The 115,343-nt window shown below is 56.1% G+C and carries 105 protein-coding genes, 1 tRNA gene and 2 pseudogenes (2 of these 108 running past the window's edge); 47 read left to right on the plus strand and 61 right to left on the minus strand.

Features of this window, described 5'->3' with window-relative positions; all coding sequences use genetic code 11:
- A protein-coding gene (gene ligB, locus V1572_RS03305; protein ID WP_235403319.1) for an NAD-dependent DNA ligase LigB crosses the window boundary here: on the plus strand, positions 1–110 show its 3' end. 1,561 nt of this gene lie to the left of the window's left edge; only the last 110 of its 1,671 coding nucleotides appear in the window; the start codon falls outside the window, past its left edge; its stop codon occupies positions 108–110.
- Here ligB and V1572_RS03310 read toward each other — a convergent pair.
- The 3 genes from V1572_RS03310 to V1572_RS03320 all read right to left on the minus strand — a co-directional run bounded on the left by V1572_RS03310 (position 107) and on the right by V1572_RS03320 (position 3,559).
- Complete coding sequence (locus tag V1572_RS03310) at positions 107–1,759, minus strand: phosphoethanolamine transferase (protein ID WP_395299697.1); 1,653 nt, start codon at positions 1,757–1,759, stop codon at positions 107–109. The two genes, ligB and V1572_RS03310, sit on opposite strands and share 4 nt — an antisense overlap.
- Before the next feature lie 113 nt (positions 1,760–1,872).
- Positions 1,873–2,490, minus strand: a complete 618-nt coding sequence (locus V1572_RS03315) for a trimeric intracellular cation channel family protein (protein ID WP_395299698.1) — start codon at positions 2,488–2,490, stop codon at positions 1,873–1,875.
- A gap of 205 nt (positions 2,491–2,695) precedes the next feature.
- Positions 2,696–3,559 carry a YicC/YloC family endoribonuclease gene (locus V1572_RS03320; RefSeq protein WP_008502687.1) on the minus strand — a complete coding sequence of 288 codons (864 nt, stop codon included), beginning with the start codon at positions 3,557–3,559 and terminating at the stop codon, positions 2,696–2,698.
- Positions 3,560–3,684: 125 nt separating this feature from the next.
- Here V1572_RS03320 and rph point away from each other — a divergent pair, with 125 nt between their 5' ends.
- Together rph and pyrE are read left to right on the plus strand one after the other, a co-directional pair.
- A complete protein-coding gene (gene rph, locus V1572_RS03325; RefSeq protein ID WP_006812424.1) occupies positions 3,685–4,401 on the plus strand; it encodes a ribonuclease PH in 717 nt (238 codons plus the stop codon).
- A 66-nt stretch (positions 4,402–4,467) separates the two neighbouring features.
- Positions 4,468–5,109: an orotate phosphoribosyltransferase gene (pyrE, locus tag V1572_RS03330; protein WP_048028136.1), complete on the plus strand. Its 642-nt coding sequence runs from the start codon at positions 4,468–4,470 to the stop codon at positions 5,107–5,109.
- Positions 5,110–5,191: 82 nt separating this feature from the next.
- On the opposite strand, the gene slmA is transcribed toward pyrE, so the two are convergent.
- From slmA to coaBC, 3 genes are all read right to left on the minus strand, one after another.
- On the minus strand, positions 5,192–5,788 hold the full coding sequence (gene slmA, locus V1572_RS03335) for a nucleoid occlusion factor SlmA (protein ID WP_008502690.1): 597 nt from the start codon (positions 5,786–5,788) through the stop codon (positions 5,192–5,194).
- Positions 5,789–5,908: 120 nt separating this feature from the next.
- Positions 5,909–6,367 carry a dUTP diphosphatase gene (dut, locus tag V1572_RS03340; RefSeq protein WP_008502691.1) on the minus strand — a complete coding sequence of 153 codons (459 nt, stop codon included), beginning with the start codon at positions 6,365–6,367 and terminating at the stop codon, positions 5,909–5,911.
- Positions 6,345–7,556, minus strand: coding sequence for a bifunctional phosphopantothenoylcysteine decarboxylase/phosphopantothenate--cysteine ligase CoaBC (coaBC, locus tag V1572_RS03345; RefSeq protein ID WP_111967689.1), 1,212 nt, complete (start codon positions 7,554–7,556; stop codon positions 6,345–6,347). The genes dut and coaBC overlap by 23 nt, the downstream gene beginning before the upstream one ends.
- A gap of 171 nt (positions 7,557–7,727) precedes the next feature.
- Between coaBC and radC the strand changes: the two genes are divergently transcribed.
- The 4 genes from radC to mutM all read left to right on the plus strand — a co-directional run bounded on the left by radC (position 7,728) and on the right by mutM (position 9,923).
- A complete protein-coding gene (gene radC, locus V1572_RS03350; RefSeq protein WP_111967652.1) occupies positions 7,728–8,396 on the plus strand; it encodes a RadC family protein in 669 nt (222 codons plus the stop codon).
- A gap of 218 nt (positions 8,397–8,614) precedes the next feature.
- Positions 8,615–8,851, plus strand: a complete 237-nt coding sequence (gene rpmB, locus V1572_RS03355) for a 50S ribosomal protein L28 (RefSeq protein ID WP_002436699.1) — start codon at positions 8,615–8,617, stop codon at positions 8,849–8,851.
- A 22-nt stretch (positions 8,852–8,873) separates the two neighbouring features.
- On the plus strand, positions 8,874–9,041 hold the full coding sequence (gene rpmG, locus V1572_RS03360) for a 50S ribosomal protein L33 (protein WP_003024094.1): 168 nt from the start codon (positions 8,874–8,876) through the stop codon (positions 9,039–9,041).
- Positions 9,042–9,113: 72 nt separating this feature from the next.
- Positions 9,114–9,923, plus strand: coding sequence for a bifunctional DNA-formamidopyrimidine glycosylase/DNA-(apurinic or apyrimidinic site) lyase (mutM, locus tag V1572_RS03365; protein WP_032675725.1), 810 nt, complete (start codon positions 9,114–9,116; stop codon positions 9,921–9,923).
- 2 nt (positions 9,924–9,925) lie between these two features.
- On the opposite strand, the gene coaD is transcribed toward mutM, so the two are convergent.
- From coaD to V1572_RS03400, 7 genes are all read right to left on the minus strand, one after another.
- Positions 9,926–10,405, minus strand: a complete 480-nt coding sequence (gene coaD, locus V1572_RS03370; protein ID WP_008502695.1) for a pantetheine-phosphate adenylyltransferase — start codon at positions 10,403–10,405, stop codon at positions 9,926–9,928.
- 3 nt (positions 10,406–10,408) lie between these two features.
- On the minus strand, positions 10,409–11,179 hold the full coding sequence (locus V1572_RS03375) for a glycosyltransferase family 2 protein (protein ID WP_262805908.1): 771 nt from the start codon (positions 11,177–11,179) through the stop codon (positions 10,409–10,411).
- Positions 11,179–12,453 (minus strand): lipid IV(A) 3-deoxy-D-manno-octulosonic acid transferase, encoded by a 1,275-nt coding sequence (gene waaA / locus V1572_RS03380; RefSeq protein WP_024906625.1) that lies wholly within the window; start codon positions 12,451–12,453, stop codon positions 11,179–11,181. The genes V1572_RS03375 and waaA overlap by 1 nt, the downstream gene beginning before the upstream one ends.
- A gap of 156 nt (positions 12,454–12,609) precedes the next feature.
- Entirely contained in the window at positions 12,610–14,244 is a 1,635-nt protein-coding gene (locus V1572_RS03385; RefSeq protein WP_262805909.1) for a sulfatase-like hydrolase/transferase, read from the minus strand.
- A gap of 18 nt (positions 14,245–14,262) precedes the next feature.
- Entirely contained in the window at positions 14,263–15,234 is a 972-nt protein-coding gene (locus V1572_RS03390; protein ID WP_262766212.1) for a glycosyltransferase family 1 protein, read from the minus strand.
- 8 nt (positions 15,235–15,242) lie between these two features.
- Positions 15,243–16,226 (minus strand): glycosyltransferase, encoded by a 984-nt coding sequence (locus V1572_RS03395; RefSeq protein WP_045907911.1) that lies wholly within the window; start codon positions 16,224–16,226, stop codon positions 15,243–15,245.
- 143 nt (positions 16,227–16,369) lie between these two features.
- Entirely contained in the window at positions 16,370–17,740 is a 1,371-nt protein-coding gene (locus tag V1572_RS03400; protein ID WP_069720513.1) for an O-antigen ligase, read from the minus strand.
- A 230-nt stretch (positions 17,741–17,970) separates the two neighbouring features.
- Here V1572_RS03400 and V1572_RS03405 point away from each other — a divergent pair, with 230 nt between their 5' ends.
- Positions 17,971–19,074 carry a glycosyltransferase family 4 protein gene (locus tag V1572_RS03405; protein WP_395299699.1) on the plus strand — a complete coding sequence of 368 codons (1,104 nt, stop codon included), beginning with the start codon at positions 17,971–17,973 and terminating at the stop codon, positions 19,072–19,074.
- Here V1572_RS03405 and V1572_RS03410 read toward each other — a convergent pair.
- Genes V1572_RS03410 through rfaD form a run of 5 tightly spaced genes read right to left on the minus strand, consistent with a single transcriptional unit; the run spans position 19,053 to position 24,232 of the window.
- Entirely contained in the window at positions 19,053–20,162 is a 1,110-nt protein-coding gene (locus tag V1572_RS03410; RefSeq protein WP_252074044.1) for a glycosyltransferase family 4 protein, read from the minus strand. The two genes, V1572_RS03405 and V1572_RS03410, sit on opposite strands and share 22 nt — an antisense overlap.
- Positions 20,159–21,268 (minus strand): putative lipopolysaccharide heptosyltransferase III, encoded by a 1,110-nt coding sequence (gene rfaQ / locus V1572_RS03415; RefSeq protein ID WP_395299700.1) that lies wholly within the window; start codon positions 21,266–21,268, stop codon positions 20,159–20,161. Before rfaQ ends, V1572_RS03410 begins: the two co-directional genes overlap by 4 nt.
- Entirely contained in the window at positions 21,261–22,247 is a 987-nt protein-coding gene (gene rfaC / locus V1572_RS03420; RefSeq protein ID WP_111967655.1) for a lipopolysaccharide heptosyltransferase RfaC, read from the minus strand. Before rfaC ends, rfaQ begins: the two co-directional genes overlap by 8 nt.
- A gap of 3 nt (positions 22,248–22,250) precedes the next feature.
- Positions 22,251–23,297 carry an ADP-heptose--LPS heptosyltransferase RfaF gene (gene rfaF / locus V1572_RS03425; protein WP_045907906.1) on the minus strand — a complete coding sequence of 349 codons (1,047 nt, stop codon included), beginning with the start codon at positions 23,295–23,297 and terminating at the stop codon, positions 22,251–22,253.
- Positions 23,298–23,299: 2 nt separating this feature from the next.
- Entirely contained in the window at positions 23,300–24,232 is a 933-nt protein-coding gene (rfaD, locus tag V1572_RS03430) for an ADP-glyceromanno-heptose 6-epimerase (protein ID WP_008502707.1), read from the minus strand.
- A gap of 215 nt (positions 24,233–24,447) precedes the next feature.
- On the opposite strand from rfaD, the gene kbl reads away from it, so the two are divergent.
- The 3 genes from kbl to V1572_RS03445 all read left to right on the plus strand — a co-directional run bounded on the left by kbl (position 24,448) and on the right by V1572_RS03445 (position 27,622).
- Positions 24,448–25,644: a glycine C-acetyltransferase gene (kbl, locus tag V1572_RS03435; protein ID WP_048028122.1), complete on the plus strand. Its 1,197-nt coding sequence runs from the start codon at positions 24,448–24,450 to the stop codon at positions 25,642–25,644.
- 9 nt (positions 25,645–25,653) lie between these two features.
- Positions 25,654–26,679, plus strand: a complete 1,026-nt coding sequence (gene tdh, locus V1572_RS03440) for an L-threonine 3-dehydrogenase (protein ID WP_024906616.1) — start codon at positions 25,654–25,656, stop codon at positions 26,677–26,679.
- Between the two features lie 142 nt (positions 26,680–26,821).
- Positions 26,822–27,622, plus strand: coding sequence for a glycosyltransferase family 2 protein (locus V1572_RS03445; RefSeq protein ID WP_045907904.1), 801 nt, complete (start codon positions 26,822–26,824; stop codon positions 27,620–27,622).
- Between the two features lie 11 nt (positions 27,623–27,633).
- On the opposite strand, the gene V1572_RS03450 is transcribed toward V1572_RS03445, so the two are convergent.
- Genes V1572_RS03450 through gpmM form a run of 3 tightly spaced genes read right to left on the minus strand, consistent with a single transcriptional unit; the run spans position 27,634 to position 31,407 of the window.
- Positions 27,634–28,566, minus strand: a complete 933-nt coding sequence (locus tag V1572_RS03450) for a divergent polysaccharide deacetylase family protein (protein ID WP_262821263.1) — start codon at positions 28,564–28,566, stop codon at positions 27,634–27,636.
- A gap of 3 nt (positions 28,567–28,569) precedes the next feature.
- Entirely contained in the window at positions 28,570–29,829 is a 1,260-nt protein-coding gene (gene envC, locus V1572_RS03455) for a murein hydrolase activator EnvC (RefSeq protein ID WP_262822443.1), read from the minus strand.
- A 33-nt stretch (positions 29,830–29,862) separates the two neighbouring features.
- The gene (gpmM, locus tag V1572_RS03460; protein WP_023345210.1) at positions 29,863–31,407 is read right to left on the minus strand and encodes a 2,3-bisphosphoglycerate-independent phosphoglycerate mutase; all 1,545 of its coding nucleotides are present in this window, start codon (positions 31,405–31,407) and stop codon (positions 29,863–29,865) included.
- A 247-nt stretch (positions 31,408–31,654) separates the two neighbouring features.
- Between gpmM and V1572_RS03465 the strand changes: the two genes are divergently transcribed.
- From V1572_RS03465 to cysE, 5 genes are all read left to right on the plus strand, one after another.
- Positions 31,655–32,086, plus strand: coding sequence for a rhodanese-like domain-containing protein (locus V1572_RS03465; RefSeq protein ID WP_023309913.1), 432 nt, complete (start codon positions 31,655–31,657; stop codon positions 32,084–32,086).
- Positions 32,087–32,097: 11 nt separating this feature from the next.
- Complete coding sequence (gene grxC / locus V1572_RS03470) at positions 32,098–32,349, plus strand: glutaredoxin 3 (protein ID WP_008502715.1); 252 nt, start codon at positions 32,098–32,100, stop codon at positions 32,347–32,349.
- Positions 32,350–32,381: 32 nt separating this feature from the next.
- Positions 32,382–32,849, plus strand: a complete 468-nt coding sequence (gene secB, locus V1572_RS03475; RefSeq protein WP_003860835.1) for a protein-export chaperone SecB — start codon at positions 32,382–32,384, stop codon at positions 32,847–32,849.
- A complete protein-coding gene (gene gpsA / locus V1572_RS03480) occupies positions 32,849–33,868 on the plus strand; it encodes an NAD(P)H-dependent glycerol-3-phosphate dehydrogenase (RefSeq protein WP_262802383.1) in 1,020 nt (339 codons plus the stop codon). The genes secB and gpsA overlap by 1 nt, the downstream gene beginning before the upstream one ends.
- A gap of 74 nt (positions 33,869–33,942) precedes the next feature.
- Positions 33,943–34,764 (plus strand): serine O-acetyltransferase, encoded by an 822-nt coding sequence (gene cysE, locus V1572_RS03485; protein ID WP_008502718.1) that lies wholly within the window; start codon positions 33,943–33,945, stop codon positions 34,762–34,764.
- A 32-nt stretch (positions 34,765–34,796) separates the two neighbouring features.
- Here the strand turns inward: cysE and trmL are convergent, their stop codons facing one another.
- The 9 genes from trmL to V1572_RS03530 all read right to left on the minus strand — a co-directional run bounded on the left by trmL (position 34,797) and on the right by V1572_RS03530 (position 44,881).
- Complete coding sequence (trmL, locus tag V1572_RS03490) at positions 34,797–35,267, minus strand: tRNA (uridine(34)/cytosine(34)/5-carboxymethylaminomethyluridine(34)-2'-O)-methyltransferase TrmL (protein WP_048226547.1); 471 nt, start codon at positions 35,265–35,267, stop codon at positions 34,797–34,799.
- A 45-nt stretch (positions 35,268–35,312) separates the two neighbouring features.
- The gene (locus V1572_RS03495; protein ID WP_048028106.1) at positions 35,313–36,653 is read right to left on the minus strand and encodes an MFS transporter; all 1,341 of its coding nucleotides are present in this window, start codon (positions 36,651–36,653) and stop codon (positions 35,313–35,315) included.
- 182 nt (positions 36,654–36,835) lie between these two features.
- Positions 36,836–38,023: a quinone-dependent L-lactate dehydrogenase gene (gene lldD, locus V1572_RS03500; protein WP_023334042.1), complete on the minus strand. Its 1,188-nt coding sequence runs from the start codon at positions 38,021–38,023 to the stop codon at positions 36,836–36,838.
- Positions 38,020–38,793, minus strand: a complete 774-nt coding sequence (lldR, locus tag V1572_RS03505; RefSeq protein WP_023294814.1) for a transcriptional regulator LldR — start codon at positions 38,791–38,793, stop codon at positions 38,020–38,022. Before lldR ends, lldD begins: the two co-directional genes overlap by 4 nt.
- Entirely contained in the window at positions 38,790–40,445 is a 1,656-nt protein-coding gene (gene lldP / locus V1572_RS03510; protein WP_039267048.1) for an L-lactate permease, read from the minus strand. The genes lldR and lldP overlap by 4 nt, the downstream gene beginning before the upstream one ends.
- 271 nt (positions 40,446–40,716) lie before the next feature.
- On the minus strand, positions 40,717–41,079 hold the full coding sequence (locus V1572_RS03515) for a YibL family ribosome-associated protein (RefSeq protein ID WP_021242435.1): 363 nt from the start codon (positions 41,077–41,079) through the stop codon (positions 40,717–40,719).
- 58 nt (positions 41,080–41,137) lie between these two features.
- Positions 41,138–41,728, minus strand: a complete 591-nt coding sequence (gene mtlR / locus V1572_RS03520) for a mannitol operon repressor MtlR (RefSeq protein WP_047071159.1) — start codon at positions 41,726–41,728, stop codon at positions 41,138–41,140.
- Positions 41,725–42,873: a mannitol-1-phosphate 5-dehydrogenase gene (mtlD, locus tag V1572_RS03525; protein WP_395299701.1), complete on the minus strand. Its 1,149-nt coding sequence runs from the start codon at positions 42,871–42,873 to the stop codon at positions 41,725–41,727. The genes mtlR and mtlD overlap by 4 nt, the downstream gene beginning before the upstream one ends.
- 100 nt (positions 42,874–42,973) lie before the next feature.
- The gene (locus V1572_RS03530; RefSeq protein ID WP_063622813.1) at positions 42,974–44,881 is read right to left on the minus strand and encodes a PTS mannitol transporter subunit IICBA; all 1,908 of its coding nucleotides are present in this window, start codon (positions 44,879–44,881) and stop codon (positions 42,974–42,976) included.
- 657 nt (positions 44,882–45,538) lie between these two features.
- Here V1572_RS03530 and V1572_RS03535 point away from each other — a divergent pair.
- From V1572_RS03535 to aldB, 6 genes are all read left to right on the plus strand, one after another.
- The gene (locus V1572_RS03535) at positions 45,539–45,895 is read left to right on the plus strand and encodes a DUF3302 domain-containing protein (RefSeq protein WP_024906600.1); all 357 of its coding nucleotides are present in this window, start codon (positions 45,539–45,541) and stop codon (positions 45,893–45,895) included.
- Positions 45,896–45,897: 2 nt separating this feature from the next.
- A complete protein-coding gene (locus V1572_RS03540; protein WP_025758413.1) occupies positions 45,898–47,034 on the plus strand; it encodes an HlyD family secretion protein in 1,137 nt (378 codons plus the stop codon).
- A 90-nt stretch (positions 47,035–47,124) separates the two neighbouring features.
- Entirely contained in the window at positions 47,125–47,733 is a 609-nt protein-coding gene (locus tag V1572_RS03545) for a glutathione S-transferase (RefSeq protein WP_045907894.1), read from the plus strand.
- Between the two features lie 103 nt (positions 47,734–47,836).
- Positions 47,837–49,222 (plus strand): L-seryl-tRNA(Sec) selenium transferase, encoded by a 1,386-nt coding sequence (gene selA, locus V1572_RS03550; RefSeq protein ID WP_063622814.1) that lies wholly within the window; start codon positions 47,837–47,839, stop codon positions 49,220–49,222.
- Positions 49,219–51,066: a selenocysteine-specific translation elongation factor gene (gene selB / locus V1572_RS03555; protein WP_395299702.1), complete on the plus strand. Its 1,848-nt coding sequence runs from the start codon at positions 49,219–49,221 to the stop codon at positions 51,064–51,066. Before selA ends, selB begins: the two co-directional genes overlap by 4 nt.
- A gap of 86 nt (positions 51,067–51,152) precedes the next feature.
- On the plus strand, positions 51,153–52,691 hold the full coding sequence (aldB, locus tag V1572_RS03560) for an aldehyde dehydrogenase AldB (RefSeq protein ID WP_395299703.1): 1,539 nt from the start codon (positions 51,153–51,155) through the stop codon (positions 52,689–52,691).
- Here aldB and V1572_RS03565 read toward each other — a convergent pair.
- On the minus strand, positions 52,688–53,653 hold the full coding sequence (locus V1572_RS03565; RefSeq protein WP_063622816.1) for a LysR family transcriptional regulator: 966 nt from the start codon (positions 53,651–53,653) through the stop codon (positions 52,688–52,690). The genes aldB and V1572_RS03565 overlap by 4 nt on opposite strands.
- A gap of 117 nt (positions 53,654–53,770) precedes the next feature.
- Between V1572_RS03565 and V1572_RS03570 the strand changes: the two genes are divergently transcribed.
- Positions 53,771–54,511, plus strand: coding sequence for a MipA/OmpV family protein (locus V1572_RS03570; protein WP_045907889.1), 741 nt, complete (start codon positions 53,771–53,773; stop codon positions 54,509–54,511).
- A 69-nt stretch (positions 54,512–54,580) separates the two neighbouring features.
- Here the strand turns inward: V1572_RS03570 and V1572_RS03575 are convergent, their stop codons facing one another.
- Entirely contained in the window at positions 54,581–56,530 is a 1,950-nt protein-coding gene (locus V1572_RS03575; RefSeq protein ID WP_395299704.1) for a glycoside hydrolase family 127 protein, read from the minus strand.
- 10 nt (positions 56,531–56,540) lie between these two features.
- Complete coding sequence (locus V1572_RS03580) at positions 56,541–57,941, minus strand: MFS transporter (protein ID WP_248222810.1); 1,401 nt, start codon at positions 57,939–57,941, stop codon at positions 56,541–56,543.
- A gap of 225 nt (positions 57,942–58,166) precedes the next feature.
- On the opposite strand from V1572_RS03580, the gene V1572_RS03585 reads away from it, so the two are divergent.
- Positions 58,167–58,976: a helix-turn-helix domain-containing protein gene (locus V1572_RS03585; RefSeq protein WP_045907886.1), complete on the plus strand. Its 810-nt coding sequence runs from the start codon at positions 58,167–58,169 to the stop codon at positions 58,974–58,976.
- Here V1572_RS03585 and araD read toward each other — a convergent pair whose 3' ends face one another.
- The 8 genes from araD to yiaK all read right to left on the minus strand — a co-directional run bounded on the left by araD (position 58,977) and on the right by yiaK (position 66,696).
- Positions 58,977–59,672 (minus strand): L-ribulose-5-phosphate 4-epimerase, encoded by a 696-nt coding sequence (gene araD / locus V1572_RS03590; RefSeq protein ID WP_048028083.1) that lies wholly within the window; start codon positions 59,670–59,672, stop codon positions 58,977–58,979.
- The gene (locus V1572_RS03595; RefSeq protein WP_395299705.1) at positions 59,666–60,526 is read right to left on the minus strand and encodes an L-ribulose-5-phosphate 3-epimerase; all 861 of its coding nucleotides are present in this window, start codon (positions 60,524–60,526) and stop codon (positions 59,666–59,668) included. Before V1572_RS03595 ends, araD begins: the two co-directional genes overlap by 7 nt.
- 2 nt (positions 60,527–60,528) lie before the next feature.
- Entirely contained in the window at positions 60,529–61,182 is a 654-nt protein-coding gene (gene ulaD / locus V1572_RS03600) for a 3-keto-L-gulonate-6-phosphate decarboxylase UlaD (protein ID WP_048226564.1), read from the minus strand.
- Positions 61,179–62,684, minus strand: coding sequence for an FGGY-family carbohydrate kinase (locus tag V1572_RS03605; protein WP_048028171.1), 1,506 nt, complete (start codon positions 62,682–62,684; stop codon positions 61,179–61,181). Before V1572_RS03605 ends, ulaD begins: the two co-directional genes overlap by 4 nt.
- A gap of 95 nt (positions 62,685–62,779) precedes the next feature.
- Entirely contained in the window at positions 62,780–64,099 is a 1,320-nt protein-coding gene (locus V1572_RS03610) for an MFS transporter (RefSeq protein WP_025910539.1), read from the minus strand.
- A 42-nt stretch (positions 64,100–64,141) separates the two neighbouring features.
- Positions 64,142–65,068, minus strand: a complete 927-nt coding sequence (locus tag V1572_RS03615; protein WP_395299706.1) for a DUF4862 family protein — start codon at positions 65,066–65,068, stop codon at positions 64,142–64,144.
- A 151-nt stretch (positions 65,069–65,219) separates the two neighbouring features.
- Entirely contained in the window at positions 65,220–65,687 is a 468-nt protein-coding gene (locus tag V1572_RS03620) for a YhcH/YjgK/YiaL family protein (protein WP_196365556.1), read from the minus strand.
- 10 nt (positions 65,688–65,697) lie between these two features.
- Positions 65,698–66,696 (minus strand): 3-dehydro-L-gulonate 2-dehydrogenase, encoded by a 999-nt coding sequence (gene yiaK, locus V1572_RS03625; RefSeq protein WP_395299707.1) that lies wholly within the window; start codon positions 66,694–66,696, stop codon positions 65,698–65,700.
- A 224-nt stretch (positions 66,697–66,920) separates the two neighbouring features.
- Between yiaK and yiaJ the strand changes: the two genes are divergently transcribed.
- Both yiaJ and V1572_RS03635 read left to right on the plus strand, forming a co-directional pair.
- Entirely contained in the window at positions 66,921–67,739 is an 819-nt protein-coding gene (yiaJ, locus tag V1572_RS03630) for an IclR family transcriptional regulator YiaJ (RefSeq protein WP_021242452.1), read from the plus strand.
- A gap of 3 nt (positions 67,740–67,742) precedes the next feature.
- Positions 67,743–68,198, plus strand: coding sequence for a 4Fe-4S dicluster domain-containing protein (locus V1572_RS03635; protein ID WP_395299708.1), 456 nt, complete (start codon positions 67,743–67,745; stop codon positions 68,196–68,198).
- Here the strand turns inward: V1572_RS03635 and V1572_RS03640 are convergent.
- The 4 genes from V1572_RS03640 to V1572_RS03655 form a co-directional block, all read right to left on the minus strand.
- Positions 68,182–69,900, minus strand: a complete 1,719-nt coding sequence (locus V1572_RS03640; protein WP_395299709.1) for a ShlB/FhaC/HecB family hemolysin secretion/activation protein — start codon at positions 69,898–69,900, stop codon at positions 68,182–68,184. The two genes, V1572_RS03635 and V1572_RS03640, sit on opposite strands and share 17 nt — an antisense overlap.
- A 90-nt stretch (positions 69,901–69,990) precedes the next feature.
- A complete protein-coding gene (locus tag V1572_RS03645) occupies positions 69,991–71,211 on the minus strand; it encodes a collagen-like triple helix repeat-containing protein (protein ID WP_254665211.1) in 1,221 nt (406 codons plus the stop codon).
- 305 nt (positions 71,212–71,516) lie between these two features.
- Positions 71,517–72,773 (minus strand): valine--pyruvate transaminase, encoded by a 1,257-nt coding sequence (gene avtA, locus V1572_RS03650; protein WP_045907877.1) that lies wholly within the window; start codon positions 72,771–72,773, stop codon positions 71,517–71,519.
- A 196-nt stretch (positions 72,774–72,969) separates the two neighbouring features.
- The gene (locus V1572_RS03655; protein WP_395299710.1) at positions 72,970–75,000 is read right to left on the minus strand and encodes an alpha-amylase; all 2,031 of its coding nucleotides are present in this window, start codon (positions 74,998–75,000) and stop codon (positions 72,970–72,972) included.
- Positions 75,001–75,314: 314 nt separating this feature from the next.
- On the opposite strand from V1572_RS03655, the gene V1572_RS03660 reads away from it, so the two are divergent.
- Positions 75,315–76,139: a protein bax gene (locus V1572_RS03660; protein WP_048028064.1), complete on the plus strand. Its 825-nt coding sequence runs from the start codon at positions 75,315–75,317 to the stop codon at positions 76,137–76,139.
- A gap of 39 nt (positions 76,140–76,178) precedes the next feature.
- Here the strand turns inward: V1572_RS03660 and xylR are convergent, their stop codons facing one another.
- The 4 genes from xylR to xylF all read right to left on the minus strand — a co-directional run bounded on the left by xylR (position 76,179) and on the right by xylF (position 81,156).
- Positions 76,179–77,357: a D-xylose utilization transcriptional activator XylR gene (xylR, locus tag V1572_RS03665; protein WP_021242460.1), complete on the minus strand. Its 1,179-nt coding sequence runs from the start codon at positions 77,355–77,357 to the stop codon at positions 76,179–76,181.
- A 33-nt stretch (positions 77,358–77,390) separates the two neighbouring features.
- On the minus strand, positions 77,391–78,572 hold the full coding sequence (xylH, locus tag V1572_RS03670) for a xylose ABC transporter permease XylH (RefSeq protein WP_045907874.1): 1,182 nt from the start codon (positions 78,570–78,572) through the stop codon (positions 77,391–77,393).
- The gene (locus V1572_RS03675; RefSeq protein WP_395299711.1) at positions 78,550–80,091 is read right to left on the minus strand and encodes a xylose ABC transporter ATP-binding protein; all 1,542 of its coding nucleotides are present in this window, start codon (positions 80,089–80,091) and stop codon (positions 78,550–78,552) included. The genes xylH and V1572_RS03675 overlap by 23 nt, the downstream gene beginning before the upstream one ends.
- Before the next feature lie 72 nt (positions 80,092–80,163).
- Positions 80,164–81,156 (minus strand): D-xylose ABC transporter substrate-binding protein, encoded by a 993-nt coding sequence (gene xylF / locus V1572_RS03680; RefSeq protein WP_008502746.1) that lies wholly within the window; start codon positions 81,154–81,156, stop codon positions 80,164–80,166.
- Positions 81,157–81,527: 371 nt separating this feature from the next.
- Between xylF and xylA the strand changes: the two genes are divergently transcribed.
- The 4 genes from xylA (at position 81,528) to V1572_RS03700 (ending at position 85,929) form a co-directional block, all read left to right on the plus strand.
- Entirely contained in the window at positions 81,528–82,850 is a 1,323-nt protein-coding gene (xylA, locus tag V1572_RS03685) for a xylose isomerase (RefSeq protein WP_086374966.1), read from the plus strand.
- Between the two features lie 61 nt (positions 82,851–82,911).
- A complete protein-coding gene (xylB, locus tag V1572_RS03690; RefSeq protein WP_395299712.1) occupies positions 82,912–84,366 on the plus strand; it encodes a xylulokinase in 1,455 nt (484 codons plus the stop codon).
- A 103-nt stretch (positions 84,367–84,469) separates the two neighbouring features.
- Positions 84,470–85,009: a cysteine hydrolase family protein gene (locus V1572_RS03695; RefSeq protein ID WP_395299713.1), complete on the plus strand. Its 540-nt coding sequence runs from the start codon at positions 84,470–84,472 to the stop codon at positions 85,007–85,009.
- A complete protein-coding gene (locus V1572_RS03700) occupies positions 85,009–85,929 on the plus strand; it encodes a GlxA family transcriptional regulator (protein ID WP_395299714.1) in 921 nt (306 codons plus the stop codon). The genes V1572_RS03695 and V1572_RS03700 overlap by 1 nt, the downstream gene beginning before the upstream one ends.
- Here V1572_RS03700 and V1572_RS03705 read toward each other — a convergent pair.
- Positions 85,922–86,917: an acyltransferase gene (locus tag V1572_RS03705; RefSeq protein WP_395299715.1), complete on the minus strand. Its 996-nt coding sequence runs from the start codon at positions 86,915–86,917 to the stop codon at positions 85,922–85,924. The two genes, V1572_RS03700 and V1572_RS03705, sit on opposite strands and share 8 nt — an antisense overlap.
- Before the next feature lie 183 nt (positions 86,918–87,100).
- Between V1572_RS03705 and V1572_RS03710 the strand changes: the two genes are divergently transcribed.
- The 3 genes from V1572_RS03710 to glyS all read left to right on the plus strand — a co-directional run bounded on the left by V1572_RS03710 (position 87,101) and on the right by glyS (position 90,557).
- Positions 87,101–87,406, plus strand: coding sequence for a YsaB family lipoprotein (locus V1572_RS03710; protein ID WP_045907868.1), 306 nt, complete (start codon positions 87,101–87,103; stop codon positions 87,404–87,406).
- A 160-nt stretch (positions 87,407–87,566) separates the two neighbouring features.
- On the plus strand, positions 87,567–88,478 hold the full coding sequence (gene glyQ, locus V1572_RS03715) for a glycine--tRNA ligase subunit alpha (protein WP_003860141.1): 912 nt from the start codon (positions 87,567–87,569) through the stop codon (positions 88,476–88,478).
- Between the two features lie 9 nt (positions 88,479–88,487).
- Positions 88,488–90,557 carry a glycine--tRNA ligase subunit beta gene (glyS, locus tag V1572_RS03720; RefSeq protein WP_045907867.1) on the plus strand — a complete coding sequence of 690 codons (2,070 nt, stop codon included), beginning with the start codon at positions 88,488–88,490 and terminating at the stop codon, positions 90,555–90,557.
- A 108-nt stretch (positions 90,558–90,665) separates the two neighbouring features.
- Here the strand turns inward: glyS and V1572_RS03725 are convergent.
- Positions 90,666–90,890 (minus strand): annotated as a pseudogene (locus V1572_RS03725) (hypothetical protein); the annotation flags it as partial.
- Positions 90,857–91,003: pseudogene (locus V1572_RS03730) on the minus strand (hypothetical protein); the annotation flags it as partial. The pseudogenes V1572_RS03730 and V1572_RS03725, both read right to left, overlap by 34 nt.
- A gap of 796 nt (positions 91,004–91,799) precedes the next feature.
- Between V1572_RS03730 and V1572_RS03735 the strand changes: the two are divergent.
- Complete coding sequence (locus V1572_RS03735; protein WP_262821249.1) at positions 91,800–93,419, plus strand: ABC-F family ATP-binding cassette domain-containing protein; 1,620 nt, start codon at positions 91,800–91,802, stop codon at positions 93,417–93,419.
- 39 nt (positions 93,420–93,458) lie between these two features.
- Here the strand turns inward: V1572_RS03735 and V1572_RS03740 are convergent, their stop codons facing one another.
- Entirely contained in the window at positions 93,459–93,746 is a 288-nt protein-coding gene (locus V1572_RS03740; protein ID WP_008502755.1) for an HTH-type transcriptional regulator, read from the minus strand.
- Positions 93,747–94,077: 331 nt separating this feature from the next.
- On the opposite strand from V1572_RS03740, the gene V1572_RS03745 reads away from it, so the two are divergent.
- Both V1572_RS03745 and cspA read left to right on the plus strand, forming a co-directional pair.
- Positions 94,078–94,788, plus strand: coding sequence for a DUF3053 domain-containing protein (locus V1572_RS03745; protein ID WP_262821248.1), 711 nt, complete (start codon positions 94,078–94,080; stop codon positions 94,786–94,788).
- Between the two features lie 246 nt (positions 94,789–95,034).
- Positions 95,035–95,247 carry an RNA chaperone/antiterminator CspA gene (cspA, locus tag V1572_RS03750; protein ID WP_003860775.1) on the plus strand — a complete coding sequence of 71 codons (213 nt, stop codon included), beginning with the start codon at positions 95,035–95,037 and terminating at the stop codon, positions 95,245–95,247.
- A gap of 58 nt (positions 95,248–95,305) precedes the next feature.
- Here the strand turns inward: cspA and ghrB are convergent, their stop codons facing one another.
- The 6 genes from ghrB to V1572_RS03780 all read right to left on the minus strand — a co-directional run bounded on the left by ghrB (position 95,306) and on the right by V1572_RS03780 (position 101,360).
- Entirely contained in the window at positions 95,306–96,280 is a 975-nt protein-coding gene (gene ghrB / locus V1572_RS03755) for a glyoxylate/hydroxypyruvate reductase GhrB (protein ID WP_069720483.1), read from the minus strand.
- A gap of 28 nt (positions 96,281–96,308) precedes the next feature.
- Entirely contained in the window at positions 96,309–97,589 is a 1,281-nt protein-coding gene (locus V1572_RS03760) for an MFS transporter (RefSeq protein WP_045907864.1), read from the minus strand.
- A 117-nt stretch (positions 97,590–97,706) separates the two neighbouring features.
- Positions 97,707–98,645 carry a sugar kinase gene (locus tag V1572_RS03765; RefSeq protein WP_395299716.1) on the minus strand — a complete coding sequence of 313 codons (939 nt, stop codon included), beginning with the start codon at positions 98,643–98,645 and terminating at the stop codon, positions 97,707–97,709.
- 3 nt (positions 98,646–98,648) lie between these two features.
- The gene (locus V1572_RS03770) at positions 98,649–99,398 is read right to left on the minus strand and encodes a sugar phosphate isomerase/epimerase family protein (protein ID WP_025910491.1); all 750 of its coding nucleotides are present in this window, start codon (positions 99,396–99,398) and stop codon (positions 98,649–98,651) included.
- A 103-nt stretch (positions 99,399–99,501) separates the two neighbouring features.
- Complete coding sequence (locus V1572_RS03775) at positions 99,502–100,518, minus strand: LacI family DNA-binding transcriptional regulator (RefSeq protein WP_045907861.1); 1,017 nt, start codon at positions 100,516–100,518, stop codon at positions 99,502–99,504.
- Positions 100,519–100,697: 179 nt separating this feature from the next.
- Positions 100,698–101,360 carry an OmpA family lipoprotein gene (locus V1572_RS03780; RefSeq protein WP_024909080.1) on the minus strand — a complete coding sequence of 221 codons (663 nt, stop codon included), beginning with the start codon at positions 101,358–101,360 and terminating at the stop codon, positions 100,698–100,700.
- A 211-nt stretch (positions 101,361–101,571) separates the two neighbouring features.
- Between V1572_RS03780 and V1572_RS03785 the strand changes: the two genes are divergently transcribed.
- On the plus strand, positions 101,572–103,851 hold the full coding sequence (locus V1572_RS03785; protein ID WP_395299979.1) for a molybdopterin guanine dinucleotide-containing S/N-oxide reductase: 2,280 nt from the start codon (positions 101,572–101,574) through the stop codon (positions 103,849–103,851).
- Here V1572_RS03785 and V1572_RS03790 read toward each other — a convergent pair.
- Positions 103,814–104,260 (minus strand): N-acetyltransferase, encoded by a 447-nt coding sequence (locus tag V1572_RS03790; RefSeq protein ID WP_045907860.1) that lies wholly within the window; start codon positions 104,258–104,260, stop codon positions 103,814–103,816. The genes V1572_RS03785 and V1572_RS03790 overlap by 38 nt on opposite strands.
- A complete protein-coding gene (gene tag, locus V1572_RS03795; RefSeq protein WP_252077866.1) occupies positions 104,238–104,819 on the minus strand; it encodes a DNA-3-methyladenine glycosylase I in 582 nt (193 codons plus the stop codon). The genes V1572_RS03790 and tag overlap by 23 nt, the downstream gene beginning before the upstream one ends.
- 153 nt (positions 104,820–104,972) lie before the next feature.
- Between tag and V1572_RS03800 the strand changes: the two genes are divergently transcribed.
- The 9 genes from V1572_RS03800 to dppF form a co-directional block, all read left to right on the plus strand.
- On the plus strand, positions 104,973–105,671 hold the full coding sequence (locus tag V1572_RS03800) for an autotransporter domain-containing protein (RefSeq protein WP_395299717.1): 699 nt from the start codon (positions 104,973–104,975) through the stop codon (positions 105,669–105,671).
- A 238-nt stretch (positions 105,672–105,909) separates the two neighbouring features.
- Positions 105,910–107,112: an MFS transporter gene (locus V1572_RS03805; protein WP_008502767.1), complete on the plus strand. Its 1,203-nt coding sequence runs from the start codon at positions 105,910–105,912 to the stop codon at positions 107,110–107,112.
- A gap of 256 nt (positions 107,113–107,368) precedes the next feature.
- Positions 107,369–109,060 carry a kdo(2)-lipid A phosphoethanolamine 7''-transferase gene (gene eptB / locus V1572_RS03810; protein WP_048226604.1) on the plus strand — a complete coding sequence of 564 codons (1,692 nt, stop codon included), beginning with the start codon at positions 107,369–107,371 and terminating at the stop codon, positions 109,058–109,060.
- Between the two features lie 91 nt (positions 109,061–109,151).
- Positions 109,152–109,228: transfer RNA gene (locus V1572_RS03815), tRNA-Pro, on the plus strand.
- A 620-nt stretch (positions 109,229–109,848) separates the two neighbouring features.
- Positions 109,849–111,456 (plus strand): dipeptide ABC transporter periplasmic-binding protein DppA, encoded by a 1,608-nt coding sequence (dppA, locus tag V1572_RS03820; protein ID WP_045907856.1) that lies wholly within the window; start codon positions 109,849–109,851, stop codon positions 111,454–111,456.
- 177 nt (positions 111,457–111,633) lie between these two features.
- Positions 111,634–112,653, plus strand: a complete 1,020-nt coding sequence (dppB, locus tag V1572_RS03825) for a dipeptide ABC transporter permease DppB (RefSeq protein WP_008502770.1) — start codon at positions 111,634–111,636, stop codon at positions 112,651–112,653.
- A gap of 9 nt (positions 112,654–112,662) precedes the next feature.
- Positions 112,663–113,565: a dipeptide ABC transporter permease DppC gene (gene dppC, locus V1572_RS03830; RefSeq protein WP_048028029.1), complete on the plus strand. Its 903-nt coding sequence runs from the start codon at positions 112,663–112,665 to the stop codon at positions 113,563–113,565.
- Positions 113,566–113,575: 10 nt separating this feature from the next.
- Positions 113,576–114,559: a dipeptide ABC transporter ATP-binding protein gene (gene dppD, locus V1572_RS03835; RefSeq protein WP_047746334.1), complete on the plus strand. Its 984-nt coding sequence runs from the start codon at positions 113,576–113,578 to the stop codon at positions 114,557–114,559.
- Positions 114,556–115,343 carry the 5' portion of a dipeptide ABC transporter ATP-binding subunit DppF gene (dppF, locus tag V1572_RS03840; RefSeq protein WP_032644494.1) on the plus strand. Its footprint extends 226 nt past the window's final position, so only the first 788 of its 1,014 coding nucleotides appear in the window; it begins with the start codon at positions 114,556–114,558; its stop codon lies off the right edge, out of view. Before dppD ends, dppF begins: the two co-directional genes overlap by 4 nt.

Raw genomic sequence — 115,343 nt, forward strand, 5'->3', positions numbered from 1 at the left:
TGCCGGGAACGGGAGAGAAGAAGGCGCGACAAATTGTTGCATTCATCCATGACCCTGGCGTTGCCGGCCTGGCTTCCTGGCTAGGCAAGCAGGGTCTACCCGGATTTTAGAGCGAGCTTGCTTTAGCTTTGCGCCAGGGGGTATGTCTGTCTGGTGAACTGAAGGTTTCGCGAAGCTGATCGTAGTCATAGATGTGGCGGCCGCCATCAATTACCGGGATCAGTGTAGGAGCCTGATAGCACGGTGCAAGCACCGAGCTGCATTGATCAACACCCGTTGTGATTCCAAGCCACGTTAACATCAACTCATAATTGCTTGCTGTGGGCCACGCTTCATGTACCCACCCCACCGCTCTTTTTTGGGCATTCAGGGCTTGCTGGCTATACCAGATAAACTGGGGGACCTGGTAAGCCTCTTTGCTTGGGTTGCGTGAGCCATGCATATAGATGGAATTCAGTTGCGGGTTTTTTTCCAGCCCATGGTCTGAAAAATAGAGCAGAGAGGATGCGCTGCCCTGCAGACGTTTAGCCACTTCGCCAATGAAGTAGTCGGTAAACAGAATCGCGTTATTGTAGCAATCTTCATATTTGTTGCCGGTATGCAGAATATTCGCTGATGCCGGATACCGATCGCAGGCCATCTCATGGCTGCCGTTGATATGCAGGAAAATTAACTTCTTGCCGGGGGCTTTAAGCGCCTCATCCAGGGCCGGTAAAAGCTCGGTGTCATAACGGGTATCAATCCACTGGGCTTTATGGCTGATAGAGGCAATGGCCACAATGTAGTTATTGCTCTTGCCTGTGTTACCCTGGGCGCTAATCCACTCGGTGTGATAGCCCGTTTTTTTAGCGACGCTAAAGATATTGTCAGCAAGCTTATCGGTGGTGAAGTGGTCTGGATCAGCTTTGCTTAAAATCATCGGCACGGAAAGCACGGTGGCTGACGCGGGGGCAATAGCATTGCTAAAGATGAGGGCGTCCTTCGCCAGCCTGGATTCCACAGGCGTGGTATCCTGGTGAAAACCGTAGAGCTTCATATTGCTGCGACGTGCGGATTCACCCACGATAACAACATAGTTTTCGATGCCCGTGTCATGATACTGCAACGCAGGATAATTGACGCTGTGCTGGCTAATTTTCTCCGCCAGCGCGTTATCGCGATGGGCAATAATGAACTCTGCACCGGTGTAAAACGGCGTATTGGTTAAAATCCGCGAGCTTAGCGGATAATAAACTTCAAGATCGTGGCGTTTTTTTAGCCAGTTCGCCGTTGAATACCAGCCCAAATAAACGGCAAGCAGAACGAAGCCGACAGTTCTCACACGGGAAGAAACATGCTCGCTCGTCGATTTGATTGCGTACCAGGTGACAACAAAGTAAGCAACCGCGGCTGGTAAACAGTGCAGGTATAAACCTGACATGCTTTTCGCTTCGGCTACGTGAGTGCCGAGAATACTCATCGCAAATACGGTGTTAAATTCGCTCTGGTAGACACTCCATGTGCTGTAAGCAACCGCAAAATTTAACGTAAGCAGGGCGGTTAAAACAAATGCGACGATCTTACCGGGAAGCGTGCGATAGATCGCTGCGGCGCAGACCAGTAAGAGCGCATTACAAATCGCAATGCGCACTGCGAATCGCGCAGGTTGTGTTAAAAATACTGGCCATAACTGAATCAGCACGGAAACGAGCAGCAAAATTAAAAAATGGCTGCTGAGTTTTTTATTAATAATCAGTGCTGACGTTTTGGCAAAGGACATTGTTTTAACGCAAGTTTATGGGGACAAAGTGGCGACATTTTATCGCGTTTGGCCCGGTTATATGGGATAACAAAAGGTGCTTTTTACTACTTTGTTGTGGTTTTGTTGAGAATTCAATGGGGGTCCTGCGTGTAATGAAAAACGGGCAATCCCAGTTTTAAGCGCAGCGCCAGCAAGCGAGCCGTAAAACCAAATAATAACGTGGCAATGACCACAACATCATGGCTCGAAACATAATGTTGTAAAGCAATATACAGAACGGCAGAGGCAAAGGATATTCCAGCGTAAAGCTCTTTCTGGAAAACCAGTGGAATGCGCTTACAGAACATATCGCGCAGTACGCCGCCAAATACACCTGTTACGACCGCGGCGATAGTGGCTATGACCGGGCTTTCGCCCATATCCAGCGCGATTTGCGCCCCGATAATGGAGAAAACCACCAGACCCAAAGCGTCAAGGACTAAAAAAAGACGGCGAAGATGGGGCATAACGGGCGCCACGATGGTGGTCAACACGGCGGCAATCGCGACAATAACAATGTATTCAGGGTTTTTTACCCAGCCGAGCGGATAATGTCCCAGCAGGATATCTCGTACCGAACCGCCGCCCAGCGCGGTCGCTGTAGCAATAATGATCACGCCGAAGGTGTCCATACGGCGACGTCCGGCGGCAAGTGCGCCGGTCATGGCTTCTGCGGTGATGCCAATGAGATAAAGAATGTGAAGCAGCATATACCCTCCGGTGTGAATGCGGGGAGGTTAGCGATTTGTGCGCAAGATCACGATTGAGTTTTTCTAAGGCGACGGGGTTTGCCCTATATATTTTTATCAAGTTAAGTTGAATGAGCTTGATGAGCGGCGGTGAAAAGCAAAATCAGGTGTTGGGATGGATTAGAAATAATAATGGGTGGCGCCGTCGACACCACCCGGAAAGGCATTACTCAATATTCTGGATCTGCTCGCGCATTTGCTCAATCAGCACTTTCAACTCAATCGCGGAGTTAGTGACTTCTGCATTGATAGACTTAGACGCCAGGGTGTTCGACTCACGGTTGAACTCCTGCATCATAAAGTCCAGACGGCGGCCCACCGCTTCCTTCTTCTTCAGAATGTTGTAGGTCTCTTTAACGTGCGCTTCCAGACGGTCCAGCTCTTCAGCGACATCGATACGTTGCGCCATCAGCACCAGCTCTTGTTCCAGACGGGTGTTTTCCAGCTGAACTTCTGCTTCTTCCAGTTTGGCGACAAGGCGCTCGCGCTGCCACTGCAGCACTTCCGGCATATGGGTGCGAACCTTAGCCACTTCAGCGCTGACGCCTTCAAGGCGCTGCTCAATCATCGCTTTCAGCGCCTGACCTTCGGTTTCGCGGGCAACGATAAAGTCATCCAGCGTGCCGTCGAGAGCGGCCAGAATTTCAGCGGCAATGGCGTCCAGATCCTGCTCACCGGCGGCCATGACGCCAGGCCAGCGCAGAATATCAACCGGGTTGATTTCGCCTTCATCGCTCTGCATTTTGACCCAGTTCGCCGCATTGACGAGCTGTTTCGCCAGTTTTTCGTTGAGGATCAGCTCGCCCTGTGCGCTGGCATCAGGCTCAAAGCGCAGGTTACATTCCACTTTACCGCGCGTCAGGCGCGTACGGATACGCTCGCGTACAACAGGCTCAAGGCTGCGGAACTGCTCCGGCATACGGAAATACGTTTCCAGGTAACGCTGGTTTACCGAGCGCATTTCCCATGTGGCGCTACCCCAGCTACCCTTGATTTCACGCCGGGCGTAGGCGGTCATACTGCGGATCATAGACATTCCCGTTTTTAAAGGAGAGATGGGGGGATTATAGCTTTCGGGGGCTTCTCAGGATAGGAATAAGCGTCCTTTATCCGTATAATGCGCAGCCACATTCGTTTCAAGCCGGAGAATCCATCATGCGTCCATCAGGTCGTAGCGCCAACCAGGTGCGTCCCGTCACCCTGACCCGTAACTATACAAAACACGCTGAAGGCTCCGTGCTGGTTGAGTTTGGTGACACCAAAGTGCTGTGCACCGCCTCCATCGAAGAAGGCGTTCCGCGCTTCCTGAAAGGTCAGGGTCAGGGCTGGATCACCGCCGAGTACGGCATGCTGCCGCGTGCGACCCATACCCGTAATGCCCGTGAAGCGGCAAAGGGTAAGCAGGGCGGTCGTACCATGGAAATTCAGCGTCTGATCGCGCGTGCGCTGCGCGCTGCCGTTGACCTGAAAACCCTCGGCGAATTCACGATTACCCTGGACTGCGATGTAATTCAGGCCGATGGCGGCACGCGTACGGCCTCTATTACCGGCGCCTGTGTCGCGCTGGCCGATGCCCTGAACAAGTTGGTTGCAGCCGGTAAGCTGAAAACCAATCCAATGAAAGGCATGGTTGCGGCGGTCTCCGTAGGCATCGTTAACGGTGAAGCGCTTTGCGATCTGGAATACGTTGAAGATTCCGCGGCAGAGACAGACATGAACGTGGTGATGACCGAAGATGGTCGCATCATTGAGGTGCAGGGCACGGCAGAAGGCGAGCCGTTCACTCACGAAGAACTTCTCTCCCTGCTGGCGTTGGCCCGAGGGGGAATCGAATCCATTGTCACGACGCAGAAAGCGGCGTTAGAAAATTGATTTTAAAGGCGACCAATGAGTCGCCTTTTTTTTGCCTGTAAGACAGAAAACCAAAGGAGCAAATCCATGAAATCGTATCAGCGCCAGTTTATTGAGTTTGCGCTTAACAAGCAGGTACTTAAGTTTGGCGAATTTACGCTGAAATCCGGGCGTAAGAGTCCCTATTTCTTCAACGCCGGGCTGTTTAATACCGGGCGCGATCTGGCATTGTTAGGCCGTTTCTATGCCGAAGCGCTGGTAGATTCCGGGATTGATTTTGACCTGCTGTTTGGCCCGGCCTATAAAGGCATTCCGATTGCGACCACCACCGCGGTGGCGCTGGCGGAACACCATGACCGCGACGTGCCGTACTGCTTTAACCGCAAAGAGGCTAAAACCCACGGTGAAGGCGGGAATCTGGTCGGCAGCGCGCTGCAGGGCCGCGTCATGCTGGTCGACGACGTGATCACCGCAGGCACGGCGATCCGCGAATCAATGGAGATTATCCAGGCCAACGGTGCAACGCTGGCTGGCGTGTTGATTTCGCTGGATCGTCAGGAGCGTGGTCGTGGAGAAATCTCCGCCATTCAGGAAGTGGAGCGCGACTACAACTGCAAAGTAACGTCGATTATCACCCTGAAAGAGCTGATTGCGTATCTGGAAGAGAAGCCTGAGATGGCGGACCATCTGGCAGCGGTAAAAGCGTATCGCGAAGCGTTTGGGGTTTAATTGCATTGCCCGGTGGCGCTACGCTTACCGGGCCTACCCGTTCGCAGGCCGGATAAGGCGAAGCCGCCATCCGGCGATGGCGTTACTGTAATTGTGCTGCGACTAACGGCCAGCGGGCGTCAAAATCGTCCGTTGGGCGGTATTTGAACTCGCTACGCACAAAGCGGGAGAGCATCCCTTCACAAAACGCTAGAATCTGGCTCGCCAGCAGCGTTTCATCAATGCTGTATCCTTCACCTTCACGCATTTTCTTCTCGCGCAGCACCTGGCGCAGCTGCGCTTCAATGCGTTCGAAAAGTTGGTTAATGCGGCCCTGCAGTCTGTCTTGTTCAAACATCAGCGCGTGGCCGGTCAGGATACGGGTTAAGCCCGGATTGCGTTCACCAAAGCCCAGGATTAACAGCACAATCAGACGCAGACGCGCGGTGGTGTCTTTTTCGTCTTTCAGAATCAGGTTGATGCGTGTGATCAGGCTGTCTTCAATAAACTCGATCAGGCTGTCGAACATCCGGGTCTTGCTCGGAAAGTGACGGTACAGCGCCGCCTCAGACACGCCTACGGAGGCGGCCAGTTTAGCGGTGGTGATGCGTTGACTGCCATCGCTGGATTCAAGCATCAGAGCCAGAGATTGAAGTATTTCTTCGCGACGATTCCTTTTCGCGGTTTGTTTTTCTGCCATGTTACAAAATACCCCTGAAAATAAGCACTTGCCAGGCTGGCATCCACACAGCGACCGCAAACGGACGTTTGCGGTTTGTTATTGCATTATGACGCTGTGGGATACGTGTCTGTCGGGCAGTTATTTGCGCCCGGAATGGCCGAAGCCGCCTTCGCCACGGTCGGTGGCATCAAAGTCTGCCACCAGGTTAAATTCTGCCTGTACCACCGGTACAAAGACCATTTGTGCGATACGCTCGCCCGGTTCAATGGTGAAGCTGTCCTGACCACGGTTCCAGACGGAGACCATCAGCTGACCCTGGTAGTCGGAGTCGATCAGGCCCACCAGGTTACCCAGCACAACGCCGTGCTTATGGCCCAGGCCAGAACGCGGCAAGATCACCGCCGCCAGCGACGGGTCAGCGATGTGAATCGCCAGGCCAGTCGGAACCAGGGTCGTGGCACCCGGAGCCAGTTCTACGGCGTCATCGAGACAGGCGCGCAGGTCAAGACCGGCAGAGCCGGAGGTGGCATAGGTTGGCAGCGGAAATTGCTCGCCAACACGCGGGTCCAGAATCTTAACGTCGATTTTTTTCATCATAACGGGTAACGATCTCGTCGAGTAAATGTTGGCCCAGGAGTTCCTTGCGCTCAAGCGGTAAGACTTTATCTCCATCCTGCCAGAAAAGGTGCAGTGCGTTGCTGTCGCTGTTAAATCCTTGTGTGGCCAGCGATACGTCGTTCGCGCAAATCAAATCGAGGTTTTTGCGGGTACGTTTTTGCCGGGCATATTCTTCCACATTATTCGTTTCTGCGGCAAACCCAACAACGTATGGACGGTGGCTTTTTAGTGCGGCGACACCGGCAACAATGTCCGGATTTTTCACCATTTTTATTGTTAATTCATCGCCTTGCTTTTTAATTTTAGCCTCGGCGATCGTCTCGGCGCGATAGTCTGCAACGGCCGCACAGCCGATAAAAATCTGCTGGTTTTGCGCATGTGCCTGCACGGCGGCTTCCATCTCCAGCGCGGTGGTAACGTCAATTCGCTTCACAAACGCAGGGGTAGGCAGAGAGACCGGGCCGCTCACCAGCGTGACGTTCGCGCCACGCTTCGCGGCGGCGGCGGCAATCGCAAAGCCCATTTTGCCGGAGCTATGGTTGGTGATGTAGCGCACCGGATCCAGCGGCTCGCGCGTGGGGCCCGCGGTAATCATGATGTTGAGATGTTGCAGATCGTTGACAGGCGAGAAGTGGGCTGCGGCCATATCAACAATCGTTAGCGGATCGAGCATGCGGCCCGGGCCAACATCGCCGCAGGCCTGGCTGCCGCTGTCCGGACCCCAGATAAGCAGGCCGCGTGAGGCCAGCGTCTCAAGATTGTGCTGAGTGGCGGCATTACGGTACATCTGCTGGTTCATGGCCGGAACGACGGCAACAGGGGCAGGCGTAGCCAGACAAATGGTGGAAACCAGATCGTTTGCCATACCGGCCGCCACCCGAGCGATTAAATCCGCGGTGGCGGGGGCGAGGATAACCAGATCTGCCCATTTCCCAAGCTCAATATGGCCCATCGCGGCTTCGGCAGCCGGATCGAGCAGGCTGTCAGATACCGGGTATCCTGAAACGGCCTGCAGGCTCAGAGGAGTGATAAAGGCTTTACCGCCTTCGGTTATCGCGACCCGCACATCTGCCCCGCGCTCGCGCAGACGACGCACCAGCTCCGGCGCTTTGTAGGCAGCAATACCGCCGCTCACGCCAAGAACGATTTTTTTACCGGCCAGGCTCATCATGATTCTTTCCTGTTGGGTTTCACCAGAGAGCGGGCATTTTATCACAATCCCCAAAACGGGGTGATTTTGTCCTTCGACCACTTTGCGAGACGCTACGCAAGAACGCAACGTGGCCGTCGAGCGCCGGATGGGCCTGTGGCAGCATGCGGTTAAAAAGGGAGAAAGAACATGGAAGAAGAGAATGAGCAGTTGCTGCCGCGTGAAAAACTGCTGCGCTACGACGTCACCCTGTTAAAAGATGATGAACTGCTGGCGCTCTTTTTACGTACCGGAACGCCCGGCAAAACGGTATTTACGCTGGCAAAAGAGCTGATAGCACGTTTCGGTTCGCTGTACGGTTTACTGACCGCTGAGCTGGCGCAGTTTAAGCATGTTGAGGGGATCGGCGTGGCGAAATATGCCCAGTTGAGAGCCATTGCTGAGCTTGCCCGCCGTTTTTACAATGTCCGCATGGAGAAGGACGATCCGATCCTGACGCCAGCGATGACGCGTGAATACCTGCAAAGCCAGTTAACCGATATCGAGCGCGAGATCTTTATGGTGATCTTTGTCGATAACCGAAACCGGGTACTGAAACATAGCTGCCTCTTTGCCGGTACGTTAAGCCACGTTGAGGTGCATCCGCGTGAAATTGTGCGGGAAGCGATAAAAGTGAATGCAGCGGGCGTGATCCTCGCGCATAATCACCCCTCTGGCTGTGCAGAACCGAGCAGAGCGGACAAAGAAATCACCGAGCGCATTATCAAATGCTGTCAATTCATGGACATTCGTGTGCTGGACCATCTGATAATTGGCCGCGGAGAGTACATTTCTTTTGCAGAACATGGCTGGATTTAGGCTATTTCTCGCGATCCATCGGGATCTTTGTCTGTTCGGGACTTGAGCACACCGCCGAGTCAGCGTATACTACGCCACCTTTGAGAATCTCGGGTTTGGCATTTGGGCCTGGCAATCGAGAGTTCACTTAGAACTATGCGATGACCGGGCTGTAAAGCCTGACGAGGCGCCGATACCCCATACGAAGCTCGAGCTAATTTGATTTTTGGAGAATAGACATGTCCCGAGTCTGCCAAGTTACTGGCAAGCGTCCGGTGACCGGTAACAACCGTTCCCACGCACTGAACGCGACTAAACGCCGTTTCCTGCCGAACCTGCACTCTCACCGTTTCTGGGTTGAGAGCGAGAAGCGTTTTGTCACCCTGCGCGTATCTGCTAAAGGTATGCGTGTAATCGATAAGAAAGGCATCGATACAGTTCTGTCCGAACTGCGTGCCCGTGGCGAAAAGTACTAAGTACTTAAAGAGGAAATAAATCATGGCTAAAGGTATTCGCGAGAAAATCAAGCTGGTTTCTTCTGCTGGTACAGGTCACTTCTACACCACCACGAAGAACAAACGTACTAAGCCGGAAAAACTGGAACTGAAAAAATTCGATCCAGTTGTACGCCAGCACGTACTGTACAAAGAAGCTAAAATCAAATAATTTTAGTCTCCTTGTATCGAAAAACCCCGCAACTGCGGGGTTTTTTGCATTCTGTATCTCAACGGAGGAACCATGCCTGAATTACCTGAGGTAGAAACCAGCCGTCGCGGCATCGAGCCCCATCTGGTCGGCGCGACGATTCTTCACGCGGTTGTCCGTAACGGGCGTCTGCGCTGGCCGGTGTCCGATGAGATCCACGCCCTGAGCGATCAACCCGTCCTTAGCGTGCAGCGTCGCGCGAAATACCTGCTGCTGGAACTGCCCGACGGCTGGATCATTATCCACCTGGGGATGTCCGGGAGCCTGCGCGTTCTTACCGAAGAACTGCCGGCGGAAAAGCACGACCACGTCGATCTGGTAATGAGTAACGGCAAAGTGCTCCGTTATACCGACCCACGGCGCTTTGGCGCGTGGCTGTGGACGAAAGAGCTGGAAGGGCATAACGTGCTCGCGCATCTGGGCCCGGAGCCGCTCTCAGACGCGTTTAACGCGGAATACCTGAAAGCGAAGTGCGCGAAAAAGAAAAGCCCGATTAAGCCGTGGCTGATGGACAATAAGCTGGTGGTCGGCGTGGGGAATATCTATGCCAGCGAATCGCTGTTTGCCGCCGGGATCCATCCCGATCGGCTGGCCTCTTCGCTGTCGGCGCAGGAGTGTGAGCTGCTGGTCCGCGTGATTAAAGCCGTATTGCTGCGCTCGATTGAACAGGGAGGAACAACGCTGAAGGACTTCCTGCAAAGTGACGGCAAGCCGGGCTATTTTGCCCAGGAGCTGCAGGTGTATGGCCGTAAAGGCGAACCGTGCAGAGTCTGCGGTACGCCCATTATTGCCACGAAGCACGCCCAGCGCGCCACGTTCTACTGCCGTCAGTGCCAGAAATAGGGCTACTTTAGCTTTTCCATCAACGCCTGGTGGACGTTAACCGGCAGGAAATGGGTAACGTCCCCGTGATGACGCGCCACCTCTTTTACCAGCGTGGACGAGATAAACGACCACTCTTTGGAGGGCATCAGGAACACGCTCTCCAGCTCCGGCATCAGGTGGCGGTTCATGTGCGCCAGCTGCATCTCATACTCAAAGTCTGCCACCGCGCGTAAGCCGCGGATCAGAATGTTCGCCTGCTGGGCGCGGGCGAAGTTAGCCATCAGGTCGCTAAACCCGACCACCTCAACATTCGGCAGGTGCGAAATGGCATCGGTGGCAAGCTGCACGCGCTCGTGGAGGTCAAACATCGGCTTTTTGCTGGGGCTCGCGGCAATCGCCAGGATCACCTTGTCGAACATGCACGCCGCACGGGTGATGATATCAAGATGACCGTTGGTGATCGGATCGAAGGTACCCGGATAAATCGCTTTTGTGCTCATGGCTCACGTTTTCTCTGAGTAGCCGCGGCAGAGCGCCCACAGCTCGGTGTATTTGTTGAAAGTATACTGGGCATTCACTACCGCGAGTAACCAGCCCTGCTTACCGTCCAGCACTCCACCACGCAGCAGCAGCGTTTTCAGGAACGCGCCCAGCGTGTGGGTGAAGATACCGGTCAGTGAGGCCTTCTTGCCGCGCTGGTGGCGCTCCTGCGCCCAAGCCGTGGCATAGTTGAGCTGTTTACGCTGGAAGCTCGCGAAATCCCGGCAGGTCAGGTGCAACAAATCGCCCGTCAGAGGGATGATCCGGGCGTTGTCGCAGCTCAGGGATTCATGCACAAGATTGTCGTTGTACTGATAGCGCTCGCGCTCGTAAAGGCGCGTCACGCGGTCTGGATACCAGCCGCTGTGGCGCATAAATCGGCCAAGGAAATAGTTACGACGGGCAATGCTGTATACAGCACCAGGCTGAGGCGAGGAAAGCACCGCCTGAATGGCCTGCTGAAGTTCTGGCGTAATACGTTCGTCAGTATCGAGCATCAGGACATAATCACCGGTGGCAAACCCCTGCGCGCGCTGGCGCTGGATGCCATAGCCTTGCCAGTCAGCGTCGGTAAACACCTTTGCACCCGCTGCCCGGGCAATGTCCGCCGTGTTGTCCGTACTTCCGGAGTCAAGAATGACTATCTCGTCAGCCCAGGCAACTGATGCCAGGCAGTCCGGAAGCAGGTCGGCGGCGTTTTTGGCGATCATCACGACCGACAGACGCGTTGACATTAGTGGCTCCGCTGGGGCAGGTAAGGTTGCAGAAGTTGCAGCAGACGGGTCAGGGCGCCCTGGTTCTGATGCAGCACTTCAACGGCATGACGCCCGTACCACAGGCGATAATCTTCATCAGTCAGAAGGGTCGATACCTCTTTGACTACCGAATCCGCATCGGTCACGGTAATTAAACCATCGGCCTGCTGTAATTTCGCGCAGATATCTTTGAAGTTAAACGTATGTGGCCCCATCAGCACCGGAATGGCGTGGGCGGCCGGCTCGAGCGGGTTATGACCGCCGCGCTCGACCAGGCTGCCGCCGACAAACGCGAGGTCAGCAATGCCGTACAGCAGCATCAGCTCGCCCATCGTATCGCCAATCACCACCTGGGTGCTGCCAGACGGGATCTCCCCGCTGCTGCGCAGCGTGAAGCTGAAACCGCCTTTCTGCACCATTTCACGGGCATCTTTAAAACGTTCCGGATGGCGGGGCACGAGGATCAGCAGTAAATCAGGGAAGCTTTCCAGCAGCTTACGGTGCGCCTGCAGGATAATCTCTTCTTCACCGTCATGGGTACTGGTTGCAATCCAGACCTGACGACGTGGCGCCCACTGGCGACGCAGCGTGATCGCGCGGGCGGCGAGTTCCGGGGTAACCGAAATATCAAATTTCAGGCTGCCCGTCACTGCAAGCTGGTTGCGTTTGAGGCCCAGAGAGACAAAGCGTGCCGCATCTTCTTCATTCTGCGCGGCGATCAGCGTGATCTTGCTGAGCAGGCGGCGCATAAATTTACCCAGCTTGCCGTAACCTTTTGCCGAGCGCTCTGACAGGCGCGCGTTGGCAATCACCAGCGGAATTTTACGGGCATGTAGGGCGGAAATCATGTTCGGCCACAGTTCGGTTTCCATCACAATCACCAGCTTCGGGCGAACGGTATTCAGGAAACGATTCATGGCGCAGGGCAGGTCGTAAGGGAGATACACGTGATGAACGTCTTTGCCAAAAGCGGATAACGCGCGCTCCGAGCCGGTTGGCGTCATCGTCGTGACGGTGATCGGCAGCGACGGGTAGCGGTGACGCAGGGCGCGAACCAGCGGGATTGCCGCCAGCGTTTCACCGACAGAAACGGAATGCAGCAAAATACCGTCCGGCGCGACTTTATTGCGGCAGAAGCCATAGCGTTCAGCCCAGCGTTTACGATACGCAGGCGCTTTACGGCTACGAAGCAACAGTCTCAGCCACACCAGTGGCTGAATGATGTAGAGCAGAGCGGTATACAACAATTCCAAGCGATTATCCGTTTTTTTAGTTTCGGCGGGCAAATTCTAAGCATTTGAGCCGTCTAAAGCTATCTCTTTGGTGTTTTAAGACACCCATTTGGCTGCGTTACGCTCATTCGCCTGAAAAAAAACGGGCAATTTCTTGCCCGTTTCTTGTCTCACCGTTTAGCGCTCCGCTTCGGGGAGGGCGTTCAGATGGTAGGTTACGCGCTCCGAAAGCCCGCGAATGTCACCGCCAGTGATGAAGAAGCTGTCATCTTTTTGATTTGGATTACTGACGTCGTAGCCCAGCATCTTGTTGATGAGCGTTGCCACCTGATAATGGTTGAGCGGCATCTGCGGGCTGATCTCCTTCATGGCGTAAGCTGGATCGTTGCTGAAGTAGAGGAACGGTACCTGAGCAATTGGCATTTCTACAACCGAATGGCCAAACAGACCGTTATCGCCCACGCGTTCCCCGTGATCGGAGGTGATAAACACCAGCACCGGCAGTTTGGATTTTGCCAGCGCGGTGCGAATCGCGGACGCGAGTTCTTTGTCATACAGGCGGACTGCATCGTCATACTCATTTTTCTTCTGCGCCACATCATCACTCAGACGCGGTGTAGAGAACTTCGCGAAGCCCTGCGGGATATTACGCTCGTAAGGGATATGTGGAGCACGGCTGTTGAGCACCATCAGGAACGGTTTGTTCCAGTCCAGCGTTGCTTTCTCAACGGATGGCGTCAGAACAACGTCCGCGCCGACATCCGGTGCCGGGCGGATCTGGGTATCTTCCCACAGATCAATATCATGGATACCAATCCAGTTGCTCAGCCCTTCCAGTCCCTGGGCGGAGATAAAGGCGGTCTGATAACCCTGTTTCTTCGCGTTGGCGAAGATATTGGTGGATTTCGATTTATAGGCCCCGTAGTTATCCGGCTCGCGCAGATTATTCACCAGCATCGGGATGGCCACGCGGGTGGATACGGCGTTGGAGACAATCAGACGGCCCGTACCTTGATACTGCTGGAGCAGCGCTTTCAGCTCGGGCGTGGTATCGCGTTCGTAGCCCAGGGCGCTGACGTGGTGCGGGTTAAGGCTTTCACCTATCGCCAGAATGATCGAATATTTGCCCGCACGCGTATCCTTAACAGGTTTGACCTGGTAGGGATCGTAATGGGTCAGATTCTGGTTTTCTCCTGACATCGCTTCCGGGATCAGGCGTATGGCGCTGAAGCTCATCGCAGACAGGCCGTTACGCAGCAGGGAGTGCCGCAGGTCCGGGTTGAACTTGTACATCTGCCCGTCGACCGCTTTGTAGAACTGGCCGACAAACATCACGACGATGGCAAGCAGGCAAGGAAGCGCAATCCATTTGTGCCAAAGCGGCGCCAGACGACGCGCAAAGATCAGCGCAAACACGACCGCCACAATCATGATGGCAAAGTAGATGCCCAGTGAACCCAGGCTGTCGGTGATCCCACTGGCAATGTCTTTCGTTTCCACGAACGCCAGCCAGACTTCACTCGGGCCATAGAACTGACCGTAGAACTGGTAGTACACCGCTTCCGATATCTGAACGATAAACGTGACGGCCAGCAGCAGGCGAGTCAGGAAGAAACACGCACTGGCCGCGGCAAGCAGGGAGATGATCAGATACAGCGAAATATCACCGGATTTCGGCTGGTAGACATGATCTTTCAGCAGAATGATGATTTCTGAGAGCGAGAACAGCAGCAAGAATGCCAGCGTCAACCCCAGGGTGCGCAACAGATTGCTGCGTGGAGTGAACGAAGAGTGTGTCGTTGTTTTGAACATGGAAGGGCTCTATTCCGATCAGAACTTTTTAGTCAGCGGGCGAATGGCTTTACCAAAACCAAAGCGCAGTGCGCGAACTACCGTAGGACGATTGTGCAATCCTTTACGCCAGATATCCTCAAACAGGGCGTACCAGCGTGCGGCGACCGCTTCGCGGGAATAGACCTGTAGGCGTTTTTCACCCTGTTCGCGCATCTGACGATACAGTTCAGGGGAATTTTTAAGACGCATGATGGCATCGAAGGCTTCATCAGGGTTTTTGGCGATCAGGTAGTCCAGCTCGCTTTCGCGGATCGCGCGATAAGACGGCTCGTCATCGCAGACCATCACCGTTTTCCCCAGCCAGTTGTTAATGAGCTTGCTGGCAGGCTTACGCGCCAGTTTATGATCGTGTGATTTGCGGAAGCTGATGCATACGTCCACGTCCTGGTAGTTTGTCCAGTTATCGAACGAGATGCGTAGCTCGATACCTTGTTCGGCAAGGCGTTGCTTAAAGTTCCCTTCGCGGTATTGGTCCGGGAAACTGTCTACACGGCCGAAGAATGCGACGGTTTTGATTGTCTCGTCGTTGCGCTCACGCGGTTTTACGCCCGGCTGTGGCCAGTTAGGAATAAAGATACGCCCTGGGATGTTAGCAACTTCAGGGTTTTGTTCGACGACGTAATCCGCGCCGATAACCGGCGGACGATCGGCACGAGCAACAACGGTCACGCCGACCCAGGGTTTTACGCGGGAACCATAGTGATCGTTGTGCATCAGATTAATTGCGTCGGGGCGGCATTCAGTGCCCCATGAACATTCAATCTGACCGTTATAGTAATAGTTAAGGCTGAGCATCGTCTGAAATGTCCAGACGCCTCTTCCCCCACAGTAAAAACGATGCGGAATATCATCCGGATTGATTTTGTGATCAATCAGTTCCTGAAAATCGGCAAAATTCGTCGCGATAAACTCAGGGCGGGAAACAACATGCAGTTTAAGCTTGCTCATAATTCCACTCATTTGACGAGTTTTTTAAGACGGAAGTAGCGACGTCCCAGACGCCACCGTTGGCGGAAGCCGCGCGCATTTTGCCAAATCAGCGTCCAGATACCGCGATCGAAAAGCTCACGGGTGATCTCGCGTTTTTTGGCCATATCGTCAATGTTGTTAATGCTATGCAGGATCCCCAGACCCTCTTTGGCGATTTGCCAGCGGCAGGCGGGTACGCGTTTCACCTGTTCCGGATAGCGTTTGTTGATGGCGTCCAGCATCTCCAGAATCTTCATGTAATGGCGCGAAGAGCGCATGCGCGTGTCGTCCGTGCCTGGCGTATGGGAAACGGAAGCGGAATGGATCAGGTAATCGTAATAGACCTCATCAATATACTGCACGCGTCTGGCGGTGAGCAGCACTTCCGTAGTCCAGGGGATGTCCTGATGGCGCAGACCATGTTCAAAGCTGAAGCCCTGCTCTTTGATAAAGGCGTGTCGATAGATATTCAGCCATGTTACGTGCAGGAACTTGCGCGATTCGAGCGCCATCTGCAGCCAGGTCGGGCCGTCCAGCACGCCGGTTGACGCAAGTTTATCTGAAGGGAAAATCTTCTTCGACGGGCGTCCGTCATCATAAATATAGGTACCGTTGCAGGTCGCGACGTCCAACTGCCCGGCGAGTGCAATCTCCAGCAGGCGCGGATACATACCCGGATAGATAACGTCATCAATATCCGGGAACGCGACGTACTCGCCCGTAGCCACGGCCAGACCGGTATTACGGGCCGCAGAGACACCCCCATTAGGCTGGTCGATGACGTTAAAATGACTGAATTCACTGGCGTAGCGGGCGATGATATCTGCGGAGCCGTCAGTTGAGCCGTCATTAACGATAACAAGTTCCAGGCTGGGCAGATTCTGTTTCTTTATGCTGTCAAAAAAAGCGCTCAGGAAATTCTCGCCATTATAGACGGCGACAACGAGGCTTAATTGAGGCGTTCCAGACATGCTTACTCCGTAATTTAACGCGGTGAGATGCGGCTAACGAGCGATACAGCAATGTGCAATGGCTTTTCGACAGCCGGCAGGCAAAAGAGTTCTGATGGGTAACGTTGCGCCGATGCCTGTTATCATCGGCGCAATATACGCGATCAGGAGGTTGTTTCTGTCCGTTTAGCGGGTCGTAACGCGCACATTCCCACAAGTAACCCGGTTAACAGCATATATTGTTCCAGGTAGTGATCTTTCAGATTATGGTCAACCATGGTTCGGGAGAAGAAACCAACCGTAAACAGCAGCAGGAACATGCCTGCCATCATATTGCCATGGCGGAACTCGCGCCAGCCGATGTACCAGCAGCCTGCCAGCAGAATCAGCCAGCCTGCAATGCCCACGACCCCGTTCTGGATACCAAACTCAATCAGGCCGTAGTGGCTGTGTGGAATATCAATGCGATTGTCCTGCGTGTCGCGACGCAGCACATAACGGAAGGCCTCTTTGCGAGGTCCCATTCCTGCAGGATGTTCACCCACCAGTTTCCAGCCCTGATGGAAGAAACTCGCGCGACAGCCGTTGGAGTGGTTCATTGGACGACCGAGATCGTTAGTCGGTACTGTTCCGTTGGTTTTGTTATAGCAAAAACTGGTGAAAGGCGCGTTCCAGCCGGTTACGGCATCATCTTCCAGACTTTGCCAGCGCGGATCGGTTTTCCAGGAGGCATAGCCCAGAAGCGCAGAAGCGATAGTAATGCCCAAAAGAATGCCGCCTGTGAGCAACACCCGGCTGCGACGCATGCTGTGCAGGCTGAGCAGAATGAAGGTGGAGAACAGGCTGCCAACCAGGCCGATCGTTCCCCAGCGGGTATCGACTAATGCCGTGCAGACAAGGTTACACAGCAGCATAAAGGCGAGGAACGGTGTCTTCAGGCGTAAGAAACGCTGATGAAGCAGGCCGCGTGCAAGCAGTTCAGCGAGCAGGAAACCGGTGATCATATTGACCTGGAAGCTCATGCGCGTGCGGTTATAAACAATCCGCGTTTCGCCCCAGTGGATCACGCCGTCTCGCCAGTAAAGCCAGACGGTATCAAGGAGATGGATACAGACGACGCCCCAGAAAAAAAGGACGACGAGAGTAAAGAAACGGGCTGCCGATAAAGAGGGGAAGCGCTCCTGAATCACCGGTAATAACACCAGACCTGCACAGAAAAGCAATACCGGACGTAGCCACTGACCATCCCAGGTCGACACCATTTCTTTAATATCTGGCGCGACAAAAAAGCCGTTAATCAGGATAAAGAAGGTCAATGCCCAGAGCACAATAAGCACGAACTTAATTTTGTTTAAGTCCAGCGCTTTTCTCGCCACTGAGGAGCTAAAGAAAAGACCGAGCGCCACCACAATATTAGGATAAATCAGTCCATTACGATGAAAAGGTAGCTGATCGTTTGGGATTGGCCAGATAAAACATAAAGCCAGTACAGACAGTACTAAAAGACCTGTCAGGATGTTACGAGTATTTGTCATAATTTTGGTACTGGTAAAGGATCTCGGCGTTAATACCGGTTAGTTAACAATGCCATACGCAGATTCCACTGATTTTGAGTGGAATAAAAGCCTGAGAAAATTACCACATAAGCCATAACTACAGAAGGACAATGTTTGTAAGCAAGATTAATCCGCCTGTGCATTATCGTAATACCCACGTATATAATCGGCAGCCTGGACAGCGGTTTCAGCTAAACGACAGGAAATATATGCACATTGTTCACACTGAAGCAGACGGCGGCAAAGGCGGGCAGCCTCTGCGCATTATCAACGAATCGCTTGGGATGATTCAGCGTGGCCATCAGGTGACTCTCCTTTGTCCGGAAACTGCGCCGCTCCACGCGCTGGCACGCAGTGCCGGTCTGACGGTGGTCACGATGCCGTTGAAGCGTAAGAACCTTAAAAACCTGCAGCTGCTGCGTCGCTGGCTGAAGGATAACCGTCAGTCGATTGACGTCATCAATAGCCATAACTCTGTCGATACCTGGCTGGTGGCGCTGGCGAATCTGACGCTCTCCAACCCCGTACCACTGGTGAGAACCCGTCATGCGTCCGGCGTTCCGCGTAACAACTGGACGACACGCTGGCTGTTCCGCACCGCCTGCGCGCACATCGTGACTACCGGGGAGGCGCTGCGCCATCAGGTGGCAAATATCGGCGTGCCGATGTCCCAGAGTACGTCGGTGCCAAGCGGTGTCGATACGCAGCGTTTCCATCCGGGAGATAAGCACCAGGCCCGGGTTCATTGTGGTTTGTCGCAGGACGATTTCTGGCTGGGCGTGGTATCGCATTTGCGCCCGAACAAAGGCCATAGCGTACTGCTGCGCGCCCTGGCGAAAATCGACAATCCACACATCAAGCTGGCGATTGTTGGCGAAGGCCCGCACAAGGCGACGCTGAAACAGGAAATCGCCGCGCTGGGATTACAGCAGCGCGTGGTCATGGCGGGACATCAACCCGATCCGGAACGCTGGTTTCCGGCCTTTGATATTGCGCTGAGTCCTTCGCATGATATGGAAGGTGTGCCGCAGGGCGTCCTGCAATCGTTAGCCACCCGTATTGCCACCATTGCGACGGATGCCGGTGGAACGGGGGATGCGGTAATTAACGGGCAGACGGGATTGTTGGTCGCCCAGCGCGACGAAAACGCACTGCGCGATGCCATAATGAAACTCTATGCCGACTCAGCCCTTCGCGAGACGCTCGCGCAACAGGGGTATGACTACCTGAGCACGCACTTTACCCGCGAATGTATGCTGGACGCGATGGAGAAGGTCTTCTCCGATGCCGCTCAGCGCAGTAAATCGCGATAAAGCGCCTGTAGCTCTCGGGCCATTCTGTCCAGGGTGAAAGGTTCCGCAGTCGCACGCGCGGCAGCGGCGTAATCGACACCCTGTTCACGGCCTTTTAGCCACAGCGAGATGGCCTGCTGGTAACCTTCGCTGTCCAGCGCATCGCGTACCCAGCCGTTTTGACCCTCGGTTATCCACTCCGCCGCGCCACAACCGTGGCTGGTGAGCAGTGGCAAACCACAGGCCAGGGCTTCCACACAGACGTTCGGGAAGGGATCGTAGAGCGTCGGCAGGATAAGGGCATCAGCCGTGCCATACACTTCACGCACGTTGGCTACGGGGCCCAGGAACGTCACTCGAGAGGAAATTCCCAGCGCCTGCGCCAGCTTTTCGAACTTCCGCGCATGTTTATCGCGGCCGGCAATCAGCAGCCAGACGTCAGGATGCGCCACAATAGCGCGCAGCGCGGTGGCGACGCCTTTGCGGCTGAAGCCTGACCCAACATACGCCAGTACCGGTGCGTTAGGGGGAATACCCAGTGCATCACGCTGCGAAAGGGCGCGGACCTCAGGACTAAACTGAACGGTGTCTACGCCGTTGTAGATCACCGTCAGCTTGTCTTCCGACAGTCCGAAACGACGGGCGATATCATCGCGAACCATCTTCGAATTACAGATCACCTTGCGCAGCTGCGGATGGGTAAACATCTGCGCCTCGGCCTGCAGAATGTAACGGTGATAACGGCTCAGAGACTGCGCCCAACGCGCCAGAGGCGACAGAATACGACCATATTGCTCAAGCCAGGTGGCGTGAACACCGTCGCCCGCCCGGAAGATGGTGGCGCCCGGTATGCGTTCGTGGCTTTGCACAATATCAAACTGCGTAAAATGCGCGGCGGCTTCGACGGCAAAACCGGATTCACGCGCGATGCGATTGCGAAACGGCGGATTGACCGTCAACGTTTTCCAGCCTGCGGCATCCTCCCACTGGCGAGCAATCAGCGTGACATCAAGGGAGGTATCCTGCGCCAGCACGTTCAGCGCACGTGAGACAAAACGCTCTGCGCCACCGTTGGGGTTGTAGGTCTGTCGAACAATGGCCAGCTTCATGCAGGGGTTTCCGTTTCCAGAAGCATCGTATCGATTGCGCTCAGCACCTGCTGTGGGGTAATGGCCGTAATGCAGTCTGAGACACCGCTGTCTCCGCAGCCCGCTTTGCCGCACGGCTGGCAGGTAAACCCGGCCACAATCACACGATAATTTACCCCCCACGGCGCCCATTTGATGGCGCCGGTAGGGCCAAAGATAGCGACGGTCGGCGTACCGACGGCGCTTGCAAGGTGCATCGGCATGGAATCCACGCCAAAGTACACCCGGGCGTGCTTCATGAGCGCACCCAGCTCTTTCAGGTTCAGCTGACCGCTTAAATCAAAGACCGGCTGGGTGAGGGCTGCGCGCAGCTCATCCATGTAGGCCTTCTCTTCTTTTGACGGTGCGGCGGAAAGGACGATCGGCAGGCCGCGCGCCGCCAGGTTATCAATGGTCGCTGCCAGTTTTTTGATTTCCCAGGCCTTAAACATCCAGCGCGAGGTCGGGTGAACCAGAATGTAGGACTTACTCGTGAGCCCAAACCCGGCCAGTTTTTCGGCCACAGAGGCTTCTGCCGCGTCACCAGGCACAAAAAGCGTATGCTTGTCTTCGTCGGACTGCGGATGAATACCGATTCGGCGCAGGGCATCCAGATTGACTTCCACCATATGGCGGCTGTTGTCCTGAATGGCCGGGTAGAGCGTGGTGAACGATTTCACCCAGCGACGACGTGCCAGGCCCCCGCGTTTATCCGGCTTAAAGCCGACGGAGACGCGCGGTTTCAGGCGACGCGCCAGACGCGCGCCGTGCCAGTGTTCGGTCAGATTAATCAGCACGTCATACTGACGGCCTTTCAGGGTATTCAGCAGGGCGCGGTAGAGGCGAAATTGTTCAAACCAGCCCTTCTTGCGCCAGTTGCGCCCAATAGTATGCACCTGGTCGATATGCGGATGGCTGGTCAGCATCGCCTGGGTATCGTCATAAACCAGCGCATCGACTTCCACGTTCGGCCAGTTCTTTTTCAGCACGGTAAACACCGGCGAGGTAAGCAGAACGTCACCGTGGTGACGCAGCTTAATAATCAGCACGCGCTTTGGCGGGCGCTCCGCTGAGAAAAAATCAGACATAGGCTCTCTCTGCTGCCAGCAAAGGCTCTAATTGCGCAAATACCGCAGCGGCGCTGAGATCGCTCAACTGCGATGAGTGTTCCGGGCGGCAGATATACTGATTTTTTCCATAGCCGCCGATCAGGCCCGGGTCCGTTGGGCCGTAAAGCGTGATGTTAGGTCGGTCCAGCGCCGCCGTCAGGTGGCTGAGGCCCGTATCCACAGAAACCACAGCCGTAGCGCCTGCCAGCGCCTGAGCGACGCCGTCAAGTTTCATGCGCGGCAGAACGTCCACGTAATCAAACCCTTCTGCCAGACGTTTGGCCCGTGCCTCTTCGTGCGGTGCACCCCACGGGAGTTTGATACGCAGCCCCGCGCTTGCCAGCAGGCCGATCAGTTCGCGCCAGTGCGCTTCCGGCCAGTGCTTGTCATCGCGGGTTGTCGCGTGAAGGAAAATCAGATAAGGATCGCTTTTCTGCGATGAGGTGTGCAGGAAATGCCGGGAAATCGCATAGTCGCCCTGGGTTTCCGGTTTCGCATAGCCCAGGCTTTTGGCAAACAGCTCTCGGGTACGTTCCACCGCGTGCTGTTGCTTCGCGATGTGATGGCGGCGGTTATAAAACAGGCTCGCCAGCGGTTCTCGGGCGCTGTGCCAGTCCATCCCGTGCTTTACGCCGTGTGCCAGACGCGTTACCAGCGCGGCGCTTTTGACCAGCCCCTGTGCGTCAATGATGGCGTCGTAATGCTGTGCCCGCACCGCCTCGCGGAAGGCTTTGCGTTCGGCTTTAATCGGCGCGGAGAACCACGCTTTGCGCCAGCGGCGAATCGCCACCGGGATCACGCGGTCAACCGCTTCATGCCAGGTGGGGATCTGCGCGAAGCCTTCTTCCACCACCCAGTCAAAACGAATGCCGGGGATGGCCCGCATGGCGTCCGTCAGCGACGGCAGCGTATGCAGAACATCACCCATCGAAGAAGTTTTAACGATCAATACCCGCATTCGTTATCCTTCTTCGCTCAACAGCAGTGCGTTGAGTTCTTCGAGCACGCGCGCTGGCGTAATGTCGATCAGGCTCTGATGATAGCCTTCTGCGGCATCGCCTTTGCGCACCTTGTGGTAGCCGGTGATCAGGCGGATGACGCGCGCTTTATGGGAAAGCGGAGGCGTGAAGTCCGGGCTGCTTGGGCCATACAGCGCGACCAGCGGGCGGTTGAGTGCAGCGGCGACGTGCATCAGGCCTGAATCGTTGGTGACCACGGCGTGACAGGCGGCAATCAGAATAACGGCCTGTTCAAGCTGCGTTTCTCCCGCCAGGTTGCGGCACCAGGCCTGCTGTTCATTACTGAGTGTGGCGAGAATTTCGTTGCCCGCCTCGTGGTCTTTTGCCGAACCGAACAGGACAATCTGGTAGCCTTCGTCGATCAGCTGTTTCGCCAGCTCCGCATAGTGGTAGTGCGGCCAGCGTTTTGCCGGACCGAACTCGGCGCCAGGGCAGAAGCCAATCATCGGGCGTTCAGACGAAAGGCCAAACGCGCTGCAGGTCTGGGATTTTTCACCGTCGTTAACCTGAAGCTGGGGCCAGAGCAGCGGCTGCGGCAGGTCTTTCGCACTGCGCATCACGCCTTTGTCATAGGCCAGCGCCACGTAGCGCTCCACCATTAATGGCCAGGCCGCTTTATCCAGCACCCGCGCATCGTTCAGCAGACCGTAGCGCATTTCGCCGCGCCAGCCGGTGCGATGCGGGATGCCCGCAAAGAAGGGCACCAGCGCGGATTTAAAGGAGTTGGGCAGGACATACGCACGATCGTACCGCTTTTCGCGCAGGCTATGGCCGAGCTTGCGGCGCTCGCCAATCTCCAGCGCCCCGTGGCCGAGCGGCATCGGGATCGCTTCATTCACTTCCGGCATACGCGATAACAGCGGACGGCACCACGCGGGTGCCATCACGTCGATTATCGCCTGGGGATAACGCGCCTTGAGCGTGCGATAGAGACTTTGCGACATCATCATGTCGCCCACCCATGACGGGCCGATCACCAGAATTCTCATACTTACGCGTCGCGGTTCAGCCAGGCCATATATTCCGTTACGCCTTCGGCAACGGTCTTGAACGGCTTGTCATAACCTGCGGCGCGCAGGTTAGTCAGATCGGCCTGCGTGAACGCCTGGTAACGGCCTTTCAGCTTATCAGGGAACGGAATGTACTCGATGCTGCCTTTTTTATGGTACGCCAGCGTGGCGTCAGCCACCGCCTGGAAGGACTCTGCGCGGCCGGTACCGAGGTTGAAGATGCCTGAAACGCCGTTTTCCCAGAACCACAGGTTTACGGCGGCCACGTCACCCACGTAGACGAAGTCACGCTTAAAGCCGTCGCTGCCTTCGAACAGTTTTGGACTTTCACCGTTATTCAACTGGGTGTTCAGGTGGAACGCCACGCTCGCCATGCTGCCTTTGTGGCCTTCGCGCGGTCCGTAGACGTTGAAGTAGCGGAAACCGACGATCTGCGAGTTCGCTTCTGGCAGTACCTGACGCACGTACTCGTCGAACAGGAACTTGGAGTAACCGTAGACGTTCAGCGGCTGCTCATATTCGCGGGACTCGATGAAGTCCGAGGTGCGCCCGCCGTAGGTGGCAGCAGAAGAGGCATACAGGAACGGAATTTCACGCTCCAGGCAGTAATGCAGGATCTCTTTGGAGTACTGATAGTTATTGTCCATCATGTACTTGCCGTCCCACTCGGTAGTGGACGAGCAGGCACCTTCATGAAAGATGGCTTCGATCTCGCCGAACTCTTCACCTGCCATAATCTGGATAAGGAAGTCTTCTTTATCCATGTAGTCAGCGATGTTCAGATCCACCAGGTTAACGAACTTGGTGCCGTCTTTCAGGTTGTCAACCACCAGGATGTCGGTGATGCCTTTGTCATTGAGAGCCTTAACAATATTGCTGCCGATAAAGCCTGCGCCGCCGGTAACGATGATCATAACTGTAACCTTTGAAGTGTGGAGCCCGGGGACAATCCCGGACGCTAATGTTTCTATCATATCATTAGTATGGCTGCCCTTCAGCCATTCACCGACATAGCGCAAGGGTACACGTGATTTATGCTGCAAAAACGACAAGAGATGACGTGTCATCTCGTCATGAACTATAGGTTTGGGTAATATGTCCCGAAATTTGCCGAGTCTGGAGAATTGCAATGCGTGGTGATTTTTACAAACAGTTAAACAGCGACCTCGAGACCGCACGTGCGGAAGGGTTGTTCAAGGAAGAGCGTATTATCACGTCTGCCCAGCAGGCGGACATCACCGTTGCCGACGGCAGCCATGTGATCAACTTTTGTGCGAACAACTACTTAGGTCTTGCGAATCACCCTGAGCTGATTGCCGCTGCCAAAAACGGCATGGATACCCACGGCTTCGGCATGGCCTCCGTACGCTTTATCTGCGGAACCCAGGACAGCCATAAGCAGCTTGAGCAAAAGCTGGCAACCTTCCTCGGAATGGAAGATGCGATTCTGTACTCCTCCTGCTTTGACGCCAACGGCGGCCTGTTTGAGACCCTGCTCGGCGCAGAAGATGCCATTATCTCCGACGCCCTGAACCATGCGTCCATCATTGACGGCGTGCGCCTGTGCAAAGCGAAGCGTTTCCGCTACGCCAACAACGACATGGTTGAGCTGGAAGCGCGCCTGAAAGAGGCCCGTGAAGCGGGCGCTCGCCATGTGCTGATCGCCACCGACGGCGTGTTCTCCATGGACGGCGTGATCGCCAACCTGAAGGGCGTATGTGACCTGGCAGATAAATATGACGCGCTGGTGATGGTCGATGACTCTCACGCGGTGGGCTTTGTCGGCGAAAACGGCCGGGGCTCCCACGAATACTGCGACGTCATGGGCCGCGTGGACATCATCACCGGTACGCTTGGCAAAGCGCTCGGCGGCGCATCCGGCGGCTATACCGCTGCGCGCAAAGAGGTGGTTGAGTGGCTGCGTCAGCGCTCCCGTCCGTATCTGTTCTCCAACTCCCTGGCGCCGGCGATTGTTGCCGCTTCTATCAAAGTGCTGGAGATGGTGGAGTCCGGTGCCGGGCTGCGCGACCGTCTGTGGTCTAACGCCCGTCTGTTCCGTGAAAAAATGAGCGCAGCAGGGTTCACCCTGGCCGGTGCCGATCATGCGATCATTCCGGTGATGCTGGGCGATGCGGTCGTGGCGCAGCAATTTGCCCGCGAACTGCAGAAAGAAGGGATTTACGTCACCGGGTTCTTCTTCCCGGTGGTGCCAAAAGGTCAGGCGCGTATCCGCACCCAGATGTCTGCGGCGCATACGCCTGAACAAATTGAACGTGCGGTGGAAGCCTTTACCCGCATCGGTAAACAGCTGGGCGTCATTGCCTGAGGACGTGTGATGAAAGCGTTATCCAAACTGAAAGCGGAAGAAGGGATTTGGATGACCGACGTGCCGGAACCGGAAGTCGGTCATAACGATCTGCTGATCAAAATTCGTAAAACAGCTATCTGCGGTACTGACGTTCACATCTACAACTGGGACCAGTGGTCGCAGAAAACCATTCCTGTACCGATGGTTGTCGGTCACGAATATGTCGGTGAAGTGGTGGGTATCGGCCAGGAAGTGAAAGGCTTCAAAATCGGCGACCGCGTTTCCGGTGAAGGTCATATTACCTGCGGCCACTGCCGTAACTGCCGCGGTGGGCGTACGCACCTGTGCCGCAATACCATCGGCGTGGGCGTAAACCGTCCGGGCTGCTTCGCGGAATACCTGGTGATACCGGCCTTTAACGCGTTCAAAATTCCGGACAATATCTCTGACGATCTGGCCTCCATCTTCGACCCGTTCGGCAACGCGGTACACACGGCGCTCTCCTTCGATCTGGTGGGTGAAGACGTGCTGGTCTCCGGTGCGGGCCCAATCGGCATTATGGCCGCTGCCGTGGCGAAGCACGTGGGTGCACGCAACGTTGTGATCACCGACGTGAACGAATACCGTCTGTCGCTGGCGCGCAAAATGGGCGTCACCCGCGCGGTGGATGTCTCGAAAGAGAGCCTGACCGACGTGATGGAAGAGCTGGGCATGACCGAGGGCTTCGACGTGGGTCTGGAGATGTCCGGCGCGCCGCCGGCGTTCCGCACCATGCTCGACACCATGAACCACGGTGGCCGTATCGCGATGCTGGGTATCCCGCCGTCGGATATGTCCATCGACTGGAACAAAGTGATCTTCAAAGGGCTGTTCATCAAGGGTATCTACGGCCGCGAGATGTTCGAGACCTGGTACAAGATGGCGGCGCTGATCCAGTCAGGTCTGGATCTGTCCCCGATTATTACTCACCGTTTCTCCATCGATGAGTTCCAGCAGGGCTTTGACGCGATGCGTTCCGGCCAGTCAGGGAAAGTGATCCTGAGCTGGGAGTAACAGAGAAAGCGCCTTCGGGCGCTTTTTTTACGACCTCTTCACGTTTCTTACATCCGCAATCAGATTATTTCGATTTTTCCTTCGCTTTTTTACCCGCACACTTATAAAGTTTGTTGATTATCCGTTTAAGTTTACAGCGCCTATGTTCAAGCTTACCGTTTGTTTATTGACCTGTAATTCTGCGCGTTTGCTGCGCGAGGTGATTCCTCCGCTGCTGACGGTGGCAGATGAAATTGTCGTTCTGGATTCCGGCAGTACGGATGCCACTCTTTCTATTTGCCGCGAGTACGGGCTCTCCCTTCATCATCACCCTTATGCTATGCATGGCGTGCAGATGAACCATGCGATCGATCTGGCGAGCAATGACTGGGTGCTTTGCATGGATAGCGACGAGATTCTGGACGCGGAGACTGTCGACTTTATTCTGACCCTGAAAGCCGGGGATGAACCTTCCGCCGATCGCGCCTGGCGTATCGCCCGGTACTGGCACGTGCTGGGTGAGGAGGTGCGTACAATCTACCCTGTTTCCTCTCCTGATTTCCCGGTGCGGCTGTTCAATCGTACCCAGGCTCGCTTCAACCAACGACCCGTGGATGACAAAGTTGAAGGCAAGATTGTCGCCATGAAAATGCCGGGGCGGGTGCGTCACGACACGTTTTATAACCTTCATGAAGTGTTCAACAAGCTCAACAGCTACACCACCCGGCTGGTGAAGTACCAGCCGGCTCGCCCTTCGATCGGACGCGGCATCATCAGCGCCATCGGGGCGTTCTTCAAATGGTATCTGTTCAGCGGAGCCTGGCGTCAGGGCAAGGTTGGGGTCGTGACGGGTCTGTATGCTACAGCCTACAGCTTTTTGAAGTATTTCAAATCCTGGTATCAGCATCAGGAGAAAAAAGAGCCCGTTGCGAATGAGCAGACGGACTCTCAGATTGCGAAATAAGCGTCAGGCGGTCAGGCTTTCTTACCCCATCCCTGCCATTGCTGCTGGACGTATTTCACCAGCGTACTGTTACTGATGCTTTCTCCGATGACAGAGAAGAAGCGGGTCGCGTAGACCGGTTCAAGCGGCTGCTTCGGTACGCAGCGTTTCACGCCGCGGAACGGATTACGCGGTGCAGTCGGCACGGGCTGCGCAGAATTCGGCGTAGAGGTATCCACCTGCGGCTCGTTAAGCAGATCGCTCGGGCGCACCAGCGTGATATCGGAAGGTAAGGTCGGCAGCATTTGCTGCAGGACGCGGACGGTCGACGGGTGCGGGTGACCGATGGCAATGGCCGAACCATTGCGGCGGGCCAGCTGTACCGCGCGATTGAACTGCATACGAATATCGGCTTCGTTCTGGGTGTCATCCAGGAACACCTTGCGCTTAATCACCTTTACGCCCGTTCCCTGAGCGGCGCGCATCGCCTGGCTGTTGCCGATGGTCATGCTGTCGAGGAAGTAGAGATTGTAACGCTCCAGCGCCTGCATCACTTTTAGCATCCCGTACAGGCTGGAGGTCATCGCGCTGCCCATATGGTTGTTCAGCCCTACGGCATACGGCACCTTGTTGTAGGCGTCGCGGATGATGCGCTCGATCTCCTCGCTGCTCATATCCGGGCGCAGGGTATCTTTTTCCAGCGGCTGCTTGCTGAGCGGGGCCATGGGCAGGTGGATGAGAACCTGATGACCGCTGCTGTGGGCTTTGGTCGCCATCTCACGCGCGTGGGGGGCATTCGGCAGGACGGCAACGGAGATGGCCGACGGCATCGCCAGCACCTGATTTTCATAATGTGGACGATAACCGAAGTCATCTATCACGATGGCGAGTTTACCGGCGTATACCGGTGCAGCCAGCGCCAGCGCGCTGACGACGGAGAAAACGATTCGACGAAATTGAAGCAAAACTTATCTTCCCAACCACGGCTGTGGATTGACCGCCTGACCCTGACGACGAATTTCGAAATAGAGTGACGGGCGGCCCTGACCGCCACTGCTGCCCACAAGGGCGATGGGTTGGCCCGCGCGCACCTGCGTGCCGACGCTGACCAGCGCGCTCTGGTTGTAGCCGTAAAGGCTCATATCACCTTTACCGTGTTCGACCACCACCACCAGTCCGTAACCCTGCAGCCAGTCGGCCAGAATCACGCGACCATCGGCAATCGCTTTCACTTCGCTACCTTCAGACGCACCGATAACGATCCCTTTCCAACGTAGCTCACCCTGCAGCTGTTCGCCATAGCGATGCAGAATTGAACCGCGAACGGGCCAGAAAGCCTGGCCGCGAGGTGAGCCCAGGCCGCCGGTACGCGACATCAGGGAACGTTCACTTTCGCTTGGCTTGTAGGTGGTGCCTTTGCGGGAGGCTTCCTGCTGCTTGTCGCGAACGGCCTGCGCCTCGCGAGCCTCTTTTTCGGCGCGCGCTTTCGCTGCGGCTTCAGCACGGGCGATGCTGTTGCGCAGTTTTGATTCGTTGGCGCGCATTTCGCTCAGCTGGCTCTGACCTTCCTGAATGGAGGACTCGAGACCGGCCAGGGTTTTCTTGCGCTCGTTGCGTGCCTGCTCAAGCTTTGTCTGCTGGGCCTGCTGATCGTAGAGCAGCGTCTGCTGCTGGCTCTGCTTCTCTTCCAGCTCGGCTTTTTGCGTGGAAACCTCTTCGCGCGTCTGCTTCAGCTGCGCGATCGTCTCCTGACGCGCCTGGTTCAGATAGCCAAAGTAGGCCTGCAGGCGCTGGCCGCGCTGGCTCTCTTCGCCGCTGAGGATCAGCTGGAGCCCGGTATGTTCACCCTGGCGGAATGCGGCATCAAGCTGTGCGGCAAGGTTGCGCTCCTGCGCATCGCGCTGGCGCTCCAGTTTGGCAATCGACGCGTTCATCTCGTCGATCTGCTTATTCAACTGGGCAAGGGTGTTTTGCGTTTCACGGAGTTTACGTGTGGCAGCGGAGATGGCCTCTTCCTGCTGCTTAAGCTGGGCGAGCAGGGCGGCGCGCTGCTGCTGCTGCTGGCGTACCGCACGCTCTTTGGCGGCGATATCGGCCTGAATGGATTTCAGCTGGTCGCGGTCATCCGCGTGGGCGGATGCGGCGCACAGCAATACGCCAGCGCTGAGTGCGCTGGCGTAAAACAGAGGTCTGACTGATAACCTAAGCGGCTTCACGACCCATGTGATTGAAAAAATCGCCTTTCCCCTCATGGGGAGCGATTATTCCACGATGAACAGCGGCTTACCAGTCATCTCTTCAGGGATCGGCATCCCCATCAGCGACAACATGGTTGGCGCGATGTCAGAAAGCTTGCCGCCTTCTACGGCTTTCACTGATTTATCACCCACATAAATCAGCGGAACCGGCAGGTTGGTGTGGGCGGTGTGCGCCTGGCCGGTCGCCGGGTCGCGCATCTGTTCAGCGTTACCGTGATCCGCGGTGATCAGCAACTGGCCGCCAACGGATTCAACCGCTTTCGCCACCTGCTCAACGCAGTGGTCCAGCGCTTCAACCGCTTTCACTGCCGCTTCCATCACCCCGGTATGACCGACCATGTCGCCGTTCGGGTAGTTACAGATGATGGTGTCGTACTTACCGCTCTCGATGGCCGCAACCAGTTTTTCAGTCAATTCTGCAGAGCTCATCTCTGGCTGCAGATCGTAGGTGGCGACTTTCGGGGAGTTGATCAGAATGCGCTCTTCGCCTTTGAACGGCTCTTCAACGCCGCCGTTAAAGAAGAAGGTCACGTGTGCGTATTTTTCCGTTTCGGAGATACGCAGCTGCGTTTTGTCGTTCTTCGCCATCCACTCACCGAAGGTATTGGCCAGCGAGGCAGGTGGGTAAGCGCATGGGGCTTTGATGTCTGCCGCGTATTCGGTCAGCTGGATGAAGTCGATGTTTACCACTTTCTTACGGGCAAAACCGTCGAAGTCGCTGTTGACGAACGCACGGGTGATTTCGCGCGCGCGGTCAGCGCGGAAGTTCATGAAGATCAGCGCATCGCCGTCTTCCATCGCGGCATCGGCCTGGCCTTCAGCACGGATCACGGATGCTTTCACGAATTCGTCGTTTTCATCACGTGCGTAGGCGGCTTCCAGCGCTTCAACGGCGGTCGCGAACTGGAATTCCCCTTTTGCCAGGGTCAGCAGATCATAGGCCTGTTCAACGCGATCCCAGCGGTTGTCGCGGTCCATGGCGTAGTAACGGCCAATGATGGAGGCCACGCGGCCTTTGCCCAGCGCGGCGAATTTGTCTTCAAAGGCTTTCAGGGAGCCTTCTGCACTGCGTGGTGGCGTGTCGCGACCGTCCAGGAAGGCGTGCAGATAGATTTTTTCCGCACCGCGTTCAGCGGCCAGCTCAACCATCGCCATGATGTGATCTTCGTGGCTGTGAACGCCGCCAGCAGAGAGCAGGCCCATGATGTGAACGGCCTTGCCAGCGGCAACGGCTTTATCAACCGCGCCAGACAGCGTTGGGTTGGAGAAGAAGGTGCGTTCTTTGATTTCAACGTCCAGACGCGTCAGGTCCTGGTACACAATACGCCCGGCGCCCAGGTTAACGTGACCGACTTCGGAGTTGCCCATCTGGCGGTCCGGCAGGCCCACTTCCAGGCCAGACGCGTCAATCAGCGTATGCGGACGTTTTGCCCACAGGGCATCCATGACCGGGGTTTTGGCGTTGAAAATAGCGTTATCCTGGCTGTCTTCACGGTAGCCATAGCCATCCAGAATCACCAGTACCATAGGTTTTTTAGAAACCGACATTGCGACAACCTCATGCTCAAGAGTCAAAATTTGCGTAATTTTACTACAGCTGAATCGATCAAATAGCCGCAGAAGATCAAAGAAAGCGCAGGGGCAAGGTGCTGACCAGACCATTTTGAGGCATTTTTTTAGGTGGCATGCCGCAGAAAATGGATTAGGTTAGGGTCGCTGGCTGTATTTGCCAGAACGCACAGGTATACTCCTGTCCTGGTTTTTTTTATCACTTAGTCGGGAGTAGTTACCCTCCATGCAAGAAATTATGCAATTCGTTAGCCGCCATCCGGTTCTGAGCATCGCGTGGATTGGCCTGCTGGCTGCTGTGCTGTTCACCACATTTAAGAGCCTGACGTCTAAGATTAAGGTTATCACCCGTGGTGAAGCGACGCGTCTGATTAACAAAGAAGATGCCGTCGTTGTCGATCTGCGTCAGCGTGACGATTTCCGCAAAGGTCACATTGCGGGCGCAATCAACCTGTTGCCAGCTGAAATCAAAGCGAACAACGTCGGTGAGCTTGAAAAACACAAAGCCCAGCCGATTATCGTTGTGGATGCGACCGGCATGCAGGCACAGGAATCTGCCAGCGCGCTTCATAAAGCAGGCTTCGAAAACGTAACGGTGCTGAAAGAAGGTATTTCCGGCTGGAGCGGGGAAAATCTTCCTTTGGTGCGCGGTAAATAAGGAGTTCAGTCATGGCCCATATTGAGATCTATACCAAAGCGACGTGCCCGTTCTGCCATCGTGCGAAAGCGCTGCTGAACAGTAAAGGCGTCACGTTCCAGGAACTGCCGATCGACGGTGACGCGATTAAACGCGAAGAGATGATCCAACGTAGTGGTCGTACGACGGTTCCACAGATTTTTATTGATGCGCAGCACATTGGCGGCTGTGATGACTTGTATGCGCTCGACGCCCGTGGTGGACTCGATCCGCTGCTGAGCTAAGAGACTTTAGGACAATTAAAAAGGGTATTTCCATGTCAGAACAAAACAACACCGAGATGACTTTCCAGATCCAGCGTATCTACACCAAAGATGTCTCTTTCGAAGCGCCAAATGCGCCACACGTTTTCCAGAAAGATTGGCAGCCAGAGGTTAAACTTGATCTGGATACCGCATCTACCCAGCTGGCAGATGACGTGTATGAAGTCGTGCTGCGTGTGACCGTTACCGCCTCTCTGGGCGAAGAAACTGCATTCCTGTGTGAAGTACAGCAGGGCGGTATCTTCTCTATCGGCGGCATCGAAGGCAACCAGATGGCGCATTGCCTGGGTGCGTACTGCCCGAACATTCTGTTCCCGTATGCACGTGAATGCATCACCAGTCTGGTTTCTCGCGGTACATTCCCGCAACTGAACCTTGCGCCAGTTAACTTTGATGCGCTGTTCATGAACTATCTGCAGCAGCAGGCTGGCGAAGGTGCTGAACAACATCAGGATGCCTGATGAGCACTGTTAATGCGTCAATGACTGTGATCGGTGCCGGCTCATACGGCACCGCTCTTGCCATTACTCTGGCAAGAAATGGTCACGAGGTGGTCCTGTGGGGCCACGACCCAAAACATATCGTCACGCTGCAGCGCGATCGTTGCAACGTCGCGTTTCTCCCGGACGTTCCGTTCCCTGACTCCCTGCACCTTGAAAGCGACCTTGCGACCGCGCTGGCGGCCAGCCGCAACATTCTGATTGTGGTTCCGAGCCATGTCTTTGGCGACGTGCTGCGTCAGATTAAGCCGCTGATGCGCCCGGATGCGCGCATTGTCTGGGCGACAAAAGGACTGGAAGCCGAAACCGGACGCCTGCTGCAGGACGTTGCCCGCGAAGCGCTGGGTGATGCGATCCCGCTGGCGGTCATCTCCGGCCCGACCTTTGCCAAAGAGCTGGCCGCTGGCCTGCCGACGGCGATTTCGCTGGCCTCAACCGATCAGGCCTTCTCCGACGATCTTCAGCAATTGCTGCACTGCGGCAAGAGCTTCCGCGTCTACAGCAACCCCGATTTTATCGGCGTGCAGCTGGGCGGGGCGGTGAAGAACGTGATTGCGATTGGTGCCGGGATGTCCGACGGCATTGGTTTTGGTGCCAACGCCCGTACGGCGCTGATCACGCGCGGTCTGACCGAGATGTCCCGCCTGGGCGAAGCGCTGGGTGCCGATCCGGCCACCTTTATGGGGATGGCTGGCCTGGGCGACCTGGTGCTGACCTGTACCGACAACCAGTCTCGTAACCGCCGCTTTGGCATGATGCTCGGACAGGGCAGCGATGTGAAAGACGCGCAGGAGAAGATTGGCCAGGTGGTTGAAGGCTACCGCAATACCAAAGAAGTCCGCGAGTTGGCGCACCGTTTCGGTGTCGAAATGCCAATAACCGAGGAAATTTATCAGGTATTGTATTGCGGAAAAAATGCGCGCGAGGCAGCATTGACCTTATTAGGTCGTGCGCGCAAGGACGAGCGCAGCAGTAACTAGTCGGAACCGTTGTCACCTGAATGACCCAGCCAGCGCAGAACTGGCTGGTCATTAACTATCGTCTGGAGTAAGCAATGCCGTGTGAAGAACTGGATATCGTCTGGAATAACATTAAAGCCGAAGCCCGGGCGCTGGCCGACTGTGAGCCTATGCTGGCCAGTTTCTACCACGCAACGCTACTCAAGCACGAAAATCTTGGCAGCGCGCTCAGCTATATGCTCGCCAACAAGCTGGCGTCCTCGATCATGCCCGCGATTGCCATTCGTGAGGTGGTGGAAGAGGCTTACGCCGCTGACCCGGAAATGATCGCGTCTGCCGCCTGTGATATCCAGGCCGTGCGCACGCGTGACCCGGCGGTCGATAAATATTCTACCCCGCTGCTGTACCTGAAAGGCTTCCACGCTCTGCAGGCGTACCGCATTGGGCACTGGCTGTGGAATGAAGGCCGCCGCGCGCTGGCCATCTTCCTGCAAAACCAGGTTTCCGTGACGTTTCAGGTTGATATTCACCCGGCGGCGAAGATTGGTCGTGGGATCATGCTCGACCACGCCACCGGGATTGTTGTCGGGGAAACGGCCGTGATTGAAGACGACGTCTCGATCCTGCAGTCGGTTACCCTGGGCGGTACCGGCAAAACCAGCGGCGATCGCCATCCGAAAATTCGCGAAGGGGTGATGATAGGCGCGGGTGCCAAAATCCTCGGCAATATCGAAGTCGGGCGCGGCGCGAAGATCGGCGCAGGCTCCGTGGTGCTCCAGCCGGTTCCGCCGCACACCACCGCCGCTGGCGTACCGGCGCGCATCGTCGGTAAGCCAGACAGCGATAAGCCGTCCATGGATATGGATCAGCACTTCAACGGTATTCACCATACGTTTGAGTATGGTGACGGCATCTGAGATTTTGCCCGGCGGCGCTGCGCTTGCCGGGCCTACCTTAGAATAGCGCCAGGATAACCCAGCTGGCGCCATGCTTCATACACCACTACCGACACCGCATTCGACAGGTTCATGCTGCGGCTGTCCGGCATCATCGGAATACGGATTTTCTGCTCAGCGGGCAGGGCATCCAGAATCGTGGCCGGCAGGCCGCGGGTTTCCGGGCCAAACATCAGATAGTCACCCTCCTGATAGCTTACGGCGCTGTGCGCTGGCGTACCTTTGGTGGTCAGGGCGAACATGCGCTGTGGCTGCTCGGCTTCCAGAAACGCGGCGTAATCGTGGTGGCGAATAACGGCGGTAAATTCATGATAATCCAGCCCCGCGCGGCGCAGGCGTTTGTCGTCCCACGTAAAGCCCATTGGCTCAATGATGTGCAGACGAAAACCGGTGTTGGCGCACAGGCGGATAATATTGCCGGTATTCGGCGGAATTTCTGGTTCGAATAAAACGATGTTAAGCATGCTGCCCCCTTAATTGCGGGGGCAGGATAGCAGAAAAGAGAGGAACTACGCGACGCCGGGTTCTTGCGAGCGGCTGTACAGCATTTTGTAGACGGTTGCCGCTGCGGCCACAAGAGCGGGTACGCTGAGGATCATTAAAATACTGTCTGCCTGCCACTGCATCGAAAGAAGCTGGGCGCTGGTCATGGTGCCCGCCACGCCGCCAAAGCGGCCAATCCCCTGCATCCAGGCGATGCCCGTCGCGCGGCACTCGGTGGGATAAAAGGTGGCGGCCAGGGTCTGCATGCCCGACTGCGCGCCGTTCATCGCGATCCCCATCAGGAAAATCAACCCGCCAAACAGGGCGATATGGTTATGCTCCATGCCGAGTAGCAGGATCAGCCCCATCGTCAGGATAAACCCGCCCGCGACAACCTTGTGCGCTTCCCAGCGGTCCATCATCCAGCCGGCGAGCAGAATGCCGGCCGTGCCGCCGAAGGTGAACAGCGAGGTGAGCCAGGCGGACTCCGCCAGCGCATAACCCATCCCCTGCATCAGCGTCGGCATCCAGCTCAGCAGGACGTAGTAGATGACCAGCCCCATAAAGTAGGTCACCCACAGCATCAGGGTGCCGGGCAGCCAGGGCATCGAAAACAGCTGCGACACGCTCCCTTTTTTAGACGCGGTTTTCTCCTCCGCCAGGAAAAAGCCCGTGACGCCCTCCAGCGTACTACGGGCGAACCGGCTGGCGATACGGCGAACCTGCATGACGTCTTTCCCGCGCTGCACCAGAAACTTCACCGACTCCGGCAACAGCAGTGCCAGCAGCAGCGTTAAAATCAGCGGCGCAATTGCGCCGGTCAGCAGCACGCTTCGCCAGCCGTGGTGGGGAATAAGCCAGGACGAGATCGCGCCGCCGCCCGCCGCACCCAGAGGGAAGCCGCAGTACATGGTATTAATCGCCATGGCGCGGCAGCGCTGGGGGGCAAACTCGGAGATCAGCGTAATGGCATTCGGCATGGCGGCGCCGAGCCCCAGGCCCGTCAGAAAGCGCCACAGCGTCAGGGTATTGAGGCTTTGCGCCCAGGCCGTGCCCAGGCTTGCCAGGCCGAAGAACAGACACGAAAAGACCAGCACGCGCTTGCGCCCCATTCGGTCCGATACTGGACCGGCGATCAGCGCGCCCAACGACAGCCCCAGCAGCGCCGCGCTCAGCACCGGCCCCAGATCCTGTTTATGGATCCCCCATTCTGCCGACAGCGTGGGCGCGATGTAGCCCATTGCCGCCGTATCAAAGCCATCGATCGCCAGAACCAGAAAGCCCAGCACAATGAGCAGCCAGTGAAACCCTGAAAAGCGACTGTCGTCGATCACCTGCTGAATATCCACCTTACCTGAATAGGTCATACGCTCCCCTCTGATGTGATGTTGTTTTTGTGTTCTTGTCTTTGCTTGTCTATACAATTGCGAGCGGCAGGCGGATGTCAAATTTTCTTATCCAATATGTTATCTGGGTGTTATTTTCGGCATAAAAAAGCGCCCGAGGGGGAGATCGGACGCGTGAGAAAGAGGTGTTAACGAGGGGGGATTCAGGCCGCATTTCCCTGAGCAAGCGGAGCCAGCGCGGCCGGTAATTTGCTCAACTCCTGCACCAGGGAATCCTTACTGATTTCGCTAATGGTTTTCGCACCGGTCAGCGTCATCGCCACCTTCATCTCTTTTTCGATCAGGTTAAGCAGATTCGCCACGCCTGCCTGACCGGCCGTCGCCAGAGCATACAGATACGCACGTCCCAGCAGCACGCTGTCGGCACCCAGCGCAATCATGCGCACCACGTCCAGCCCGTTGCGGATCCCGCTGTCGGCCAGGATGGCGATATCGCCTTTCACCGCATCGGCAATGGCCGGCAGGGCGCGGGCGGAGGAGAGCACCCCGTCGAGCTGGCGTCCGCCGTGGTTAGAGACCACAATCCCGTCTGCGCCAAAGCGGACCGCATCACGGGCATCTTCCGGGTCGAGGATCCCTTTGATCACCATCGGGCCATCCCAGAATTCGCGGATCCACTCCAGGTCTTTCCAGGAGATGGACGGATCGAAGTTATTCGCCAGCCAGCCGATGTAATCCTCCAGCCCGGTGGGTTTACCCAGATACGCCGAGATATTCCCCAGATCGTGTGGACGACCGTTCAGGCCAACGTCCCACGCCCACTGTGGATGCGTTACCGCCTGCCAGTAGCGGCGGAGCGCCGCATTTGGGCCGCTCATGCCGGAGTGCGCATCGCGGTAGCGCGCGCCGGGGGTCGGCATATCAACGGTAAAGACCAGCGTGGAGCAGCCCGCCGCTTTGGCGCGCTCCAGCGCGTTACGCATAAAGCCGCGATCGCGCAGGACGTACAGCTGGAACCACATTGGCCGCTTGATGGTTGGGGCAACCTCCTCAATCGGGCAGACGGAAACGGTGGAAAGGGTAAACGGAATGCCTTTAGCATCTGCGGCGGCGGCGGCCTGCACTTCACCGCGACGGGCGTACATGCCGCATAAACCGACAGGTGCGAGCGCGACTGGCATGGAAAGCGTTTCGTTAAACAGTTTTGTCTCAAGGCTCAGGTCAGACATATTCTTCAGCACGCGCTGGCGCAGAGCCACCTCCGACAGATCTTCCACGTTGCGGCGCAGGGTGTATTCGGCATACGCTCCGCCGTCGATATAGTGGAACAGGAACGGGGGCAAAATGCGCTGCGCTGCGGCGCGATAGTCACTGGCTGCTGAAATAATCATGCTTTGTTCTCCCTGGAAATATCACTGTCGCCAGGCAGACGGGTAATACGCGCCTGTCGGGCCTGGTCTTCATCGAATCGTTTGATGGTGGTATGCACGAAACCGAGATGCGCCATCATCGCTTTCCGCGCGGCTTCGGCATCACCGGCCAGAATGGCGTTGAGCACCGCCTCGTGTTGTTCGGTCAGCTGGGCAAACACCGGCGGAACCAGATACATGCGCTGGCGGCTCTGCTTCACGGAGGATTGCAGCAGGTCGAAGAACCCGCGCATGGTCTGGAGCAGCACGACGTTGTGCGACGCCTCGGCAATCGCCAGGTGAAAACGTACGTCCGCCTGGGAGGCGATGTCCGGGTCGCTGCTTTGCGTGGCCTCAAAGCAGGCGATGAGTTTCTCTTTATCGGCGTCGGTTGCCCGCATGGCCGCGTGCCAGGCGGTACTGGTTTCGATGGCGTGACGCGCTTCAAGGATGTCGAAGCTGTAGTCCGGGTCGTTCTCCATCAGCGTTTTCAGCGGCTGAACGATGTTTTGCTCGGACCAGTCGTCATGCTGCCAGCGTACAAAGGTGCCGCCGCCGCGACGGCTTACCAGCACCCCTTCGCTGACCAGCGTCGCCAGCGCCTCGCGCAGTGAGTTGCGCGACACGCCAAGCTGGGCGGCGAGCTGGCGTTCGGCGGGCAACTTCATGCCCGCTTCCAGCTGTTGTTCTTCAATCAGCGCCCGCACGCGAGAGGCAATCTCGTCGGACAGGCGTCTGGGCATCACTATCATGGGATCATCCAGGTTAAGACATAGGCCTGCAGGGTGGTGATCACCCCGACCATGCAGGTGAATATCAGGCTGTGTTTCACGGTAAAGCGGAACAGATCCGACTCTTTACCGACCAGTCCCACCGCCGCACAGGCAATGGCGATGGATTGTGGGGAGATCATTTTCCCGGTCACGCCGCCGGTGGTATTTGCGGCCACCAGCAGAACATCCGACACGCCAATCTGCTGGGCCGCCGTGGCCTGCAGCGCGGCAAACAGGGCGTTAGACGAGGTATCGGAACCGGTCAGGAACACCCCCAGCCAGCCGAGGAACGGCGAGAAGAAGGTGAAGGCGTGGCTGGTATGCGCCAGCGCCAGTGCCAGCGTCGATGACAAGCCGGAGTAGTTCGAGATAAACGCGAACGCCAGCACCATGCCGATGGAGTAGATCGGCAGCATCAGCTCTTTAACGGTCGCCGCAAAGGTCTGCACCGCAGCCGCAGGCTTCATGCGCAGCCACACCACGGAAAGAATAGCGGCAAACAGGATGGCGGTCCCGGTGGCGGAGAACCAGTCGAATTTATAGACTGCGGCATACGGCGTGGCGGCGTGCACCACCGGCGGCATACGGGCGACCATCTTGTCGAGGAACGGCACCGAAACGTTAATCACCATGTCGTACAGCGCGCCGCCCGGGGCGAACAGGGCTTTAAACGGCGGGATGCTCCACAGCGTAACCGTGGCGGTCAGGAACAGGAACGGCGACCAGGCGCGAATCACCTGTCCTGCGGTGTAACCGGTGCGGGCCAGGGTTTGATCGACCTGCGAGGCGCCCATGTCGGCGAAGCGGAAAATACGGACCGGCTGCCAGCGTTTCAGGAACAGCGTCAGGCAGACCAGGGAAACCAGCGAAGAGATGATGTCCGGCAGTTCCGGGCCAAGGAAGTTCGAGCTGAGGTACTGGGCAATCGCGAACGAACCGCCCGCCACCATCACCGCAGGCCAGGTCTCCTTCACGCCGCGCCAGCCGTCCATAATCGCCATGATCCAGAAGAGGACGATAATGGTCAGGAACGGCAGCTGGCGACCCACCATCTGGCCAATCTCAAAGCTGTCCAGGCCGGTCACCTGGCCCGCAACCAGAATCGGAATACCCATCGCACCAAACGCCACCGGTGCGGTGTTCACAATCAGGCACAGGCCTGCGGCATACAGCGGGTTAAAGCCCAGGCCCACCAGCAGCGCGGCGGTGATCGCCACCGGTGCGCCAAAGCCTGCCGCGCCTTCCAGAAACGCCCCAAAGGAGAAGCCGACAATCAGCATCTGCAGGCGCTGGTCCGGCGTAATGGAGAGAATCGACGAGCGGATAATGTCGAACTGCCCGGTTTTCACCGAGATTTTATAGACAAAGACCGCCGCGATGATGATCCACGCAATCGGCCACAGGCCGTAGAAGAAACCGTAGACGACGGAGGCCAGCGCGCGATCGACCGGCATTTTGTAGAAGAACAGCGCCACCAGCAGGGCGATGGCGACGGTGTACGTCGCGGCAAGGTAGCCCTTCAGTTTGAGCTTAATCAGCGCAAAGAAGAAGAACAGGATCGGAAGCGATGCGATCAGGCTCGACAGCCAGATATTGCCGGCCGGGTCGTAGTTTTGTTGCCAGAGGCTCATGCAGGTCTCCTGGGGACCAGACAGCCTGCGCTGCGGGTGAGTCTCCGCTCATCTCTGCGTCACAGTCTGTGTAAAAGTGGTCCTGCCAATGTTGTGTTGTAGGGTTAATGACAATGAATGGTTAACCAGATGTTATGAGCTAGCAATGGTTTTGTGAGCGGAAATAATAGAATTGTGAACCGGGGAAGGATTGGTTGCGCTATTGGTTGGACCAATTCACACGAAGGGGAAAAGAGTAGGCCGGGTAAGCGTAGCGCCACCCGGCATGAAATCAGAACGCCGTCTTACAAAACCCCGTCATCTCTTTCAGGCCCATTTCGCGGCCAAGCTCGGTCATCGGGTGAACCACCACCAGACCACGGACACTTTTCTTCAGCTTGCCCATGTCGGCCTGCTCTTTTTTGGTGATCGCACGACGGTGCGGCATGTTCATCAGCTTCTGCGCTTCTTTGCTCAGCTTCTGGCCTTTGACTTCGCGCAGGCGCTCGATCTCTGCTTCCAGCTTCGCGGTCTCTTTTTCAAGCTCGGCATACTTCTCGGCGGACTCGACCAGTGACAGGCCCGCCATCTGGTGGCGGATGAGATCCAGGCGGTCGCTCAGGCGTTTAATTTCGTTCTTTTCGACTTCTTTCATGACAAATAACTCTGAAAACGGGGAATTTACAGGGAAGGATACACCAATGTGAGCAGGCTTACTTCTGAAACGCTTTTTTTAAGCTGATTCGGGAAATCAGCTCAGTCAGGGAGAGAACCATCGTGGAACGGACAACCTGTTGATAACGCAGCTTTTGCATCGCGTAGAGCTCAGGGTCGCTGTTATCAAACTGCGGTGCCGGAGGAAGCGCGGTGACGCAGTGCAGCTCGCCGAACGGCCCCAGGATTTCATCGTCGGTAAAGGTGTATTCATTACCGTCATGATTGAGTTCTTCGCGCAGCGCCATTAGCAGCTCCGCATCTTCATACTCTTGTCGGTTCAGCACGCCAAGACCATAAATCAGCTTCAGACGCACGGATAAATCGCCCAGCGGTCCGTCTCCGTCCAGTAACGGTTCTACAGCATATTTTACCGCGTAGTCGTCTTTGCGAAACACCTGAAGCACCAGGATATTCACCGCCTCGGTTAACAGCTCGACGGCGGCAATCAGGAAACTTCGTACGGTTTTGCCAGCATTCAGACGCTCAAGCACACGATTTTCAAAGGCCTGGGTTTGTTCCATTATTGCCTGCATATCTGACAATCTGTTATCCGGGCGCAGGCTAACCTGCGCCGCATTCTGCATCATTTGGTTGCGTTGTATGCGTTAACCGCCTCCACAACCACGTCGCTGTTGGCGTCCAGACCGGAAATCTGCGCCAGCGCAGCCTGCGCGCCCTGGGTATCAATCAGCTGAGCCAGTTCCTGCGCCTGCGGGTCCTGCTCGCTGCGGTAGTGCATTGCGGCGGCAATCCCTTTCACCAGATTGGCATGCGGCAGGCCGTATTCCAGCGTGCCCAGCAGCGGCTTAATCAGGCGGTCGCCCGCGCTCAGCTTACGCAGCGGCTGGCGGCCCACGCGCTCAACGTCATCTTTCAGATACGGGTTTTCAAAGCGACCGAGGATTTTCTGGATGTATGCTGCATGTTTATCCGCATCGAAACCGTAGCGTTTAATCAGCACCGCGCCGCTCTCTTCCATTGCCCCTTTTACCACTGCGCGGATCTTCTCATCGAGGATCGCGTCACGAATGGTCTGATGACCGGCCAATTTTCCGAGGTACGCGGTTATAGCATGCCCGGTGTTCAGCGTGAAGAGTTTGCGTTCGACAAATGCCATCAGGTTATCGGTTAATTCCATTCCCGGAATGGTCGGCAGCGCGCCTTTAAACTGGGTTTTATCGACGATCCACTCGCTGAAGGTTTCTACGGTCACTTCCAGCGGATCGTTGGTCGCGGATTCGGAAGGCGGAACGATGCGATCCACGGCGGAATCCACAAAACCCACGTGCGCTTCAACCCAGGCTTTGTCTTCGTCTGCCACAGCGTTGAGCACGTGGCCTTTCAGCTGCGTGGTGCCGCGCACCATGTTTTCACAGGCGATGATGTTCATCGGGGTATCGATACCCTGCGCTTTACGTTTTGCGAGGCCTTTCGCGACCGCAGGGGCGATGCGCTCAAGCACAACCGGACCCACGGCGGTGGTAACCAGATCGACGCTGGCGATAAGGTCAATAACGTCGTCGCCGATACTGCTGACCGCGTTGACGCCAGATACTGTCTCAACCTGCTCGTTTTCACCGACCACATGGACCTGATAGCTATGACGGGCATTCAGGGCATCCAGGACAACCTGATTCACATCGGCGAATGTCAGGGTAATGCCCGCGTCTGCCAGCAGTTTACCGATAAAACCACGACCGATATTACCTGCGCCAAAATGTAATGCTTTCATAGTGTTAACCTTCATCAATGTTTTTACCCGAGAGGGCTGGGGTGAGGAACGTTTTCCCCTCACCCTAGCCCTCTCCCCGGGGGGAGAGGGAGGAGTACCGTTATTTGTTAAGCAGAGCCAGAACTTCTTCAACGCTGGTGGTGTTGGCCAGACGCTCAATAACCGTTTCATCATCCAGCGCGTTGGTCAGGCTGGTAATCACCTGAATGTGCTCGTTGTTGCGAGCAGCGATACCAATCACCAGACGGGCGATGTCGTCTTCTTCTTCACCGAAGCGCACGCCCTGCGGGTACTGACAGAATACGACGCCGGTTTTCAGGACGCGATCTTTCGCTTCAACCGTACCGTGCGGCACCGCGATGGATTCGCCCAGATAGGTCGGGGTCAGTTTTTCGCGTTCCAGCATCGCGTCGACATATTCAGGCTGAACGTAGCCGCCTTTCACCAGCTGCTCACCGGCAAAGCGAATTGCTTCTTCTTTGGTGGCCGCGGTACGGCCGAGGAAGATGTTTTCCGCACCCAGCTTAAACAGGTGGGCGTTGCTCTCGTCAAAGCTGTCCTGCAGGCTGGAGCGCACTTTCACTTCGTTGTCTTCGTGACGCTGCGCGGCAACCAGACGTTCGGTCAGGCTGGTGTACAGGCCGCTGTCGAGGAAGTTGGTCAGCGAAATATGCTGTGCCTGTGGTACCTGACGCATGGCGCGTTCGGTCAGATCGCGGTGCGTGATAACCAGGTCAACATCCGGCGGCAGGCTGTTAATGGCGCTGTTGGTCACGGAGATGTTGGTCAGGCCCGCATCCTGCACTTTCTTACGCAGCACGCCTGCACCCATTGCGCTGGACCCCATACCGGCGTCGCAGGCAACGATGATTTTACGCACGTGGCTCAGGTCGTTAGAGACATCACCTGCTGCCAGTGGCGTCGCGCCTTTGGATTCGGCTTTCATGTCGTGCATACGACGGGTTGCGGCTTCGATGTCATCATCTTCTTTCACTTTGCTGGTTTTCAGCAGGATAGAAGAGACCACGAAGGAGACGGCCATTGCCGCAAAGATAGCCGCGAGGTTCGCGAAGTAAGCGCCTTTTGGCGTCATCGCCAGTACCGCCAGGATAGAACCCGGAGAGGCCGGAGAAACCAGACCGCCGCCCAGCACGCTCAGGGTGAACACACCGGTCATACCGCCGAGGATAACGGCTAGGATCAGACGTGGGTTCATCAGCACGTAAGGGAAGTAAATTTCGTGGATACCGCCCAGGAAGTGGATGATCGCCGCGCCGCCAGCAGACTGTTTAGCGCTGCCACGGCCAAAGAAGATGTACGCCAGCAGAACGCCCATACCTGGACCCGGGTTGGCTTCAATCAGGAAGAAGATAGACTTGCCGAGATCGTGAGACTGCTGGATACCCAGCGGCGAGAAGATGCCGTGGTTGATGGCGTTGTTAAGGAACAGGATTTTCGCCGGTTCAACGAAGATAGACGCCAGCGGCAGCATCTCGTGCGCCACCATGAAGTTAACGCCTGCCGCCAGAATTTTGGACAGCACTTCAACCGCAGGGCCAATGCCGAGGAACGCCAGAATGGCGAGGATCATCCCGATGATGCCCGCAGAGAAGTTGTTCACCAGCATTTCGAAGCCGGATTTGATCTTACCATCAACCCAGACGTCGAATTTCTTAATCGCCCAGCCGCCCAGAGGACCGGCAATCATCGCACCGAGGAACATCGGCATATCTGCACCGACGATAACACCCATGGTTGTGATAGCACCCACGACGCCACCACGGTCACCGCCCACCAGACGACCCCCGGTGAAACCGATGAGCAGCGGCAGGAGATAGGTAATCATTGGGCCAACAAGTTTCGCCAGCGTTTCGTTAGGCAACCACCCTGTCGGAATGAACAATGCGGTGATGATACCCCACGCGATAAACGCGCCGATATTTGGCATCACCATGTTGCTGAGGAAACGACCAAAGCTTTGAACTTTGATCTTGAAATCGGATGACATAAAACACCCCTTCTTCTGTTTACGCTTAGGCTTGCGGCCCGAGGTTTATTGTTAATGAGGCGGCAGAGGTAGCCGGACCCTGTTCTGATGCTGTGAAATCTGGCACTGAATCGTTCAACTGTCCAGACAGGGAAAAATTGTGTGATGCGTGTCACGTAAAGTCAGGGGGTAGGGATATCAATGGAGTGATCTCAATCACAAAATTTGCGGGCAAAAAAAATACAATGGCGACAAAAAAAGCAAAATCCACCTTTTTATGTGATTGTTGTCACGTTTTGTTCTGGTGGGTTTGTTTCTGGATTGTGACTGATTTCACAAAATATTTTTATGCAGATTTCTCCGGCTGTGATCGGCGGCAAACTCTGCTTCGCGATTCAGCGCCAGGATGAGATTGCACGACACGATAAGCTAAAAACCCACTTTTGATGTGTGGTATGGCGAAAAGTTAAAAGGTGGATTACGCTCATATTGTAAGGTTAAGCCTATTATTATTCAGGATATATTTTGACACGCTTATAAACTTGCATGGAGATATTATAAAAACCGATACTCCCCGGCTCGGAAATAGTAAGCACAACCCCGTGTTTATAAAAAATTAATTAGGTTGCGTACCGTTTTATTAATTTAATGAGTTGACGTTGTTTAAGTGAGGAGAATATGTTTCTCAACTATTTTGCGCTGGGCGTATTGATCTTTGTATTTCTGGTTCTCTTTTACGGAATCATCGCCATCCATGATATTCCTTATAATATGGCCAAAAAGCGTAACCATCCGCATGCCGATGCCATTCATACAGCTGGCTGGATTAGCCTGTTTACGCTCCATGCCATCTGGCCATTCCTGTGGATTTGGGCCACGCTGTACCGCGAAGATCGCGGCTGGGGCATGCAAAACCACATCACAAAGCCTGATGAGGTCCCGGGCATGGATGCGCTCGCCAAACGCGTGGCGGAACTCGAACAAAAGCTGGCCGCGGTAAAGCCTGCTGCTGATAAGAACACGCTGGAGCGCTAATCATGGATCTGTTGATTATTTTGACCTACGTGGCATTTGCCTGGGCCATCTTTAAAATATTCCGAATTCCGGTCAACCAGTGGACGCTTGCCACCGCAACATTAGGCGGCGTATTTATTGTTGCCGGACTTATTCTGTTAATGAACTATAACCACCCGTATACCTTTACGGCGCAAAAAGCGGTTATTTCTATTCCAATCACGCCGCAGGTGACCGGTGTGGTCAGCGAAGTGACCGATAAAAATAACCAGCTAATTAAAAAAGGCGAAGTGTTATTTAAACTGGATCCAGGCCGCTATCAGGCGCGCGTCGACAGACTTCAGGCTGACCTGGTGACCGCGACGCACAATATCGATAATCTGAAAGCGCAGCTGGCGGAAGCCGTTGCCAATACCACACGCGTCTCCGCTGAACGCGATCGCCTCTATAAAGATTATCAGCGCTACCTGAAAGGCAGCCAGGCGAAGGTGAATCCGTTCTCTGAAAGCGATATCGACAACGCGCGTCAGAACTATCTGGCACAGGATGCGCTGGTGAAAGGCTCCGTGGCTGAACAGGTGCAGATCCAAAGCCAGTTAGACAGCATGGTGAACGGTGAACAGTCGCAGATTGCGTCGTTACGTGCCCAGCTTGCCGAAGCCAAATATAACCTGGACCAGACCGTGGTGCGTGCGCCGAGCAATGGTTATATCACTCAGGTACTGATTCGTCCGGGAACCTATGCCGCCGCGCTGCCTTTGCGTCCGGTAATGGTCTTCATTCCTGAACAGAAGCGTCAGATTGTGGCCCAGTTCCGTCAGAACTCGCTGCTGCGTCTGAAGCCGGGCGATGAAGCGGAAGTGGTGTTTAACGCGCTGCCGGGCCAGGTCTTCTCCGGGAAGCTCACCAGTATTCTGCCGGTGGTGCCGGGGGGAACCTATCAGGCGCAGGGCGCGCTGCAGTCGCTGACGGTGGTGCCGGGAACGGACGGCGTTCAGGCACTTATTGAGCTGGAACCCAACGCCGAAGTCGATGCCCTGCCGGACGGTATCTATGCCCAGGTGGCGGTCTATTCGGACCACTTCGCCCACGTCTCGGTTATGCGTAAAGTACTGCTGCGTATGACCAGCTGGATGCACTACCTCTACCTCGATCACTAATCCTTCCAGGGCAGGAATGCGACATGCAGACCTGCCCTTTTTTCATCGCTTGATCCATACTGACTTTTTTCCGGCATCAAGGATCAGGCAATGAAACTCATCGGCAGCTATACCAGTCCCTTCGTGCGAAAAATCTCGATTCTCCTGCTGGAGAAGGGGATTGAATTTGAATTCGTGAATGAACAGCCCTACAACGCGGAAAACGGCGTCGCGCAGTACAACCCGCTGGGGAAAGTCCCGGCGCTGGTCACGGACGAGGGCGAATACTGGTTTGATTCCCCGATTATTGCGGAGTATATCGAGCTGCTGGGCGTTGCCCCGGCAATGCTGCCAGCAGACCCAAAAGCGGCGCTGGCGGTGAAGCAGGTTGAAGCCCTGGCCGATGGCATTATGGATGCGGCGTTAACCTCCGTACGGGAACAGGCAAGGCCCGCCGCCCAGCAGTCGGAAACGGAACTGTTACGCCAGCGAGAAAAAATCAGCCGCAGCCTGGACAGATGCGAACAGCTAATCCGGGAGGGTAAGATCGACACCGACAGCCTGAACCTGGGGACCATCGCCATCGCCTGCGCGATTGGTTATCTCAACTTCCGCCGCGTCTCCCCGGGCTGGTGCGTCGACCGTCCGCTGCTGGTGAAGCTTGCAGACACGCTGTTTAGCCGCGAGAGCTTTGCCCGTACCGAACCGCCAAAGGCTTGACGCGGGTTATAACACTTCGCCGTCGGAGGCGGTACAATCCCCTCACATGTTAACTCCCTCTCCCGTCGGGAGGGGGGAAGATATTTACTCGCCAGGCGCTTTCATGACTACTCATCATTCGCTGTACAGCCAGATCCCCGCTACCGACCGTCTTCTTCGCGAACCCCGCATTCATGCTGTTGTTGAGCGTTTCGGCCATACCGCGACGGTGGAAATGTTACGCCTGCTTCAGGACGAAGCCCGCTGCGCGATTCAGGCAGAAAACGCCTTGCCCGACTGGTGTAGCGCGTGGGAGCAGGAAGTTGAACAGCGGCTGGATGAGAAGGCGCAAAGCGCGTTACGCCCGGTGATAAACCTGTCGGGTACCGTGCTGCATACCAACCTGGGGCGCGCGCAGCAGGCGGAAGAGGCCGTTGCCGCGGTTGTGCAGGCCATGCGAACGCCCGTGACGCTGGAGTACGATCTGGACGGCGCCGGACGCGGGCACCGCGACCGCGCGCTGGCGGAGCTGCTGTGCCAGCTGACCGGCGCGGAAGATGCCTGCATTGTGAATAACAACGCCGCCGCGGTGTTGCTGATGCTGGCGGCCACCGCCAGCGGCAAAGAGGTGGTGGTGTCCCGCGGCGAGCTGGTGGAGATTGGCGGGGCGTTTCGTATTCCGGACGTGATGCGCCAGGCAGGCTGCACGTTGCATGAAGTGGGCACGACAAACCGTACCCATGCGAAAGATTATCGCGCGGCGGTGAATGAAAATACCGCCCTGCTGATGAAGGTCCACACCAGCAATTACCATATTGAAGGCTTCACCAAAACGGTTGACGAGGCGGAGCTGGCGGCGATTGGGCGCGAACTGAATATACCGGTGATTGCCGATCTCGGCAGCGGCTCGCTGGTGGATCTGAGCCTGTACGGGCTGCCAAAAGAGCCGATGCCGCAGGAGATGATTGCGGCGGGCGTTAGCCTGGTCAGTTTTTCCGGCGACAAACTGTTGGGCGGGCCGCAGGCCGGGATTATCGTCGGCAAGCGCGAGCTGATTGCGCAGCTGCAGCAGCACCCGCTCAAGCGCGCCCTGCGCGCCGATAAAATGACGCTTGCCGCGCTGGAGGCGACGCTGCGGCTCTATCTCCACCCGGAAAAACTGGCTGACCGTCTGCCCACGCTGCGTCTGTTAAGCCGCGATGCCGCCTCGATTCGCGCCCAGGCCGAACTGCTGCTGCCGCGCGTCGCCGCGCACTACCCCGATTTTGACGTTCGCATTGAGCCCTGCCAGTCGCAGATTGGCAGCGGGTCGCTGCCGGTGGACAGGCTGCCGAGTGAGGCGCTGACGTTCACACCGCGTGACGGGCGCGGCAGCCAGCTTGAGGCGCTGTCGTCGCGCTGGCGCGGTCTCTCGACGCCGGTTATCGGGCGGATTTACGACGGCCGAATGTGGCTGGATCTGCGCTGCCTTGAAGATGAAGAGCGATTTCTGGAGATGTTGTTGAAATGATTATTGCCACCGCCGGTCATGTCGACCACGGAAAAACCACGTTACTGCAGGCCATTACCGGCGTAAACGCCGATCGCCTGCCGGAAGAGAAAAAGCGCGGCATGACCATCGATCTGGGCTATGCCTACTGGCCCCAGCCTGATGGTCGCGTGCTGGGCTTTATTGATGTGCCGGGGCATGAAAAGTTTCTGTCCAACATGCTGGCGGGCGTGGGCGGCATCGATCATGCCCTGCTGGTGGTGGCCTGCGATGACGGCGTGATGGCGCAAACCCGCGAGCACCTGGCGATCCTGCAGCTAACCGGCAACCCGCAGCTGACCGTGGCGCTGACCAAAGCCGATCGCGTGGATGATGCGCGCATCAGCGAGGTGCGCGAAACGGTCCAGGCGACTCTGCGGGAGTATGGTTTTGCCGACGCATCGCTTTTTGTCACCGTGGCGACAGAAGGGCGTGGTATCGACGAACTTCGCCACCATTTGCAGAACCTTTCAACACGCGACCACGCCAGCCATCATCGTTTCCGTCTGGCGATCGACCGGGCGTTTACCGTAAAAGGTGCGGGGCTGGTCGTGACCGGCACCGCGCTGAGTGGTGAAGTCAGCGTGGGAGATACGCTCTGGCTGACGGGCGTGAATAAACCGATGCGCGTGCGCGGGCTGCATGCACAAAACCAGCCCGCTGACCGTGCCCACGCCGGGCAGCGTATCGCGCTGAACATTGCCGGGGATGCGGAAAAAGAGCAGCTTAATCGCGGAGACTGGCTGCTGGCCGATGCCCCGCCGGAACCGTCTGAACGGGTGATTGTCTCCCTGCAGACACACATGCCGTTGACCCAATGGCAGCCGCTGCATATTCACCACGCGGCCAGCCATATCACCGGGCGCGTGTCGCTGCTGGAAAACGACCTTGCCGAGCTGGTATTCGATTCGCCGCTCTGGCTGGCAGATAACGATCGTCTGGTACTGCGTGACATTTCTGCAAGGGAAACGCTGGCGGGCGCGCGCGTGGTGGCGCTTAACCCACCCCGACGCGGCAAGCGTAAGCCGGAATATCTGCAGTGGCTGGCCGCGCTGGCAGAGGCCAGCGATGATAACGCCGCGCTGCGGGTGCACCTCGATCGCGGGGCGGTGAGTCTGCGTGATTTTGCATGGGCACGCCAGCTGAGCGGGGAAGGCTTACGGCAGCTGACCCAGGAGCCGGGCTTTATTCAGGCCGGCAACAGCCTGCTCAATGCCCCGGTTGCTGCGCAATGGCAGCGTAAGATACTGAACACGCTTGCGACTTACCATGAACAGCATCAGGACGAGCCTGGCCCGGGGCGCGAGCGTCTGCGACGCATGGCGCTGCCGATGGAAGACGATGCGCTGGTGCTGCTGCTGATCGAAAACATGCGTGAAAGCGGAGTGATTAAAAGCCACCACGGCTGGTTGCACCTGCCGGATCACAAGGCTGGGTTCACCGTCGAGCAAGAGGCCATATGGCAAAAAGCGGCCCCGCTGTTTGGCGATGAGCCGTGGTGGGTTCGCGATCTGGCTCGCGAAACCAACACCGACGAGCAGGTGATGCGCCAGGTATTGCGCCATGCGGCGCAGCAGGGGCTCATCGTCGCGATCGTTAAAGATCGTTACTACCGTAACGATCGCATTGTTGCGTTTGCCAACCTGATCCGCGAGCTGGATCAGGCGCGCGGCTCGACCTGCGCAGCGGATTTCCGCGATCGGCTGAACGTGGGGCGCAAGCTGGCGATCCAGATCCTGGAATACTTCAACCGCATCGGCTTTACCCGCCGTCGCGGTAACGATCATCTGTTACGCGATTCGTTATTATTTCCTGAAACTCCGTGACCTCCGTCGTAAACACCGTTACCGGCTGGCGAGAAAATCGCCAGCCGGAACTACCCTTGTTGTACACCAACAGCAAGGAGACGGACATGACAAACAATCCTCCCTCATCGCGTATCCAGCCCGGCGAGTATGGTTTTCCCCTCAAGCTGAAGCCCCGTTATGACAACTTTATTGGCGGCGACTGGGTCGCTCCCGTCGACGGCGAATACTATTCCAACCTGACCCCGGTTACCGGCCAGCCGCTGTGCGAGATTGCCAGCTCCGGTAAGCGTGATATCGACCTGGCGCTGGATGCGGCGCACAAAGCGAAAGAGAAATGGGCTCACACCTCCGTGCAGGACCGGGCGGCGATCCTGTTCAAAATCGCCGACCGGATGGGGCAGAATCTGGAGCTGCTGGCGACGGCGGAAACCTGGGATAACGGCAAGCCGATCCGGGAAACGATGGCGGCTGACGTGCCGCTGGCTATTGACCACTTCCGCTATTTTGCCTCCTGTATTCGCGCTCAGGAGGGCGGGATCAGCGAAGTTGACAGCGACACCGTGGCGTATCACTTCCACGAACCGCTGGGCGTCGTCGGGCAAATTATTCCGTGGAACTTCCCGCTGCTGATGGCGAGCTGGAAAATGGCGCCCGCGCTGGCGGCCGGAAACTGTATTGTGCTCAAACCGGCGCGTCTGACCCCGCTCTCGGTCCTGCTGCTGATGGAAATCGTTGGCGATCTCCTGCCGCCGGGCGTGATTAACGTAGTGAACGGCGCGGGCGGGGAGATAGGCGAATATCTGGCTACCTCAAAACGTATCGCCAAAGTGGCGTTTACCGGGTCGACGGAGGTGGGCCAGCAGATCATGCAGTACGCCACGCAGAACATTATCCCGGTGACTCTGGAACTGGGCGGGAAATCCCCGAACATCTTCTTCGCGGACGTGATGGAGGAAGAGGATGCCTTCTTCGATAAAGCCCTGGAAGGGTTTGCGCTGTTTGCGTTTAACCAGGGCGAAGTCTGCACCTGCCCAAGCCGTGCGCTGGTGCAGGAATCCATCTACGAACGCTTTATGGAGCGGGCCATTCGCCGCGTTGAGTCTATTCGCAGCGGTAACCCGCTCGATAACGTTACACAGATGGGGGCGCAGGTCTCGCACGGACAGCTGGAAACGATCCTCAACTACATCGACATCGGCAAGAAAGAGGGGGCGGATATTCTCACCGGCGGGCGTCGTAAGGTGCTGGGAGGGGATCTGCAGGACGGCTATTACCTTGAGCCGACGATCCTCTTCGGCCAGAACAACATGCGCGTTTTCCAGGAGGAGATTTTCGGCCCGGTGCTGGCCGTGACCACCTTTAAAACGATAGAGGAGGCGCTGGAGATTGCCAACGACACGCCGTATGGCCTGGGCGCAGGTGTCTGGAGTCGCAACGGTAATCTGGCCTATAAAATGGGCCGCGGCATTCAGGCCGGGCGCGTCTGGACCAACTGCTACCACGCCTATCCGGCGCACGCGGCCTTTGGCGGTTATAAGCAGTCGGGCATCGGACGTGAAACCCACAAGATGATGCTGGAGCATTACCAGCAGACCAAATGTCTGCTGGTCAGCTATTCTGATAAACCACTGGGGCTGTTCTAGTCGCCCAGCTCAGGCCGTCCGTGGGCGGCCTGAGCAATTTGCTGGCGCAGGCAGTTAAGGACGCCATCCAGAACGTATTGCACGCGCCAGGGCTGGTATTCGCGTTTGCGGAAGATGGCGGTCAGATCGAGCCACCACTCCTCCTGATGCGGGAAGCAGGGGACCAGCATGCCTTTCGTTAATTCTTTTTTCAGACTCTCTTTTGGTGCAAAAACAATCCCCAGATTATTTCTGGCCAGCTCCAGGGCCGTCTGCGTATTGTCGCAAATATAATTACCGGTCACCCGGTAGTCATGCACGTCATCGCTGCCGTGCACGCGGAAACGCCAGATGTTGGCATCATCGACCAGCATGGAGTCAATGAGAATACAGGAGTGATTAATTAAATCTTCAGGTCCGGTTAAGGGATGTTTATTTAAATATTCTACGGTTGCGAAGGCCGTAACGGAATATTTTGTCAGCACGCTGGCAACCAGACTTTCGTCTTTTGGCTGAGCATAGGTAATTAAAATGTCGCAGTCATCCGGAAAGGTAACGCCTTCTGAAAATTCATTCCGGTCCAGATTGTAGGTTTTCAGGGAGATGCGGATGTCGCCGATGTCTTCTATCTGATGGATCACGTGTCGCGCGAGGTAGGTCACGATACCTGTTGGGGCATAGATCGTCACTTTTCCGCGCTTTTCGTGCTTATAATCGGCAATGAAATTAACGAGCTGGCTGTTCTTATCCAGCGTGGCGTTCACGTAGGGGAGTAACGCTTCACCAAACTGGGTCAGGGCAAGCTGTCGCGTGGTGCGCTCAAAAACCTTGAGCCCAACCCGCGTTTCAAAATCAGACAGATATTTACTCACGTTGGCCTGCGCCATACCCAGCAGGGCGGCGGCATCACCAATGCTGTGGGTGGCGGCGATGACGGAGATAATTTTTAATTCGCGTGGTTTTAGCTGTAATGTACTCATCATGCACACCCATCTATATGATTTTATATATAATATTATATAAACCGCAGCGTTGCATTGGCAATTTTGTAACCATTATTATGCGCCTCGCTTGTTTGGCATTTAAATGGATTACATAGAATGACTATTAAATACAATTTACTCATCGCTGCCACGTTATTTGCATCAACGTCTGCCATGGCCGGTGAATTTTCACTTGGAGCGGGGGCTGTATTTAATGAGTCTCCATACAAAGGCTATAACGAAAATACGACTGCGGTACCGTTAATTAGCTACGAAGGCGATCGCTTTTACGTTCGCCAGACCACGGGCGGATGGATCCTGTGGAAAGATGCAAAAAATGAATTAAGCCTGACCGCAACGTGGATGCCGCTGCATTTCGACCCTGACGATAATGACGACCATCAGATGAAGCAGCTGGATGAGCGTAAAGCGTCCGCCTTCCTCGGCGGTGCGTACTACCGCCACGAAAGCTGGGGGTCGCTGAAAGTGGCGGTCTCTGGTGATGCCACGGATGAAAGCAGCGGCGTGATCGGTGAAGTATCATACTTCCGTCCAATCAAAATGGATCGCCTGACCCTGACGCCTTCTGTGGGTGTGTTCTACAGCGACGAAAGCTATAACGACTACTACTACGGCGTATCCGGCAGCGAGTCTCGCCGCTCCGGGCTGGATCAATACACTGCCGGTGACAGCTGGACGCCATACGTTGGTCTGGCGGCTAAATATCAGTTAACCCAGAAGCTGTATCTCAATGCCAGCGCGGTCTACACCGTGTTGCCTGACGACGTGAAGAATAGCCCGATGATCGACCGCGATGACAGCTTCGCGCTGATGACCGGCCTGACCTGGCGTTTCTGATGTGGTAAAGCCTGTTTACTCCCTCTCCCGTGGGAGAGGGATGGGGTGAGGGCAACAGGCCGCAGAAATTCAACCTTCATCCACCCAGATCCGCATTTCCCCTTCTCCCCGGTTCGCCCAACTGAACCACGGAATAAAGGTTAGCGTCTGAGGATGACGTTGTACCGGCGGGCGGTCATAGTGCCACAGCGCATCAGTGTCCTTCGTATGACAGCCCGTCCCCTCTGCCTGTATCAGCATCTTGTGCGCGAAAATGCCTTTACCTTCAAAGACCCGGAACGTGCTGTCAGGCGGCAAGGAAAGGTTATGCAGATTGGTGCCGTTATCCGCTTCTTCCAGACAGTAAACCAGCGGCCCGCGCTGTAGCGCGACTTTTCCCGCCTGCTGGCGTACCTGCGGGTTTCCGTACACCCGGCGAACCGGCATCGGTAGCGTCAGCGTGACGACATCCCCTTCTTGCCAGTTTCGGGTCAGGTAGATGTATCCCCGTGAAATTTCACCGGCAGCGTCTTCACCGTTCAACGATACCTCAGGCGCCGCGCACCAGTCCGGCAGGCGCAGGGCCAGGGTATGTTTCACCGGCGAAGGTGAGACGATCTCGATTTTCACCGCTTCCTGCCACGGATAATTACCGCCGATCCGCAGCGCCAGGGTTTCATCGCCAACCGGAATGACGACATCGTTGCCGACGTAGAGGTTAATAAAAAGCGCATCCTGGCGAACGGTATAAATATAATGCCCCAGCGACGTCAGCACGCGGGCGATATTCGGCGGGCAACAGGCGCAGCCAAACCAGCGCTGGCGGACGGGTTTCACGTGATCGTAGATATGGTTGAACGCCAGGGTTTTCGGATGGACTTCCAGCGGGTTCACATAGAAGAAGTGCTTACCGTCCAGCGCCATGCCGCCCAGCACCGTGTTGTATAGCGCGCGCTCCATTACGTCGGCGTAGTGGCCGTCGGCCTCCATTTCCAGCATCCGGCGGGCAAACATCATCAGGCCGATGGAGGCACAGCTTTCGGCGTACACCGTATCGTTGGGCAGATCGTAATCGCTGCTGAACGCCTCGCCGCTGCTTTGCGACCCAATCCCGCCGGTAATGTACAGCTGACGCTGCGCCATATTTTTCCACAGCCGCAGGCAGTCCCGCCGTTTACCCTCGTCATGGCTCAGGCGTGCCAGATGCGCCATGCCCGCCATCAGATAGACGAAACGTACGGCGTGGCCGGTGGCGGTTTGTTGCTCGGCAAGGGGTTGATGCGCCTGGCTGTAGGCCTTGTCCTTGACCATCCACGCCGGGCCATAGGTATTCCAGTACGACGTTCTGCCGCGCTTCTCGTATTCGATATCGTAGAAGTGAGGCTGGGTGCCGCGCTCCTCGATAAAGTATTTCGCCAGATTAAGGTACCGGGGCGCCTGCGTAACGTCATAAAGTCGCATCAGCGCCAGCTCGATTTCCGGATGGCCCGGATAACCGTGCAGCTGGTTTTCACCGGGGCCAAACACGCTGTCGATATGGTCCGCCAGCCTGCAGACCACGTCCAGCAGGCGGCGTTTTCCGGTCCCCTGAAAATACGCCACGCCCGCTTCAATCATATGTCCGGCGCAGTAGAGCTCGTGACATTCGGCCAGATTGGTCCAGCGCTCCTCAGGCGCTTTTACCGTAAAGTAGGTGTTGAGATAGCCATCCTCACACTGCGCCGCCGCGACCAGCTCAATCACCTCGTCGGCGGTTTTCTCCAGTTCAGCATCAGGCTTCTGGCACAGCGACCACGCTACGGCTTCCAGCCATTTCGCCACGTCGCTGTCCTGAAACACCATACCGTAGAATTCACCCTGCTCCAGACCTGCAGCTATGCGGAAGTTGCTAATGGCGTGGCTGGGTTCGGCTTCCGTCACGCGGTCATTTAGCGCATCCCACTGGTAGGGGATCACCACTTCACGGACCAGTCGTTGATACTGCCCGAGAAACGGGTCGTTAATTTTCAGCTTGTGCAGGTCGGGTTCCATTATGGACATAGCGTTCTCCTCAGGACGATACGTGACGCTGGCGCAGGTCGGTGGCAATGCGCGACATCATTGGGTTGTTGAGTTTGCACCAGCGGATGGAAACGGCCAGTAGCAGATGGAAAAGGGCGGGGAGCAGGGTCTCCATGGCGGTGATGCCCTGCAGCGAAGCCTGTGTCTGATTGCCCGTGCCCGGCTGGTAGGCGACGGCGATAAACACCAGGCTGATGATCCCGGCGCTGGAGGCCCACGCGAGCTTGATGAAAAACAGGTTGAAGGCGAAGTTCATGCCCGATGAGCGCACCCCGGTTTTCCATTCGCCGTAGTCGTCGGCAAAGGCCATCAGCGAGAAGTGCAGCGGCAGGGTGAAGCCCAGGATCACGCCGTTGCTTAAAATGACGATCAGCCAGAGCGTCTGGTGCGCCGGGCCTCCTGGCAGAAACCACATTCCCAGCGCAAGTGCGGCGAGCACCAGGTTGGTGTAGTAGTAGAGTTTGACGGTATCAATACGGCGCGACAGCGGGTTGACGATGACCGCCCCCAGAATGGCCGCAAAGGTCACCATCGTGAAAAACAGCGAGGTATAGGCGGTGCTGCCCTGCAGTACGTAGGTGATAAAGTACATGTATCCGCCGCCGCGAATGTTGAAAACGTTGATCAGCAGGAACGACATCACCAGCATCAGCAGCAACTGATCGTTTTTACGCAGTCCGGCCAGATGCTCCCGTAGGGTGAATTTGCCCATCAGCGCCAGCGGGACACGCTCGCGTACCCAGAAGAAGCAGCACAGAAACATCACCACGGCGATGGCGCACAGGACACCGACGCCAAGCTGATAACCTTTGGCAGCATCTCCCTGGCCTAATTCAGCGACCAGCCACGGCAGGCCTACGGAGACCAAAAATCCCGCCACGCCGCACAGCACGAAGCGCCAGGACTGGCAGGAGATCACCTCGTTATGGCGGGTGGTCATGGTATTAATCAGCGCGCAGTAGGGAACGTTGATGGCGGTATAGCCGACGGACAGCAGCAGATAGGTCCCGAATGCCCAGGCGATTTTCACGCCCATGCTGGCCTCGGGAACGGTGAAGGTCAGCACGCCGATAACTCCGATCGGGAAGGCGACCCACAGCTGCCATGGGCGAAAGCGCCCCCAGCGGCTCTGCGTGCGGTCGGCAATAATGCCCATGACCGGATCGGAAATAGCGTCAAATACGCGCAGGGCAATAAAGAGCGTACCCACGAGCGCAGGCGTCAGACCAAAAATATCGGTATAGAAAAAGGTCAGAAAATTCATGATCAGGCAGGTAATCACCGTACCGCCCGCGTCGCCCAGGCCGTAGCCAATTTTTTCGCGCACGGACAAACGGTCATTTATCGCCTGTTGTGTAACGTCAGACTCTGTAATCGGTGTGGAAGTCATCGGGTAACTCCTCGGTAATCGAATTTATTATCGTATTTGTGCAAGGTACCTGATTATTCTGCACTGAATGGGGAGGCCAACAAGGGAAGGGAAAAGTATAAAAAGATGACGATTCCGACCTGATGATAAAAATGTGATTCCGATCGGGCCGTCGGGCCATTATTTATTAATAATCAATGGATGCATTTAATAATGGCGGGATTAAAAGCGAAATGGTGAATATAAATGCTTGAATTATCCATAGCGTTTCCGGTTAAGGTTCAAAACGGTGGGTTGTTTATTTCCCGGGGTGTGGGCCGCCATCCTGCGCGTAAATTAACATCGTGGGAGATTATTTTTGTCGAAAAAGGGACATTAACGATCCAGGAAGAAAATACGGTATTTGACGTGAAGGCGGGCGAGAGTTTGCTGCTTTGGCCTGGCAGGCGACATGTAGGCGTCGGCGACTTTCCCGCCGATCTGAAATTTTACTGGCTGCATTTTGAGGTTGAGCATCACCTGCCCCGATTACCCAATCTGGCAATCGAACAACACTGCCGCGTGAGGGATGCCCAGTATGTGATTTCTCTTTTTCGCCAGTTCCTGAGCGAGCAGGAGAAATTACAGCGAAGCGTGGCGCTGGAAATCATTTTATTACTGATTTTGCAGCAAATTTCCCTTTCGTCAGGCTATGAAGACAACGCAGATGAAGCCGGTGCAGCAATGGCGTGGAAGGCGAAGCAGCTTATTCGCACGCAGTTCCATTTACCGCTTTCTACCTCGCAACTGGCAAAAGCATTGCACTGTAATGCGGATTATCTGGGGCGCGTGTTTCGCCGGACCTTCCATTTAACCCTGACGGAGGCGATACATCGCCAGCGCGTCAGGGCGGCAGAAAAATTGTTGCTGAATGACTCTGCATCGCTCACCGAAGTGGCAACGCGGTGTGGTTTTAATGACGTGGGCTATTTTCGGCAGATCTTTTCGAAGCATACCGGGTTAACTCCCGCCGTCTGGAAACGGCGGTACTGCAAGGAACACATTAATTCCGGATGATCACTGTCCGTAATAGGCATTCGCTCCATGCTTGCGCAGATAATGCTTGTCGAGCAGTTCCTGCTGCATAACCGGAAGCTGTGGCGCGAGCTGGCGAGAGAACAGGCCCATATAGGCGCACTCTTCCAGCACCACGGCATTGTGAACCGCATCGGCAGCGTCTTTACCCCAGGCGAACGGACCGTGGGAGTGGACCAGCACCGCCGGGATCTGCATCGGGCTAAGATCGCGCTCCTCGAAGGTTTTGATGATCACTTCACCCGTCTGGTATTCGTATTCCCCTGCAATCTCTGCCGTGGTCATCAGGCGCGTGCAGGGGATGGTCCCGTAGAAATAGTCCGCGTGCGTGGTACCCCAGGCCGGTAAATCCAGCCCCGCCTGGGACCAGATAGTGGCGTGGCGCGAATGGGTATGCACGATGCCGCCAATCTCCGGGTAACGACGATACAGCGCAAGATGGGTAGGCGTGTCTGAAGAGGGCTTTTTATTCCCCTCAATAACCTGGCCCGTGGCGATATTCACCACCACCATATCCTCCGCCGTCATCACGTCGTATTCCACACCGGACGGTTTAATGACCATCATGCCGCTTTTGCGGTCCACTGCGCTGACGTTGCCCCAGGTAAACGTCACCAGCTGGTGGGCGGGCAACGCCAGGTTTGCTGCCAGTACCTCGGCTTTAAGTTCGTCTAGCATGTCATGCCTCCTTCCTGCATACGGGCTTCAATCCAGCGGCGCGCCTGGATAATCTCCAGCACCGGCTCTTTTGCTTTTTCAGTCCACATTTCAATCAGAAATGCGCCGCGATAGTTCAGTTGATGCAGCGTGTTAAACACGCCAACGAAATCGACGCAGCCCTCGCCAAACGGCACGTCGCGGAACTGCCCGGGGCTTTGTGCGGTGACGGGTTGGGTATCTTTCAGGTGAATAGCCGCAATGCGGTCAATGCCCAGCGTCAGCTCGGCGGTGACGTCGTTACCCCACGCGCTCAGGTTGCCGATGTCCGGATAAACGCTGAACCACGGTGAGGCGAGCATGTCGTCCCACTTTTTCCATTTGCTGATGGAGTTCATAAACGCGGTGTCCATGATCTCCACCGCCAGCATCACCTGTGCGGCGGCGGCCTGCTCTACGGCCCACACCAGCCCGTCGGCAAAGCGCTGTTGCGTCCCCTCGTCATGCGCTTCGTAATAGACGTCATACCCGGCAAGCTGGATGGTGCGAATGCCCAAATCACGCGCCAGCCTGATGGCTTTGCTCATGATCTCACGGGCGCGTTCGCGCACGGTCTCATCGCGGCTGCCAAACGGGAAGCGACGGTGGGCAGACAAGCACATAGAGGGGATCGCCACGCCGGTTTCCAGCATCGCTTCCACCAGAGAGGCGCGCTGCGTGGTGCTCCAGTCGAGGCGTGATAATCGCTCGTCGGTTTCATCGACAGACATCTCGACAAAATCGAACCCGCAGCTTTTCGCCAGTACCAGCCGCTCGGGCCAGGAGAGATCTTTTGGCAGCGCTTTTTCGTAAATACCTAACGGATGCAGACGCATGGTTACGCTCCCCAGATGTCGCGAATATGCGAATGGAATGCCTGTGCCACCTGCGGTGGATTGGCGGCACCTGCCAGCGCGCGTCCGGCAATAAAGGCTTTGACGTTGATTTGCTTAAACAGCGGCAGGTCGGCGGGGGTGATACCGCCGGTAACCGAAAGCTGCAAACCGATATCGGAGAGCGCTTTCATTTTTGCGAGATCCGCCTCACCCCACTGCTGGCCGCTCGCCTGTGCGTCACGTCCGCGGTGATAAATGGCCTGCTTCACGCCGATGCGATGCCATGCGCGAGCATCGTCCAGCGTCCAGTGACCAAAGAGCTCCATCTGGATTTCCCCCCCGCGGCGCAGGGCTACCTCGTGGCCGCGTTCAACGGTGGCCAGCGGGGCGGCGCAGATGATGGTCATCCAGTTTGCACCCGCGCCAAATGCCTGCTCTGCCAGCGTTTCTCCGGCATCGGCCACTTTCCAGTCCGCAACGATGATTTTATCCGGGCACTGCTCGCGCAGGGCGCGCACGGCGTTTAGCCCTTCGGTCAGGCACAAAATGGTGCCCGCTTCGACGATATCAACGTGATCGGCAAGCGTCGCGACATCACGCTGCGCGGCCTGAAGAGAGGTATGGTCGAGCGCCAGCTGCAGTAATGGTCGGCTCATAGGTTGTTCTCCTTAACTCGGGCGTGATAGCCCTGTAGTGCTGAAATCAGTAGCTGATAGCGCTGATACTTGCGCTGATAGGCCGCATGGGCGCGCATGTCAGGCTCAATGACACGAATGTCGTGTCGGAGGGCGCATTGCGCCGTATGGAAATCGGGATACACGCCGGTGCCGACCAGGGCGGCCAGCGCCGCGCCGGAACAGCCGGTCTCTTCTACCTGCGGCAGTTCAATCGCCAGCCCGCTGACGTCCGCAAGCATTTGCATCCATACGTCCGAATGGGTTGGACCACCCGTCACGCGCAGGGCATGAACGTGGGTAAAGCGTTCGAGCATGCGGTTTAGGTGGGTCATGTGGCAGAACACCACGCCCTCATAAACCGCCTGCAGCAGGTGCGCGCGGGTGTGTAGCGCCTGCATCCCGTAGAAGCCGCTGGTCATCTCCAGCCCGGCGTTGCTGCCATAGAGGAACGGCAGAAAGTACACATCGCTTTCGGCTTTCGGCAGGCTGGCGACGGCGTGGTTGATCTCGCTGAACGACATGTCGCCCCACTGCGCGGTGAGCCACTCAAGGTTGCCGGACGAGGTCGGGCTGGCTTCGTGAACGATGTACTGCTGCGGATGCACGTAGCGGCCATAAACGTAGGGGAAGGGTTCGTTGCTGCGAAGCGCACTGGCTATCCCGCTGGTGACGGCCCAGGTGCCCATCACGGCATTCAGCGTGTGCTCGTCCTGCAGTCCGGCGCAGAGCGCGGTGGAAACCACATCAAACAGTCCCCCCACGACGGGCGTGCCCGCCGCGAGACCGGTAAGGGCGGCTGCCTGAGCGGTGATTTCCCCGCAGATTTCTGCTGAACCGACAATCGGCGGCAGGGCGCCGTCAATCTCGCTGATCCCGAGCCAGCGCGTAAGCTGCGGGTCATACTGCCCGGTATTCATGTTGTAGAGATTGGACTCGGAGATGTTGCTCTCTTCACCCCCCTTCACGCCGGTCAGGCACCAGCGCAGATAGTCGTGCGCCATCATCACACAGCCAATCTGCTGATAGCGCTGCGGCTCGTTCTCTTTGACCCAGCGCAGAAGCGAGGCCGGATGCCCGGTCCACAGCGTCTGGCGCGTATGCGGGTAGAGTTTTTCGGGAATGCCGTCCTGTTGCCAGCGCTGCACAATCTCCAGTGCCCGGCGATCGGAGGAGAGGATGGCGTTGCCCAACGGTTGGTCCTGTTTATCGAGCAGAAACAGCCCTTTACCCTGAGCAGAAATGCCGACCCCATTGATCTGGTTGCCGTTTACGCCTGCATTCTTGAGCAACGCGGCGATGGTTGCGTGGCAGTGCTGCCACAGCTGATGCATATCCCGCTCGGCGTAGCCCGCTCGCGGGCTGAGCGTGGCAACGGAGCGGCGTTCGATACTGACTTCTTTGCCCTGGCTGTTGTATAAACCGGCTTTCAGATAAGTACCGCCACAATCGATACCCAGCCAGAAGGTCTCTTTTTCACTCATCTTCATCTCGCTTAATTGCCGGGTGGCGCTGCGCTTACCCGGCCTACGGTTTGGTTTTCTCCCTCTCCCCGTGGGAGAGGGCTGGGGTGAGGGCATCAGGCCGCACGTTTATGGGGATTTACCGTTGGATTGGGCTCTGCCCCGGCATCGCATTTTGCCGGCAACAGCAGGGCCAGCAGCGACGCCAGCGCGAGTGAAACGGCCAGGCAGTAGACGCCCGCATCTTTGCTGTACAGGGTGATCAGCACGCCAACGGCATACGGGCCGCAGAAGCCACCGAGGTTGCCCAGGGCGTTGATCACGCCGCGCGCGCCGCCCGCCATCTCTGCGCTAAACAGTCTTGCCGGGATCGTCCAGAACACGCCGGCGGCGGATTGCAGGAAGAAACCGCAGCCCACCAGTGCGGCATAGGCCAGCCAGATGTTTGCTTTCAGGGCTACGGAGAGGAACATGCAGAGCGCGAAGCCAATCAACGGCAGGGAGACAAACAGCTTGCGCTTGCCGGTGCGGTCAGAAAGCGAGGAGAACAGGAACATGCCCGCAATGGCGCCGATGTAGGGCAGGATGGCGAGCATCCCCACCTGACCAATGCTGGTGTGCGTCAGCTCCTTCAGAATGGTCGGCAGCCAGAGGGTGTAACCGTAAATCCCGGTCTGATAGAAGAAATTCAGGGCGATCAGCTGCCACATGGTTTTGTCAGACAGCACCGCGCTGAGCGAGGCATTTTTCACCTCTTTTCCGGCGATGGCTTGTTGTTCAGCCGCCAGCGTTTGTACCAGATAGTTTTTCTCGGCCGCTGAGATCCAGCGGGCTTCCTGCGGACGGTCGTAGACCGTGAATGCCCAGAGCACCAGCACAACAATGGACATCAGACCTTCAATGATGAACAGCCAGCGCCAGTCAAGCGCGGTGATAATCCAGCCCGACAGCGGGGCGGTGATTATCCCGGCGATGGGTACGAACATGATCACAATTGCGTTGGCGCGACCGCGTTCGGCATCCGGGAACCAGTTGCTGATCATGGTGAGCACAACGGGTAGCATCCCGCCTTCCGCCACGCCGAGTAAGAAGCGCAGCACCAGCAGCTGGTACTGATTCGTCACGAGACCCGTGAGCACCGAGATCACCGCCCAGGCGACCAGTGACCAGCCGATAAATTTCTTGCCGCTACCGTGCACCGCAATCTTGCCGCCGGGTACCTGCAGGAACAGATAGCCGATAAAGAATATGCCACCCGCGAGGCCTGCCATGGTGGCGGTAATACCTAATTCTTCGTCCATCCCTCCCGGCATTGCAAACGCGATATTCACGCGGTCCATATATGAAATAATACAGGCGATAAGAATAGGAGGAATGATTCTTAGCCAGCGCTGGCGCGGAATGTCCGCATGTAGAGCATGAGTAGAAATATTCATAGTTAATCTCTCAGTAGGTAACCGGAATAAACTTTTTTATTGTTATTGCGTTGCTTTATTCATTGCGCTAATACCGTCGCGCAAAATGGCGATGCGATGGCTGACATCAGCATTAGCATTTATTTCCAGTAACTTAATACCGGAGAATTTCAACGTTGCGGCGCTCGCCGCAGTAAAGAGTGCTTTTGCACGTTCAGTGGACATCAGACTGTCGGCACAGAAGGAGGAAAATGGCGCGTGCAGATCCTGCCATTCACCATACTTCCCGCCGGGGGTGGTGCCTGAAAACATCAGCGCACCCAGTTTCCCGGCATTAAGCGCGGCCTGAACGTGGTCAAGGGGAAGGGTAGTGTTACGGCCTTCGATGGCCGACCGCGCCCAGTTGATGCAGACGCTGATATCCGTGTCTTTCACCACCTCCAGCACCTGCTCCAGTGGCAGGAAGCCCTTGCGCGGTGCCGGGCCGTTCATGGCATCGCAGTGTTCCAGCACCAGATCGCAGTCCCAGTCCCAGCCCGCGATTTCCCGAACCGAGCGGGAAAACGCTTCTGTAGCCTGTTCGACGGAAGCATTGCCCGCCTGCGGGGCGGCCTGCATTTCCAGAGCAATCACTTTGCCTGGATAACGGGCATTCACGGCGTTAATTTTTTGGTGCAAATGTCGGTAAAAGTCCACGCACGCTTTACGCTGCGTGTCGTCAGCCGAGGCCAGGCCAAATGCGCCGTTGCTGCCGCGGCGGCGCATGGTTTCCATTACTGCCGTGACCACGATTTGCCAGTCCCCCGGGGTATGGCGGAACAGCCATTCGTCACCAAGGGGATGAAGATTTTCAAGGCAAGGCTGTTCCAGCCCGCGAATATTCGGCGTGTCGGAAAGTTCCCGCCAGAAGGTTTGTTCTTCTTGTTCCCCTTTATGGTGAAACGAGGGTGCGCAGGGGTACGCACCAATAATAAAACTGGTGTTGGTCATTTCGCGTTCCTGTATTTATACCCGTCATACTTCAAGTTGCATGTGCGTTGGCTGCGCTCGTTCACCCCAGTCACTTACTTATGTAAGCTCCTGGAGATTCACTCTCTTGCCGCCTTCCTGCAACTCGAATTATTTAGGGTATATCAGAAAATTAATCTAATTCGCTGATTGCCACTTTCACCACAATTTTACGAATTGTGGTTTCCTTGTTTTTAATACAGGCAGGACGGTGCACATCCTGCGGAAAAAATATGGCATAGCTGCCGGGTATCATTTCGATAAACGACTCATTTTCACTGTCGTGATAAAAAATAATATCGCGCTGTTCCAGTAATGATTCGCTTATTTCGTTATTACCGGTATCAATCGCGATACCGATTTTCTCTTCACCCCAGGCCAGGAACTGGATATCCAGATAGCGGCGATGCACTTCCGGGCGATTCTCGTGCAGATCCTTTGTTGTCAGATCCAGAACCTGGGCAAAAATGTTGCGACCTTCTATTTCTACCACGCCTGGCGCCAGGAGAGAGAAATCCGTCGTGCGCAGAAAATGAAGGGCTTTTTCAATTGCCCGCGGCAGGCGACACGGATTTGGCTGGGAAATATGTCCGAATATCATGGCCCACTCCTTACAGAGAATGGATTTTCGCCCACACGCTGTCGTCAACCGTGATGCCGTTGCAGCGGTTCTCTTCAAGCAAACGGGTAAATTCATGCCCCGGCAGGCGGATGGCGACATTCTCATCCGCGCGTTCGGCGGTGGTGATGAAGTCCATAATGCGCTGCAGTTTGGCATCGCGGGTTGGGCCATCGATCAGGCGATCCACCTCAATGGCGATGAAGATCTGCGATACGCCGTACTCGTCGCTGTTGTCCTGGGTCACTTCCGCGACGGAAGATCCGTTTGAGAGCAGGGTGGCGATCATATCGAGGACGATGGATAAGCCGGACCCTTTCCAGTAGCCCATGGGCAGAATACGGCGGTTTTTCTCGATCACGCCCGGCTCTCTGGTGAGGTGACCTTCGTCGTCAAAGCCGCCATCTACCGGCAACGCGCGCCCGGCCAGGCGGTTCACCTCCAGCATGCCGTAGGAGAACATCGACATCGACATGTCGACCATGGTGATAGGGTTCGACGGAATGGCAACGATCAGCGGGTTTGTGCCGATGCAGCACTCTTTTGCTCCCCACGCGGGCATCACGGCAATCGAGTTGGTCCAGCAAATGCCGATATAGCCCTTCTCCGCCGCCTGCCAGCCGTAGCTGCCGCCGCGCATCCAGTGGTTCGCGTTACGCAGTGCCACCAGACCAATGCCGTGATCGGACGCCAGCTCGGTGGCGCGATCCATCATCTTCTTCGCCGTCAGGTTGCCAATGGAGCGCTGCGCATCCCACTGTTCGATGGCGCCTAATGCCATCACCCGTTTGGGCTGAGCGTCAGGAATGATATCCCCTGCATCAAGCTGCTGAATAAAGCGCGGGAAGCGGTTTACACCATGCGAATAGACGCCGGATTCCGTGGTGCGGGCAAACATCTCGGCGCAAGCGTCTGCGGTTTCCGCTTTTATGCCGCGATCGAGCAGAACCCGATTGAACGCCGCTTTCAACTCTTCGAAGGTCACTTTCATCCCTGTTCTCCTGTTCTTTTAAGGGCAAGCGTGAGTGCTTTTTTATCGCTAAATTCCACTATGCGAAATCTGATTTCAAATATAGCGATCAAATTTTGTCAGATCAACGACATTCATGTTTTTCAAAATCGATTAAAATCAACTGGTTGTGTTTTTTCTGTTGAGATCGTGAACTGACCCACACTTTGCGCTACCATCAGGTCGCGATGAAAAGGAGCCATGTAATGAGCATGAAAGAGAGCGAAATGACGCAAGAAAAAGAGAGGCCAGCAGGCAGCCAGAGCTTATTTCGCGGCCTGATGCTGATTGAGATCCTCAGCAACTATCCGAACGGGTGTCCGCTTGCGCATTTATCGGAACTGGCGGGGCTGAACAAGAGCACCGTGCACCGCTTGCTGCAGGGGCTACAGTCGTGCGGGTACGTGACCCCGGCACCCGCCGCGGGAAGCTATCGCCTGACCACCAAATTTATCGCCGTCGGGCAAAAGGCGCTGTCGTCGCTGAATATCATTCACGTGGCCGCTCCGCACCTCGAAGCGCTGAACATTGCGACCGGCGAGACGGTGAACTTCTCCAGCCGGGAAGATGACCACGCAATCCTGATTTATAAGCTCGAACCGACAACCGGTATGCTGCGCACGCGCGCCTATATTGGCCAGCATATGCCGCTTTACTGTTCCGCGATGGGCAAGATCTACATGGCGTTTGGCCATCAGGATTACGTGGCGAGCTACTGGGAAAGCCACCAGGAACAGATCCAACCTTTGACGCGCAACACCATCACTGAACTGAGCGCCATGTATGATGAACTGGCGGAAATTCGCGATCGCAGCATGGCGATGGACAAAGAAGAGAACGAGCTGGGCGTCTCCTGTATTGCCGTGCCGGTGTTTGATATTCACGGCCGCGTCCCGTATGCGATCTCTATCTCGCTATCGACGTCGCGCATGAAGCAGGTGGGCGAGAAGAATCTGCTCAAACCGCTGCGCGAAACGGCAGAGGCTATCTCAAAAGAGCTGGGTTTTAACGTACGCGAGGCGTAACAGATGAACCGATTTATCATGGCGGATGCGGAAAAATGCATCGGGTGCCGCACCTGTGAAGTGGCCTGTGCGGTCGCGCATCAGGACGATTTCACCGCGCAGGCTTTTACCTCCCGCCTTCGGGTGGTGAAAGGGGACGCCTATACAACGGCGGTGGGGTGTCATCAGTGCGAGGATGCCCCCTGTGCCTACGTCTGCCCAACCCATGCCATCAGCCGTACGGCGGGCGCCTGGCTTGTTGAGCAGACGCGCTGTATTGGCTGCAAGAGCTGTATGGTCGCCTGTCCGTTTGGGGCGATGCAGGTACGGCTGGTGGGAAACAGGGCACAAGCGCTGAAATGTGATTTGTGCCGTCATCGCGAAGGCGGACCGGCCTGCGTGGAGGCCTGTCCAACCCACGCGCTGCACTGCGTTGATCCTGTCAGTATTCGGGCTGAAAGGCTTACTGCATTTTATTGAAATTCCACGTAAACGTCAGACTGTAGCGCCAGTCTCTGTTGCGACTGTCTGTCGGAACATCCCCTACGGGTCTTGCCGCCTCAACCGTGACGCTATAGTGGCGGGTATCGCCTACCATCACGCCGGCCGCCACTGACCCGAGCCGCTGATGAGGCAAGCCGGAGGTGTTAAACCAGGTTTGCGCGGTATCGGCCAGGATGTAGGGCTGGATTGTGGCAAGCCAGGTACTCTCTTTTCGCATCTGGATATAGCGCAGTTCTACCTGCCCGCCATAGCCGTAATCACCGCTTGCTTCACTGTCCTGGTATCCACGGCCAAACCGCTGGGCACCGAAGCTAACGCGTTCGGGTTCTGGCAACGTGTTATTTGACCAGTCACCCTCCCAGGACGTTGAAAGCCGCCACTTGTCGGCAAACAGCCAGGCTGCGTCCAGATAGCTTTTCGTGAGCGTAAAATTCATATCGGGCCTGGGGGCCGAGACGATATCGGCACCCATCGCATCAATGCCCTGCCGTACGTTGAGTCGGCCGCTGATGCTGGCGGTTGTGAACTGATGCGCACCGTTGATGCCCACTTCCAGCGCCGGATAACGCGCGTGCTGGTTGACGGAGTCCAGACGATAGGTTTTGCCCTGCAGCCTGGCCTGAAGAGCATAATCATCCTGGCGGTCGGTGTAATCAAAACCGCCGGTCAGATTAATTTGTGATTTTTGCGTCAGCAGCAGGGGATAGCCAAACGTCACGCCACCGTTGTATTGCGTTGTTTTTTGCTTCGAATCGACGCTGATATTATTCGGCAAAGAGAGCAGGGGCGAAAAATCTCGCGGATCTTCGCGGTAATAGCTGCCTTTGAGCTGCATCGTCAGCCCTTCATCGTTTAAAAACTGCTGCCAGTTAAGCCCGACATAGTTTTTTCGCGTGTTGCTATCTAACGGCACAAGCGTGGCCACGCCAAGCTGATCGCCATAACTTGTCATGTTGCTGAGCGTGCCGTTCAGCATCATTAAATCTTGCCCTTTACGGGTATCGATCGTCGAGGCGATATTCCAGCTCCGCTCCTGATTACCGGTAATCTGCATCGCCGCCGCGCCATAGATATTGGTTGGCAGCTGCGCGTTAGCCGTGACCGGAACGTTCGGGGTACGGGTCATCAGCTGGCTATAGCGATCGAACGTATCCTGAGACAGCGGTTTTTCCGCCATGATTTTTTCTGACAATCGTTTAAGACGCTCGGCGACGTGCGGGTTATTACTGGTGATGTCGCTGTGAGCGACATAGCCTTCAACCAGAACAATTTTAATATTCCCCTGCTGGAAATTATTATCGGGCAGCCAGGCATAGGAGAGCGGAAAACCGTCGGCCTTATAGCGCGCCGTAATATCGTTTACCAGCCCGGTGAGCGTTTTTAGCGGCACGGTTTTTCCGGCATAAGGCCTGAAGGGCTGAAGTAATTCCTGCAAGGGATAACGCGTGCCGCCAATAAACTGAATATGATTAATGGTAATGGGTGTTTCAGGCGTCAGCGTTGACTGCGGTTTTTCTATTTTGACTTTCGGCTGCGGGACGGCCTCCGTCTGTTCGGGGGCAACGTTACGAGAAACTTGCGCCGGGTTATCAGGGTTAATAATAGAGGGCAGTGTATCGGCGCGGGCCATGCTCAGCACAACCAGCCCCGTCAGCGAAAAAAGGAAGTGGTGTTTCATCGCGCTATCCCTGTTCATCATTCCCGGTTAGGGGGAGTGTCGCTGTATAAAGCGCCCCTGAACCAGGGGCGCAGAATGACAATAAGCAGGTTACTGTTTTGGCGTCAGCAGACCGGTGGTTAACGTGTTGAGTCCGTTAATCGGGTTTGTCGTAGATGTGTTTTGGGTTGTGCCTGCATTGGCCGTTACACCCGCAGTCAGCGTATTGAGGGTGGTATTGACCGTAGTGCTCAGGCTATTGTTTGTGGCTGTCACATTGGCATCGGCCGTCAGAGATCCTGTGCCGCTGCCTCCGGTGGTTGATGTGGGTTTCACTAGCGTACCGCTATCCGTGACCGTCTGGCCTACATTTTGAACGACCTGACCGACACCGCTAAGCCCGCTATTGCTGCTGCTAATGTTGGTCCCCACGCCGCTGACGGTGCCACCCACCTGGGTCAGCAGACCGTTGACAGGTGTGCCGAGACCCGTTGTGGTGCCCACGCTTTGCGTCACGCCTTGTACCCCGCCCAGCGTCTTGTTAGCCAGGGCCGTGGTATCGGTTGTTACCTGAGTGACCGCTGGGCTGCTTACCGTGTTGGTGAGACCCGTGCCAGTGTTACTGACCAGTTGCCCGGTGCTGTTGACCACGCTGCCCGTCAGGCCGGTTACGCCGCTGACCGGTGTTCCGGAAGTGGAACTCGCCAGGCCCGTACCTACCGTTGAAACGGTATTGCCAAGGGAGGTGACCGACGTGGTCACGCCTTTAACTGTGGTACCCACACCGTTCGGGTTGTTTGGATCGCCAACGCCAGTCGTGACGCCTGTCCCCACGGTGGACACGGCACTGCCAACACCGCTGACGGTGGTTGAAACGGTTGATGTGACGGGATTATTTGTCGGAAGCTGGCTTCCAAGGCCATCCACCGTCGATCCGACGCTGGTTACGGTTTTACCGGCATCACCCAGTATCGTATTTACGCCTGCGGTAGTGGTTCCGCCACCGCCCGTATTGCCTGTTCCGGTTCCTCCGCTGCCATTGCCTCCTGAGCCTGAGCCTGAGCCCGATCCTGAACCAGAACCCGTTCCGCCACCAGCGCCTGTCCCGGTACCTGAACCCGTCCCGGTACCCGAGCCGTTGCTGCCCGAACCGCCATTGTTCGCGGTCGTGCCACTTCCATCACCTGAGCCGCTGCTGCTTCCCGTCGCAGGGTTATTTTTGGCCGTTGAGTGATGAGAGCCGCCACCGCTTCCACTGCAGGCAGAAAGAGAGAACGCGAGCAGTACCGCAACAGCGATAGCGCTGATGCGACTAACATTATTAGGTAGCATATGAATACTCCACGCAAAAGAACGCCGAGCGGCGTATTAGTGAGTATATGCCCTATTTTTAAATATGCATGAAAGTGACTCTGGAAGGTATTTCCCTGCGTTGCGGAGGGTTATTTCAAAATAACAATAAGTTAAGATCTTTAATCGATGCTTAATTATTGAGGGGAAAGTTAGTGAGCGTAAATTAAAGGAATATTCCTAAGGAAACTCAAGGGGGATGATAAATAAAACGCTACAGGATATATCCTTAATATAAGATTAAGATCACGGAATAATAAGGCTCTTCATTTGAAGAGCCTTATTATTTAACAATTGCCTTCGCGCCAGGCTTTTTCGATCTCTTCGGCGAGAATTTTAACACCCGCTTCGATTTTTTCCGGATCGGGGACGTAGTTCATGCGCATGCACTGATGGGTATGCGGCCACGGCTTATCCAGACCTGGGAAGAAATAATCGCCCGGCACCATCAGTACGCCGCGCTTTTTCAGGCGCTGGTAAAGCAGTTCGGTGGTGATAGGTAAATCCTTAAACCACAGCCACAGGAAAATTGCCCCTTCCGGTTTGTGGATAAGACAACGTTCTTCCGGCAAGTAGCGACGAAGTGTCGCGATCGTCTCCTGAACGCGCTGGTAGTAGAAAGGCTTGATCACGTCATTCGACAGACGCAGCAGGTCCTTGCGTTTGATCATTTCGCACATCATCGCCGGGCCAATGCCGCCCGGAGAAAGGCTGATAATGCCGTTCATATTGGTGATGGCGGTGATGATTTTCTCATTGGCGATGATAATGCCGCAGCGGCTGCCCGGCAGACCCAGCTTAGAGAGGCTCATGCACAGGACAATGTTCGGGTTCCACAGCGGACGTGCTTCGCTGAAGATAATGCCCGGGAACGGTACGCCGTAGGCGTTATCGATCACCAGCGGGATGCCGTGCTGATTTGCCAGCGCATCCAGCTTCATCAGTTCGTCATCAGTGATTACGTTGCCCGTTGGGTTAGTCGGGCGCGATACGCAGATCATGCCCGTCTCTTCGCCAATATGCAGGTGTTCAAAATCGACGTGATATTTGAACTGGCCTTCCGGCAGCAGCTCAATGTTCGGGCGCGCGGAGACGAACAGATCCTCTTCCAGGCCGGAATCAGCGTAGCCGATATACTCCGGTGCCAGCGGGAACAGCACTTTTTTGGTGGTGCCGTCGGCGCGACGTCCTGCGAACAGGTTAAACAAGTAGAAAAACGCGCTCTGGCTGCCGTTTGTCAGTGCAATATTCTGTGGTTCGATATCCCAGCCCAGCTCGTCACGCAGCATTTCGGCGAGGAGTGCCAGCAGTTCGGTTTTACCCTGCGGGCCGTCGTAATTGCAAAGCGCATCGGTTGCTTTGCCGCTTTCCAGCATCTGAGCGAGCAGGGTCTGGAAATAGGTATTCATCTCCGGGATTTGAGCCGGGTTTCCGCCGCCGAGCATGATTGCGCCCGGTGTGCGCAGCCCGTCGTTGAGGTCCTCCATCAGGCGAGTAATGCCTGAATGGCGGGTAAATTTGTCGCCGAAAAGTGAAAACGTCATAGCAGGTGATCTGTCGAGCTTATTTTGAAAGTGGGTAACCATAACGCTAGCACCGTGTTGGTGCAAATCGGGTGGTGTGGTCGGATTTGTTGTTTTATAGGGCAGGAGTGAGCTTGTGTAGTGAATAGTTCTGGTGGAATTTCCCTCACCCCGGCCCTCTCCCCTTAGGGCAGAAGGTTAGGGTGAGGGGATTGATCTATTGATTACCCGCCCATACCACCATCACCTTATCGCCCTTGTGCTCGCGCACGAAGCCATACCCCTCTTTCAGCGACAGCGTGGTTTGTTTGCCTTCACCAATCGCCGGGTGACGGGCGCGGAACTGACCCAGCGTTTGCCAGTGGGCGACGGTTAAGGCCTGCTTGCCCGTGACGTCCTGCCAGTTCATATCCGAGCGGGTGCCCTGCAGCGGGTCGGAGCCTGTCGGCCCGAATGGACGCTCGGACTCATCCCCGTAATAGATTTGCACGCTGCCCGGAGCCAGCAGAAGCAGCTCCGCCGCGCGCTGACCCCCTTCGCGGAACAGGCGCGTATCGTGGGATGAGAGGTAGCTCAGCACGTTGAAGCTTTGCAGTTTCTCCGCCATCTGCTGCCAGGTGAGATCCATATCGGCCAGACAATCCACCGCTTTTGCCGCCTGCTCCTGATAATCAAAGTTAATCATCGCATCAAAACCGTGGCGGTAATAATCGCTCTGCATGACGCCGTGGCCCCAGGATTCCCCGGTCATCCAGAACGGTGCGTTGTCGAGCTTTTTATCCGGGTGAGCGCCTTTCCAGGCGGCCAGCGCCTGGCTTGCCTGATCTTTCAGCTGTTGCCAGGCCGCAAGCTCAACGTGTTTTGCGGTATCCACCCGGAAACCGTCGATGCCGTAGTCACGTACCCACTGGCTGAGCCAGTGGGTCAGGTAGTCGCGCGGGGTATAACCCGGAATCGCTTTCGCGTGGGTATCGGGCTTATGTTGATAGAAATTGGGTAACCCGGAAGCGACGGTGGATTCCGTTTTCAGGTCGGGCAGGAACGCCAGCGACATCGTTAAATCGTCGAAGCCGGGATTATCGTAATCACCGATGTCGGTACGGATCCATTTCTTGCCCCACCATTTTTCCCATGCGGCCTTGTCGCTGAAGTTGATATAGTCGTTGAAGCTATGCCAGGTTTGGCCTGCGCCAGGCGTCCAGTCCGTCCAGCGTTCTCCCAGCGTCTTTTTCAGTTCATCACCCTGAAGGTACAGGGCACCAAACTGAAATTCCTGCATGTCTGCCAGCGTGGCATAGCCAACGTGGTTCATGACGATATCAAACAGGATGCGAATGCCGCGCTTATGCGCCTCATCAACAAGCTGACGCAGGTCATCCTCGGTGCCCATGTTGGCATCGAGCGTTGTCCAGTCCTGGGTGTAGTAGCCATGATAGGCATAATGCGGGAAATCACCTTTGGTTCCGCCGCCTACCCAGCCGTGGATCTGCTCAAGCGGGGAGCTTATCCAGAGCGCATTCACCCCCAGCTGCTGCAGGTAATCGAGCTTGCTGGTCAGCCCCTTCAGATCGCCACCGTGGAACGTGCCAATCTCCTGCATGCCGTCTTTATGGCGGCCATAGCTGTTGTCGTTGCTCGGGTCGCCATTCACATACCGGTCGGTCAGTACAAAATAGACAGTGGCGTTTTGCCAGCTAAACGGTGCCGGCTTGTCGGTTTCGGCGCGCTCAAGCAGCAGCAGGCCGTTACTGTTGGCGGCTGGCTGCAGGGTGATTTTCCCATCTTGTACGGTCGCCGTCTGTTTACTGTAGTAGTCGCGCACGACGGAGCCTTCCGGAAAGGTATGGCTGACGTCCAGCGTCAGCGGCTTACCGTCCCACTTCGGACACTGGCGGATAACGTTGGTCACCGGCTGTTCTGTCGCGCTCTGAACCGCCAGCAGCAGGGTGGGCGTGCCGGATCGGGTATCAATCCGCATCTGGTACTCACCGTCGCGGAAAAGGCGCCACTGCGGCGGAGCGCCGTCACAGGGCTTGAGCGACAGCATCTCATTGAGTTTTATCGCGCCTGTGGGCTGCCAGCACGTCTTGTCAAAACTCAGCGTAAGAGGACGCGTACCCTTCGCAAGCTTTGCCTGGCTGGTGAAAATCCCGGTGCCCTCGGCGCGAAATGCGCCAAACCCCGGCGATGACCAGTCGGCATGTGCCAGTGCGGGTAACATCAGAAAGGCTATTGCGGTGCGTTTCATTCCTGGTTCCTGTCGCGGATTTTTTGACCAGTGTGCCAGCAGGCGGGCGTGAAAAACTCATCCCCTGTCGCTTTCTGCCAGGAGGATGCGTGAGGATGAGTGATCTTGCGCAAAATTAGGCAGTTATCTGCGATAACGCACACATTTTTCCGGAAATGATGTTTTTATGAGCAAGTTTCAGGTGACATAGTTTCGGAATTGGACTATTTCTATACGTGCTCTTGAAGTCTATTTTTGATATGATTTGAGATTCCGCTCTCAAATTTGTGAAAAAAATAAGGTGTTAGGATGATTACATCCGACCAGGAGACCTAATGATATCGACTCCCATTCGACGATATGGGGCTGCGATACTCATGTTACTCACCACGGCATTTTCGGGTGAGGTGCTTGCGAAGACGCACACGGATACAACGAGTAAGAAAGCCCACGTAATAAAGACGACAAGTAGTAAGGTTAGCAGTAAACAAGAGTATTCTCGCAATAGTGCAAAGAGTAGTTCACTTCCTGATTTGCGAAAATACCCTTCCGGAACACCAAGGAAAAAAGCGTTTCTCCGGACGGTAATGCCTTACATCACGAGTCAAAATGCCGCGATTACTGCGGATCGTAACTGGCTGATTTCCAAACAGTACGATAGCCGCTGGTCGCCGTCAGAGCGCGCGCGTCTGAAAGATATCACGAAGCGCTACAAGCTGAGCTGGAACGGGAACACGCGTCGTGTGCCGTGGAATGCTCTCCTTGAGCGTGTGGATATCATCCCGGGCAGCATGGTTGCGACCATGGCTGCAGCCGAAAGCGGCTGGGGAACGTCCAAGCTTGCGCGTAACAACAACAACCTTTTCGGCATGAAATGTGTGAAAGGCCGTTGTACGAATGCGCCTGGCAAGGTGAAAGGCTATTCGCAGTTTGAATCCGTGAAAGATTCCGTGAACGCCTATGTGGTGAATCTGAACACGCACCCGGCCTACTCATCGTTCCGTAAATCACGCGCTCAGCTGCGTAAAGCGGACCAGGAAGTGACGGCCAGTACGATGATCCACAAGCTGAAAGGGTATTCGACGAAGGGACAGAGCTATAACAACTATCTGTTCGCTATGTACCAGGATAACCAGCGCTTAATCGCCGCTCATATGTAATCTCAAAAAAACGCCTTCCACTGGAAGGCGTTTTCTTTTCTAGATCAGCACCTCGCTGTGGCGATCCCGATACTCCTTCGGCGTGGTGTCATACTCTTTGCGAAACACCGAATAAAAATATTGCAGCGACGGGTAACCGCACATCTGCGAGATTTCGTTGATCGACAGCGACGTGGAGATGAGCAGGCTGCGTGCTTTCTCCAGCTTTTCAGCATGGATAACGGCATGAATGGTTTCGCCCACCTCTTCTTTAAAACGCTTCTCCAGATTCGAACGCGAAATGCCCACCGAATCCAGTACCTGATCGACTTTAATCCCTTTGCAGGCGTGGTTGCGAATATAGTGCATGGCCTGAATAACGGCCGGGTCGCTTAAGGAGCGATAATCGGTTGAGCGACGTTCTACGACGCGAACAGGAGGCACCAGCAGGCGCTGAAGCGGCAGAGATTCTTTATCCAGCAGACGGTGCAGCAGCTTCGCCGCCTGATAGCCCATTTGACGCGTGCCCTGAGCCACGGAAGAGAGCGCCACGCGGGACAGGTAGCGGGTAAGCTCTTCGTTATCGATGCCAATCACGCACAGTTTTTCGGGCACCGGAATGTGTAAGTGTTCGCAGACCTGCAGCACGTGCCGCGCGCGGGCGTCCGTCACAGCAATAATGCCGGTTTGCGGCGGAAGCGTTTGCAGCCAGTCAGCGAGACGGTTTTGCGCGTGCTGCCAGTTTTCCGGGGCGGTTTCCAGCCCCTGATAGACCACGCCGCGATACTTCTCCTGCGCGACCAGCTGGCAAAACGCGTGCTCACGCTCAACGGCCCAGCGCTTGCCACTGGTGGCGGGTAAACCATAAAACGCGAAGCGATGGACGCCTTTCTCTTTTAAATGGAGAAACGCGGCCTCGACCAGGGCATGGTTATCGGTGGCGATATAGTGAACCGGCGGATAGTGTTCGGGCGAGTGGTAGGAGCCGCCGACGCCCACGATCGGAACGTCGACGTCGGTCAGCAGTTGCTCAATGACGGGGTCGTCATAGTCGGCGATAACGCCATCGCCCAGCCAGTCTTTGATGTTCTCCAGACGGGTGCGAAAATCTTCCTCAATAAAGATATCCCACTCGGATTGCGACGCCTGCAAATATTCACCCACGCCTTCTACCACCTGACGGTCGTAGGCTTTGTTGGCATTGAATAACAACGTAATGCGGTGACGCTTTTCAAACATGGCTCACTTCCCAATTAAGTCACAATACCGTTATCAGGCCCGTCGCTTGGTGGCCGAGTCCATCCAGACTGCCAGTAAAAGAATGGCCCCCTTGACGATATACTGCCAAAACGTCGGGACGTCCATCATACTCATCCCGTTATCCAACGACGCCATGATAAATGCCCCCATGACCGCGCCCGCGACGCTGCCGATACCCCCTGCGAGGCTGGTACCGCCAATAACGCAGGCGGCGATAGCATCCAGCTCGGCGATGTTACCGGCGGAGGGGGAACCCGCCCCCAGACGCGAGCTGAGGATCAACCCGGCGATGGCGACCATCAGGCCGTTAATGGCGAAGACCGCGAGTTTGGTGCGTTCAACGTTAATGCCCGAGAGGCGGGCAGCCTCAAGGTTGCCGCCGATGGCATAAATACGGCGGCCAAACGCGGTGCGCGTGGCCATAAACATGCCGCCCAGCAGTAAAAGCGTCAGCAGCAGCACGGGGGTCGGAACACCGCGATAGTCGTTTAAAAGCCAGATGGCGCCCAGCACAATGACGGCCGTGAGCGCCTGACGTCCCACCACCGACGTGGATGCTGGCGACGCCAGCCCCAGCGCCTGACGACGCATGCGTCCACGCCACTGCCACGCGACAAATGCCAGCAGCCCCGCCACGCCGATGGTAAAGCCCACACCATCCGGGAGGTAGCTCTGACCAATCTGCGACATGGCCGCGCTGGTCGGGGAGACGGTGGTGCCGTTAGTAATGCCGATTAAGATCCCACGGAAGGCCAGCATCCCCGCCAGGGTGACAATGAACGACGGCACTTTACGGTAGGCTACCCACCAGCCGTTCCAGGCCCCCAGTACCAGCCCCAATACCAACGTGACCGCCACGGTCAGCGGCAGCGGCCAGCCGAGCCAGACGTCAAAAATCGCCGCCACACCGCCGAGGAGCCCCATCATTGAACCGACCGACAGATCGATTTCCGCGGAGATAATCACGAATACCATGCCGACGGCCAGAATGCCGGTGATAGCGGTCTGGCGGAGCAGGTTAGAGACGTTACGCGCGCTGAGGTACGAACCATCAGTCATCCAGGTAAAGAAGAGCATGATGACGATAATCGCCGCGATCATCACGAAAACCTGCAGGTTCAGCGCTTTTAGCCCTGCGAACGCACCGGGCGTCGGAACGGCGACTTTGATATCAGACGGGTTGCTTTTCGACATGACGTTCGCTCCTTAAAGCGGCTTCCATCACCTGCTCCTGCGTCAGGTTCTGGTTAATCAGGTTGGCTTTCAGTTTTCCCTCGTGCATGACCAGCACACGGTCGCTCAGGCCGAGCACTTCGGGTAACTCAGACGAAATGACAATGACGGCAATCCCTTGCTGTACAAGCTGATTAATCAGTTTGTAGATTTCATATTTGGCACCGATATCAATTCCGCGCGTCGGCTCATCAAGGATTAATATGCGTGGATTGAGAAGCAGGCAGCGCGCCAGAATCGCCTTCTGTTGGTTGCCGCCGCTCAGGCGGCCAATGGCCAGTTCCGGTGAGGAGGTTTTGACCTTCAATCGGGCGATTGACTGAAGGATGCACTGCTGCTCGGCGGCATCGTCCAGGCTGCTCAGCGCGCCGGAGAAGCGATCGAGCGCCGCCAGCGTAATGTTTTTCCCCACCGCCAAAACCGGCACGATGCCGTCTTTTTTGCGGTCTTCCGGCACCATGGCAATGCCGCGGGCGATCGCCTGCTGGCAGTTGTCGATTTTCACCGGCTGGCCGTCGATATAAATCGTGCCCTCCCAGCGCCCTGGCCACACGCCAAACAGACACTGTACGGCCTCCGTGCGCCCGGCGCCGACTAACCCGGCGATACCGAGGATTTCGCCGCTGTGCAGAGAAAACGAGACGTTATTCACACGCTTGATGTGGCGGTTAACGGGGTGCCACGCGGTCAGATTTTCCACGCGCAACACTTCATCACCTTTGGTGTGAGGCTCATTCGGGTAGAGCGCCGTCAGCTCGCGTCCTACCATCATGGTGATGATGTCATCCTCACTCATGCCCGCGGCTTCACGCGTGCCGATGTGCTGCCCGTCGCGGATCACGCAGATGGTGTCCGAAATGGCTTTAACCTCGTTCAGTTTGTGCGAAATGTAGATGCAGGCGATGCCGTGATTTTGCAGATCGCGAATGATATCGAGCAGTACCGCAGTTTCCTGTTCGGTGAGCGAGGCCGTGGGCTCATCAAGGATCAGCAGCCTGACCTGTTTATTGAGCGCTTTAGCGATTTCAACCAGCTGCTGTTGCCCCAGTCCCAGGTCGCCCACGCGGGTATCCGGTGAAATGCTGAGACTCACCTGCGCGAGCAGCTTTTCACAACGTAGCGTCATGGTGTCGTAATCCAGCACGCCGTGGCGGGAAATTTCGGCCCCAAGGAAAATGTTCTCCAGCACGGTGAGATGCTTCACCAGCGCCAGTTCCTGGTGGATGATGGCGATGCCTTTACGTTCGGTATCACGAATGTGAGTCGCCTGGATAACTTCGCCAGCAAAAACGATTTCGCCTTCGTAACTGCCATACGGGTAGATCCCGCACAACACTTTCATCAACGTTGACTTGCCTGAGCCGTTCTCGCCACACAGCGAAACGACTTCGCCGGGATTCAACCGGAGACTGACGTTATCGACGGCTTTCACCGTGCCGAAGCGCTTGGTGATGCTTTTCATTTCAAGTAAATAAGGCATAACTGCTCCACATAAACCGAGGGAAGAACAGTACAACGTGATGCGCCCCTGCAAAGCAGGGGCCGCGCCGGATTACAGTTCGCTCTTCTTATGGAAGCCGTCTTTAATGACGGTGGCGTCAATGTTCTCTTTATTGACTTCAATAGGGGTGAGCAGGCGAGCCGGAACGTCTTTCAGCCCGTTATTCAGCGTTGCGTCTGCTTTAGGTTGCTTGCCATTGCCCAGTTCCACGGCGATTTCCGCCGCCGTATTGGCAAGCTCGGTAATCGGTTTGTAGACCGTCATGGTTTGGGTGCCTGCGATAATGCGTTTTACGCCAGCCAGATCGGCATCCTGTCCAGAAATGGCGACTTTACCCGCCAGCCCCTGGGCGCTTAATGCCTGAATCGCACCGCCTGCGGTGGCATCGTTGGAGGCCACAACCGCATCAATTTTGTTGTTGTTGGCCGTCAGCGCATTTTCCATAATCTTCAGCGCGTTTTCTGGCAGCCAGCCGTCGGCCCATTGATCGCCAACCACTTTAATTTTCCCGTTGTCGATGTACGGTTTAAGGACCTTCATTTGCCCTTCGCGGAACAGCTTGGCGTTGTTATCCACCGGAGAGCCGCCCATCAGGAAATAATTGCCCTGAGGCACTTTGTCGATCAGGCTTTGTGCCTGTAATTCGCCGACTTTTTCATTATCGAACGAAATATAATAATCAATGTCCGCATTATTAATCATGCGGTCATAAGCCAGCACTTTTATGCCTTCTTGTTTGGCTTCTTTTACCACGTTACTTAATACCTGGCCGTTATAGGGGATAATGACCAGCACATCGACGCCACGGTTAATCATATTCTCGATCTGCGACATTTGCGTTTCTTCGTTGCCGTTAGCCGACTGAACAAACACGTTTGCGCCGAGGGATTCCGCTTTTTTTACAAAGATATCGCGATCTTTTTGCCAGCGCTCCAGACGCAGGTCGTCAATCGCCATGCCAATTTTGACCTCTTTGGCATGACCGGCAAAACTGGCAAGCAGGAGCGTAGTGCAGAGCGTTAGGGTCAGGTTCTTTATCTTCATAATTATTAGGCCTTTTTGTAGGGGTATGTGTTGCTGAGATAAAAGAAACATTCACTGCTGAGACGCAGCAAATTTTTAACGCGGAAAGGCGGGCTGGCAATTACAGATTTTTATCTTCTCATTACGATATTTGGTTTATTTCTGAATTTATGACCGCGATCGGATTTTAAAATACGTAACGTCTTAATTACATTTGATTCTGGAATTCGCGCCGAAAAATAGTTTGTCTGCGCATTATTTTGCGAGCCAGCGCACAGTTGTGCATTCTCTCAATAGCAGTGTGAAATAACGTAATTGAGCAACCCAAAATGTCTATTCACTATTACTCCTGTATCAACGACTCGCCGCATACCCTGATTATGGAGCTCAATATGCAAGCTTATTTCGACCAACTCGATCGTGTTCGTTACGAAGGCCCGAAAACGACCAATCCTTTAGCATTTCGTCACTACAACCCGGATGAGCTGGTGCTGGGTAAGCGCATGGAAGATCATCTGCGCTTTGCCGCCTGTTACTGGCATACCTTCTGCTGGAACGGCGCCGATATGTTCGGCGTGGGCTCCTTTGACCGCCCATGGCAGCAACCGGGTGAGGCCATCGAACTGGCAAAGCGCAAAGCCGATGTGGCGTTTGAGTTCTTCCACAAGCTGAACGTGCCGTACTACTGCTTCCATGACGTCGACGTGTCGCCGGAAGGCGCATCGCTGAAAGAGTATCTGAACAACTTTGCGCAGATGGTGGATGTACTGGCGGCAAAGCAGCAGCAAAGCGGCGTGAAACTGCTGTGGGGCACGGCAAACTGCTTCACAAACCCACGCTACGGCGCGGGTGCGGCAACCAACCCGGATCCGGAAGTGTTTAGCTGGGCGGCCACGCAGGTGGTGACGGCAATGAATGCCACGCATCAGCTGGGCGGCGAAAACTATGTCCTCTGGGGTGGCCGTGAAGGATATGAAACGCTGCTGAACACCGATCTGCGTCAGGAGCGCGAGCAGATTGGCCGCTTTATGCAGATGGTTGTCGACCACAAGCACAAAATCGGCTTCCGCGGCACGCTGCTGATTGAGCCGAAGCCGCAGGAGCCGACGAAGCATCAGTATGACTACGACGTGGCGACGGTGTATGGCTTCCTGAAGCAGTTCGGTCTGGAAAAAGAGATTAAAGTGAACATTGAAGCCAACCACGCCACGCTGGCGGGCCACTCTTTCCACCACGAGATCGCGTCTGCGATTGCGCTGGGCATCTTCGGCTCGGTCGATGCTAACCGCGGCGACGCGCAGCTGGGCTGGGACACAGACCAGTTCCCGAACAGCGTGGAAGAGAACGCGCTGGTGATGTACGAAATCATCAAAGCGGGTGGTTTCACTACCGGCGGCCTGAACTTTGACGCCAAAGTGCGTCGCCAGAGCACCGACAAATACGATCTGTTCTACGGCCACATTGGTGCGATGGACACCATGGCGCTGGCGTTGAAAGTGGCGGCTCGTATGATTGAAGACGGCGAGCTCGATAAACGCGTGGCGAAGCGTTACAGCGGCTGGAACAGTGAGCTGGGCCAGCAAATTTTGAAAGGTCAGTTATCACTTGCGGACATCGCGAAGTACGCTGAACAACATCAGCTTGCACCGCAGCACCAGAGCGGGCACCAGGAGCTGTTGGAAAATCTGGTCAATCACTACCTGTTCGATAAATAACAGCACGTAGGCCCGGTAAGCGTTAGCGCCACCGGGCATTTCTGTTAAAGGAGTCACCGTAATGTATATCGGGATCGATCTTGGCACATCGGGTGTGAAAGCCATCCTGTTAAGCGAACAGGGCGAGGTGTTAGCAACGCAGACGGAAAAGCTGCAGGTTTCACGTCCGCATCCGCTGTGGTCGGAACAGGATCCGGAGCAGTGGTGGCAGGCAACGGAACGTGCAATCAAGGCGTTAGGTGAACAGCATTCTCTGCGTGACGTGAAAGCGCTGGGGATTGCCGGGCAAATGCACGGTGCAACCTTGCTGGACAGCGAGCATCGCGTGTTGCGACCCGCCATTCTCTGGAACGATGGCCGCTGTGCGGAAGAGTGTGCGCTTCTTGAGGCGCGTGTACCCACGTCTCGTGAGATCACCGGCAACCTGATGATGCCCGGCTTTACCGCGCCCAAGCTGCTGTGGGTGCAGCGACACGAGCCGGAGATTTTCCGGCAGGTGGCGAAAGTCCTGCTACCGAAAGACTATCTGCGCTTTCGTATGACGGGCGATTTTGCTTCCGACATGTCCGATGCCGCCGGCACGATGTGGCTCGACGTGGCGAAACGTGACTGGAGCGAGGCGATGCTGGATGCCTGCCACCTGACCCGTGAACACATGCCCGTGCTGTTCGAAGGTAGCGAGGTAACAGGCACACTGCTGCCAGACGTTGCGGAACGCTGGAATATGCCTGCCGTACCGGTGGTTGCCGGGGGCGGTGACAACGCTGCGGGTGCCGTGGGCGTCGGCATGGTTGAGGCAGGGCAGGCGATGCTGTCTCTGGGAACGTCTGGCGTCTATTTTGCCGTCAGCGACGGCTATCGCAGTAATCCCGAAAGCGCTGTGCACAGTTTCTGTCATGCGCTTCCGGGAAAATGGCATTTGATGTCGGTGATGCTGAGCGCGGCGTCCTGCCTGGACTGGGCGGCGAAACTCACCGGCATGACCGACGTGCCTGCGCTCATTGCGGCGGCGCAGCAGGCGGATGACGCTGCGGGGACCGTCTGGTTTTTACCGTATCTGTCCGGCGAGCGTACGCCACACAACAATCCGGAAGCGAAAGGGGTATTCTTTGGCTTAACCCATCAGCATGGCCCGGCAGAACTGGCGCGTGCGGTTCTGGAAGGGGTGGGGTATGCGCTGGCCGACGGAATGGACGTGGTCCATGACTGCGGCCTGAAACCCGCAAGCGTCACCCTGATTGGCGGCGGTGCGCGAAGCCCTTACTGGCGGCAAATGCTCTCGGATATCAGCGGGTTGCAGCTGGATTTCCGCACCGGTGGCGATGTTGGCCCCGCGCTCGGCGCCGCGCGTCTGGCGCAGATAGCCATTCATCCGGAACAACCGCTTTCGCAACTGCTGCCGCAGCTTACCCTTGAGCAGGCGCATTTCCCTGATGCGGCAAACCATGCGCGGTACGCGGAAAGGCGCGACGTGTTCCGCAAAATCTACCAGCAGCTGCTGCCGCTGATGTCGTAAACACGCTTGTCCGACCGCGGCACGAGGATGTCCTTTTTTGGTCTGTGCGTGCCTTTATTTCCTTGCCAGTATGGTGTCACACCCACTGGCGAGGAGCTCCACCATGTCACGCATTGCACTCATCAACATTGATACTCAGCAGTCCTTCCATCACCGCAATTACTGGCAGGAGGATGACATTCCTGCCTTTCAGCAGGCGATGCTGGGGCTGATTGAAGGCTGCCAGGCGCGCGGTATTCCGGTCGTTGATATTTTCCATGTAGATGAAGACGGCCCCTTCACGCTGCAAAGCGGCTTTGTTAAATCGATGGCCTTTTTGCGTCATCAGCCGGATGTGGTTTTCCAGAAACACGTCCATAATGCCTTTACGGATACCGGGCTCGATCGCTGGCTGCGTGAACGTGATATCAACCAGCTGATTATCTGCGGTATTCGCACTGAGCAATGCTGCGAAACCACCGCCCGGGTGGCATCCGATCTGGGTTATGCTGTGACCTTTGTTAGCGAGGCCACGCTGACGTTCCCCATGACGTACAGGGGCATTACCCTGAGTGCAGCGGAAATTCGCCACCGTACCGAAACGGTACTGTCCGGGCGTTTTGCCGACATTAAAACGGTAGCGGAGACGCTGGAGTCACTGTAATGAGCATCGACGTCTGGTTCGTCATGTTGCCCGGGGTGCTGTCATTAGATATGACGGGCCCGGCAGAGAGCTTTATGCTGGCTGGCGACGCGTTTCGTCTGCATTACATTGGGCCGCAACCGGACGTTCCGACGTCGATAGGCCTGACGATGAGCGGCATCCAGCCGCTACCGGAAAGGGTGCCTGAGGGGAGCCTGCTGGTAATGCCCGGCGTGAGCGACTCCCGCACTCAGTTTTCGACACCACAGGCGTTACAGATACAGCACTGGCTGATGCGCCTGCAGCCGATTATTCAGCGCCGGGATATCACGGTGATGTGCGTCTGTTCTGGCGCGCTGCTGGCGGCGAAATCGGGCCTGCTGAACAACCGGCAGTGTACAACCCACCATGACGTTATCAGTCGTTTACGCACCGCAGCCCCCACAGCGACGATTAAAGAAAACCGCATCTTTGTGCAGGATGAGAACATCTGGACCAGCGCGGGGATCACGTCTGGCATCGATCTGGCGCTGCATATGATTAACCGCCTGTGCGGTCCCGAAAAGGCGCTGGCCGTGGCGCGCGAGATGGTGGTCTGGTTCCGCCGTTCCGGTGACGATCCCCAGCTCTCCCCGTGGCTACGCTACCGCAATCATCTTCATCCGGCGATTCATCGGGCGCAGGATGCGCTCACCGCCGAGCCACAAAAAAAGTGGAGCTTGCCTGATATCGCCGCGCTGGCGCACGTCAGCCCGCGCCATCTCACCCGGCTTTTTCAGTCACATTTAGGGATTAGCGTTCGCGATTATCTGGAGCAGCTGCGTCTGGCGGTGGCGGAGCAGTGGCTATTGCAGGGGCGCGGCGTGGAGCAGGCTTCACTGGCGGCAGGGTTTTCCTCCCCACGCCAGTATCATCGCGCCCGGCAGCGAAGCATTAGCTGACGAAGCGGCGAGTGTCGATTTTTTGCAGCAGCATCGACAGCAGCAGGCTGATCGCCAGGGTCGCGGCAAAAATCCAGACGATATCTAGCACCGGCCAGCTTTTAAGCTCAACGCCTCTTGTCCGAAGCGCGTGGATCACCAGCGCGTGAAAACCGTAAATCCCGAGAGAGTGTCGTGAAATGACGCTCAGTACGGGAAGGGGACGCGTATTCAGGGTATTTTTAACGAGCGTGAGCAGCGATACGGCACAGATAAAGACCATCGGCCCGCAGTACAGGTACCAGGTATCGGCAAAATTACCGCGCCACTGAAGCTCATGCAGCGTCCCGCGTGAAATCACCGCCACGCCAGCCATAAACAGCAACCCGCAGAGCCAGTTCAGACCGCGCTTTTGGATATCCATCATCCCGATGGCGCGCCCCAGCATGCCGTAAAGCACGTAGTAAAAGGTATCGCCGTTGATATAAAGGTTGACCGGCAACCACTCAAAACCGTCGATTTTCTGCGAGACCGTATTTGGGTTGGCGACAATGCCAATCACCACCATCAGGGCCAGAAGCATTTTTCCGCTGACGTTTTTCACCTGAATAAGGGGGGAGACCAGATAGATCGCGATAATGGCGAAAAAGAACCACAGGTGGTAGAACACCGGCTTTTGCAGCACGTATTTTAGCGATAGTCCGGCGTTTATTGAGGTGAACAGCGTGATATAGAGCAAGGCAACGGCACTGTAGAACCCCAGGCAGGCCGCGATGCGGATGAAGTGCCTCGGCTGCGCGCTGCGTTCACCAAAAAAGAGAAAGCCGGAAATCATAAAGAACAGCGGCACGCTGACGCGCGACGCAGAGTTGAGAATATTGGCGATATCCCAGTTAACGGGGCTGATGCTGTGCGCATTCGTGACATACCAGGTCGTCGTGTGGATCATGACCACCATCAGACAGGCTATTCCTCGCAGGTTATCAATCCAGTTAATTTTTGACTGCATCAGTTCCTCGTATTCCCTGTAAATTGAGTGTGACTCCCATTGTCCAAATGTCTTCGTTTGGAAAATTCTGAGTTTTATTCCGCAGGCTTGTCGGGAGGCCACGAGATTCGCAGAATGCCGGACCATAATCTATAAAAGCGTTGATACTAAAAATAACAGCCACTGACCAGGGCGGTAATAAAAATGATGATGAAGCGTGTGGCGTCACTCTTTCTGCTGTTCATACTGGCGGGATGCAGTGCGCCACAGGAAGCACCTGTGCAAAAAGCGCAGCAGGGTAAAATGAGCCCGGAACGTTCACTGAATATGGAAGCGCTCTGTAAAGATCGGGCCGCTCGCCGCTATAACTCGGACGTGCAGAAAATTGACGTTACCGGTTTTGAACGTTTTCAGGGCAGCTATGAGCTGCGGGGCCATACGTCGCGTAAAGAGGGCTTTGTCTGCTCGTTTGATGCGGACGGTCAGTTTTTACACCTCTCCATGCGCTAGCCTGCTCGGATAATCAACAGCCAGACGCCGTCAGCGTTCTGGCCGGAAGGCTTATTTCCCAATTTTCCCTAAACAACCCCGTTTCGTACTGTATATCTTGCAGCCAGCGGGTATACTGGTCCCTTCCATTTAAAACCACACGTATCCAGCACGAAATACTATGCAAAAGTTTGATACCAAGACCTTCCAGGGCCTGATCCTGACCTTACAGGATTACTGGGCTCGTCAGGGCTGTACCATTGTTCAACCTTTGGACATGGAAGTCGGCGCCGGCACTTCACACCCGATGACCAGCCTGCGCGCGTTGGGGCCAGAGCCAATGGCGACCGCGTATGTGCAGCCTTCCCGTCGTCCGACCGATGGTCGTTACGGTGAAAACCCGAACCGTCTGCAGCATTACTATCAGTTCCAGGTGGTGATTAAGCCATCACCCGACAATATTCAGGAACTGTACCTCGGGTCGCTGAAAGAGCTGGGTATGGATCCTACCATCCACGACATCCGTTTCGTGGAAGATAACTGGGAAAACCCAACGCTGGGTGCCTGGGGGCTGGGTTGGGAAGTGTGGCTGAACGGCATGGAAGTGACCCAGTTCACCTACTTCCAGCAGGTGGGCGGTCTGGAATGTAAGCCGATCACCGGTGAGATCACCTATGGTCTGGAACGTCTGGCCATGTACATTCAGGGCGTAGACAGCGTTTACGACCTGGTCTGGAGCGACGGCCCGCTGGGTAAAACCACCTACGGCGACGTGTTCCATCAGAACGAAGTGGAGCAATCCACTTATAACTTCGAATACGCGGACGTGGACTTCCTGTTCACCTGCTTCGAGCAGTATGAGAAAGAAGCGCAGCAGCTGCTGGCGCTGGAGACTCCGCTGCCGCTGCCTGCCTACGAGCGTATTCTGAAGGCCGCCCACAGCTTCAACCTGCTGGACGCCCGTAAAGCCATCTCCGTGACTGAACGTCAGCGCTACATTCTGCGTATTCGTACCCTGACCAAAGCCGTTGCAGAAGCTTACTACGCGTCCCGTGAAGCCCTTGGCTTCCCGATGTGCAACCGAAACAAATAAGAGGCGGCCATGTCTGAGAAAACTTTCCTGGTGGAAATCGGCACCGAAGAGCTGCCACCAAAAGCCCTGCGCAGCCTGGCTGAATCTTTTGCTGCGAACGTGACTGCCGAGCTGGATAACGCTGGCCTGGCACACGGTAAAATTGAGTGGTTTGCCGCGCCGCGCCGTCTGGCGCTGAAAGTGGCAAATCTGGCGGCGTCCCAGCCAGATCGTGAAGTCGAAAAACGTGGCCCGGCGATTGCCCAGGCCTTTGACGCGGAAGGCAAGCCGAGCAAAGCGGCGGAAGGCTGGGCGCGTGGCTGCGGCATCACCGTCGATCAGGCCGAGCGTCTGACCACGGATAAAGGCGAGTGGCTGCTGTACCGTGCGCACGTGAAGGGCGAAAGCGCGGAGGCGCTGCTGCCGGACATGATTGCCACGTCTCTGGCGAAGCTGCCTATTCCTAAGCTGATGCGCTGGGGCGCGTCTGACGTGCACTTTGTGCGTCCGGTTCACACCGTGACCCTGCTGCTGGGCGACACCGTTATTCCGGCCACCATTCTGGGCGTGGCGTCCGATCGCGTGATCCGCGGCCACCGCTTTATGGGCGAGCCCGAGTTCACCATCGACAATGCTGACCAGTATCCGCAGATCCTGCTGGAGCGCGGCAAGGTCATTGCTGACTACGAACAGCGTAAAGCCAAAATCAAAGCGGACGCGGAAGACGCGGCGCGCAAGATTGGCGGTAAAGCCGATCTGAGCGACAGCCTGCTGGAAGAAGTGACCTCGCTGGTGGAATGGCCGGTTGTGCTGACCGCGAAGTTCGAAGAGAAATTCCTGGCCGTTCCGGCTGAAGCGCTGGTTTACACCATGAAGGGTGACCAGAAGTACTTCCCGGTCTATGCCAACGACGGCAAATTGCTGCCAAACTTCATCTTCGTGGCAAACATCGAATCGAAAGATCCTATCCAGATTATCTCTGGTAACGAGAAGGTCGTTCGTCCGCGTCTGGCGGATGCCGAGTTCTTCTTCAATACCGACCGTAAAAAGCGTCTGGAAGATCATCTTCCACGCCTGCAGACCGTGTTGTTCCAGCAGCAACTGGGTACGTTGCGCGACAAGACCGACCGTATCGCGGAGCTGTCCGGCTGGATTGCCCGTGAAATCGGTGCGGACGTTAACCACGCGACGCGTGCGGGCCTGCTGTCTAAATGCGACCTGATGACCAACATGGTGTTCGAATTTACCGACACCCAGGGCGTGATGGGTATGCATTACGCGCGTCACGATGGCGAAGCGGAAGACGTGGCCGTGGCCCTGAACGAGCAGTATCAGCCGCGCTTTGCGGGTGACGAACTGCCGTCTAACCCGGTTGCGTGCGCGGTGGCGATTGCCGATAAGATGGACACCCTGGCGGGTATCTTCGGTATCGGTCAGCATCCGAAAGGCGACAAAGACCCGTTTGCGCTGCGTCGTGCTGCGCTCGGCGTGCTGCGTATCATCGTTGAGAAGAACCTGAACCTGGATCTGCAGACCCTGACCGAAGAAGCAGTGCGTCTGTACGGCGACAAGCTGACCAACGCCAACGTGGTGGATGACGTGATCGACTTTATGCTCGGTCGTTTCCGCGCCTGGTATCAGGATGAAGGTTACACCGTCGACACCATTCAGGCGGTGTTGGCGCGTCGTCCGACCCGTCCGGCTGATTTCGATGCGCGTATGAAGGCGGTTTCCCACTTCCGTACGCTGGAAGCAGCATCTGCTCTGGCGGCGGCCAACAAGCGTGTATCCAACATCCTGGCGAAATCCGACGAGACGCTGAACGAGCGTGTGAACGCCGCGACGCTGAAAGAACCGGAAGAGATCGCCCTGGCGATGCAGGTTGTGGTGCTGCGCGACAAGCTCGAGCCGGTCTTCGCGGAAGGTCGCTACCAGGAAGCGCTGGTGGAGCTGGCCGAGCTGCGTGACGTTATCGACGCCTTCTTCGAGAAAGTGATGGTGAACGTAGAAGATAAAGAGCTGCGTATTAACCGTCTCTCTATGCTCGAGAAACTGCGTGAGCTGTTCCTGCGCGTGGCGGATATTTCGCTGCTGCAGTAATGTGCCCGTTGTGACAAATGCTAAAAACCCGCTTCGGCGGGTTTTTTTATGGGGCTTTCGTAGGCCGGATAAGCGCAGCGCCATCCGGCAGGTTTAGCCGATCGCGATCAGGCTGGCTTTTAAAGCGTCCGGAACAGGATCCAGAAGCGTGGGTTGCAGAAGATTCAGGCAGGCATAAAGTCTGCCGTAAAGCGCCATTTTTGGGGCGGGTTCTTCGCAATCTACCAGTGCGTCGGTAAAACGTTCGCAGTTATCCGCCAGTTCGGTGAAGTCGGTGGCGTGGTTGAAGGGCAGAGTGATTAAAGAATGAACTTGGGTTGGGGTAGTAGCCATATTGGCAGCCTCCGATAAGTGATAAAGCTTCCACCACCGGAAATGCTAACTTCGCTGGTGGTGGACTGAACAGAGTTAGCATTACCGGCCTTATCGGATACCGGCGCATCTTTCGATGCCCCTGCTCAGCCCACCATTGAGATGTAGCAAAGCATGCTGCACAAAATGTGCCGCCGATAAGATAAGCCAGGATGCTAAACCCGGCACCTGATTTTGCAGGTGCGAAGAGAACTTACTGCTCATCAAAACAGGCGGCAACAGATTTGAGCTATGCCACTGAGGATATTACCATTTCTGGAAAGAGACTCGCAAAATTACCGCAATGAAAAGCATACTGCGGGCAGAGGTCTTACAGCGACGCTATGGTCCGGCTGTAAATCGCTGAGGCGTTTCCTGTAGGCCGGTGCGAGGCGCATGGATGCGCCGAGAGGGCGGGCTTTACAGGGATGTTACCTCCGCCCGTCCCCGATAAGCCGGAAGGAATAAGCCGAAGGTACCGCGTAGCGGCGATTTACCGCCGGGAGCCCGGGTAGCGAGGGTGGTGGCGACTGAGCCACCCCGGCACGTTCACGGGTATTGTCGTTACAGAGTAGCAAGGAACATAAAGTGAACGGAATGACCACCAGAGCCGTATGCTCCCCCTCACCCTAACCCTCTCCCCAAAGGGGCGAGGGGATTGTTCACTGCTCGCATTAATTTGTGGGGATCCCTCAGCCCAAAGGGAGAGGGAGTAAAAGTCGTCCAAAATTTAACCTTGAAACCGTCAACACATTACCGCTATCCTTATCGCGTTAACTTTCTCGCGCTGGAGCACCCCCCAAAAATGAACAAACACGACTGATGAATTTCGATCCTTGCTAAACGCTACCGCGTCGGCAGGGGATGTTTTGATTTCATTCAGGAGTGCTTATGGCTCATTTTGCGCAGTCCCCTTCTTTTATTTTGCATCAGGTCACCTGTCAGTTTCCGACGGGCGATACCCTTTTTGGTCCGCTGAATCTTTCGCTGGAACCCTCCCTGTGCGCGCTGGTTGGCCGCAACGGCAGCGGAAAAACGCGTCTGCTGCGTCTGCTGGCGGGGCTGGACGAACCGGCTACCGGTCATATCGAACGCTTTGGCTCGCATGCCTGGGTGGCGCAGCAGCACGTCATTTCTTCGCAGACGACGCTGGCTGAACTGCTCGGATATAACGCGATTTTTGCGGCGCGTAAGCGCATCGACAGCGGCGATTACCAGCCCGACGATCTGGCGTTGCTCGACGGTTACTGGGATATAGCCGAACGTCTGAGCGAAGCGTTTATCAATGCGAAGCTTCCGCCGTTTGACCCGGATAAACCTGCCGGTGAACTCAGCGGCGGCGAGCGCATTCGTGCCCTGCTGTGCGGGGCGTTTACGGCTGATGCGGATTTCATGCTGCTGGACGAACCTACTAACCACCTGGATCGACAAGGCCGGGCGTGGTTCTACGACCAGTTGAGTCGGTATCAGGGCGGCGTACTGGTGGCCTCCCATGACCGTGAGTTACTGGCTCAGGTACCCCGTATCCTTGAGCTGAGCGCCTCGGGTCTGCGCAGCTACGGCGGAAATTATGCGGATTATCAAGCCCAGCGCGATGCCGAACAGCAGGCGGCCCGCGCGGCGCTGGAACATGCGGCAACCGAGCGCAAACGCACCCGCGCACGCATGCAAAAAGAGCATGATGACAGCCAGCGGCGGTCGGCAAAGACGTTACGCACCGTCGATACCCTGAATATCGCGTCGTTTGAGCGGGTCAAATATAAAGGCGCGGCAAAGGAACGTATCGGCACCTGGAAAAAACAGCACAGCGAGCAAAATGAAGCGCTGAACGCCGCGGTTAACAAGGCGCGTGAGCGGGTTGAAGACGATAACCCGGTGATGTTCACTCTGCCGGGGAGTCAGGTCCCGGAGGGCAAGCAGGTACTGGTGCTGGAGGATCTGGTGCTGCCGCATGTGCCTGTTCCACCGCTTACCTGGCGTATGGACGGACCGATGCGCGTGGCGTTAAAGGGACCGAACGGCTGCGGAAAATCGACGCTGTTAAAAACTATCCTCGGCGAGATGACTCCCCGTTCGGGTACCTGTAAGGTCTCCGTTAGCTGTGCTTATCTCGACCAGCATCTCTCCCGGCTCGATCTCTCGCAGTCGGTCATGACGCATCTCAATTTGAGTCATACCCCTCTGGAAGAGGGGGTATTGCGAACCCGTTTGGCGCAGCTTCAACTGGGGGCTGACAAAGTGATGCTCCCATTGGCGGCGCTCAGCGGCGGTGAGCGTCTTAAGGCTGCCCTGGCCTGCGTGCTGTGGCGCGCGGAGGCCACGCAGCTTCTGCTGCTGGATGAACCGACCAACCATCTGGATCTGGCTTCAGTCCAGGCCATTGAAGCGGCGCTGGCCGGTTTCCCTGGGGCACTGCTGGTGGTATCACACGATGAGGCGTTTTTAAGCGGCTTAACGTTAACGCATGAGCTGGTGTGGGAAGAGGCGGGTTGGCGTTGTGATAGCCTGTAAAACACAAGCCCCCGCAAAGGCGGGGGCATTCAATCTTCACTACGCTATCTGTTTGCTGAGTGCAGGGTTGGCCTGAATCAGGCGCATCAGCCTTAACTCGGTTGGGGTGGGTTTCTCACGTTTTGACTCCCACTCCTGCACCATAGCCACGCTGACACCCATCGCTCTGGCGAATTCTTCGGTTTTCAGTCCTGTCCCTTTGCGCAATTGCTCATATTCTGTAAAGGGATTGGATTTTTGTTGCAGGGTAATCGTCTGCGGTACATCTTTAAAAATGATCTGTTCCAGACTGCTCAGCAGTTCAAACTCAGGATCTTTATATTCCATTGAGGACTCCTCTTAAATCTCACATCGTGATCAAGAACATCAGAGAGCCAATTAAGAATAGTCCCTAATACCAACCCAGGATCGTCACGGGTGTGATTAATCGTGCGGTAACGATCGCTGTATCCGATTCAGCAATATGGAGAGTTATGCTAATTCCCTGATTAGTCGTATGTCGGCTTCGCCAGGTATTTTTTTGTAAATGATAAGAAATAAATCGGCAATAGCCGTTTTGCATGAAAAGAGTATCTTGCAAGGCTGACCTGGACTATCCTTGTCAGCGTCGGGCACGCGTGTGCCGGTGTGCGCTTTTTTGGGTGAAAGGAGTAATAAAATGGCGACAGGAAAGTCCTGCTCTCGCTGGTTTGCGCCTATTGCGGCGTTGTTGATGGTTGTTAGCCTGAGTGGGTGTTTTGATAAAGAAGGCGATCAGCGCAAAGCGTTTATCGATTTTCTGCAGAATACAGTGATGCGCAGCGGCGAGCGGTTGCCGACGCTGACTGCGGATCAGAAAAAACAGTTTGGCCCCTTCGTGTCCGATTACGCCATTCTTTATGGTTATTCACAGCAGGTGAGCCAGGCGATGGATTCCGGTATCCGCCCGGTAGTGGATAGCGTGAACGCCATCCGCGTTCCACAGGATTATATGACGCAACGTGAACCGCTGCGCCAGTCCAACGGTGCGCTTGGCGTGCTGAGCCAGCAGTTGCAAAATGCGAAAATGCAGGCTGACGCGTCACGTTCTGCGCTGAAGCAGGGCGACGATCTCAAACCGGTCTTCGACAAAGTGTATGAGAAAGTGGTGACCAAACCGTCTGAAGCACTGCAGCCGTTGATTCCAGCCGCGCAAATCTTCACGCAGCAGCTGGTCCAGGTGGGTGACTTTATCGCCCAGCAGAATACGCAGGTGAGCTTTGTTGCCAACGGTATTCAGTTCCCGACCTCCCAGCAGGCAAGCCAGTACAATACGCTGATTGGGCCGCTGGCCTCCCAGCATCAGGCCTTTAGCCAGGCCTGGAGTGCGGCAGTCAGTGCCACAGAATAAGACGAAAAACCCCGCTTCTGGCGGGGTTTTTTTATGCATACAGAAAATAACGCTTGTCATTCCTCTACCACATCGGTATAACTGTTCACGTCGGTTTGTTACACAGACCTAAAGCAGTTTAGTAAAGCAGTCCAGATTGTTATCCATAGATACCCTTCGTAGTGACCCTTCCTTCATCGCTTAAAAATCTGTAACGCAATCCATCAAGCCGGAAGGCACAATATATTTGTTAATAAGGTAATTTCTATGTCTGCTAAAATGACTGGTCTGGTAAAATGGTTCAACGCTGATAAAGGTTTCGGCTTCATCACTCCTGACGATGGCTCTAAAGACGTGTTCGTACACTTCTCTGCTATCCAGAACGATGGCTACAAATCTCTGGACGAAGGTCAGAAAGTGTCCTTCACCATCGAAAGCGGCGCTAAAGGCCCAGCAGCTGGTAACGTTGTAAGCCTGTAAGCTTCCAACCCAGTAGCAAAGAATTTAAAAACCCGCCTTCTGGCGGGTTTTTTCGTTTCTACCGTTGCACCTGCGGGTTCACGCAGTTTATCTCCACCTTTCCACCTAATGCGGCAATCAGATTATCAACCGCGGTGGCCGCCATGTTGTAGCGCGTCTCATGGGTGGCTGAGCCGATGTGGGGCAGGGCAACCACGTTAGGCAGCGAAAGCAGTGGCGAATCCACCGGCAGCGGCTCCTGCTCAAACACGTCCAGACCTGCGGCATGGATCTCACCGTTTTGCAGGGCCTCAATCAGCGCCTTCTCATCCACCACCGGGCCACGACCCGCGTTGATGAAAATGGCGGACGTCTTCATTTTTTCAAACGCCTCTTTGCCGATTAGATGACGGGTTTCGTTCGTCAGCGGCAGAACCAGGCAGACAAAATCGGCTTCCTGCAGCAGGGTATCCAGCTCGCAGTAACGGGCGTTGAAGCGTTCTTCGGCTTCACTGTGATGGCGACGCGCGTTATACAGAATCGGCATGTTAAAACCAAAATGCGCGCGCTGCGCCAGCGCCAGCCCGATACGCCCCATACCGACAATGCCCAGCGTTTTGCCGTGAACATCCACACCGAACCAGTCCGGACCAATGCTCTTTGTCCATTCGCCCGCTTTGACGCGTTCAGCCACTTCCACCACGCGACGGGCCGTGGTGAGCATGAGCGCCATCAGCGTATCGGCCACGGTTTCCGTCAGGGCATGCGGCGTATGCATCAGCAGGATCTTGCGGGCGTTTAGGGCATCCACGTCGAAGTTGTCGTAACCCACGGAAACGGTTGAGGTAGCACGAAGCTTCGGCATTTTCTCCAGCAGGGCGACATCCACTTTTTCGCTTGAACCCAGCAGGCCTTCGGCGCTGGCGAACGCGTCGGCGTGCTGTGCCACGGTTTCCGGGCGCAGGTTCTTCACCTGCGTAACGGTGAAGTGCTCTTCAAGACGTTTCTGCAGATCTTCCGGCAGGGCTTTATACAAAATGACGGACGGCTTCATGCTAATCTCCGTTGATTTTTTTAAGGATTCAGGCGTGGCGAGCGCCGACAGGGTGTTGTTGATTATTAGCAGGCTTAACAATCAGAGTAAGCCACACCGAGGCGAAAAGCGCCACCCCCATAAAGATGTACGATGCGGACGGACTGCCGGTGGCACCGTTCAGGTAACCCACGAACCAGGAGCCGCAGAACGAACCCAGTGCACCCATACTGTTAATCAGTGCCATCGCGCCACCCGCAACGTTACGCGGCAGCATCTCGGGGATGATGGCGAAGAACGGTCCGTACGGGGCATACATGGCGGCACCGGCAATCACCAGCAGCGTATAAGAGACCCAGAAGTGGTTTGCGCCCACGGCCCAGGAGCCAATAAAGGCGAAGGCAGCAATCAGCAGCAGCGGCCAGACAAACAGCTTGCGGTTCTGCAGCTTGTCCGACGCCCAGGAGACGATGATCATCGCGATGGTTGCCGCCAGATACGGTACGGATGACAGCCAGCCTACTTCGACCATGCCGAGGTTTTCACCACCGCTGCGGATAATAGACGGCAGCCACAGCACAAAGCCGTACACGCCAATGCTCCAGGTAAAATACTGTGCGCAGAGCAGGATCACGTTACGCGAGCGGAAGGCTTCACCATAGTTACGTACCGCCTTCAGACCTTGCTGTTCTTTATCCAGCTGCGCCTGCAGCGCTGCTTTTTCATCTTCGGAAAGCCACTTCGCCTGGGCAGGTTTATCTTTCACCAGCACCCACCAGCAGAAGGCCCAGATAATTGCCGGCACCCCTTCAATGATAAACATCTCGCGCCAGCCGAAGGACTGGATCAGGTAGCCCGACACCACCGACATCCACAGTACCGTGACCGGGTTACCGAGGATCAGGAAGGTATTCGCGCGCGAGCGCTCAGATTTGGTAAACCAGTTGCTGATGTAGATCAGCATCGCGGGCATAACCGCCGCCTCAACGACGCCGAGGATAAAGCGAATGGCGGCCAGGGCAGGAATATTGTTCACCATGCCGGTCAGTGATGCGCAGGCGCCCCAGAGGATCAGACAGATGAAGATCAGCTTACGCACGCTACGGCGTTCCGCATAAATCGCGCCGGGGATCTGGAAGAAGAAGTAGCCGAGGAAGAAAAGGGCACCCAGCAGGGAGGAGATACCTTTGGTGATCCCGAGGTCCTCGGTGATCCCTGCTGCGGACGCGAAGCTGAAGTTGGCACGGTCAAGGTACGCCAGGCTGTACGTGATAAACACGATTGGCATGATGTACCACCAGCGTTTTACTGCATTGGTCGAACTGTTCATAGGCTTGCCTCTGTTGTTGAGGTTGTTACCGCCGTTGTCTGTAGGGTACACGGTGGCTTAATTATTTGGTGCGGCTTGCTGCCCTCACCCTGGCCCTCTCCCACAGGGAGGGGGAATTTAAACGCCGAGCTGTGCTCGCGTTGGTAATCCTTCGCTGTCGCCCTGCACCTGAATGGCCAGTGAGCCAATCTTGTTGCCTCGCGCGACGGCCTGCGGAAGCGTTTTGCCTTCCAGCAGGGCGCTAATCACGCCCACGGCAAAGCCGTCACCTGCGCCGACGGTGTCGACCACGTTCTCGACCTTCACTGCCGCGACCGCACCCTGTTCATCGTTGGCCGTTTTAAACCATGCGCCATCGGCACCGGTCTTCAGCACCACCGCTTTTACCCCTTTATTCAGGTAGAAGTCGGCAATGCCTTCCGGCGTGCTTTCGCCGGTCAGGATCATCCCTTCTTTCAGACCTGGCAGAACCCAGTCCGCCCTGAACGCCAGACGGTTCAGTTTCTCCACCATTTCCGCTTCGCTTTTCCACAGCACCGGGCGCAAATTCGGATCGAACGAGATCGTTTTGCCCTGGGCTTTCAGGGTAGCTGCCGCATGATCCAGCAGTTCATACGAGCTGGCAGACAGCGCGGCCGCCACGCCGCTCAGATGAAGATGGCGCGCGGAGGCAAAGTAATCGGCGTGGTAATCCGCGACAGAGAGGTGGCTTGCGGCCGAGCCTTTACGGAAATACTCTACGATGGGATCGGTTCCATTTTCGACCTTGGATTTAAGCTGAAAGCCGGTAGGGAAGCGTCCGTCGAGGGTGACGCCAGTGGCATCAATCCCCTCTTTTTTCAGCGAATCGAGAACGAAATGCCCAAAGCTGTCATCCCCCACGCGGCTGACCCAGCCCACGTTCAGGTCGAGACGCGCCAGGCCGGTCGCGACGTTCAGCTCTGCGCCTGCGACGCGTTTGATAAAGTGCTCCACCGCACTCAGCTCGCCCGTTTCGGTGGCGACAAACATGGCCATGGCTTCACCAATCGTGATGACATCCAGCGTCTTGTGCATGGTTTACTCCTCGCGCAGCAGGTTGACGTAATGGCGGGTAACGGCGGTTAAATCCGACCCTTCCAGCGGGAATTCGATACCGCGCGGGGCATCGGCAGGCAGCTGGCCGAGCAGATCCAGCCAGCGTGCATCGGCGCGGTCCGGTGCGACGGCGCGGAAGTTATCTTTATGCGGCACGGCGGCTTTCACGTGGATATAGCTCACCGCAGGGGCCAGATGACGCGCGGCCTCTTCCGGGGAGTCGCCTACCCACAGCCAGTTGCCCATGTCGAAGGTCAGCGTGACGGGGAGCGCCATTTCCCGACAGGCGGCCTGGAAGCGCTGCATGGGCGCGAGCTGTCCGCAGTCGGTCTGATCGTTCTCCACGACCAGCGCCATACCGCTGGTGTTCAATAGCGTACGCAGGGCGTCGAGCGGTTGCGTGTCGCTGAAATGGCCGAGGGAAACCTTCAGCCACAGGGCGTTCAGGGTGTTGGCTTCAGAGAGATAGTGGGGCAGGTCCGGGTTGAGGGTGCCGTCGGGCATAAACAGGGCGGCGGGTGCGGAGTAGCACGCCAGCAGGCCCAGCAGCTCAATGGATTCGCCCAGCGCAGGCAGCGCCAGCAGCTCTTCGCTGTTGAACAGCTCGCGGCGGATCTCCACGCCGTCTGCCCCCGCGCCAGCAATAACGGGAAGCATCGCCCGTTGACCGCCCGCCTGCCGCACCTGTTCCGCACCGTACGCGGCGGTGACCACCATAATTTTCCTGCCCATCTTCGGACTCCATCGCAACATATCAATACTATTACGCTAGATGGAACCGGTTCCAAAGAAAAGGTCAGGATGTTGAATTTATGATCGCTATCACAAGGGAAATTTAACGCGCGGTAGAGCCACGAACGATCAGTTCACCGGAGAAGACCTGCTCGCGAACGGCATCGCTGGTGCCTTCAATGCGACGAACCACTTGTTCAACAGCAGCATAGCCAATCTGCCAGGTGGGTTGTTTGAGGGTGGTAATGCCTACGCCAGCCAGTTCCGCCCACTCCAGTTCATCGAATCCCAGCAGACCAATGTCGCTGCCCCAGTGCAGGCCAATACGCTTGAGCGAGCGGGCAACCTGCAGGGTCAACGCCCCGTTGGCGGAGATAACGGCTTTTCGCATCCCGCGATGGCGCATGTGGAACTGACGCAGGGTGTTGTCGAGCTGCGCGGCTTCGTGCAGCGGCGTTTCGGCATTTTCGGCGATCACGCCGGGATAACGCTCCAGCGTGGCGCGAAATGCGCTCAGGCGTTCACGACGGGTGTTGACCATCCCCAGCGGTTCACTCAGAAACAGAATGGCCTCGAAGCCCTGTTCAATCAGATGTTCGGTGGCGGTCGTCGCGGCCTGGGTGTTGTCCAGCCCTACCACGTCGCAGGCAAATTCCGGGATTTTACGGTCGATGAGGACCATGGGCAGGGAGGATTGCTGCAGGCGATTTAATCCTTCTTCACGCATGCCTACCGCGTTGACCACAATCCCTTCCACCTGATAGCTGCGCAGCAGGTCGAGATAATGCAGCTCCTGGTCGACTTCGTTGTTGGTATTACAGACCAGCGGCGTAAAGCCTTTCTCGCGACAGGCGGCTTCGATACCGCTGAGCACGTTCACGGAGTAGGGGTTGGTGATATCGGCGATGATCAGCCCGATAAGGCGGGTGCGGCCGCGTTTGAGCCCGCGCGCCATGAGGCTGGGACGGTAGTCGAGATCGGCAATGGCCTGTTCAATACGCGCCAGCAACGCATCGGACAGCAGGTGTTTCTCGCCGTTAAGATAGCGCGAAATGCTGGTTTTACCGGTTTTGGCGGCTTTCGCCACGTCGCTGATGGTGGCCCGGGCTGGTTTGCTCATCACTGATTTCCCTGAATTTAGTGAGAATACCTTAGCGGGAAAATCGGACGAATCAAGTAATTTGCCCGGTGGCGCTGCGCTTACCGGAGGTTGCGGTCTGATGCCCTCACCCCAACCCTCTCCCACGGGAGAGGGCGCAAACACTAAAAACGGCAACGGGGTTGCCGTTTTGCTTTTACCTACTGAATTGGGCTTAACGTAATCTCTACGCGGCGGTTCTGCGCTTTGCCTTCCGCCGTGCTGTTGCTGGCGATAGGGTTGGCAGGGCCCATGCCGCTGGTGCGGATGCGGTTTGCTTCAACGCCCTGGGTGATGAGCGAGCTGGCCACGGCATCGGCGCGCTGCTGGGACAGACGCATGTTCAGATCCTGGCTGCCGGTGCTGTCGGTATAGCCCATCACGTTCACCGCGGTCTTATTGTACTCTTTCAGCACCATCGCCACGCCGGTCAGGGTATTCGCGCCAGCCGGTTTCAGCGTTGCGCTGCTGCTGTCGAAGGTCACGTTGTTCGGCATGTTCAGGATGATGTTATCGCCGCTGCGCGTCACGCTCACGCCGGTTCCCTTCATTTTGTCGCGCAGTTTTGCTTCCTGCACGTCCATGTAATAACCGACGCCGCCGCCCAGCGCTGCGCCCGCCGCTGCGCCAATCAGCGCGCCTTTGCCGCGGTCTTTCTTGGAGGAGGAGAGCGCCCCAACGCCTGCGCCGACCAGCGAGCCGATACCCGCGCCAATGCCGGATTTACCCGCTTCGCGTTCACCGGTGTAAGGGTTGGTTGTGCAGCCAGAAACAGCCAGGGCACCGCTCACCAGAGCGGCAATAACGAGTACGCGTTTTTTCATCTTCTTTCCTTAATCCTTTTTATTCTTTGCCACGGCGAGCGTGGCAGTTGATTATGACGTCCAGATACGGAGAAAATTCCGGGTATAACTCTGAAATTTGTGACAAACCATAAACGGCCTCAACAAGAAGGCCGTAAACCTGCACGCAACCAGGAGCGCACGCTTGAGCACCTCAACGAAAACCATTCTGACCGCCGCCCACTGGGGGCCGATGCTGGTCGAAACCGATGGCGAAAATGTTCTGTCGTCTCGCGGAGCATTGCCAACACAACATCCCAACTCTTTACAGACCGTCGTTCGCGATCAGGTGCATAGCAAAACGCGCGTGCGCTGGCCGATGGTGCGTAAAGGTTTTCTGGCCTCGCCGGACAAGCCGCAGGGTATTCGTGGGCAGGATGAGTTTGTTCGCGTGAGCTGGGATGACGCGCTGGCGCTGATCCACACCCAGCACAAGCGCATTCGCGACAGTTACGGTCCGTCGTCGATTTTCGCCGGGTCCTACGGCTGGCGCTCTAATGGGGTGCTGCATAAGGCGTCGACGCTGCTGCAGCGCTATATGAGCCTGGCGGGAGGCTATACCGGTCATCTGGGGGATTACTCCACCGGTGCGGCGCAGGCGATCATGCCGTACGTCGTGGGCGGGAACGAAGTGTATCAGCAGCAGACCAGCTGGCCGCTGGTGCTGGCGCATACCGATGTGGTGGTGCTGTGGAGCGCTAACCCTCTTAACACGTTGAAAATTGCCTGGAATGCCAGCGACGAGCAGGGCATTGGCTATTTCGACGCGCTGCGCAAAAGCGGCAAGCGCATCATCTGCATTGACCCGATGCGCTCTGAAACCCTGGATTTCTTCGGCGACAGCGCCGAGTGGATTGCCCCGCATATGGGCACCGACGTGGCAATGATGCTGGGTATCGCCCATACGCTGGTGGAAAACGGCTGGCACGATGTCGAATTCCTGACGCGCTGTACCACCGGCTTCGATAAGTTCGCCGACTACCTGACGGGCCAGTCCGATGGCGTGGCGAAAACGGCAGAGTGGGCAGCAGAGATTTGCGGTGTTCCTGCGGATAAACTCCGCGAACTGGCGGCGTTATTCCATAAAAATGCCACGATGTTAATGTCTGGCTGGGGGATGCAGCGCCAGCAGTTTGGCGAGCAGAAACACTGGATGCTGGTGACCCTTGCCGCGATGCTTGGGCAGATCGGTACGCCGGGCGGCGGTTTTGGTCTCTCCTATCATTTTGCCAATGGCGGCAACCCCACGCGTAAAGCGGCGGTGCTGGCGTCTTTGCAGGGCTCGGTGCAGGGCGGCGTGGATGCGGTGGATAAAATCCCGGTGGCGCGTATTGTTGAAGCCCTGGAAAATCCGGGCGGTTTTTATCAGCACAATGGTCTGGACCGCCACTTCCCGGATATTAAATTTGTCTGGTGGGCGGGCGGGTCAAACTTCACGCACCATCAGGATACCAATCGCCTGATCCGCGCCTGGCAGAAGCCGGAGCTGGTGGTGATTTCAGAGTGCTTCTGGACCGCTTCGGCGAAACACGCCGATATTGTCCTCCCGGCGACCACCTCGTTTGAGCGTAACGATCTCACCATGACCGGCGACTACAGCAATCAACATATGGTCCCGATGAAGCGCGTTGTCGCCCCGCGTGATGAAGCGCGTGACGATTTTGACGTGTTTGCTGAACTGAGCGAACTGTGGGAAGCGGGCGGTCGCGCGCGTTTTACTGAAGGGAAAAGCGATCTGCAATGGCTGGAAACGTTCTACCAGATTGCCGGGCGGCGCGGCGCGGCGCAGGGCGTGACGCTTCCGCCCTTTGCTGAGTTCTGGGAGGCGAACCAGATTATTGAAATGCCGGAGAGCGAACAGAACGCGCAGTTTGTTCGTTTCGCTGATTTTCGACGCGATCCGGAGAACCATCCGCTGAAAACCGAGAGCGGAAAGATTGTGATCTACAGCGAGCGCATCGCCAGCTTTGGCTATGCTGACTGCCCGCCGCATCCTATGTGGCTCGAGCCGGATGAATGGCACGGCAACGCCCGGCCGGATCAGCTGCAGGTGTTGTCTGCCCATCCCGCGCACCGTCTGCACAGCCAGCTTAACTATACCTCCCTGCGCGAGCAGTATGCGGTCGCCGGGCGAGAGCCGATCACGCTGAATACCCTCGACGCGAAAGCGCGCGGGATTGCGGACGGCGACGTGGTGCGCGTCTGGAACTCACGCGGGCAGGTGCTGGCAGGGGCGGTGGTGAGCGACGGGATTAAACCGGGCGTGATCTGCATTCATCAGGGTGCATGGCCTGACCTTGAGCTCGCCGAAGGCGGTATCTGTAAAAACGGGGCGGTTAACGTGCTGACCAAAGATCTCCCCAGCTCGAAGCTGGGGAATGGCTGCGCAGGAAACACGGCGCTGGCCTGGGTCGAGAAATATACGGGTCCCGAGCTTACCTTAACGGCGTTTGATCCGCCTGCCAGCTCATGATCCACGTCGGGTGCTGGGTGTCATCCTGCCAGGCGCTGTCTTCAATGCGAAAGCCCTGCGCATGGTAGAAGTTCACCGCCCGGACATTTTTCTGATACACCTCCAGGGTTAAGTGCGGGAAGCGCTGTTGAACATGGTTCAGCAGCGCGCGCCCGATCCCTTTCCCGATGCATGACGGCGCTACAAACAGGGCGCCGACAAACTGAGACTGCATCACGCTGATAAATCCGCAAGGTTCGCCGTCCTGCTCCCAGACCCAGGTTTCAGCGGAGGGCAGGTAAACATCCCGCACCATGGCCTCATTCTCTTTCCAGTAATTCGGCGCGATAAATGGATGCGCTTCTGTGGTGCTTTCAAGCCACAGGCTCAGAAGCGGCGCGGTATTTTCACTTTGCCATTTGCGGATCATGATGGCCTCCCGGATGACAGAAGCAGCCGGTAACGTGGTCGTTGACCAGGCCACAGGCCTGCATAAAGGCGTAGCAGATAGTGGAGCCGACAAACTTAAAGCCGCGTTTTTTCAGGGCCTTCGAGAGCGCATCCGAGGCTGGGGTGGAGGCCGGGATGTCCGCGAGCGTGGCGGCCTGCGTGACTTGCGGATGGTTATTTACAAACGCCCAGACAAAATCTGAAAATGATTCGCCGTTTTGTTCCATCGCCAGATAAGCCCGTGCGTTACCGATGATGGCCTGGATCTTACCGCGATGGCGGATGATGCCGGCATCCTGCACCAGTCGCTCGACGTCCTCATCGGTCATCGCGGCGACGGCGACGGGATCGAACTGATGGAAGGCGTTGCGGTAATTTTCGCGTTTCTTCAGTACCGTAATCCATGACAACCCCGCCTGCTGGCCCTCAAGGCAGATCATCTCAAAGAGCTTTTTGCCATCCGTTTCCGGCACGCCCCATTCCCGATCGTGATAGTCGATATAAAGCTGATCCTGGCTTACCCAACCGCAACGTTCCATCCGTCATCTCCCTTATTGATACTGATTTTGCAAAAAATTCGTTCTGACCGGCTTGACGTGTTTACTATAAAGACAATAGTTAATACAGGGCTATAAGCTCTTCCTGAATAACGACAAATATCGCCGAATTCGGCTCTCTCTGGGGTCGCGTTGATGATGATAAAAAAAATCAGTGGTCGCCATGCTGTGTCTGGCCTGGTGGGAATTTCAGCCTGCCTGTTTTTTTGTAATACAGCGTCTGCCTGGCAACAGGAATATATCGTTTCAGACGCCCAAAATAATACGGCGGAACGCTATACATGGGACGCGGATCACCAACCGCGCTATGAGGATATTCTCGCTGAGCGTATTCAGTCTTCGCAAAACGCCCCGGGTCTTGCCCTGAATATACCGTCTGGCAGTACGGCAGAGGGGGCGATAAGCGTGGGCTGGAATTTTCCCGTTTCAGCGCGCATCAGCACTGGCCCGGTGGTGGCGTGGCGTTATGACGGCACGGCTCCCATGATGATCAACGAGTTTGGTGATAGCGCGTCGACACAGTCAGTTACGGATCCGCTCTGGCATGCGAGCATCAGCACGCTGGGGTGGCGCGTGAATACCCAGTACGGCGACCTCCGACCCTGGGCGCAGATCAGCTATAACCAGCAGTTTGGTGAAAATCAGTGGAAATCGCAGTTTGGTATGCCACAAACGCCCGCCCCTGCTCAAAACGGTAGCTGGATGGATGTCACCGTAGGAACGGATATTCCCTTTAATACCCACATGGCGGCCTATGCATCGCTGGCTCAGGGGGAGCATACCACTACCGGTGAGGAGTTTTTATACACCCTCGGCGTCAGCGCGAATTTCTAGAGTTGTTACTTTTTTAAACGTTACGATAACATCTCGAATACAACAACCACAGGGTTTACAGCGATAGCAGGTACTAACACGCTATCGCTTTATTCCCGTGCCAGGTCATTCATTCCCGATTCCAGGCATTTCATTCCGTTCCGCCTGCATTTCATGCCGTTTTACGCCAGGCATATTAAGGTTTTGTTTATCGTTGTCCTCAGCGAACTTCCTTAATTTCTCTTGCAGGACAACTGCCATGAACACATCAACCTATAACCGCACGCGCTGGCTCACGCTCTTTGGTACCATCGTCACTCAGTTTGCGCTGGGGTCGGTCTATACCTGGAGCCTGTTTAACAGCGCGCTTTCCGACAAACTCGGCGCCCCGGTCAGTCAGGTCGCGTTCTCCTTTGGTTTGCTGAGCCTGGGTCTGGCGATTTCATCTTCCGTCGCGGGCAAGCTGCAGGAGCGTTTTGGCGTGAAGCGCGTGACCATGGCGTCCGGCATCCTGCTGGGGCTGGGCTTTTTCCTGACCGCGCATTCCAGCAACCTGATGATGTTGTGGCTAAGCGCTGGCGTGCTGGTGGGGCTGGCGGACGGTGCGGGGTATCTGCTGACGCTGTCAAACTGCGTGAAGTGGTTCCCGGAACGTAAAGGCTTAATCTCGGCGTTTGCCATTGGTTCTTACGGTTTGGGCAGCCTCGGGTTCAAATTTATCGACGCCCATCTGCTGGCGTCCGTCGGTCTCGAAAAAACCTTCATGATCTGGGGCGCTATCGTGCTGGTGATGATTCTGTTCGGCGCCACGCTGATGAAAGATGCGCCGCAGCAGGAAGTGAAATCTGTAAACGGCGTGGTGGAGAACGACTTCACCCTCGCGCAGTCCATGCGTAAGCCACAGTACTGGATGCTGGCGGTGATGTTCCTGACGGCCTGCATGAGCGGTCTGTATGTCATCGGCGTGGCGAAAGATATCGCGCAGGGGATGGTGAAACTGGATGCAGCCACGGCGGCCAACGCGGTGACCGTGATCTCCATTGCTAACCTCTCGGGTCGTCTGGTCCTCGGTATCCTGTCTGACAAAATTGCCCGCATCCGCGTGATTACGATTGGCCAGGTGGTCTCGCTGGTCGGTATGGCGGCGCTGCTGTTCGCTCCGCTGAATGAAGCCACCTTCTTCGCGGCGATTGCCTGCGTGGCCTTTAACTTCGGCGGCACCATTACCGTCTTCCCGTCACTGGTGAGCGAGTTCTTTGGCCTGAACAATCTGGCGAAAAACTATGGGGTTATCTATCTGGGCTTCGGGATTGGCAGTATCTGCGGCTCGCTGATTGCCTCCCTGTTCGGCGGGTTCTACGTGACCTTCTGCGTGATCTTTGCCTTGCTGATTATCTCGCTGGCACTGTCCACGACGATTCGTCAGCCGCAGCGTGAAGTCTTCAAAGAGGTGCATGCCTGAGACGTTAAATAAGGCCGGTTATCCGGCCTGTTTCTTATGTGAAAACCGAGGCTTTGCTGGCGTTGTCAAATTCCTGAAGTGTTTTTTGTAAATAACTGTACCGATCACACACTCTGCTGCCACTTTTCCCTTCCTCTGTGGTCTACTTACCACGCCTGTCGTCGTTTCACTGAACGATCCCCTGTGCGTATATGTAATCTGCCCACGTAATAATCAGCGTGGGCGGTGGTACTGTCCCTTGTTCCGGGTAGCTTGCATGAAATACATTAAATCGATGGCGCAACAAAAGCTCTGCTTTTTGCTGGCGTTGTACATCGGCCTGTTTATGAATGGCGCAGTTTTTTTTCGTCGGTTTGACGGTTATGCGCATGATTTTACCGTCTGGAAAGGAATTGCAGCGGTTGTCGAATTGGTCGCTGCGGTACTGGTCACCTTCTTTTTATTCCGTATTCTTACCCTGTTTGGCCGTCGCGTGTGGCGAGTGCTGGCAACGTTTATCGTGCTGTGCTCGGCGGGTGCCAGCTATTACATGACCTTTATGAACGTGGTGATTGGCTACGGCATTATTGCCTCGGTGATGACCACGGATATCGACCTCTCTAAAGAGGTTGTTGGGCTCCACTTTATTCTCTGGCTGGTGGCCGTCAGCGCCTTGCCGCTGCTGCTCATCTGGAGCAACCGCTGCCGCTACACGCTGGTTCACCAGATCCGCACGCCCGGAAAGCGATTCAGAAGCGTCGCCGTGGTGCTGCTGGCGGGCCTGATGGTCTGGGGGCCGATTCGCCTGCTGGAAGTGAAGCAGAAGAATGATGAGCGTACCTCCGGCGTGGATCTGCCAAGCTATGGCGGTGTGGTCGCCAACTCGTATTTGCCGTCTAATTGGATCTCCGCGCTGGGGCTGTATGCGTGGGCGCAGGTGGATGAGTCCTCGGATAATAAGTCGCTGATAAACCCGGCGAAGAAATTTACCTATGTTGCGCCAAAGGATATCGACGATACCTATGTCGTCTTTATTATCGGAGAGACCACTCGCTGGGATCATATGGGTATTCTCGGCTATAACCGAGATACCACGCCGAAACTGGCGCAGGAAAAGAACCTGATTGCCTATCGTGGCTATTCCTGTGATACCGCCACCAAGCTCTCCCTGCGCTGCATGTTTGTGCGCGAGGGCGGGGCGAGCGACAACCCGCAGCGTACGCTGAAAGAGCAAAACGTCTTCTCGGTGCTGCATCAGCTTGGATTTACGTCTGACCTCTATGCGATGCAGAGCGAGATGTGGTTCTACAGCAACACCATGGCGCAAAACATTTCCTACCGCGAGCAGATTGGCGCAGAGGCGCGCAACCGTGGAAAACCTGTCGATGACATGCTGCTGATTGATGAGATGAAACTCTCCCTCAACGGTAAGCCTGATGGCAAGCACATGATCATCCTGCATACCAAAGGGTCGCACTTTAATTACACCCAACGCTATCCGCGTAGCTTTGCCAAATGGACGCCGGAATGTGTCGGGGTGGATAAAGACTGCACCAAAGCGCAGCTGATTAACTCCTACGATAACTCCGTAATGTATGTGGATCACTTTATTGATACGGTGATTGACCAGGTTCGTGATAAGAAAGCGATTGTCTTCTATGCGGCGGACCACGGTGAATCCATCAATGAATACGAGCATCTGCACGGTACGCCACGCAAGATGGCGCCGCCGGAGCAGTTCCGCGTGCCAATGATGGTGTGGATGTCCGACAAGTATCTGGAAGACCCGCAGAAAGCGAAGATGTTTGCTCAGCTGAAGAAAGAGGCGGAGATGAAGGTACCGCGTCGTCACGTTGAGCTGTATGACACCATCATGGGTTGTCTCGGCTATACCTCACCGGATGGTGGAATTAACGAAAACAACAACTGGTGTAAACTCCCCGATAACAGCGCAAAAGCCGCGCAGTAGCTGCTCTGGCGAGAATATCGCCAGTTGAATGGCTTTTTGAAAATAAGGGATTGACGGGGGCGCACCTCAGCAGTAAGATGCGCTCCGCATTCGGCGAGTAGCGCAGCTTGGTAGCGCAACTGGTTTGGGACCAGTGGGTCGGAGGTTCGAATCCTCTCTCGCCGACCACATTCTGAAAAGGGCTAACCGCAAGGTTAGCCCTTTTTGCATTATGACCTTACCCCACCAGAGTATCCAAAACGCCTGTTAGACCGGCTTCTCCCTGTCTGTTAACGATTTTGTGACATAATCCATTGTATTTTTTTATATATAGATTGATCTTTTTTCGCGTTGCTTATGGATAACCTCAGCATTTTTCGCTGTGCGTTTTAACGTTCGCGGTATTTAGTGCTCAGATAATCACCATTCTGCAAGAAAATTTACCCATTCTGAATAAAAGTTAATCACTGATTGTGGCGAAATAGGGAGAGAGTTGTGCTGCAACATGGCGAGTAGCATAAATTTCCCTGCTGAAAACTGGCGCTCATGGTTTTTTTAATCTTTGTTTGCGGTTTCTCACACTCAGCGTAAATCCCCGTCACCTGTATTGACGTTTTCACATTCTGTTGACAGATTGTAGGGCATGAGGGGCATTTCAGGGACGATCTGCGCTGCAACTCAAACGCTCTTCTGAAAGGATTCTCCATCCCTTTAACGCCTTCGGGCACCTCCGACCGGACCGGGTAAAAAATAAATAAAGGTCTGGCGGCGTAACACAACAAAGCAAAACATCACATTGGAGCAGAATAATGAGTATTTCCTTGAAGAAGTCAGGGATGCTGAAGCTTGGTCTGAGCCTGGTGGCTATGACCGTGGCAGCAAGCGTACAGGCAAAAACCCTGGTTTACTGTTCTGAAGGCTCGCCGGAAGGCTTTAACCCACAGCTCTTTACCTCTGGTACGACGTACGACGCAAGCTCTGTACCGATCTATAACCGTCTGGTTGAATTCAAAACCGGTACCACGGAAGTGATTCCGGGTCTGGCTGAGAAGTGGGACGTCAGCGAAGACGGTAAAACCTATACCTTCCACCTGCGCCAGGGCGTGAAGTGGCAGGACAGCAAAGATTTCAAACCAACGCGCGACTTTAATGCCGACGACGTTGTGTTCTCCTTCGACCGTCAGAAAAACGCCCAGAACCCGTACCACAAAGTCTCTGGCGGCAGCTATGAATACTTCGAAGGGATGGGCCTGCCGGATCTGATCTCTGAAGTGAAAAAAGTGGACGATAATACCGTTCAGTTCGTGCTGACGCGTCCTGAAGCGCCGTTCCTGGCTGACCTGGCCATGGACTTCGCCTCTATTCTGTCCAAAGAGTACGCAGATAACATGCTGAAAGCCGGTACGCCGGAGAAAGTCGACCTGAACCCAATCGGTACCGGTCCATTCCAGCTGCTGCAGTACCAGAAAGACTCCCGTATTCTGTATAAAGCATTCGAAGGCTACTGGGGCACCAAGCCGAAGATTGACCGTCTGGTCTTCTCCATCACGCCAGATGCGTCCGTACGTTATGCAAAACTGCAGAAAAACGAATGCCAGGTGATGCCATACCCGAACCCGGCAGACATCGCCCGCATGAAGCAGGACAAGAACATCAACCTGCTGGAGCAGGCTGGCCTGAACGTGGGCTATCTCTCCTTCAACACCGAGAAGAAACCGTTTGATGACGTGAAAGTGCGTCAGGCGCTGACCTACGCGGTGAACAAAGAAGCGATTATCAAGGCGGTTTACCAGGGCGCTGGCGTTGCAGCCAAAAACCTGATCCCACCAACCATGTGGGGCTATAACGACGACGTTAAAGACTACTCCTACGATCCTGAGAAAGCGAAAGCGCTGCTGAAAGAAGCGGGTCAGGATAAAGGCTTCACCGTCGAGCTGTGGGCGATGCCGGTACAGCGTCCGTACAACCCGAACGCACGCCGTATGGCAGAAATGGTTCAGGCTGACTGGGCTAAGATTGGCGTTCAGGCCAAGATTGTGACCTACGAGTGGGGCGAGTACCTGAAGCGCGCCAAAGCGGGTGAGCACCAGGCAGTCATGATGGGCTGGACCGGTGATAACGGGGATCCGGACAACTTCTTCGCCACCCTGTTCAGCTGCGCGGCGGCAAAAGACGGTTCTAACTACTCTCGCTGGTGCTACAAGCCGTTTGAAGACCTGATCCAGCCGGCGCGTGCGACCGACGATCACAACAAACGTATTGAACTGTACAAGCAGGCACAGGTTGTTATGCACGATCAGGCTCCGGCGCTGATTGTTGCTCACTCCACCGTGTACGAGCCAGTGCGTAAAGAAGTGAAAGGCTACGTGGTTGATCCACTGGGCAAACACCACTTCGAAAACGTATCGGTTGAATAATTAAAAGCAACGCCAGGCGGCGCTGCGCTTGCACTGGCCTACGGTCTGTAGGTCGGGTAAGCGTAGCGCCACCCGGCAGCAGTGCTTAATTCTCTCTCTGAAAGGAGAGGGGATAAGATTTGTGAGCAATACAGACGTCACGCCACTGGTCGTGCGTCATCAGAGAGAATCCGGGTTATGTTGCAGTTCATCCTCCGACGTCTGGGACTTGTTATCCCCACGTTTATCGGTATCACCCTTCTCACTTTTGCCTTCGTCCATATGATCCCCGGCGACCCGGTAATGATTATGGCGGGCGAGCGTGGTATTTCCCCTGAGCGCCATGCACAGCTGCTGGCTGAACTCGGTCTCGATAAGCCGATGTGGCAGCAGTATCTCCACTATATCTGGGGCGTGCTGCACGGTGATTTAGGGATTTCGTTGAAAAGCCGTCTTCCGGTGTGGGACGAGTTCGTGCCGCGTTTTAAAGCGACACTGGAGCTTGGCGTCTGCGCCATGATTTTCGCCACCGCGGTGGGTATCCCTGTTGGGGTACTGGCTGCCGTCAAGCGTGGCTCTATTTTTGACCATACCGCCGTGGGCCTCGCGCTGACCGGCTACTCCATGCCTATCTTCTGGTGGGGTATGATGCTGATCATGCTGGTCTCGGTGCAGCTTAACCTGACACCAGTTTCCGGGCGCGTCAGCGATATGGTCTTCCTGGACGACTCCAACCCGCTCACCGGCTTTATGCTGATTGATACGGCTATCTGGGGTGAAGAGGGCAACTTCATGGATGCCGTCGCGCATATGATCCTGCCTGCCATGGTGCTGGGCACCATTCCTCTGGCGGTGATCGTCCGTATGACTCGTTCATCGATGCTGGAAGTGCTGGGTGAGGATTACATCCGCACCGCCCGCGCCAAGGGCCTGACGCGTATGCGCGTCATCATCGTCCATGCGCTGCGTAACGCCATGCTGCCGGTAGTGACCGTTATCGGTCTCCAGGTGGGGACGTTGCTGGCGGGGGCGATCCTGACCGAAACCATCTTCTCCTGGCCGGGCCTGGGCCGCTGGCTGATTGACGCGCTGCAGCGCCGTGACTATCCGGTTGTGCAGGGCGGTGTATTGCTGGTCGCGACGATGATTATCCTCGTCAACCTGCTGGTCGATTTGCTGTACGGCGTGGTGAACCCGCGTATTCGTCATAAGAAGTAAGGGGCCATCATGTCACAGGTTTCTGAAAACAAAGTTGTTGCTGCACCGGTTCCGATGACGCCGATGCAGGAGTTCTGGCACTACTTCAAGCGCAACAAAGGCGCGGTGGTGGGGCTGGTGTATGTCGCTATCATGATCCTGATTGCGGTATTTGCGAACGTGCTTGCGCCGTACAACCCGGCGGACCAGTTCCGCGATGCGTTGCTCTCCCCTCCTGCCTGGCAGGACGGCGGTAGCCTGGCGCACCTGCTGGGGACCGATGATGTGGGCCGCGATGTGCTGTCGCGTCTGATGTACGGTGCGCGCCTGTCGCTGCTGGTCGGCTGTCTGGTGGTGGTGTTATCCCTGATTATGGGGATCGTACTGGGTCTGGTTGCCGGTTACTTCGGCGGCATTGTTGATAACATCATCATGCGTATCGTCGACATCATGCTGGCGCTGCCAAGCCTGCTGCTGGCGCTGGTGCTGGTGGCGATCTTCGGTCCGTCGATCGGCAACGCCGCCCTGGCGCTGACGTTCGTGGCGCTTCCTCACTACGTGCGTTTAACCCGCGCGGCGGTGCTGGTGGAAGTGAACCGCGACTACGTCACGGCGTCTCGCGTAGCGGGGGCCGGTGCGATGCGCCAGATGTTTGTCAATATCTTCCCGAACTGCCTTGCGCCGCTGATTGTTCAGGCGTCGCTCGGTTTCTCTAACGCCATTCTTGATATGGCCGCTCTTGGCTTCCTGGGCATGGGTGCGCAGCCGCCAACACCGGAGTGGGGCACCATGCTCTCCGACGTGTTGCAGTTCGCACAAAGCGCCTGGTGGGTTGTCACCTTCCCGGGTCTGGCAATCCTGCTGACGGTGCTGGCATTTAACCTGATGGGTGATGGCCTGCGTGATGCGCTTGATCCCAAACTGAAGCAGTAAGAGGCACGAGATGGCGTTATTAAATGTAGATAAATTATCGGTGCACTTCGGCGATGAAGGCACCCCGTTTCGCGCCGTGGACCGCATCAGCTACAGCGTAAATCAGGGCGAAGTGGTGGGTATCGTTGGAGAGTCCGGTTCCGGTAAGTCCGTCAGCTCGCTGGCGATCATGGGGCTGATTGATTACCCGGGCCGCGTGATGGCGGAAAACCTGCAGTTCAACGGTCAGGACCTGAAGCGCATTTCTGAAAAACAGCGCCGCCAGCTGGTGGGCGCGGAAGTGGCGATGATTTTCCAGGATCCGATGACCAGCCTGAACCCATGCTACACCGTCGGTTTCCAGATTATGGAAGCGATTAAGGTGCACCAGGGCGGGAATAAGAAAACCCGTCGTCAGCGGGCGATCGATCTCCTGAACCAGGTGGGTATTCCTGACCCGGCTTCGCGTCTGGACGTTTACCCGCACCAGCTTTCCGGCGGGATGAGCCAGCGCGTGATGATCGCCATGGCAATTGCCTGTCGGCCAAAGCTGCTGATTGCGGATGAACCGACGACGGCGCTGGATGTGACCATTCAGGCACAAATCATCGAGCTGCTGCTGGAGCTGCAGCAGAAAGAGAACATGGCGCTGGTGCTGATTACGCACGATCTGGCGCTGGTGGCCGAAGCCGCGCACAAAATCATCGTGATGTATGCCGGCCAGGTGGTCGAGACCGGAAATTCACACGATATCTTCCGCGCGCCGCGTCACCCGTATACCCAGGCGCTTTTACGCGCGCTGCCGGAGTTTGCTCAGGATAAAGCGCGTCTGGCATCGCTGCCGGGTGTGGTGCCGGGTAAATATGACCGTCCGCAGGGCTGTCTGCTCAATCCGCGCTGTCCGTATGCGACGGACAAATGCCGGACGGAAGAGCCAGAGCTGAACCAGCTGGCTGACGGTCGTCAGTCGAAATGCCACTACCCACTCGATGATGCCGGGAGGCCAACACTATGAGTACGCAACAGGCCACCACGCAACAGCCGCTGTTGCAGGCCATCGACCTGAAAAAATATTACCCAGTGAAGAAGGGACTGTTTGCCCCTGAACGCCTGGTGAAAGCGTTGGACGGCGTCTCCTTTAACCTCGAACGCGGTAAAACGCTGGCGGTGGTGGGAGAGTCAGGCTGCGGGAAATCGACGCTGGGCCGTCTGCTGACGATGATTGAAGTGCCGACCGGCGGTGAACTTTATTATCAGGGCCAGGATCTGCTCAAGCACGATCCGCAGGCGCAGAAGCTGCGTCGCCAGAAAATCCAGATTGTGTTCCAGAACCCGTATGGTTCTTTGAACCCGCGTAAAAAAGTGGGGCAGATTCTGGAAGAACCGCTGCTGATTAACAGCAATCTGAGCAAAGAGCAGCGCCGTGAAAAAGCGCTGGCGATGATGGCGAAGGTCGGCCTCAAAACCGAGCATTACGACCGCTATCCGCATATGTTCTCCGGCGGCCAGCGTCAGCGTATCGCCATCGCACGCGGTCTGATGCTTGACCCGGACGTAGTGATTGCCGACGAGCCGGTGTCGGCGCTCGATGTCTCCGTGCGTGCGCAGGTGCTGAACCTGATGATGGATCTGCAGCAGGAGCTGGGACTCTCTTACGTGTTCATCTCCCACGACCTGTCGGTGGTAGAGCATATTGCCGATGAAGTGATGGTGATGTATCTGGGGCGCTGCGTGGAGAAGGGGACCAAAGACCAGATCTTTAATAACCCTCGCCACCCGTACACCCAGGCGCTGCTGTC

The organism is Enterobacter quasiroggenkampii, from assembly GCF_043972695.1.
Taxonomy (GTDB): domain Bacteria; phylum Pseudomonadota; class Gammaproteobacteria; order Enterobacterales; family Enterobacteriaceae; genus Enterobacter; species Enterobacter quasiroggenkampii.

Coding starts and splice junctions, on each gene's coding strand:
- xylH (WP_045907874.1), bottom strand. CDS start 78,572: ATGTCGAAAAGCAACCCGTCTGATATCAAAGTCGCCGTTCCGACGCCC.
- V1572_RS03800 (WP_395299717.1), top strand. CDS start 104,973: ATGATGATAAAAAAAATCAGTGGTCGCCATGCTGTGTCTGGCCTGGTG.
- V1572_RS03615 (WP_395299706.1), bottom strand. CDS start 65,068: ATGACCAACACCAGTTTTATTATTGGTGCGTACCCCTGCGCACCCTCG.
- tdh (WP_024906616.1), top strand. CDS start 25,654: ATGAAAGCGTTATCCAAACTGAAAGCGGAAGAAGGGATTTGGATGACC.
- ulaD (WP_048226564.1), bottom strand. CDS start 61,182: ATGAGCCGACCATTACTGCAGCTGGCGCTCGACCATACCTCTCTTCAG.
- V1572_RS03770 (WP_025910491.1), bottom strand. CDS start 99,398: ATGGGCAGGAAAATTATGGTGGTCACCGCCGCGTACGGTGCGGAACAG.
- rpmB (WP_002436699.1), top strand. CDS start 8,615: ATGTCCCGAGTCTGCCAAGTTACTGGCAAGCGTCCGGTGACCGGTAAC.
- V1572_RS03785 (WP_395299979.1), top strand. CDS start 101,572: ATGCTGGTCGAAACCGATGGCGAAAATGTTCTGTCGTCTCGCGGAGCA.
- gpsA (WP_262802383.1), top strand. CDS start 32,849: ATGAGCACTGTTAATGCGTCAATGACTGTGATCGGTGCCGGCTCATAC.
- V1572_RS03610 (WP_025910539.1), bottom strand. CDS start 64,099: ATGAATATTTCTACTCATGCTCTACATGCGGACATTCCGCGCCAGCGC.
- V1572_RS03710 (WP_045907868.1), top strand. CDS start 87,101: ATGATGATGAAGCGTGTGGCGTCACTCTTTCTGCTGTTCATACTGGCG.
- V1572_RS03315 (WP_395299698.1), bottom strand. CDS start 2,490: ATGCTGCTTCACATTCTTTATCTCATTGGCATCACCGCAGAAGCCATG.
- V1572_RS03465 (WP_023309913.1), top strand. CDS start 31,655: ATGCAAGAAATTATGCAATTCGTTAGCCGCCATCCGGTTCTGAGCATC.
- V1572_RS03760 (WP_045907864.1), bottom strand. CDS start 97,589: ATGAACAGTTCGACCAATGCAGTAAAACGCTGGTGGTACATCATGCCA.
- slmA (WP_008502690.1), bottom strand. CDS start 5,788: ATGGCAGAAAAACAAACCGCGAAAAGGAATCGTCGCGAAGAAATACTT.
- V1572_RS03695 (WP_395299713.1), top strand. CDS start 84,470: ATGTCACGCATTGCACTCATCAACATTGATACTCAGCAGTCCTTCCAT.
- V1572_RS03605 (WP_048028171.1), bottom strand. CDS start 62,684: ATGAGTGAAAAAGAGACCTTCTGGCTGGGTATCGATTGTGGCGGTACT.
- kbl (WP_048028122.1), top strand. CDS start 24,448: ATGCGTGGTGATTTTTACAAACAGTTAAACAGCGACCTCGAGACCGCA.
- pyrE (WP_048028136.1), top strand. CDS start 4,468: ATGAAATCGTATCAGCGCCAGTTTATTGAGTTTGCGCTTAACAAGCAG.
- V1572_RS03640 (WP_395299709.1), bottom strand. CDS start 69,900: ATGAAACACCACTTCCTTTTTTCGCTGACGGGGCTGGTTGTGCTGAGC.
- eptB (WP_048226604.1), top strand. CDS start 107,369: ATGAAATACATTAAATCGATGGCGCAACAAAAGCTCTGCTTTTTGCTG.
- V1572_RS03400 (WP_069720513.1), bottom strand. CDS start 17,740: ATGACAAATACTCGTAACATCCTGACAGGTCTTTTAGTACTGTCTGTA.
- V1572_RS03515 (WP_021242435.1), bottom strand. CDS start 41,079: ATGAAAGAAGTCGAAAAGAACGAAATTAAACGCCTGAGCGACCGCCTG.
- dut (WP_008502691.1), bottom strand. CDS start 6,367: ATGATGAAAAAAATCGACGTTAAGATTCTGGACCCGCGTGTTGGCGAG.
- coaBC (WP_111967689.1), bottom strand. CDS start 7,556: ATGAGCCTGGCCGGTAAAAAAATCGTTCTTGGCGTGAGCGGCGGTATT.
- V1572_RS03410 (WP_252074044.1), bottom strand. CDS start 20,162: ATGAAGCTGGCCATTGTTCGACAGACCTACAACCCCAACGGTGGCGCA.
- rfaC (WP_111967655.1), bottom strand. CDS start 22,247: ATGCGGGTATTGATCGTTAAAACTTCTTCGATGGGTGATGTTCTGCAT.
- V1572_RS03395 (WP_045907911.1), bottom strand. CDS start 16,226: ATGTCTGGAACGCCTCAATTAAGCCTCGTTGTCGCCGTCTATAATGGC.
- xylB (WP_395299712.1), top strand. CDS start 82,912: ATGTATATCGGGATCGATCTTGGCACATCGGGTGTGAAAGCCATCCTG.
- V1572_RS03790 (WP_045907860.1), bottom strand. CDS start 104,260: ATGATCCGCAAATGGCAAAGTGAAAATACCGCGCCGCTTCTGAGCCTG.
- glyS (WP_045907867.1), top strand. CDS start 88,488: ATGTCTGAGAAAACTTTCCTGGTGGAAATCGGCACCGAAGAGCTGCCA.
- xylR (WP_021242460.1), bottom strand. CDS start 77,357: ATGTTTGAAAAGCGTCACCGCATTACGTTGTTATTCAATGCCAACAAA.
- V1572_RS03700 (WP_395299714.1), top strand. CDS start 85,009: ATGAGCATCGACGTCTGGTTCGTCATGTTGCCCGGGGTGCTGTCATTA.
- trmL (WP_048226547.1), bottom strand. CDS start 35,267: ATGCTTAACATCGTTTTATTCGAACCAGAAATTCCGCCGAATACCGGC.
- V1572_RS03580 (WP_248222810.1), bottom strand. CDS start 57,941: ATGACTTCCACACCGATTACAGAGTCTGACGTTACACAACAGGCGATA.
- V1572_RS03570 (WP_045907889.1), top strand. CDS start 53,771: ATGACTATTAAATACAATTTACTCATCGCTGCCACGTTATTTGCATCA.
- glyQ (WP_003860141.1), top strand. CDS start 87,567: ATGCAAAAGTTTGATACCAAGACCTTCCAGGGCCTGATCCTGACCTTA.
- V1572_RS03735 (WP_262821249.1), top strand. CDS start 91,800: ATGGCTCATTTTGCGCAGTCCCCTTCTTTTATTTTGCATCAGGTCACC.
- mtlD (WP_395299701.1), bottom strand. CDS start 42,873: ATGAAAGCATTACATTTTGGCGCAGGTAATATCGGTCGTGGTTTTATC.
- V1572_RS03530 (WP_063622813.1), bottom strand. CDS start 44,881: ATGTCATCCGATTTCAAGATCAAAGTTCAAAGCTTTGGTCGTTTCCTC.
- xylF (WP_008502746.1), bottom strand. CDS start 81,156: ATGAAGATAAAGAACCTGACCCTAACGCTCTGCACTACGCTCCTGCTT.
- dppB (WP_008502770.1), top strand. CDS start 111,634: ATGTTGCAGTTCATCCTCCGACGTCTGGGACTTGTTATCCCCACGTTT.
- V1572_RS03385 (WP_262805909.1), bottom strand. CDS start 14,244: ATGTTCAAAACAACGACACACTCTTCGTTCACTCCACGCAGCAATCTG.
- xylA (WP_086374966.1), top strand. CDS start 81,528: ATGCAAGCTTATTTCGACCAACTCGATCGTGTTCGTTACGAAGGCCCG.
- V1572_RS03535 (WP_024906600.1), top strand. CDS start 45,539: ATGTTTCTCAACTATTTTGCGCTGGGCGTATTGATCTTTGTATTTCTG.
- V1572_RS03705 (WP_395299715.1), bottom strand. CDS start 86,917: ATGCAGTCAAAAATTAACTGGATTGATAACCTGCGAGGAATAGCCTGT.
- rfaD (WP_008502707.1), bottom strand. CDS start 24,232: ATGATCATCGTTACCGGCGGCGCAGGCTTTATCGGCAGCAATATTGTT.
- yiaK (WP_395299707.1), bottom strand. CDS start 66,696: ATGAAAGTGACCTTCGAAGAGTTGAAAGCGGCGTTCAATCGGGTTCTG.
- yiaJ (WP_021242452.1), top strand. CDS start 66,921: ATGAGCATGAAAGAGAGCGAAATGACGCAAGAAAAAGAGAGGCCAGCA.
- lldR (WP_023294814.1), bottom strand. CDS start 38,793: ATGATAGTGATGCCCAGACGCCTGTCCGACGAGATTGCCTCTCGCGTG.
- araD (WP_048028083.1), bottom strand. CDS start 59,672: ATGCTAGACGAACTTAAAGCCGAGGTACTGGCAGCAAACCTGGCGTTG.
- coaD (WP_008502695.1), bottom strand. CDS start 10,405: ATGAGCACAAAAGCGATTTATCCGGGTACCTTCGATCCGATCACCAAC.
- mtlR (WP_047071159.1), bottom strand. CDS start 41,728: ATGATGCAGAATGCGGCGCAGGTTAGCCTGCGCCCGGATAACAGATTG.
- V1572_RS03655 (WP_395299710.1), bottom strand. CDS start 75,000: ATGAAACGCACCGCAATAGCCTTTCTGATGTTACCCGCACTGGCACAT.
- rph (WP_006812424.1), top strand. CDS start 3,685: ATGCGTCCATCAGGTCGTAGCGCCAACCAGGTGCGTCCCGTCACCCTG.
- V1572_RS03660 (WP_048028064.1), top strand. CDS start 75,315: ATGATATCGACTCCCATTCGACGATATGGGGCTGCGATACTCATGTTA.
- rpmG (WP_003024094.1), top strand. CDS start 8,874: ATGGCTAAAGGTATTCGCGAGAAAATCAAGCTGGTTTCTTCTGCTGGT.
- rfaQ (WP_395299700.1), bottom strand. CDS start 21,268: ATGTCTGATTTTTTCTCAGCGGAGCGCCCGCCAAAGCGCGTGCTGATT.
- grxC (WP_008502715.1), top strand. CDS start 32,098: ATGGCCCATATTGAGATCTATACCAAAGCGACGTGCCCGTTCTGCCAT.
- lldD (WP_023334042.1), bottom strand. CDS start 38,023: ATGATTATTTCAGCAGCCAGTGACTATCGCGCCGCAGCGCAGCGCATT.
- cysE (WP_008502718.1), top strand. CDS start 33,943: ATGCCGTGTGAAGAACTGGATATCGTCTGGAATAACATTAAAGCCGAA.
- V1572_RS03775 (WP_045907861.1), bottom strand. CDS start 100,518: ATGAGCAAACCAGCCCGGGCCACCATCAGCGACGTGGCGAAAGCCGCC.
- V1572_RS03635 (WP_395299708.1), top strand. CDS start 67,743: ATGAACCGATTTATCATGGCGGATGCGGAAAAATGCATCGGGTGCCGC.
- selB (WP_395299702.1), top strand. CDS start 49,219: ATGATTATTGCCACCGCCGGTCATGTCGACCACGGAAAAACCACGTTA.
- aldB (WP_395299703.1), top strand. CDS start 51,153: ATGACAAACAATCCTCCCTCATCGCGTATCCAGCCCGGCGAGTATGGT.
- selA (WP_063622814.1), top strand. CDS start 47,837: ATGACTACTCATCATTCGCTGTACAGCCAGATCCCCGCTACCGACCGT.
- V1572_RS03780 (WP_024909080.1), bottom strand. CDS start 101,360: ATGAAAAAACGCGTACTCGTTATTGCCGCTCTGGTGAGCGGTGCCCTG.
- mutM (WP_032675725.1), top strand. CDS start 9,114: ATGCCTGAATTACCTGAGGTAGAAACCAGCCGTCGCGGCATCGAGCCC.
- V1572_RS03310 (WP_395299697.1), bottom strand. CDS start 1,759: ATGTCCTTTGCCAAAACGTCAGCACTGATTATTAATAAAAAACTCAGC.
- dppC (WP_048028029.1), top strand. CDS start 112,663: ATGTCACAGGTTTCTGAAAACAAAGTTGTTGCTGCACCGGTTCCGATG.
- V1572_RS03445 (WP_045907904.1), top strand. CDS start 26,822: ATGTTCAAGCTTACCGTTTGTTTATTGACCTGTAATTCTGCGCGTTTG.
- avtA (WP_045907877.1), bottom strand. CDS start 72,773: ATGACGTTTTCACTTTTCGGCGACAAATTTACCCGCCATTCAGGCATT.
- lldP (WP_039267048.1), bottom strand. CDS start 40,445: ATGAGCCTCTGGCAACAAAACTACGACCCGGCCGGCAATATCTGGCTG.
- V1572_RS03805 (WP_008502767.1), top strand. CDS start 105,910: ATGAACACATCAACCTATAACCGCACGCGCTGGCTCACGCTCTTTGGT.
- V1572_RS03545 (WP_045907894.1), top strand. CDS start 47,125: ATGAAACTCATCGGCAGCTATACCAGTCCCTTCGTGCGAAAAATCTCG.
- radC (WP_111967652.1), top strand. CDS start 7,728: ATGGAAGAAGAGAATGAGCAGTTGCTGCCGCGTGAAAAACTGCTGCGC.
- dppA (WP_045907856.1), top strand. CDS start 109,849: ATGAGTATTTCCTTGAAGAAGTCAGGGATGCTGAAGCTTGGTCTGAGC.
- V1572_RS03675 (WP_395299711.1), bottom strand. CDS start 80,091: ATGCCTTATTTACTTGAAATGAAAAGCATCACCAAGCGCTTCGGCACG.
- V1572_RS03595 (WP_395299705.1), bottom strand. CDS start 60,526: ATGCGTCTGCATCCGTTAGGTATTTACGAAAAAGCGCTGCCAAAAGAT.
- V1572_RS03745 (WP_262821248.1), top strand. CDS start 94,078: ATGGCGACAGGAAAGTCCTGCTCTCGCTGGTTTGCGCCTATTGCGGCG.
- V1572_RS03620 (WP_196365556.1), bottom strand. CDS start 65,687: ATGATATTCGGACATATTTCCCAGCCAAATCCGTGTCGCCTGCCGCGG.
- V1572_RS03320 (WP_008502687.1), bottom strand. CDS start 3,559: ATGATCCGCAGTATGACCGCCTACGCCCGGCGTGAAATCAAGGGTAGC.
- V1572_RS03495 (WP_048028106.1), bottom strand. CDS start 36,653: ATGACCTATTCAGGTAAGGTGGATATTCAGCAGGTGATCGACGACAGT.
- V1572_RS03540 (WP_025758413.1), top strand. CDS start 45,898: ATGGATCTGTTGATTATTTTGACCTACGTGGCATTTGCCTGGGCCATC.
- V1572_RS03645 (WP_254665211.1), bottom strand. CDS start 71,211: ATGCTACCTAATAATGTTAGTCGCATCAGCGCTATCGCTGTTGCGGTA.
- dppD (WP_047746334.1), top strand. CDS start 113,576: ATGGCGTTATTAAATGTAGATAAATTATCGGTGCACTTCGGCGATGAA.
- cspA (WP_003860775.1), top strand. CDS start 95,035: ATGTCTGCTAAAATGACTGGTCTGGTAAAATGGTTCAACGCTGATAAA.
- V1572_RS03585 (WP_045907886.1), top strand. CDS start 58,167: ATGCTTGAATTATCCATAGCGTTTCCGGTTAAGGTTCAAAACGGTGGG.
- V1572_RS03575 (WP_395299704.1), bottom strand. CDS start 56,530: ATGTCCATAATGGAACCCGACCTGCACAAGCTGAAAATTAACGACCCG.
- V1572_RS03375 (WP_262805908.1), bottom strand. CDS start 11,179: ATGTCAACGCGTCTGTCGGTCGTGATGATCGCCAAAAACGCCGCCGAC.
- V1572_RS03740 (WP_008502755.1), bottom strand. CDS start 93,746: ATGGAATATAAAGATCCTGAGTTTGAACTGCTGAGCAGTCTGGAACAG.
- rfaF (WP_045907906.1), bottom strand. CDS start 23,297: ATGAGAATTCTGGTGATCGGCCCGTCATGGGTGGGCGACATGATGATG.
- V1572_RS03765 (WP_395299716.1), bottom strand. CDS start 98,645: ATGCACAAGACGCTGGATGTCATCACGATTGGTGAAGCCATGGCCATG.
- gpmM (WP_023345210.1), bottom strand. CDS start 31,407: ATGTCGGTTTCTAAAAAACCTATGGTACTGGTGATTCTGGATGGCTAT.
- tag (WP_252077866.1), bottom strand. CDS start 104,819: ATGGAACGTTGCGGTTGGGTAAGCCAGGATCAGCTTTATATCGACTAT.
- V1572_RS03390 (WP_262766212.1), bottom strand. CDS start 15,234: ATGAGCAAGCTTAAACTGCATGTTGTTTCCCGCCCTGAGTTTATCGCG.
- V1572_RS03405 (WP_395299699.1), top strand. CDS start 17,971: ATGCACATTGTTCACACTGAAGCAGACGGCGGCAAAGGCGGGCAGCCT.
- secB (WP_003860835.1), top strand. CDS start 32,382: ATGTCAGAACAAAACAACACCGAGATGACTTTCCAGATCCAGCGTATC.
- V1572_RS03565 (WP_063622816.1), bottom strand. CDS start 53,653: ATGATGAGTACATTACAGCTAAAACCACGCGAATTAAAAATTATCTCC.
- ghrB (WP_069720483.1), bottom strand. CDS start 96,280: ATGAAGCCGTCCGTCATTTTGTATAAAGCCCTGCCGGAAGATCTGCAG.